At 67.5% G+C, this 110,823-nt stretch carries 109 protein-coding genes and 2 tRNA genes (1 of these 111 only partly in view); 70 read left to right on the top strand and 41 right to left on the bottom strand.

Going from position 1 to position 110,823, the window contains the following annotated elements:
- Window positions 1–123 precede the first annotated feature (123 nt).
- A complete protein-coding gene (locus WKW77_RS07370) occupies window positions 124–951 on the bottom strand; it encodes a helix-turn-helix domain-containing protein (RefSeq protein ID WP_340356209.1) in 828 nt (275 codons plus the stop codon).
- A gap of 135 nt (window positions 952–1,086) precedes the next feature.
- Here WKW77_RS07370 and acnA point away from each other — a divergent pair, with 135 nt between their 5' ends.
- The 5 genes from acnA (at window position 1,087) to WKW77_RS07395 (ending at window position 7,620) form a co-directional block, all read left to right on the top strand.
- Window positions 1,087–3,822, top strand: a complete 2,736-nt coding sequence (gene acnA, locus WKW77_RS07375) for an aconitate hydratase AcnA (RefSeq protein WP_340356210.1) — start codon at window positions 1,087–1,089, stop codon at window positions 3,820–3,822.
- 148 nt (window positions 3,823–3,970) lie between these two features.
- Window positions 3,971–4,261 (top strand): FeoA family protein, encoded by a 291-nt coding sequence (locus tag WKW77_RS07380; protein WP_340356211.1) that lies wholly within the window; start codon window positions 3,971–3,973, stop codon window positions 4,259–4,261.
- On the top strand, window positions 4,254–6,152 hold the full coding sequence (feoB, locus tag WKW77_RS07385) for a ferrous iron transporter B (protein ID WP_340356212.1): 1,899 nt from the start codon (window positions 4,254–4,256) through the stop codon (window positions 6,150–6,152). The genes WKW77_RS07380 and feoB overlap by 8 nt, the downstream gene beginning before the upstream one ends.
- Before the next feature lies 1 nt (window position 6,153).
- Window positions 6,154–6,429, top strand: coding sequence for a DUF6587 family protein (locus WKW77_RS07390; protein WP_340356213.1), 276 nt, complete (start codon window positions 6,154–6,156; stop codon window positions 6,427–6,429).
- 12 nt (window positions 6,430–6,441) lie between these two features.
- Window positions 6,442–7,620, top strand: coding sequence for an FAD-dependent monooxygenase (locus WKW77_RS07395; protein WP_340356214.1), 1,179 nt, complete (start codon window positions 6,442–6,444; stop codon window positions 7,618–7,620).
- A gap of 1 nt (window position 7,621) precedes the next feature.
- Here the strand turns inward: WKW77_RS07395 and WKW77_RS07400 are convergent, their stop codons facing one another.
- The 4 genes from WKW77_RS07400 to WKW77_RS07415 are packed head-to-tail and all read right to left on the bottom strand — an operon-like array spanning window position 7,622 to window position 11,717.
- A complete protein-coding gene (locus WKW77_RS07400) occupies window positions 7,622–8,860 on the bottom strand; it encodes an SMI1/KNR4 family protein (protein ID WP_340356215.1) in 1,239 nt (412 codons plus the stop codon).
- Window positions 8,861–8,910: 50 nt separating this feature from the next.
- Complete coding sequence (gene kynB, locus WKW77_RS07405; protein WP_340356216.1) at window positions 8,911–9,561, bottom strand: arylformamidase; 651 nt, start codon at window positions 9,559–9,561, stop codon at window positions 8,911–8,913.
- Between the two features lie 57 nt (window positions 9,562–9,618).
- On the bottom strand, window positions 9,619–10,731 hold the full coding sequence (locus tag WKW77_RS07410; protein ID WP_340356217.1) for a M14 family metallopeptidase: 1,113 nt from the start codon (window positions 10,729–10,731) through the stop codon (window positions 9,619–9,621).
- An 8-nt stretch (window positions 10,732–10,739) separates the two neighbouring features.
- Complete coding sequence (locus WKW77_RS07415) at window positions 10,740–11,717, bottom strand: Bug family tripartite tricarboxylate transporter substrate binding protein (protein ID WP_340356218.1); 978 nt, start codon at window positions 11,715–11,717, stop codon at window positions 10,740–10,742.
- 88 nt (window positions 11,718–11,805) lie between these two features.
- On the opposite strand from WKW77_RS07415, the gene WKW77_RS07420 reads away from it, so the two are divergent.
- Complete coding sequence (locus WKW77_RS07420; RefSeq protein WP_340356219.1) at window positions 11,806–12,765, top strand: LysR family transcriptional regulator; 960 nt, start codon at window positions 11,806–11,808, stop codon at window positions 12,763–12,765.
- Window positions 12,766–12,769: 4 nt separating this feature from the next.
- On the opposite strand, the gene argF is transcribed toward WKW77_RS07420, so the two are convergent.
- Window positions 12,770–13,699, bottom strand: a complete 930-nt coding sequence (gene argF, locus WKW77_RS07425) for an ornithine carbamoyltransferase (protein ID WP_340356220.1) — start codon at window positions 13,697–13,699, stop codon at window positions 12,770–12,772.
- The gene (locus WKW77_RS07430) at window positions 13,696–14,901 is read right to left on the bottom strand and encodes an aspartate aminotransferase family protein (RefSeq protein ID WP_340356221.1); all 1,206 of its coding nucleotides are present in this window, start codon (window positions 14,899–14,901) and stop codon (window positions 13,696–13,698) included. The genes argF and WKW77_RS07430 overlap by 4 nt, the downstream gene beginning before the upstream one ends.
- A gap of 169 nt (window positions 14,902–15,070) precedes the next feature.
- Here WKW77_RS07430 and WKW77_RS07435 point away from each other — a divergent pair, with 169 nt between their 5' ends.
- The gene (locus tag WKW77_RS07435; protein WP_093160782.1) at window positions 15,071–15,430 is read left to right on the top strand and encodes a DUF3579 domain-containing protein; all 360 of its coding nucleotides are present in this window, start codon (window positions 15,071–15,073) and stop codon (window positions 15,428–15,430) included.
- A 144-nt stretch (window positions 15,431–15,574) separates the two neighbouring features.
- Here WKW77_RS07435 and rpsT read toward each other — a convergent pair whose 3' ends face one another.
- Complete coding sequence (gene rpsT, locus WKW77_RS07440) at window positions 15,575–15,874, bottom strand: 30S ribosomal protein S20 (protein WP_340356222.1); 300 nt, start codon at window positions 15,872–15,874, stop codon at window positions 15,575–15,577.
- Window positions 15,875–16,054: 180 nt separating this feature from the next.
- On the opposite strand from rpsT, the gene murJ reads away from it, so the two are divergent.
- The 3 genes from murJ to WKW77_RS07455 all read left to right on the top strand — a co-directional run bounded on the left by murJ (window position 16,055) and on the right by WKW77_RS07455 (window position 19,011).
- The gene (gene murJ, locus WKW77_RS07445) at window positions 16,055–17,614 is read left to right on the top strand and encodes a murein biosynthesis integral membrane protein MurJ (RefSeq protein WP_340356223.1); all 1,560 of its coding nucleotides are present in this window, start codon (window positions 16,055–16,057) and stop codon (window positions 17,612–17,614) included.
- 66 nt (window positions 17,615–17,680) lie between these two features.
- Window positions 17,681–18,532, top strand: a complete 852-nt coding sequence (locus WKW77_RS07450) for a SirB1 family protein (RefSeq protein WP_093160793.1) — start codon at window positions 17,681–17,683, stop codon at window positions 18,530–18,532.
- Complete coding sequence (locus WKW77_RS07455) at window positions 18,532–19,011, top strand: bleomycin resistance protein (RefSeq protein WP_340356224.1); 480 nt, start codon at window positions 18,532–18,534, stop codon at window positions 19,009–19,011. Before WKW77_RS07450 ends, WKW77_RS07455 begins: the two co-directional genes overlap by 1 nt.
- Here WKW77_RS07455 and WKW77_RS07460 read toward each other — a convergent pair.
- The 5 genes from WKW77_RS07460 to purM all read right to left on the bottom strand — a co-directional run bounded on the left by WKW77_RS07460 (window position 19,008) and on the right by purM (window position 23,383).
- Complete coding sequence (locus tag WKW77_RS07460; protein ID WP_340356225.1) at window positions 19,008–20,000, bottom strand: GlxA family transcriptional regulator; 993 nt, start codon at window positions 19,998–20,000, stop codon at window positions 19,008–19,010. The genes WKW77_RS07455 and WKW77_RS07460 overlap by 4 nt on opposite strands.
- Entirely contained in the window at window positions 19,979–20,590 is a 612-nt protein-coding gene (locus WKW77_RS07465) for a DJ-1/PfpI family protein (RefSeq protein WP_340356226.1), read from the bottom strand. Before WKW77_RS07465 ends, WKW77_RS07460 begins: the two co-directional genes overlap by 22 nt.
- Window positions 20,587–21,159 carry an isochorismatase family protein gene (locus tag WKW77_RS07470; RefSeq protein ID WP_340356227.1) on the bottom strand — a complete coding sequence of 191 codons (573 nt, stop codon included), beginning with the start codon at window positions 21,157–21,159 and terminating at the stop codon, window positions 20,587–20,589. The genes WKW77_RS07465 and WKW77_RS07470 overlap by 4 nt, the downstream gene beginning before the upstream one ends.
- 111 nt (window positions 21,160–21,270) lie before the next feature.
- Complete coding sequence (locus WKW77_RS07475; RefSeq protein WP_340356228.1) at window positions 21,271–22,398, bottom strand: AI-2E family transporter; 1,128 nt, start codon at window positions 22,396–22,398, stop codon at window positions 21,271–21,273.
- Window positions 22,343–23,383 carry a phosphoribosylformylglycinamidine cyclo-ligase gene (gene purM / locus WKW77_RS07480; protein WP_340356229.1) on the bottom strand — a complete coding sequence of 347 codons (1,041 nt, stop codon included), beginning with the start codon at window positions 23,381–23,383 and terminating at the stop codon, window positions 22,343–22,345. The genes WKW77_RS07475 and purM overlap by 56 nt, the downstream gene beginning before the upstream one ends.
- 270 nt (window positions 23,384–23,653) lie before the next feature.
- Between purM and hda the strand changes: the two genes are divergently transcribed.
- The 5 genes from hda (at window position 23,654) to WKW77_RS07505 (ending at window position 28,167) form a co-directional block, all read left to right on the top strand.
- On the top strand, window positions 23,654–24,340 hold the full coding sequence (gene hda, locus WKW77_RS07485; RefSeq protein WP_340356230.1) for a DnaA regulatory inactivator Hda: 687 nt from the start codon (window positions 23,654–23,656) through the stop codon (window positions 24,338–24,340).
- 28 nt (window positions 24,341–24,368) lie between these two features.
- On the top strand, window positions 24,369–25,949 hold the full coding sequence (gene pcnB / locus WKW77_RS07490; RefSeq protein WP_340356231.1) for a polynucleotide adenylyltransferase PcnB: 1,581 nt from the start codon (window positions 24,369–24,371) through the stop codon (window positions 25,947–25,949).
- Window positions 25,946–26,404, top strand: a complete 459-nt coding sequence (folK, locus tag WKW77_RS07495; RefSeq protein WP_340356232.1) for a 2-amino-4-hydroxy-6-hydroxymethyldihydropteridine diphosphokinase — start codon at window positions 25,946–25,948, stop codon at window positions 26,402–26,404. Before pcnB ends, folK begins: the two co-directional genes overlap by 4 nt.
- A 94-nt stretch (window positions 26,405–26,498) precedes the next feature.
- Window positions 26,499–27,143, top strand: coding sequence for a DUF47 domain-containing protein (locus WKW77_RS07500; protein ID WP_340356233.1), 645 nt, complete (start codon window positions 26,499–26,501; stop codon window positions 27,141–27,143).
- A 13-nt stretch (window positions 27,144–27,156) separates the two neighbouring features.
- Window positions 27,157–28,167: an inorganic phosphate transporter gene (locus tag WKW77_RS07505; protein WP_340356234.1), complete on the top strand. Its 1,011-nt coding sequence runs from the start codon at window positions 27,157–27,159 to the stop codon at window positions 28,165–28,167.
- A 41-nt stretch (window positions 28,168–28,208) separates the two neighbouring features.
- Here the strand turns inward: WKW77_RS07505 and gdhA are convergent, their stop codons facing one another.
- Genes gdhA through WKW77_RS07520 form a run of 3 tightly spaced genes read right to left on the bottom strand, consistent with a single transcriptional unit; the run spans window position 28,209 to window position 30,550 of the window.
- A complete protein-coding gene (gene gdhA, locus WKW77_RS07510) occupies window positions 28,209–29,552 on the bottom strand; it encodes an NADP-specific glutamate dehydrogenase (protein ID WP_340356235.1) in 1,344 nt (447 codons plus the stop codon).
- 27 nt (window positions 29,553–29,579) lie between these two features.
- Complete coding sequence (locus WKW77_RS07515; protein ID WP_340356236.1) at window positions 29,580–30,032, bottom strand: TM2 domain-containing protein; 453 nt, start codon at window positions 30,030–30,032, stop codon at window positions 29,580–29,582.
- On the bottom strand, window positions 30,029–30,550 hold the full coding sequence (locus WKW77_RS07520) for a GNAT family N-acetyltransferase (protein WP_340356237.1): 522 nt from the start codon (window positions 30,548–30,550) through the stop codon (window positions 30,029–30,031). The genes WKW77_RS07515 and WKW77_RS07520 overlap by 4 nt, the downstream gene beginning before the upstream one ends.
- Before the next feature lie 174 nt (window positions 30,551–30,724).
- Between WKW77_RS07520 and rpsP the strand changes: the two genes are divergently transcribed.
- From rpsP to hisC, 7 genes are all read left to right on the top strand, one after another.
- Window positions 30,725–30,988 carry a 30S ribosomal protein S16 gene (gene rpsP / locus WKW77_RS07525; protein ID WP_340356238.1) on the top strand — a complete coding sequence of 88 codons (264 nt, stop codon included), beginning with the start codon at window positions 30,725–30,727 and terminating at the stop codon, window positions 30,986–30,988.
- Between the two features lie 13 nt (window positions 30,989–31,001).
- Window positions 31,002–31,556 carry a ribosome maturation factor RimM gene (gene rimM, locus WKW77_RS07530; RefSeq protein ID WP_340356239.1) on the top strand — a complete coding sequence of 185 codons (555 nt, stop codon included), beginning with the start codon at window positions 31,002–31,004 and terminating at the stop codon, window positions 31,554–31,556.
- 25 nt (window positions 31,557–31,581) lie between these two features.
- The gene (trmD, locus tag WKW77_RS07535; RefSeq protein ID WP_340356240.1) at window positions 31,582–32,328 is read left to right on the top strand and encodes a tRNA (guanosine(37)-N1)-methyltransferase TrmD; all 747 of its coding nucleotides are present in this window, start codon (window positions 31,582–31,584) and stop codon (window positions 32,326–32,328) included.
- A gap of 120 nt (window positions 32,329–32,448) precedes the next feature.
- On the top strand, window positions 32,449–32,826 hold the full coding sequence (gene rplS / locus WKW77_RS07540) for a 50S ribosomal protein L19 (RefSeq protein ID WP_340356241.1): 378 nt from the start codon (window positions 32,449–32,451) through the stop codon (window positions 32,824–32,826).
- Window positions 32,827–32,996: 170 nt separating this feature from the next.
- Complete coding sequence (locus tag WKW77_RS07545; protein WP_340356242.1) at window positions 32,997–33,713, top strand: CoA pyrophosphatase; 717 nt, start codon at window positions 32,997–32,999, stop codon at window positions 33,711–33,713.
- Window positions 33,714–33,742: 29 nt separating this feature from the next.
- On the top strand, window positions 33,743–34,744 hold the full coding sequence (locus WKW77_RS07550) for a CobD/CbiB family protein (RefSeq protein WP_340356243.1): 1,002 nt from the start codon (window positions 33,743–33,745) through the stop codon (window positions 34,742–34,744).
- 19 nt (window positions 34,745–34,763) lie between these two features.
- The gene (hisC, locus tag WKW77_RS07555; protein WP_340356244.1) at window positions 34,764–35,846 is read left to right on the top strand and encodes a histidinol-phosphate transaminase; all 1,083 of its coding nucleotides are present in this window, start codon (window positions 34,764–34,766) and stop codon (window positions 35,844–35,846) included.
- Here hisC and rsgA read toward each other — a convergent pair.
- Genes rsgA through WKW77_RS07570 form a run of 3 tightly spaced genes read right to left on the bottom strand, consistent with a single transcriptional unit; the run spans window position 35,843 to window position 38,401 of the window.
- Window positions 35,843–36,769, bottom strand: a complete 927-nt coding sequence (gene rsgA / locus WKW77_RS07560; RefSeq protein ID WP_340356245.1) for a ribosome small subunit-dependent GTPase A — start codon at window positions 36,767–36,769, stop codon at window positions 35,843–35,845. The genes hisC and rsgA overlap by 4 nt on opposite strands.
- A 17-nt stretch (window positions 36,770–36,786) precedes the next feature.
- On the bottom strand, window positions 36,787–37,125 hold the full coding sequence (locus tag WKW77_RS07565) for a 4a-hydroxytetrahydrobiopterin dehydratase (RefSeq protein WP_340356246.1): 339 nt from the start codon (window positions 37,123–37,125) through the stop codon (window positions 36,787–36,789).
- 16 nt (window positions 37,126–37,141) lie between these two features.
- Window positions 37,142–38,401: a M48 family metallopeptidase gene (locus tag WKW77_RS07570; RefSeq protein ID WP_340356247.1), complete on the bottom strand. Its 1,260-nt coding sequence runs from the start codon at window positions 38,399–38,401 to the stop codon at window positions 37,142–37,144.
- A gap of 90 nt (window positions 38,402–38,491) precedes the next feature.
- Between WKW77_RS07570 and orn the strand changes: the two genes are divergently transcribed.
- From orn to WKW77_RS07600, 6 genes are all read left to right on the top strand, one after another.
- The gene (gene orn / locus WKW77_RS07575; protein WP_340356248.1) at window positions 38,492–39,082 is read left to right on the top strand and encodes an oligoribonuclease; all 591 of its coding nucleotides are present in this window, start codon (window positions 38,492–38,494) and stop codon (window positions 39,080–39,082) included.
- Window positions 39,083–39,310: 228 nt separating this feature from the next.
- A complete protein-coding gene (locus tag WKW77_RS07580; protein ID WP_340356249.1) occupies window positions 39,311–41,098 on the top strand; it encodes a DEAD/DEAH box helicase in 1,788 nt (595 codons plus the stop codon).
- 224 nt (window positions 41,099–41,322) lie between these two features.
- Window positions 41,323–42,396, top strand: a complete 1,074-nt coding sequence (locus WKW77_RS07585) for an NAD/NADP-dependent octopine/nopaline dehydrogenase family protein (RefSeq protein ID WP_340356250.1) — start codon at window positions 41,323–41,325, stop codon at window positions 42,394–42,396.
- Between the two features lie 88 nt (window positions 42,397–42,484).
- Complete coding sequence (locus WKW77_RS07590; protein WP_340356703.1) at window positions 42,485–43,471, top strand: 3-hydroxybutyryl-CoA dehydrogenase; 987 nt, start codon at window positions 42,485–42,487, stop codon at window positions 43,469–43,471.
- Window positions 43,468–44,271, top strand: coding sequence for an alpha/beta fold hydrolase (locus WKW77_RS07595; RefSeq protein ID WP_340356251.1), 804 nt, complete (start codon window positions 43,468–43,470; stop codon window positions 44,269–44,271). The genes WKW77_RS07590 and WKW77_RS07595 overlap by 4 nt, the downstream gene beginning before the upstream one ends.
- On the top strand, window positions 44,268–45,212 hold the full coding sequence (locus WKW77_RS07600) for a quinone oxidoreductase family protein (protein WP_340356252.1): 945 nt from the start codon (window positions 44,268–44,270) through the stop codon (window positions 45,210–45,212). Before WKW77_RS07595 ends, WKW77_RS07600 begins: the two co-directional genes overlap by 4 nt.
- A gap of 18 nt (window positions 45,213–45,230) precedes the next feature.
- Here WKW77_RS07600 and WKW77_RS07605 read toward each other — a convergent pair whose 3' ends face one another.
- Window positions 45,231–45,773, bottom strand: coding sequence for a MarR family winged helix-turn-helix transcriptional regulator (locus WKW77_RS07605; RefSeq protein WP_340356253.1), 543 nt, complete (start codon window positions 45,771–45,773; stop codon window positions 45,231–45,233).
- 83 nt (window positions 45,774–45,856) lie between these two features.
- Here WKW77_RS07605 and WKW77_RS07610 point away from each other — a divergent pair, with 83 nt between their 5' ends.
- From WKW77_RS07610 to WKW77_RS07720, 23 genes are all read left to right on the top strand, one after another.
- Complete coding sequence (locus tag WKW77_RS07610) at window positions 45,857–48,049, top strand: thiamine pyrophosphate-dependent enzyme (RefSeq protein WP_340356254.1); 2,193 nt, start codon at window positions 45,857–45,859, stop codon at window positions 48,047–48,049.
- Window positions 48,050–48,066: 17 nt separating this feature from the next.
- Complete coding sequence (locus WKW77_RS07615) at window positions 48,067–49,557, top strand: indolepyruvate oxidoreductase subunit beta family protein (protein WP_340356255.1); 1,491 nt, start codon at window positions 48,067–48,069, stop codon at window positions 49,555–49,557.
- A gap of 15 nt (window positions 49,558–49,572) precedes the next feature.
- Window positions 49,573–50,565, top strand: a complete 993-nt coding sequence (locus WKW77_RS07620) for a PDR/VanB family oxidoreductase (RefSeq protein WP_340356256.1) — start codon at window positions 49,573–49,575, stop codon at window positions 50,563–50,565.
- Between the two features lie 14 nt (window positions 50,566–50,579).
- Window positions 50,580–51,893 (top strand): aromatic ring-hydroxylating dioxygenase subunit alpha, encoded by a 1,314-nt coding sequence (locus WKW77_RS07625; protein ID WP_340356257.1) that lies wholly within the window; start codon window positions 50,580–50,582, stop codon window positions 51,891–51,893.
- Window positions 51,893–52,378, top strand: a complete 486-nt coding sequence (locus WKW77_RS07630; protein WP_340356258.1) for an aromatic-ring-hydroxylating dioxygenase subunit beta — start codon at window positions 51,893–51,895, stop codon at window positions 52,376–52,378. The genes WKW77_RS07625 and WKW77_RS07630 overlap by 1 nt, the downstream gene beginning before the upstream one ends.
- 7 nt (window positions 52,379–52,385) lie before the next feature.
- Window positions 52,386–54,002 (top strand): AMP-binding protein, encoded by a 1,617-nt coding sequence (locus WKW77_RS07635; RefSeq protein WP_340356259.1) that lies wholly within the window; start codon window positions 52,386–52,388, stop codon window positions 54,000–54,002.
- 309 nt (window positions 54,003–54,311) lie between these two features.
- Window positions 54,312–55,493, top strand: a complete 1,182-nt coding sequence (locus WKW77_RS07640; protein WP_340356260.1) for a thiolase family protein — start codon at window positions 54,312–54,314, stop codon at window positions 55,491–55,493.
- Window positions 55,490–56,743, top strand: a complete 1,254-nt coding sequence (locus tag WKW77_RS07645) for an SDR family NAD(P)-dependent oxidoreductase (RefSeq protein WP_340356261.1) — start codon at window positions 55,490–55,492, stop codon at window positions 56,741–56,743. The genes WKW77_RS07640 and WKW77_RS07645 overlap by 4 nt, the downstream gene beginning before the upstream one ends.
- 111 nt (window positions 56,744–56,854) lie before the next feature.
- Complete coding sequence (locus WKW77_RS07650; protein WP_340356262.1) at window positions 56,855–57,664, top strand: cyclase family protein; 810 nt, start codon at window positions 56,855–56,857, stop codon at window positions 57,662–57,664.
- Window positions 57,661–58,392, top strand: a complete 732-nt coding sequence (locus tag WKW77_RS07655; protein WP_340356263.1) for an SDR family NAD(P)-dependent oxidoreductase — start codon at window positions 57,661–57,663, stop codon at window positions 58,390–58,392. The genes WKW77_RS07650 and WKW77_RS07655 overlap by 4 nt, the downstream gene beginning before the upstream one ends.
- Window positions 58,393–58,646: 254 nt before the next feature.
- Complete coding sequence (locus tag WKW77_RS07660; RefSeq protein ID WP_340356264.1) at window positions 58,647–59,804, top strand: ABC transporter substrate-binding protein; 1,158 nt, start codon at window positions 58,647–58,649, stop codon at window positions 59,802–59,804.
- A gap of 119 nt (window positions 59,805–59,923) precedes the next feature.
- A complete protein-coding gene (locus WKW77_RS07665) occupies window positions 59,924–61,066 on the top strand; it encodes an ABC transporter substrate-binding protein (RefSeq protein WP_340356265.1) in 1,143 nt (380 codons plus the stop codon).
- 106 nt (window positions 61,067–61,172) lie between these two features.
- The gene (locus WKW77_RS07670; RefSeq protein ID WP_340356266.1) at window positions 61,173–62,495 is read left to right on the top strand and encodes an aromatic ring-hydroxylating dioxygenase subunit alpha; all 1,323 of its coding nucleotides are present in this window, start codon (window positions 61,173–61,175) and stop codon (window positions 62,493–62,495) included.
- Window positions 62,492–62,962: an aromatic-ring-hydroxylating dioxygenase subunit beta gene (locus WKW77_RS07675; RefSeq protein WP_340356267.1), complete on the top strand. Its 471-nt coding sequence runs from the start codon at window positions 62,492–62,494 to the stop codon at window positions 62,960–62,962. Before WKW77_RS07670 ends, WKW77_RS07675 begins: the two co-directional genes overlap by 4 nt.
- A gap of 202 nt (window positions 62,963–63,164) precedes the next feature.
- Window positions 63,165–64,322, top strand: coding sequence for an ABC transporter substrate-binding protein (locus WKW77_RS07680; protein ID WP_340356268.1), 1,158 nt, complete (start codon window positions 63,165–63,167; stop codon window positions 64,320–64,322).
- Window positions 64,323–64,473: 151 nt separating this feature from the next.
- Window positions 64,474–65,529: a branched-chain amino acid ABC transporter permease gene (locus WKW77_RS07685; RefSeq protein WP_340356269.1), complete on the top strand. Its 1,056-nt coding sequence runs from the start codon at window positions 64,474–64,476 to the stop codon at window positions 65,527–65,529.
- Window positions 65,530–65,735: 206 nt separating this feature from the next.
- The gene (locus tag WKW77_RS07690) at window positions 65,736–67,451 is read left to right on the top strand and encodes a branched-chain amino acid ABC transporter ATP-binding protein/permease (RefSeq protein ID WP_340356704.1); all 1,716 of its coding nucleotides are present in this window, start codon (window positions 65,736–65,738) and stop codon (window positions 67,449–67,451) included.
- Between the two features lie 82 nt (window positions 67,452–67,533).
- Complete coding sequence (locus WKW77_RS07695; RefSeq protein ID WP_340356270.1) at window positions 67,534–68,265, top strand: ABC transporter ATP-binding protein; 732 nt, start codon at window positions 67,534–67,536, stop codon at window positions 68,263–68,265.
- Window positions 68,255–69,847, top strand: a complete 1,593-nt coding sequence (locus WKW77_RS07700) for an ATP-dependent acyl-CoA ligase (RefSeq protein ID WP_340356271.1) — start codon at window positions 68,255–68,257, stop codon at window positions 69,845–69,847. The genes WKW77_RS07695 and WKW77_RS07700 overlap by 11 nt, the downstream gene beginning before the upstream one ends.
- A 4-nt stretch (window positions 69,848–69,851) precedes the next feature.
- Window positions 69,852–70,601: an SDR family NAD(P)-dependent oxidoreductase gene (locus WKW77_RS07705; protein ID WP_340356272.1), complete on the top strand. Its 750-nt coding sequence runs from the start codon at window positions 69,852–69,854 to the stop codon at window positions 70,599–70,601.
- A 65-nt stretch (window positions 70,602–70,666) separates the two neighbouring features.
- Window positions 70,667–71,443, top strand: coding sequence for an SDR family NAD(P)-dependent oxidoreductase (locus WKW77_RS07710; protein ID WP_340356273.1), 777 nt, complete (start codon window positions 70,667–70,669; stop codon window positions 71,441–71,443).
- Window positions 71,440–71,979, top strand: coding sequence for a MarR family winged helix-turn-helix transcriptional regulator (locus WKW77_RS07715; RefSeq protein WP_093160925.1), 540 nt, complete (start codon window positions 71,440–71,442; stop codon window positions 71,977–71,979). The genes WKW77_RS07710 and WKW77_RS07715 overlap by 4 nt, the downstream gene beginning before the upstream one ends.
- 38 nt (window positions 71,980–72,017) lie before the next feature.
- Window positions 72,018–72,464 (top strand): acyl-CoA thioesterase, encoded by a 447-nt coding sequence (locus WKW77_RS07720; protein ID WP_340356705.1) that lies wholly within the window; start codon window positions 72,018–72,020, stop codon window positions 72,462–72,464.
- Here the strand turns inward: WKW77_RS07720 and WKW77_RS07725 are convergent.
- Window positions 72,461–73,489 carry a carbon-nitrogen hydrolase family protein gene (locus WKW77_RS07725; RefSeq protein ID WP_340356274.1) on the bottom strand — a complete coding sequence of 343 codons (1,029 nt, stop codon included), beginning with the start codon at window positions 73,487–73,489 and terminating at the stop codon, window positions 72,461–72,463. The two genes, WKW77_RS07720 and WKW77_RS07725, sit on opposite strands and share 4 nt — an antisense overlap.
- A gap of 147 nt (window positions 73,490–73,636) precedes the next feature.
- Between WKW77_RS07725 and WKW77_RS07730 the strand changes: the two genes are divergently transcribed.
- On the top strand, window positions 73,637–74,596 hold the full coding sequence (locus WKW77_RS07730) for an AraC-like ligand-binding domain-containing protein (protein WP_340356275.1): 960 nt from the start codon (window positions 73,637–73,639) through the stop codon (window positions 74,594–74,596).
- A gap of 75 nt (window positions 74,597–74,671) precedes the next feature.
- Window positions 74,672–76,147 carry a DUF2252 domain-containing protein gene (locus WKW77_RS07735; protein WP_340356276.1) on the top strand — a complete coding sequence of 492 codons (1,476 nt, stop codon included), beginning with the start codon at window positions 74,672–74,674 and terminating at the stop codon, window positions 76,145–76,147.
- Here the strand turns inward: WKW77_RS07735 and WKW77_RS07740 are convergent.
- Together WKW77_RS07740 and WKW77_RS07745 are read right to left on the bottom strand one after the other, a co-directional pair.
- Window positions 76,132–76,848: a DUF899 family protein gene (locus tag WKW77_RS07740; protein ID WP_340356277.1), complete on the bottom strand. Its 717-nt coding sequence runs from the start codon at window positions 76,846–76,848 to the stop codon at window positions 76,132–76,134. The two genes, WKW77_RS07735 and WKW77_RS07740, sit on opposite strands and share 16 nt — an antisense overlap.
- Window positions 76,849–76,888: 40 nt before the next feature.
- On the bottom strand, window positions 76,889–77,062 hold the full coding sequence (locus WKW77_RS07745; RefSeq protein WP_340356278.1) for a hypothetical protein: 174 nt from the start codon (window positions 77,060–77,062) through the stop codon (window positions 76,889–76,891).
- Window positions 77,063–77,284: 222 nt separating this feature from the next.
- On the opposite strand from WKW77_RS07745, the gene WKW77_RS07750 reads away from it, so the two are divergent.
- Window positions 77,285–77,968: a hypothetical protein gene (locus WKW77_RS07750; RefSeq protein WP_340356279.1), complete on the top strand. Its 684-nt coding sequence runs from the start codon at window positions 77,285–77,287 to the stop codon at window positions 77,966–77,968.
- Window positions 77,969–78,067: 99 nt separating this feature from the next.
- Window positions 78,068–79,015 carry a hypothetical protein gene (locus WKW77_RS07755; RefSeq protein WP_340356280.1) on the top strand — a complete coding sequence of 316 codons (948 nt, stop codon included), beginning with the start codon at window positions 78,068–78,070 and terminating at the stop codon, window positions 79,013–79,015.
- Window positions 79,016–79,036: 21 nt separating this feature from the next.
- Here WKW77_RS07755 and WKW77_RS07760 read toward each other — a convergent pair whose 3' ends face one another.
- Window positions 79,037–79,177, bottom strand: a complete 141-nt coding sequence (locus WKW77_RS07760) for a hypothetical protein (RefSeq protein ID WP_340356281.1) — start codon at window positions 79,175–79,177, stop codon at window positions 79,037–79,039.
- A 148-nt stretch (window positions 79,178–79,325) separates the two neighbouring features.
- On the opposite strand from WKW77_RS07760, the gene WKW77_RS07765 reads away from it, so the two are divergent.
- Genes WKW77_RS07765 through WKW77_RS07790 form a run of 6 tightly spaced genes read left to right on the top strand, consistent with a single transcriptional unit; the run spans window position 79,326 to window position 85,163 of the window.
- The gene (locus WKW77_RS07765) at window positions 79,326–79,679 is read left to right on the top strand and encodes a citrate/2-methylcitrate synthase (RefSeq protein ID WP_340356282.1); all 354 of its coding nucleotides are present in this window, start codon (window positions 79,326–79,328) and stop codon (window positions 79,677–79,679) included.
- A 19-nt stretch (window positions 79,680–79,698) separates the two neighbouring features.
- Window positions 79,699–80,556 carry an HTD2 family dehydratase gene (locus tag WKW77_RS07770; protein WP_340356283.1) on the top strand — a complete coding sequence of 286 codons (858 nt, stop codon included), beginning with the start codon at window positions 79,699–79,701 and terminating at the stop codon, window positions 80,554–80,556.
- A 27-nt stretch (window positions 80,557–80,583) separates the two neighbouring features.
- Entirely contained in the window at window positions 80,584–81,744 is a 1,161-nt protein-coding gene (locus WKW77_RS07775) for an acyl-CoA dehydrogenase family protein (protein ID WP_340356284.1), read from the top strand.
- Entirely contained in the window at window positions 81,744–82,934 is a 1,191-nt protein-coding gene (locus WKW77_RS07780) for a CaiB/BaiF CoA transferase family protein (RefSeq protein ID WP_340356285.1), read from the top strand. The genes WKW77_RS07775 and WKW77_RS07780 overlap by 1 nt, the downstream gene beginning before the upstream one ends.
- Window positions 82,935–82,971: 37 nt before the next feature.
- Window positions 82,972–84,333, top strand: a complete 1,362-nt coding sequence (locus tag WKW77_RS07785) for an MmgE/PrpD family protein (RefSeq protein WP_340356286.1) — start codon at window positions 82,972–82,974, stop codon at window positions 84,331–84,333.
- A 5-nt stretch (window positions 84,334–84,338) separates the two neighbouring features.
- On the top strand, window positions 84,339–85,163 hold the full coding sequence (locus tag WKW77_RS07790; protein ID WP_340356287.1) for an HpcH/HpaI aldolase/citrate lyase family protein: 825 nt from the start codon (window positions 84,339–84,341) through the stop codon (window positions 85,161–85,163).
- Here the strand turns inward: WKW77_RS07790 and WKW77_RS07795 are convergent.
- The 6 genes from WKW77_RS07795 to WKW77_RS07820 all read right to left on the bottom strand — a co-directional run bounded on the left by WKW77_RS07795 (window position 85,123) and on the right by WKW77_RS07820 (window position 91,061).
- A complete protein-coding gene (locus tag WKW77_RS07795) occupies window positions 85,123–85,875 on the bottom strand; it encodes an arylmalonate decarboxylase (RefSeq protein WP_340356288.1) in 753 nt (250 codons plus the stop codon). The genes WKW77_RS07790 and WKW77_RS07795 overlap by 41 nt on opposite strands.
- Before the next feature lies 1 nt (window position 85,876).
- Window positions 85,877–86,887, bottom strand: a complete 1,011-nt coding sequence (locus tag WKW77_RS07800; protein ID WP_340356289.1) for a Bug family tripartite tricarboxylate transporter substrate binding protein — start codon at window positions 86,885–86,887, stop codon at window positions 85,877–85,879.
- A 174-nt stretch (window positions 86,888–87,061) separates the two neighbouring features.
- Window positions 87,062–88,216 (bottom strand): mandelate racemase/muconate lactonizing enzyme family protein, encoded by a 1,155-nt coding sequence (locus WKW77_RS07805; RefSeq protein ID WP_340356290.1) that lies wholly within the window; start codon window positions 88,214–88,216, stop codon window positions 87,062–87,064.
- A 109-nt stretch (window positions 88,217–88,325) separates the two neighbouring features.
- Entirely contained in the window at window positions 88,326–89,219 is an 894-nt protein-coding gene (locus WKW77_RS07810) for a LysR family transcriptional regulator (RefSeq protein WP_340356291.1), read from the bottom strand.
- A 2-nt stretch (window positions 89,220–89,221) separates the two neighbouring features.
- The gene (locus WKW77_RS07815; RefSeq protein ID WP_340356292.1) at window positions 89,222–90,124 is read right to left on the bottom strand and encodes a LysR family transcriptional regulator; all 903 of its coding nucleotides are present in this window, start codon (window positions 90,122–90,124) and stop codon (window positions 89,222–89,224) included.
- A 31-nt stretch (window positions 90,125–90,155) separates the two neighbouring features.
- Window positions 90,156–91,061 carry an SDR family NAD(P)-dependent oxidoreductase gene (locus WKW77_RS07820; protein WP_340356293.1) on the bottom strand — a complete coding sequence of 302 codons (906 nt, stop codon included), beginning with the start codon at window positions 91,059–91,061 and terminating at the stop codon, window positions 90,156–90,158.
- A 160-nt stretch (window positions 91,062–91,221) separates the two neighbouring features.
- Here WKW77_RS07820 and WKW77_RS07825 point away from each other — a divergent pair, with 160 nt between their 5' ends.
- The gene (locus tag WKW77_RS07825; protein ID WP_340356294.1) at window positions 91,222–93,459 is read left to right on the top strand and encodes an NADP-dependent isocitrate dehydrogenase; all 2,238 of its coding nucleotides are present in this window, start codon (window positions 91,222–91,224) and stop codon (window positions 93,457–93,459) included.
- On the top strand, window positions 93,452–93,706 hold the full coding sequence (locus WKW77_RS07830) for a hypothetical protein (protein ID WP_340356295.1): 255 nt from the start codon (window positions 93,452–93,454) through the stop codon (window positions 93,704–93,706). Before WKW77_RS07825 ends, WKW77_RS07830 begins: the two co-directional genes overlap by 8 nt.
- 46 nt (window positions 93,707–93,752) lie before the next feature.
- On the opposite strand, the gene WKW77_RS07835 is transcribed toward WKW77_RS07830, so the two are convergent.
- Both WKW77_RS07835 and WKW77_RS07840 read right to left on the bottom strand, forming a co-directional pair.
- Window positions 93,753–94,700 (bottom strand): pseudouridine-5'-phosphate glycosidase, encoded by a 948-nt coding sequence (locus WKW77_RS07835; RefSeq protein ID WP_340356296.1) that lies wholly within the window; start codon window positions 94,698–94,700, stop codon window positions 93,753–93,755.
- A 61-nt stretch (window positions 94,701–94,761) separates the two neighbouring features.
- Complete coding sequence (locus WKW77_RS07840) at window positions 94,762–95,568, bottom strand: thioesterase family protein (protein ID WP_340356297.1); 807 nt, start codon at window positions 95,566–95,568, stop codon at window positions 94,762–94,764.
- Between the two features lie 116 nt (window positions 95,569–95,684).
- On the opposite strand from WKW77_RS07840, the gene WKW77_RS07845 reads away from it, so the two are divergent.
- Window positions 95,685–97,178 carry an alpha/beta hydrolase gene (locus WKW77_RS07845; protein ID WP_340356298.1) on the top strand — a complete coding sequence of 498 codons (1,494 nt, stop codon included), beginning with the start codon at window positions 95,685–95,687 and terminating at the stop codon, window positions 97,176–97,178.
- A 12-nt stretch (window positions 97,179–97,190) separates the two neighbouring features.
- On the opposite strand, the gene WKW77_RS07850 is transcribed toward WKW77_RS07845, so the two are convergent.
- The 3 genes from WKW77_RS07850 to bktB form a co-directional block, all read right to left on the bottom strand.
- On the bottom strand, window positions 97,191–97,781 hold the full coding sequence (locus WKW77_RS07850) for a GAF domain-containing protein (protein ID WP_340356299.1): 591 nt from the start codon (window positions 97,779–97,781) through the stop codon (window positions 97,191–97,193).
- A 67-nt stretch (window positions 97,782–97,848) separates the two neighbouring features.
- A tRNA-Lys gene (locus WKW77_RS07855) sits at window positions 97,849–97,924 on the bottom strand.
- 71 nt (window positions 97,925–97,995) lie between these two features.
- A complete protein-coding gene (bktB, locus tag WKW77_RS07860) occupies window positions 97,996–99,177 on the bottom strand; it encodes a beta-ketothiolase BktB (protein WP_422823158.1) in 1,182 nt (393 codons plus the stop codon).
- Between the two features lie 101 nt (window positions 99,178–99,278).
- Here bktB and WKW77_RS07865 point away from each other — a divergent pair, with 101 nt between their 5' ends.
- The 3 genes from WKW77_RS07865 (at window position 99,279) to WKW77_RS07875 (ending at window position 102,978) form a co-directional block, all read left to right on the top strand.
- Window positions 99,279–99,986 (top strand): SDR family NAD(P)-dependent oxidoreductase, encoded by a 708-nt coding sequence (locus WKW77_RS07865; RefSeq protein WP_340356301.1) that lies wholly within the window; start codon window positions 99,279–99,281, stop codon window positions 99,984–99,986.
- A gap of 265 nt (window positions 99,987–100,251) precedes the next feature.
- Window positions 100,252–101,646: a DUF1254 domain-containing protein gene (locus WKW77_RS07870; protein WP_340356302.1), complete on the top strand. Its 1,395-nt coding sequence runs from the start codon at window positions 100,252–100,254 to the stop codon at window positions 101,644–101,646.
- Window positions 101,647–101,670: 24 nt separating this feature from the next.
- Window positions 101,671–102,978, top strand: a complete 1,308-nt coding sequence (locus WKW77_RS07875) for a threonine/serine exporter family protein (protein WP_340356303.1) — start codon at window positions 101,671–101,673, stop codon at window positions 102,976–102,978.
- Here WKW77_RS07875 and WKW77_RS07880 read toward each other — a convergent pair.
- Entirely contained in the window at window positions 102,894–103,649 is a 756-nt protein-coding gene (locus tag WKW77_RS07880) for a hypothetical protein (RefSeq protein WP_340356304.1), read from the bottom strand. The genes WKW77_RS07875 and WKW77_RS07880 overlap by 85 nt on opposite strands.
- Window positions 103,650–103,702: 53 nt before the next feature.
- Between WKW77_RS07880 and WKW77_RS07885 the strand changes: the two genes are divergently transcribed.
- Window positions 103,703–104,587 carry a TrbL/VirB6 family protein gene (locus WKW77_RS07885; RefSeq protein WP_340356305.1) on the top strand — a complete coding sequence of 295 codons (885 nt, stop codon included), beginning with the start codon at window positions 103,703–103,705 and terminating at the stop codon, window positions 104,585–104,587.
- 283 nt (window positions 104,588–104,870) lie between these two features.
- On the opposite strand, the gene WKW77_RS07890 is transcribed toward WKW77_RS07885, so the two are convergent.
- Window positions 104,871–104,946, bottom strand: a tRNA-Ala gene (locus tag WKW77_RS07890).
- 98 nt (window positions 104,947–105,044) lie between these two features.
- Here WKW77_RS07890 and WKW77_RS07895 point away from each other — a divergent pair.
- On the top strand, window positions 105,045–105,911 hold the full coding sequence (locus WKW77_RS07895; protein ID WP_340356306.1) for an alpha/beta hydrolase: 867 nt from the start codon (window positions 105,045–105,047) through the stop codon (window positions 105,909–105,911).
- 130 nt (window positions 105,912–106,041) lie between these two features.
- On the opposite strand, the gene WKW77_RS07900 is transcribed toward WKW77_RS07895, so the two are convergent.
- On the bottom strand, window positions 106,042–107,019 hold the full coding sequence (locus tag WKW77_RS07900; RefSeq protein WP_340356307.1) for a GMP reductase: 978 nt from the start codon (window positions 107,017–107,019) through the stop codon (window positions 106,042–106,044).
- Window positions 107,020–107,259: 240 nt separating this feature from the next.
- Between WKW77_RS07900 and WKW77_RS07905 the strand changes: the two genes are divergently transcribed.
- The gene (locus tag WKW77_RS07905) at window positions 107,260–109,635 is read left to right on the top strand and encodes a UvrD-helicase domain-containing protein (RefSeq protein ID WP_340356308.1); all 2,376 of its coding nucleotides are present in this window, start codon (window positions 107,260–107,262) and stop codon (window positions 109,633–109,635) included.
- Here the strand turns inward: WKW77_RS07905 and WKW77_RS07910 are convergent.
- From WKW77_RS07910 to WKW77_RS07920, 3 genes are all read right to left on the bottom strand, one after another.
- A complete protein-coding gene (locus tag WKW77_RS07910) occupies window positions 109,604–110,344 on the bottom strand; it encodes a LysR substrate-binding domain-containing protein (RefSeq protein ID WP_340356309.1) in 741 nt (246 codons plus the stop codon). The two genes, WKW77_RS07905 and WKW77_RS07910, sit on opposite strands and share 32 nt — an antisense overlap.
- Window positions 110,275–110,556 (bottom strand): porin, encoded by a 282-nt coding sequence (locus tag WKW77_RS07915; RefSeq protein WP_340356310.1) that lies wholly within the window; start codon window positions 110,554–110,556, stop codon window positions 110,275–110,277. The genes WKW77_RS07910 and WKW77_RS07915 overlap by 70 nt, the downstream gene beginning before the upstream one ends.
- Before the next feature lie 117 nt (window positions 110,557–110,673).
- Window positions 110,674–110,823, bottom strand: the end of a protein-coding gene (locus tag WKW77_RS07920; RefSeq protein ID WP_340356311.1) for an amino acid permease. Its footprint extends 1,251 nt past the window's final position; only the last 150 of its 1,401 coding nucleotides appear in the window; its start codon lies beyond the right edge, outside the window; it ends in the stop codon at window positions 110,674–110,676.

The following is a 110,823-nucleotide window of genomic DNA, read 5'->3' on the forward strand; positions in this document are numbered from 1 at the left end:
TGGGCTACCTCGACTCTCCTGACCTCAACTTCTCGAACCGCCCGGTGCGGACCCGCATGCCGGGTGGTGTGGCAGGGGAGCAGTCCTCTTGGACTGCCCCCTATGCCGATTGCTGCCGCTTCTTCAGGCCGCTGACTGCGCGGCAAGCACCGCCAGGGCCCTGGCCGTTTCCGCATCGGCCGGGAAGAACGACTCCACCGCGAGCTCCTGCAAGGTCACGTCCACCGGCGTGCCGAAGATGGTGGTCGTGCTGATGAAGCTCAGGATGCCGCCGTCGGTCACGAGTTGGAAGGGCACCACCACGTTCGCGAGTTCGCCGCCCGCTGGCCGCGCGTCGTGGCCGACGGTCGGCATCGGGTAGCCCGCGAGCTCGTCGTGCAGCGCGGACAACGCGGCGTCGCCGGTCGCGGCGATCTGCTGCTGGAGCCGCTCCAGAAGGTGCGCGCGCCATTGCTGCAGGTTGGCGATCCTCGGCGCGAGCCCGTCGGGATGAAGGCTGAGCCTGAGCACGTTGATCGGCGCGTTGAGCAATTCCGGCGCGGCGCCGGCCATGAGCAAGGGCACGAGCGCGTTGTGGGCGACCAGGTTCCAGTGGCGGTCCACCGCCAGCGCCGGGAAGGGTTCGTGGCCCTTCAGCACCAGGTCGACGGCCCGTCGTGCCGAGGCGAGCGCAGGATCGTCGAGCGAACGCTGCCGGTACATCGGCGCGTAGCCGGCCGCGACCAGCAGGGCATTGCGCTCGCGCAGCGGCACCTCCAGCCGCTCGGCCAGCCGCAGCACCATCTCACGGCTGGGTTCGGCCCGGCCGGTCTCGACGTAGCTCAGATGGCGGGTCGAGACCTGCGCCTCGTTCGCGAGGTCCAGCTGGCTCAGCCGGCGATGCTGCCGCCAATGCCTGAGGTGGATGCCGAACGGATCGGCTGCGGTGGGCGGTGTGCTTCGAAGCGTCATGCGCGAATCCTAGTGGCCTGGTGCGCGAACGCCATGACCTCGGGCGTCATGGCGGGGCTGCGGTGCCGGACTGCTGTCGATCTCATCGAAGCCTGCTATCTTTGCGAAGCTTCCACGAACCACAGGAGTTTCCCAATGGCCAAAGAACCGGCACACGCCTTTGCCCCCATGCTGAAGACCTTCAAGACCGCATCGGGGAAGGCCGGGAAATACTGGTCGCTCAAGGAGCTTGCCAAGCAATACCCGAACGTCGACAAGCTGCCGGTGTCGATCCGCATCGTCCTCGAATCGGTGCTGCGCAACTGCGACGGCCAGAAGGTCACGGCGGAGCACGTCGAGCAACTCGCCAACTGGGCGCCCAACGCCGAACGGACCGAGGAAATCCCCTTCGTGGTGACGCGCGTGGTGCTGCAGGACTTCACCGGCGTGCCTCTGCTAGCCGACCTGGCCGCGATGCGCAGCGTGGCCTCGTCGCTCGGCAAGTCGCCGAAGACCATCGAGCCGCTCGTGCCGGTCGATCTCGTGGTCGACCACTCGGTGATGGTGGATCACTACGGAACGCCCAAGGCGCTCGACCTGAACATGAAGCTGGAATTCCAGCGCAACAACGAGCGCTATCAGTTCATGAAGTGGGGCATGCAGGCCTTCGACACCTTCGGCGTCGTGCCGCCGGGCTTCGGCATCGTCCACCAGGTCAACCTCGAGTACTTCGCGCGCGGCGTCTACAAAAGCGCGAACGACAACGGCGATCCGCCGGTCTACTACCCGGATTCGCTGGTCGGCACCGACAGCCACACCACCATGATCAATGGCATCGGCGTGGTGGGCTGGGGCGTCGGCGGCATCGAGGCGGAGGCTGCCATGCTCGGCCAGCCGGTGTATTTCCTCACGCCCGACGTGGTGGGCTTCGAGCTCACCGGCAAGCTGCGCGAAGGCGTGACCGCCACCGACCTGGTGCTGTACGTCACCTCGATCCTGCGCGGCGAGAAGGTGGTGGGCAAGTTCGTCGAATTCTTCGGCCCCGGCGCGGCATCGATCGCGGTGCCGGACCGCGCCACCATCGGCAACATGGCGCCCGAGTACGGCGCGACCATGGGCTTCTTCCCGGTCGATGAAATGACGGTCGCCTACTTCAAGGGCACCGGCCGCACTGATACGGAAGTCGAGCGTTTCGAGGCGTACTACAAGGTGCAAGGCCTCTTCGGCATGCCGGCGCCCGGCGCGCTGAACTACACGAAGGTCGTCAAGCTCGACCTGGGCACCGTCACGCCGAGCCTCGCAGGTCCCAAGCGGCCGCAGGACCGCATCAATCTCGGCGATCTCTCGACGAAGTTCTCCGAGCTCTACAGCAAGCCGATCGAAGCGAACGGCTTCAACCTGCCGGCCGACACGCTGAAGTCGCGCCATCCGCTGCCCGACGGCGATGTGGCGATCGGCAACGGCGACGTGCTGATCGCCGCGATCACCTCCTGCACGAACACCTCGAACCCGAGCGTGCTGCTCGCGGCCGGCCTGCTGGCGAAGAAGGCGGTCGAGGCGGGGCTCACGGTCAAGCCGCACGTGAAGACATCGCTGGCGCCCGGTTCGCGCATCGTGACCGAGTACCTGGAGAAAGCCGGACTGCTGCCGTACCTCGAGAAGCTCGGCTTCTACCTGGCGGGCTACGGTTGCACCACCTGCATCGGCAACGCGGGCGATCTCGCGCCCGAGATCAACGAGGTGATCACGAAGAACAACCTCGTCGGCGCCGCGGTGCTCTCCGGCAACCGCAATTTCGAGGCACGGATCCATCCGAACCTCAAGGCCAACTTCCTCGCCTCGCCGCCGCTGGTCGTCGCCTACGCGATCGCCGGCAACGTGATGGTCGACCTGATGACCCAGCCGGTGGGCAAGGGCAAGAACGGGAAGGACGTCTACCTCGGCGACATTTGGCCGAGCGCGAAGGAGATCGACGAGAACCTGCGCTACGCGATGAACGCCAAGGCCTTCCGCCAGAACTACGAGCAGATCAAGGACAACCCCGGCAAGCTGTGGAGCAGCATCACTGGCACCACGGGACAGGTGTACGACTGGCCCGAGTCCACCTACATCGCCGAGCCGCCGTTCTTCGATGGCTTCAAGATGGAGCCGCATGCGGCCGATGCGGGCTTCACCGGCGCGCGGGTCATGGCGCTGTTCGGCGACTCGATCACCACCGACCACATCTCACCCGCCGGCTCCATCAAGGAGAGTTCGCCCGCAGGCATCTGGCTCAAGGCGAATGGCGTGCAGAAGGCCGACTTCAACAGCTACGGATCGCGCCGCGGCAACCATGAGGTGATGATGCGCGGCACCTTCGCGAACGTTCGCATCAAGAACCTCATGATCCCCGCCGCGCCGGACGGCTCCCGCGAAGAGGGTGGCGTGACGCTCTTCCAGCCGGGCGGCGAAAAGATGCCGATCTACGACGCCGCGATGAAGTACATCGAGCAGGGCGTGCCGACCATCGTCTTCGGCGGCGAGGAATACGGTACCGGTTCGTCGCGCGACTGGGCCGCCAAGGGCACGCAGCTGCTGGGCATCAAGGCGGTGGTGGCCCGCAGCTTCGAGCGCATCCACCGTGCCAACCTGGTGGGGATGGGCGTGCTGCCGCTGCAGTTCCGCGGCGCCGATTCATGGGAGAGCCTGGGCCTCGCCGGCGACGAGAAGATCGACGTCGTGATTGGCGGCGAACTCAAGCCGCAGATGGATGTGAAGCTGGTCGTGCATCGCGCCGACGGCAGCCACCAGGAAGTGACGGTGCGGTTGCGCATCGATACCCCGATCGAGGTCGACTACTACAAGCACGGTGGGATTCTGCCGTTCGTACTGCGGCAGTTGCTGGCGGCCTGACCCGCAGGTGGCAGCCCGGCTGGCTGCCTGCAGAGCTCGCGCAGGCCGGATTTGTGCCTGCGCGTAGCAATGGATTCGACCGAAGTCCGCCCCACGTCAGCAGTTTTCGAGAATAATTCTCATTTTTGAAGACTCCTGGATTCTGCGGGTGACCAATTCGACCGGCGCGGCCCTTGCCGCCATCAGCCTCCATCAACTTCCCAATCGACAGTGGGCGACCGTACTCGACGTCGCCCGGCCGGATTCTCCCGAGGACCGCGAACTGGCCCTGCGGCTGACGGAGATCGGATTCGTTCCCGGCGAGGCCGTCTGCATCGTCGCCACCGGCGTGCCGGGGCGCGAGCCGCTGGCGGTGCGGCTGGGTCACACGACGTTCGCATTGCGCCGCCACGAGGCAGCACTGATCCGCGTCACCCCGGGAGCGGCCGGCCATGGTTGAGGCGACGCTCGCATTCAGGCCCGGCGCCGCGTCGTCGTCCAGTCCGCCGGAGCGCATCGCGCTGCTGGGCAATCCCAATTGCGGCAAGACCGCGCTGTTCAACCTGCTCACCGGCAGCCGCCAGAAGGTCGCGAACTACGCGGGCGTGACGGTCGAACGCAAGGAGGGCACGCTGCGGACCGCAACGGGTCGCCGCGTGTTCGTGCTGGACCTGCCCGGCGCCTACAGCCTCAACGCGCTATCCGCCGACGAAGCCGTCACGCGCGACGTGGTCACCGGCAAGAGCAGCGAGATGCCGCCCGATCTGCTGGTGTGCGTCACCGATGCCACCAACCTGCGCCTCAACCTGCGCCTCGTGCTCGACGCCAAGCGCCTCGGGCTCCCGATGGTGGTCGCGCTCAACATGACCGACATGGCGAGGAAGCAGGGCATCAGGGTCGACGCCGCCGCGCTGTCGCGCGAACTCGGCGTTCCGGTGATCGAGACCGTCGGCGTCCAGAGCGACGGGGCGCGCGCGCTGGTCGAAGCCCTGGATGCCCCCGTGAACGCCGCCGCGCCGCGCGCGTGGCACGCGCCGGGCTTCGACGAGGTGCTCGACACGCAGCGCGAAGTGCGCCGCATCCTCGCCGCGACCGTGAAGGAGCCCGTCGGCAGCCTCGCCACCAGCGACCGCATCGACCGCATCGTGATGCATCCGCTGTGGGGCATGCTCGTTCTGGCAATCACGATGTTCCTGATGTTCCAGGCGGTCTTCAGCTGGGCAGCCGTGCCGATGGACGCCATCAAGGAGGTGACCGCCGCCTTCGGTGAGCTCGTCAAGCACGTGGTGCCCGAAGGCATGCTGCAAAGCCTGCTGGTCGATGGCGTCGTCGCGGGTGCCGGCGGCGTGATCGTGTTCCTGCCGCAGATCCTGATCCTGTTCCTGTTCATCCTGGCGCTGGAGGATTCGGGCTATCTGCCGCGCGCGGCCTTCCTGCTCGACCGCGTCATGGGCACGGTGGGGTTGTCGGGCCGCTCCTTCATTCCGCTGCTGTCGAGCTTCGCCTGCGCCATCCCCGGCGTGATGGCGACCCGCACCATCACCAACTGGCGCGACCGGATCACCACGATCATGATCGCGCCGCTCATGACCTGCTCGGCGCGCCTGCCGGTCTATGCGCTGCTGATCGCCGCCTTCATTCCGGCGCGCACCGTCGGCGGGGTGTTCAATCTTCAAGGCGTGGTGCTGTTCGCGCTGTACGTCTTCGGCATCGTCTCGGCGATGGCCGTCGCGTGGGTCATGAAGCGTTTCCGCGACAGCAAGCAGCATTCGCCGCTGATGATGGAACTGCCGGCCTATCGCTGGCCCAATCTGCGCAACCTCGCGCTCGGGCTCTATGAGCGCGCGTGGATCTTCCTCCAGCGCGTCGGCACGATCATCCTCACGCTCACCATCCTCCTGTGGTTCCTCTCGACCTTCCCGTCGCCGCCGGAAGGCGCGACCGGGCCGGCGATCCAGTACAGCCTGGCCGGCATCATCGGGCGAGGGCTCGAGCACATCTTCGCGCCCATCGGTTTCAACTGGCAGATCTCGATCGCGCTGGTGCCCGGCATGGCCGCACGCGAAGTCGCGGTGGGCGCGCTGGGCACCGTCTATGCGCTGTCTGCCACCGGCGACGACGTGGCGGGGCAGCTCGAACCGCTGATCGCGGGGAGCTGGTCGCTCGCGACGGCGCTGTCGCTGCTGGTCTGGTACGTCTTTGCGCCGCAATGCATCTCGACGCTGGCCACCGTCAAGCGCGAAACCGGGTCGTGGCGCTACGTGATTTTCATGGCTGGCTATTTGTTCGGACTCGCCTACATTGCGTGCTGGATCACCTATCGGGTGGCCCTGGTTCTCACAGGAGGATGAGATGGCACAACAAATCGTCGTCGCTCTGATCGTCGCGATGGCCGCGATCTACGCGGTCTGGCGCTGGATGCCCGGCAGCTGGCGCCGGGGAATGGCCGCCAAGGTGGCTGCTGGCTCGCAACGCGCGGGCCTGGTCGATGCGGAACGCGCCGGCCGGCTGGCCGAATCGCTGGGCAAGACCTCGGGCTGCGGTTCGTGCGACAGCTGCGGCAGTTGTTCGACCCCCGCCGGCACGTCGGCTGAAGCAGGCAAGACATCCGTGCCGCGCTCGCACTGAGCGCGTCAGTCGATGGCGGCACACATCCTGATCGCGGGAGGCGGCATCGCGGGCCTCGCGAGCGCACTGGCGCTTGCGCGCCGGCGTCATCGCGTCGACCTGCTGGAGCAAGCGGTGGCTTTCGGCGAAATCGGCGCCGGCATCCAGCTCGGGCCGAACGTCACGCGGAGGCTGCAGGCGCTCGGTGTTTCCGAGGGCCTGATGCGCGTCGCGGCGCGGCCGGAGGCGCTGGTGGTCCGCAGCGCCACCGCGGGCAACGAAATCGCGCGGCTGCCGCTGGGCAACGCGATGCTGCACAACTACGCCGCGCCCTATCTTTGCGTGCACCGGGCGGATCTCCATGCACTGCTGCTCGCGGCGGTTCGCGGCAGCGGGGCGGTGAGGCTCACCACCGGCGCCCGCGTGGCGCAGGTGACCGCGCGGGACGATTCCGTCTCCGCGGCCAGTTCCGATGCCCGAGTGTGGGAAGCCGATGCGCTGATCGGCGCCGACGGCCTGTGGAGCACGGTCCGCCCCAGCGTGATCGAGGATGCCTCGCCGCCGCGCGCCACGGGTCATACGGCATGGCGGGCGATGGTCGACCAGTCGGCGCTCCCGGCGGCGCTGCGCAGCACGCGCGTCGACGTCTGGCTCGGTCCGCGGCTGCATGCGGTGTCGTATCCGGTGCGCCGGGGTGATGCACTGAACGTGGTGGTGCTGGCCGAGGCCGCGCCCGAAGGCGATGCGCGCGACTGGGATCGCCGGACGAGCCTCGCCGCGCTGCAGCAGGCCACCGGGCGCACCTGCGGCCAACTGCAGGCCTTGCTCGAAGCCGTGCCTTCGTGGCGGGCCTGGACGCTCAACGACCGCCCGCCGCTCACCGGTCCGCACCAGATGGCCGGCGAGCGCATCGCGCTGACCGGCGACGCGGCGCATCCGATGTTGCCGTACCTCGCGCAGGGTGCGGGCATGGCCATCGAGGATGCCGTCGCGCTGGCCGATGCGCTCGACGGAGGCGCTGCAGCGCAGGTGCCCGCAGCCTTTGCGCGCTATGCCGCCGAACGCTGGGAGCGCAACGCCAACGTACAGGCGCGCGCGCGGCGCAACGGCGAAATCTTCCACGCGACCGGCCTGGTGCGCATCGGCCGCGACGCGGCACTGCGGGTGCTCGGCGCCAGGCTGCTCGACGTACCCTGGCTCTACGACGCCTGAGTCACAAGCTGAAGCTGCGCAGGTGATCCGCGCGGCGGGTCAGCCCCGCCAGCCCCAGGTAGTGCGTCAGCCGGCCTTCGCGGACTTCGACCAGCGAGGATTCCAGCTCGGCGAGCATCTCGTCCCTTGCGGCGGTATATGCGGCCGGAAGGTCGTCGTGCGACTGCGCATAGGCACCGGCAATCACCCGTGCCGCGGCGGGCGCGCCGCAGGCCACGCATTCGGCGATGGCGGTGGCGCTGGCTTGCGCGCCGTGCGTGAGCAGCAGGTCGGCGAGCTCGGGGGAGATCGCGCTGTCGATGGCGTCCAACGCGTCCGGAGCCACCGGCGCCCCGGCGCGCACCAGCGCAGCCGCAGCTGCATGTGCGCCATGGCCGATCGCGAGGTCGGTTGCGATCGCGCTGCCGCTCAAGGGGCCGTCGAGTGAAACACCCGCGGCGTGCAGCTTCGCCACGAGTTCCTCGTCGTCGGTCGCGACCGCGTGGCGCAGCGCGATGCGCGACAGCGGTCCGTCGTCGCCCAGCGTGCCGTTGGCGAGCGGCGCGCGCCAGTCCACCATCGCCTGGCGGTAGAAGGCGATCACCTTGTCCATCAGCTCGACCGGCAGGCCGTCCTCCTGGTGCCGGTCGTCGAGGTATTCGAGCAGCGCCTGCCCGGTGAAGTATTCGCCGGCGGGATGGAGCGGGTCCTCGTCGAGTCGCAGCGCATCGAAGGCCGCGTAGAGGTCGTGCGCGACGGTCGTCATGCCGTCCTCGTGCATCTCGTGCGCCCAAGCTTCCGGCAGGCCCTGTTTCCACGCGAGCACGTGCCCGTAGTCGGCGCCGGACTCCACCACGGTGTAGACGCGGTCGCAGTACTCGAAGCCGCCGAACGGAAGCAGCGTGAGCTTGCCGTCCCAGGTCTCGGCGCTCTCAGTGGCCGCATTCCTGGCGCCCTGGAGCTCGTGGTCGATCCATCCCTGCAGGTCGTGGTAGGCGTCGCTGCCGTTCCAGAAGAGCTCGTTCCAGCTGAACGACTCCTCGTTGCCGTTCATTCGAAGGTGCAGGTCGTAGTCCAGCCGCCCGCCTGCGGTGACGCGCCAGAGCGAAAGAAGATCCGGCGGAATCGGCCCTGCGCAGATGGCCTGCACGGCCGCGATCTGCTCTGCGGACATCGGTGGCTGCGCGTCGAAGATGACACGCTTGGCGAAGAGCACGACACCGTGCGTGCGCAGCTGGGCGAGTTCGTCGTCACTGAACATCGGTTACCTCCGTTTAGTGCCCTCCACGTCGGGCGGTTTCAATGAATAGCTTACGCCCCCGGTCCCGGGCGCGCCAGTTCGCGCAGCACCGCGCGCACCGGCGACGCATCCGCGTTCACGAGCTTGAGCGGCAGGGCGATGAGCTCGTAGTCGCCTTCGGGCACTTCGTCGAGCACGAGGTTCTCGAGCACCCGCAGTCCGAGCCGGCGGATGGTCTGGTGGCTGTCGAGCGTCTTGCTGTCGGCCGGATCGATGCTTGCGGTGTCGATGCCGATGAGGACCACGCCGAGGGTCGCCAGGCGTTCGATGGTGGCGGGGGCGAAGGCCGCGAGCTGGGCATCCCACCGGTCGACGGGCGCGCGTTCGTAGGTGCGGACCAGCACGCGCGGCGGCAGGGCGTCGATCGCATGTGCGATGTGTGCCCATTCAACGAGCGGACCGCGCGCGATCGCATGGATCACGCGGCACGGACCCAGATAGGGAGGAAGGTCGACCCGGCCGATGGTCGCGCCGTCGGGATCGTAGTGAATCGGCGCATCGGCGTGCGCCCCGATGTGCGGCGACAACGCGATCTCGCTGACGTTGACCGGGCAGCCCGGCGCGATGGTCGCGACCCAGCGCTGCCGGTACGGTGTGTCACCGGGAAACACCGGTGCGCCTTCGTGCACCGGCGGGGAGATATCCCAGAGTCTTGCGTTCATGGCGCGAAGGTAGCGCGATGGACGGTACTTTCCAAATGACCGTCGGTCGAGGGGGATTTAGTTTCCGAGGGCCAGGCAGGCCTGCAGCAACGCGGTGCGGCACTGGCCGGCGACCATGCCTCGCCATTCGTCGTCGTCCACGTAGAAGGCATCGCGCAGTGCCTGCTTGATGCTGGCGCGCTGTGCGGCGGTGGCGGCATCCGGGTAGCGATGCAGCCAGTGTTCGGCGCGCAGGGCGTCCATCGCTGTCAGCTTGCGCGTGCCGTATTCCAGCGCAATGCCGACGCTCTCGGCTTGCGGACACTCGCCGAAGACGGCGCTCACCGCATGGCCCACCACCTGGCGCGAGGTCGAATCGCCTTCCCACGCCGCCACCACATCGGCGCCCCAGATCGCACGGGTGAGCCGCAGGTTGTCGGGCGTGCCCGGCAGGCCGGCGTGGATCTTCTCGCCGTGTCCGCAGCGGCCCAGGCCGGTGTGCACATCGATCCACGCGATGCGCCGGCGGTTGGCCGCATGCCGGCGCAGGATGGCGCGCAGGGTGCGGTTGCTCCAGCTCGGCGCGGTGCCCGAATAGAAGAGGCCGTCGGCGAATCCGGACTGGCCCGTCGTCACGGCTTCGCGGAAGGCGATCTCGCCGTGCGCGGCGACGTGATCGGCCAGCGCACGCGCGTTTTCCTCCGTGGGCGGCCACTGCGCGGGCAGCATGAGGTCGTGCAGTCCCGCGTAGGCCGGGTTGTGCGTGGGCCGCGCGAAGTCGATGAAGTTGCGGTTGAGGTCGATGTTGTCCTCGTTGGTGCGGCGGATGTGCGAGAAGCCGTAGGGATTGATCGAGTGGATCAGCAGCAGCGCAACGCCGCGATCGCGCGCCTTGTTCAGCAGGATCTCGTCCTGCAGCAGCGCGATCTGGCAACCCGATCCGCAGAAGCCCTCGGCGCCGTGCACGCCCGAGCTGAGCACCACCAGCGAGGTCGCGTCGGCCGTGCCGAGCAGCGCCACGTCGGTCGCAAGCGTTTCGCCGCTTGCGCCAGGGATGCCTTCGAGCAAGTGGTGCTCGAGATGGGCGCCCACGCGCTCGGCGGCGGCGATGAACTTGGCGCGGGCCTCGGGGTAGTTCGCCGAAAAGCAGTTTCGAACAGTGGTGTCGGTCATCTGGGTGTTGTCTTGCATGGAAGGGTTCATTGCGGTTGGAAGCCCGACTGGCGAATCACCGGCCCCCAGGCGTCCGAGATGCGCTGGACGCCCTGGGCCAGCGCTTCCGGGCCGCCGAAGTTCGGCGCCGAACCCAGCGCCTGCATCCGTTCCTTGACCTTTTCCGACGACAGCACCGTGCGCGCGGCTTCGGTGTAGCGCGCGATCACCGCGGGCGGGGTTCCAGCCGGCGCGTAGAGACCCGCGAGGTTGGGCAACTCGAGGCCCTTGATGCCGAGTTCGGCAAAGGTCGGCACGTCCGGCAGGTCCGGGTTCCGCGTGGTGCCTGACACCGCGAGGAATCTCACCTTCTGACTTTTCGCAAACGACACGAGCTCGAATGTCGAGGTGACGCCGAACGGAATCTGTCCGGCGGACAGATCCATCACCAGCGGCGATCCTCCGCGGTAGGGCGCCGACGTGGCATCGACCTGCAGCCCCTTGGCGATGAGGCCGACCGCGAACTCCGGCATGCTGCCCGGCGCGGGCACGCCGAAGTTGGCCTTGCCGGGGTTCTGGTGCGCCCACTCGGTGATGTCCTTGAGCTGCTTGATGCCCGTGCCGGGATGCGTCGCCAGCGCGAACACGGTCTTGTCGGTGATGAGGGCGACCGGCGCGAAGTCCTTGGCGGGATTGAACCCGGGGTTCTTCAGCGTGTGCGGAAGGATCGCGACGGTGTGGTCGTTGGTGAGCAGAAGCGTGGCGCCGTCGGGCGGGGCGGCCTTGAGGGCCTGTGCGGCAATCAGGCCGCCGGCGCCCGGTCGGTTCTCGACCACGAAGGTCTGGCCCAGTGCCTGCCCCAGGCCTTCGGCAAGGATGCGCGCCATCGTGTCCACACCGCCGCCGGCGGCGAAGCCGACCAGGATGCGCACCGGCGGCTTGGTATCGGCCTGGGCGGCCACGGCGGCCGCGAGGCCCAGTGAGAGCAGGACCGAGCGGGTCCAGCGAGGGAGTGCGAGTGTCATCGGAGGTTCCTGTGGAGGGGCTTGCGTGAGCGGGAGCCTCCACTGTAGAAACGCGGCGATATAAATAAAAGACAGAGATTTTTTATAGATGATCAATTCAATTGATAGCCACGAGCGCGTTTCCTCCGCTGCCCTGGACTACCCGAGCCTTCGCCAGCTCGAGATCTTTCGAGCGGTGGCCGAGTCCGGCAGCATCCGTTCTGCTGCCCGCCGGCTGGGGCTCACCCAACCGGCGGTGACGCACGCCGTGCGCGAGTTGGAGCGCGGCATCGGCGCCAATCTGTTCGCCCGCAGCGTCAAGGGCGTGGCGCCGACCGACATCGGCGCGGCGCTGTTGCGGCGCAGCCATCTGCTGTTCAACGAGGTGCGGCGCGCGCAGGAGGAAATCGCCGAACTGCGCGACGGCACCGGCGGCCGGCTGTCGATTGCATTCAGTTCGACGGCAGCGCAACTGCTGCCGGCGGCGCTGATCGATTTCCGTGCGCGGCGGCCCGGCGTGGCACTCGAACTGCAGGAACTCACGTGGCCGAATGCCGACGCGCGCTGGCATGGCGGCGACTACGACTTCGCCGTGATCAGCGAATCAGGCGATCCCCCTCAGGACGGCCTCGAGCGCGAGGTGCTGCTGGAGCACCCACTGGTCGTCGCCGCGCGCGCCGGCCATCCGCAGGCCAGGGCGCGATCGCTGTCCAGCCTGCAGCATTGCCTCTGGCTGGTGCCGGGCTATGGATTGACGCTGCTTCAGAGGCTTTTCGCCGCGCGGCGGACCGCAGCGCCGGCCGACGTGATCGCCTGTCAATCGACGCACATGGCGCTCACGCTGCTCTACAGGACCGACGCGCTGGCGCTGCTGTCGAGCAGCGTGGTGAGCGGTCATGCGATGTCGAGCGGCCTCGTGCGGTTGTCGTTGGCCGGCCCCGCGCTCGCGAGCCTGCGGATCGCGCTGCTGGTGCGCGACAGCCAGGCGCTGACGCCGGCGGCGCGCGTGTTCATCGATTGCCTGCGGCGCGCCGCGAAGGACGCCGCGCAAGCCCAGTGCCCGGCATGAAGGCTCAGGCCAGGCGGCCCAGCAGAAGATATTCCATGAGCGCCTTCTGCACGTGCATCCGGTTCTCGGCCTCGTCCCAGACCACCGACTGCGGGCCGTCGATGACCTCGGCTTCCACTTCCTCGCCGCGGTGCGCCGGCAGGCAGTGCATGAAAAGGGCATCCGGCTGCGCGACGCGCATCATCTCGGTGTCGACGCACCATTCGGCGAAGGCGGCGCGGCGGGCCTCGTTCTCGGCTTCGTAGCCCATGCTGGTCCACACGTCGGTGGTGACCAGGTCGGCGCCGCGGCAGGCTTCCATCGGATCCTTGAACACCTTGTAGCTCTCGCTGGAGCGGATGCCCGCGATCGACTGGTCGACCTCGTAGCCGCTCGGGGTGCTCACGTGCACCGTGAAGCCGAGGATCTCGCTCGCCTGCAGCCACGTGTTGGCCATGTTGTTGCCGTCGCCGACCCAGGCCACCGTCTTGCCGGCGATCGAGCCGCGATGCTCGATGAAGGTGAAGATGTCCGCCAGGATCTGGCAGGGGTGGAACTCGTTGGTCAGCCCGTTGATCACCGGCACACGCGAGTGCGCCGCAAAGCCTTCGATCTTGGTCTGCTCGAAGGTCCGGATCATCACGAGGTCCACCATGCGGCTGATGACCTTGGCGCTGTCCTCGATCGGCTCGGCGCGCCCGAGCTGGCTGTCGCCGGTGGTGAGGTGCACCACGCTGCCGCCGAGCTGGTACATGCCCGCCTCGAAGCTCACGCGCGTACGGGTCGAGGCTTTCTCGAAGATCATGGCCAGCGTCCGGTCGACCAGCGGCTGGTGCTTCTCGTAGGCCTTGAACTTCTTCTTGATCAGCGCGGCGCGCGTGAACAGGTAGACGTAGTCGTCCGCGGTGAAGTCCGAGAACTGCAGGTAGTGCTTGATGGCAGGCGTCTGACTCATGGCTGAGGTTCCGCGAGGAAGGCTTTCACGATCGGGGCGAGGATCGCCACGATTTCGTCCGCTTCGGCGATGCTCAGGATCAATGGTGGCACGAGTCGGATCACGCTGTCGGCGGTCACGCTCAGCAAGAGGCCGGCTTCGCAGGCGCGGTTGAGGATCACGCCGCACGGCCGATCCAGTTCGATGCCGAGCATCAGGCCCTGGCCGCGGACTTCCTTGACCCCGGGGACGCCGCCCAGCTCGCGTTCGAGCGCGGCCTTCAGGTGAGCGCCGACATTCGCGGCGTTCTCGAGCAGCTTCTGTTCCTCCATGATCCGGATCGTCTCGATGCCGGCGCGCATGGCGAGCGGGTTGCCGCCGAAAGTCGTGCCGTGGTTGCCCGGGCCGAAGATGTTGGCGGCACGCGGACCCGCAACCACTGCGCCGACCGGAACCCCGGAACCGAGCCCCTTGGCCAGCGGCATCACATCGGGCTTGATGCCGGCCCACTGGTGCGCGAACCACTTGCCGGTGCGGCCCATGCCGCACTGCACCTCGTCGATCATCATGAGCCAGTCGCGCTCGTCGCAGAGCTGGCGCACCTGACGCAGGTACTCCCAGCGCATCGGGTGGATGCCGCCTTCGCCCTGGATGGTCTCGAAGAACACCGCGACGACGTTCGGATTGCCTTCGGTGGCCTTCTTCAGGGCGTCGATGTCGTTGAGCGGCACGCGGATGAAGCCCTCGACCAGCGGCTCGAAGCCCTTCTGCACCTTGGGATTGCCGGTGGCCGACAGCGTGGCGATGCTGCGGCCGTGGAAGGCGGCCTCGTAGACCACGATCTCGGGCCGCTCGATGCCCTTGTCGTGGCCGAACTTGCGCGCGAGCTTGAGGGCCGCCTCGTTGGCCTCCAGGCCGGTCGAGCAGAAGAAGACGTTGGTCAGGCCGGCGAGCTCGGTCAGCTTGGCCGCGAGCGTTTCCTGGCCGGGGACGTAGTAGTAGTTGGAGCTGTGGATCAGCTTCGAGATCTGGTCCTGCAAGGCGGGCACCAGTTCCGGATGGTTGTGACCCAGCGTGTTGACGGCGATGCCGCCCAGTCCATCGAGGTACGCACGGCCCTCGGTGTCCCAGACTCGGCAGCCCTGGCCGTGCGACATCGCGATCGGCAGGCGGCCGTAGGTGTTCATGACATGGGGCGAAGAGGGGGCGGCGTTGGCGCTCATGCGTATCTCCGGAAAAGGGAAGGCGGATTCTAGGCGTGCGTTTTGAAGCCTTCATTGAGGATTGCGCATCACACCAATGCCCCTGCATATGTCGCGCGCGGGACCACCGGATAGAATCGGTTGTGCGGCGCAGCATGAGCCCGTGCATTCATCCCCCGCCGACCGACCGATGGTCTCTCCCAACGCCAAAGAAATCTTCATTCAGGGCATCACCCACGATGGCCGCACCTTTCGCCCGAGCGACTGGGCCGAACGGCTGGCCGGCGTGATGTGTTCGTTCCGCCCGGGTGGACCGCAGCCGGGGAGCCACCTGAGCTATTCGCCGTGGTGCATTCCGACGGTCATCAACGGCGTCAAGTGCGTGGTCGTGAATCGCCAGCTCCGCGACGCGGAGCCGATGGCCTGGGATTTCTGCGTCAACTTCGCCAAGGACAACAACCTGCAGGTGGCGGAAGCCTGCCTCGTGCCGGACGCGCCCGAAGCCCCGGTCAGGGCGCCCGCCAAGCCGCCGGTCGTGACGGAAAAGTAACGCGAGGCGCGCGCCCCGGCAGCGCCCCGGAAACCGAACGCCCATGAAAAAACCGCCCGAAGGCGGTTTTTCTTTTCTTTGCTGCAGCGCACCCGGATCAAACGGCGGACCAGCGAACCGGTCCGGGCTGTTTGCCTGAAAGTGTCAGGCGGCGAGGGCCAGGGCCTTGACCTTGGCTGCGAGGCGGCTCTTGTCGCGAGCTGCCTTGTTCTTGTGGAAGATGCCCTTGTCGGCGACGGTGTCGAGGACGCTCTGGGCCTTGGCGAAGTTTTCAGCCGCCTTGGTCTTGTCGCCGGCCAGGACGGCCTTCTCGACGTTCTTCACGGCGGTGCGGTATTTGGAGCGCAGCGAGGTGTTCGCAGCGTTGAGCTTGACGTCCTGGCGGGCGCGCTTGCGGCCCGACGCGAGGCGCGGGTTCTTTTTCTTGGGCTTGGTAGATGCCACGGTGATGTTCCTTGAGTGTCTGTGGATGTTGCAGCAAAGCCGACCATTATATCTCCCCCAGGCTTCGCGCACTTCGTGTCGCTTCGCCAGCCCCTCTCCGGGGGCACACCCAGCGGCCCGGCGGAGCCGGTTCCGCGGGCGTCCTGGCTTGGTCGTGCCAGTTTCATACACTCGCGGGCCGTGTCTCTCTTCAAATCCGCCTCCACCGTTTCGCTTCTGACGCTCGCTTCCCGGGTGACGGGGCTCATCCGCGACGTGCTCATGACCTCCGTGTTCGGGGTCAGCGCGATGACCGACGCCTTCTACGTCGCGTTTCGCATCCCGAATTTGTTTCGCCGCGTGTTCGGCGAGGGCGCCTTCAGTCAGGCCTTCGTGCCCGTGCTCGCGGCGACCAAGACCGAAGAAGGCCAGGAAGGCGCCAAAAGTCTGGTCGACCACGTCTCGACACTCCTGACCTGGACCCTCGTGTTCATTTGCGCGCTGGGCGTGATCGGTGCGCCGGTCATGGTCTGGGCGATGGCGAGCGGGCTCAAGCCGGACGGCTTCGAGGCCGCGGTCGTCATGACGCGCTGGATGTTTCCCTACATCGGCTTCATGTCGCTCGTGGCGCTGGCCGGCGGCGTGCTCAACACCTGGCGCAAGTTCGCGGTGCCGGCGGCGTCCCCGGTGCTGCTCAATGTGGCGCTGATCCTCTCGATCGTGATCGGCGCGCCCTGGTTTCGCCGACTGGGCATCGAGCCGATCTATGCCCAGTGCGTGGGCGTGATGGTCGGCGGACTGCTGCAACTGGCGATCCAGATTCCGGCCTTGCGAAGCCTGGGCATGCTGCCCAGGATCGGCGCCAGCGCCGCGGCCATTCGCGCGGCGTGGACCGACCCGACGACGCGCAAGATCGTCGGCCTGATGCTGCCCGCGCTCATCGGGGTCAGCGTCGCGCAGATCTCGCTGCTGATCAACACGCAGATCGCGTCGCACCTGGCGACCGGCAGCGTCACCTGGATCACCAACGCCGACCGCCTCATGGAATTCCCGACCGCGCTGCTGGGCGTGGCGCTGGGCGTCGTGCTGATGCCGCAATTGGCGAGCGCCCGCGCGGCGAAGGACGATGCCCGCTATTCGTCGATGCTGGACTGGGGTCTGCGCCTCGTCGTGCTCCTGTCCGTGCCTTGCGCGCTCGCATTGCTGGTCTTCTCTCAGCCGCTGGTCGCTGTGCTGTTCCACAACGGTGCGTTCGGCGAGGCGGACGTGCGCCGCACCACCGCGGCACTGATGGGCTACGGCGTCGGGCTGGTAGGGCTCGTGGCCATCAAGGTGCTCGCGCCCGGCTACTACGCCAAGCACGACATGCGCACCCCGATGTTCATCGCGGTGGGTGTTCTGGTGCTCACACAGGCGCTCAACCTCCTGCTGGTGCCGCTGCTGCAGCACGCGGCACTCACGCTCACGATCGGCATCGGCGCGATGGTCAATGCCGCCTGGCTGCTGGTCGGGTTGATCCGGCGCGGCAGCTACAAGCCCGAGCCGGGGTGGGGCAAGTTCCTGCTCCAGGTGACGATCGGTACGCTGGTGCTGGCGGTCCTTCTGCTGTGGGGGGCTCGGCACTTCGACTGGATCGCCCTGCGCGACGCGCGCCTGCATCGCATCGGCCTGCTGGCGGCGCTCATCGCCGGCGCCGCGGTTCTCTACTTCGCGGTGCTTGCCCTGGTCGGCGTGAAGTTGCGCAGTTTCGTGCGTCGCTGATCGCCCGCTTCGCGACCTCCGTATCGGCAGCCTTGACGCTCCCCCTTTGCTCCTCTACAAAGCCACATGACGTTCAGCTTCCAGGCGCCCACTGCTCTTGAGTACTTCGAATCGCTCGTCAAGAGCGACGAGCAGTTTCCATTGCTCGAGGCGGCGGCGAGCATCGCGCAGGACGAATACCCCGAGCTCGACGTCCAGCAGGTGCTGGGCGACGTCGATCAGCTGCTCGCGCGCCTCAAGCGCCGCCTGCCGGCCGATGCGGCGCCGCTGCACCGGCTGCGCACGCTCAACCAGTTCTTCTTCCACGACCTCAGTTTCGGCGGCAACGTCAACGACTACTACGACCCGGACAACAGCTACCTCAACGCCGTGCTGCGTACGCGCCGCGGCATTCCGATATCGCTCGCGGTGCTGTGGATGGAACTGGCGCACGGCCTCGGGCTGCAGGCGCGCGGGGTGGGCTTTCCGGGGCATTTCATGCTCAAGGTCACGTTGCCCAAGGGGCAGGTGGTCATCGACCCGTTCACCGGCAAGTCGTTGTCGCGCGAGGAGCTCAGCGAGCGGCTCGAGCCGTACAAGCGCAGCAACGGGCTCGTGGGCGATTTCGACGTGCCGCTGGGCCTGTACCTCCAGCCGGCGACGCCGCGGGAGATCATCGGGCGCATGCTGCGCAACCTGAAGGAGATCCACCACGCGCAGGAAGACTGGCAGCGCGCGATCGCGGTGCAGGACCGCCTCGTCGCGCTGTTTCCCGAGGCTTGGGGCGAGTACCGCGATCGCGGCCTGGCGCATGCCGAGCAGGGCAACTCGGCGCTCGCGGTGCGCGATCTCGAGACCTATCTCGCGCACGCCGACGAAGCGCTGGACATCGACACCATCGCGGAGCGCGTCGCCGCGCTGCGCCGCGCGGAGAGCTGATGGGATCGCCGCCGGCAGCCGGCCCGCATCCAGGCGGCCAGGGCTCGCCCGGCGTCGAGCGTGCGGGCGGCGTGGCCCCGGCGGTCGACCTCGGCACGCTGCATGAGTTCCATGGCGTCCAGCCGGTGCTGCCGGTGACGGACGCCGCGCGCGCTGCACGCTATTTCCGCGATGTGCTTGGCTTCGAGATCGACTTCATCGCTGGCGAGCCGCCGAGCTATGCGCGTGTGAAGAAGGGCGATCGCACGTATGGAGATCCGGTCTACATCCGCTTGTGGCAATGCGGCCGTCGCGATGCCCAGCCGTGGCGCGGCGAGATCGTGATCCACGTCGGGCGCGATGTGGATGGGTTGCACGCTGCGTACGTGAAACGCGGCGTCGTCGTGATCGAGCCGCCGACTTCGCAGCCCTGGGGCCTGCGCGAATTCGCCATTCGCGAGCCCGATGGCCACATCCTGCGCTTCTGCGGCTATCTCTAGCCCGCGCTCGACGGTGAACCGGCCAGGCCGAACTGCCGCCACGCGCGGCGCAACTGGGTGTCCGACCCGAATCCCGAAATCTCCGCCGCGCGCGTGACGTTGGCGCCCGACTGCAGCGCAACCTGTGCGGTTGCCAGCCGAAGACGGCGCAAATAGGCGAGCGGCGCGACACCGGCATGCTCGACGAAAAGTCGCGTCAGGTGGCGCGGCGAGGTGTGGGCGACGTCGGCCATCCGCGGCACGGTCCAGTCGGCCTGCGGCTGTTCGCTGACGGCGTCCTGCACCTTGTGCAGCGCCGGATGGAGGTGGTTGCGGTAGGCGAGGAAGGGGGAGAGTTCCGGGTCGTGCGGTCCGCGCCGCATCGCCACCACCATGGTTTGCGCCACGCGCGCGGCGAGCGATTCGCCGCACGTTTCTGCGATACGGTGCAGCATCAGGTCGACGCCGGTGGTCACGCCGGCGCTGCTGTAGAGCGGCGGGTCGAGCACGAAGACGCGATTGGAGACGACGTCGCACTGCGCTTCGACGCCCCGCAGTTCCTCCAGATGATGGTGATGCGTCGTGGCCCGCCGCCCCGCCACGAGGCCGGCATGCGCGGCGAGCAGCGTGCCGGCGCAGATGGTCACGAGTTCGAGGCGACCCTGTTCCAACCGCAGCCCGCGCAGCCAACGCAGCAGGGCCTGCGCCGGCGGGCTGTCCACGGAGATGGTCCGCCCAGGCATGCCGACCAGCACGACCCATGACGGCGACGCCCACATCGAGGGTAAGGGCTGCAACCCCGACAGCGTGACACCGACCGAACTGACCGAGGTCGGTTCGGGACTCGAGAAAACGAGTTCGAATCGCGCGGGCCGGCCGCTGGCGATCAGCAACTGGTTCGCGATGCGAAGCGCCTCCGCCGGGCCGGCCCAGTCGAGCACGAGGCTCTGGGGCAGCAGGGCGAAGATGACGCGGATCGGCTCGTCGTCTAGGGCGTGGGGCGCGTCCATGCGAAGTCCATCTGCCGGGCGGTGCGCAATGCGAGCGCCTCTCCGGCAAGCCGCGACACCAGGTGCAGGCTCATGTCGATGCCGGCGGTGATTCCTGCCGACGTCACGATGCGTCCCTGGTCGACCCAGCGCACGGCCACCTGCACGTCGAGCTTCGGGAAGTGGTGACGCAGGTCCGCGACGTCCTCCCAGTGCGTCGTGACCGGGCCGCCTTCCACCACCCGGGCCTCGGCCAGCAGGAAGGCGCCGGTGCAGACGGATGCGACCAGTTCCGCCTCGCGGCTCGCGCTGGCGATCCAGCCGATCGTTTCGGCGCAGGCCATCGCGCCGTCCACGACCCCGCCGGGCACGATCAGGACCTGAGGCGGTGGCGCGTCCGCGAAGGTGAAGGACGGCAGGATCGACAAGCCCGCCCGCATGCGCACCGGCGCGCTCGTGCGGGCCACGCAGGCGACCTCGAACAGCGGCGGTGCGGACGGCGCGGCCCGCTGGTGCATGCGGGTGGCCGTCGTGAAGACCTCGTACGGCCCCGCGAGGTCCAGCGCCTCGACGTCATCGAACGCGAGGATCGCGACGCGCCGGGTGTTCATGCCGCGACCTTCTCGCCGAGGCGGGCAAGCGCTTCGTCCACGCTGCAGAGTGTCGCGAAGCGGCCTTGCAACACCGTCGCGGTGCGCATCTTGATGTCGTCCGCCGAAAGGCGCTGGCCGTCCGGCTGCGTCATGTCGAAGGTCAGCGTGGCGTCGGTGACGTAGTCGACCTGCCAGCCCATGTCCGACGCGTGGCGGGCGGTGGTCTCGCAGCATTGTTCGGTGCGGATGCCGCTGATGACGATGCGGTCCATGTGGTGGCGGGTGAGCCAGACATCGAGCCCCGTGCCGACGAGCGCGCTGTGGCGGTTTTTCGTGAAGGACGCCGCAGCCTGGAAATCCGCCAGGCCTTCGAGCGGGCGGACGTGGCCCGATTCGATCGCGAACGGGTTTTCCGCGGTCTTGGGGCCGTCGCTGTGGAAGACCCGGACGATGGGCGCGCCGGCCTTGACGAATACAGCGATCAGGGCGTTCTGCGCCGACAGGTACGGCCCGGTGTCGCGATCGGTGAAGAACGGACGATGACGGAACGACTCCTGGACGTCGATCACAATGAGACAGGTCTTCATGGGCGCAAACTCCGGAAAGCTGGTGGATGATGCGCCCGATCTTCAGGCGGCGGAAGCCGATTCGTCCGCACCCGGCCGGACCTGAATCGATCAATTCAGGACATTGCGGCCTCAGACCAGCTCGGCCGCCTTGAGCTCTTTCTTGAGATAGGCGTAGAAGAGCGGCGCCGCCACGAGTCCCGCCGGGCCGTACACCGCTTCGGCCACGAACATGACCGCGAGCAGTTCCCACACCGACATCTGTGTGCGGCTGCCGACCACCTTGGCGTTGATCAGGTATTCGGCCTTGTGGATCAGGATCAGGAACGCAAGACACGCCAGTGCGACGATCGGCGAAACCGACAGGCCCACCAGCGTGATGACGGTGTTGCAGACGAGGTTGCCGACGATCGGCACGAGCCCGGCCACGAAGGTCAGCGTGATCAGCGCCGGCGTGTAGGGCAGTTCCATCTTCCAGGCCGGGAGCAGGAACAGCAGGAACACGGCGGTCAGCAGGGTGTTGAAGGCCGCGATCCAGAACTGCGCGGCGACGATCTGCCCGAAGGCCTCGCCGAATAGGATGACGCGTTCACGCAGCTGCCGGGCGAGCGGCCTGCGCGAGGGCGCCTGATTGGCCACCGCCGCGAGCGCGCCGACGATCAGTCCGACATAGGCGAAGAGCAGGCCCCCGAGCCATGCGCGGCCGGTCAGCGCCAGCGAGCCGGCCTGCGTGCGCAGATAACCGGCGACGGTGCGTTGAACCTCGGCGGCGCCCTCCGGCAAGTAGGCGGCGATCTCGGCCGGCAGCTTGAGGCGCAGTTCCAGGATGGTGCGGGCGACGAAGTCGAGCAGTTCCTTGTATTGGTCGGGCGCGTCGAGCACGAATTCGCGCGCTTCGGCAAAACCGAGGATCAGCAGGCCGATCGGTGCCAGCATGACGACCGTCGCCGCGGCAACACGGGCGAAGGGCCGCGTCATGGTCCAGGCTGGATCGTTGGCGCTGAGCTTGCGGGAGCCCCGGAGGGAGGCATCCAGCATGCGGGCAATCCACCGTGTTCCAAGGAAGCCGATGCACACGCAAAGCAGGCCGGGCAGCAGTCCCTGCCACATCACGAGGAGCAGGGTGCCGGCGATGAGGAGATAGCTGGCCGCCACCACGGACCGTGGCGCGGCTGCGAACGGTTCGCTCACCCGGGTGGGTTGCTCAAGCGACGACGACGGCGGCGCCGGTGCCGCGCTCGGCGATGGCGCCGATTTCATACACAGTCTCTCCGGCGGCGCGCAGCGTGTCGGCGCAGGCGGCCGCTTCAGCGGCGTCGATCACGACCACCATGCCGATGCCGTTGTTGAAGGTGCGGTTCATTTCGATGTCGTCGATGCCGGCCACCTTCTGGAGCCAGGCAAAGAGCTCGGTCTGCGGCCAGCTGCCCTTGCGCAGATGGGCAGCCGTGCCCTCGGGCAGCACACGCGGGATGTTCTCGAGCAGCCCGCCGCCGGTGATGTGCGCGAGCGCCTTGATCGGATGCTTCTCGAGCGCCGTCAGGACGGGCTTCACGTAGAGCCGGGTCGGTGCCATCACGGCTTCGCGGAAGGGCTTGGCGTCGAGCGTGGCCGGAAGCGCGGCGCCTGCGCGTTCGATGACCTTGCGCACCAGGCTGAATCCGTTGGAGTGCACGCCGGCGGAAGCGAGGCCCAGCACCACGTCGCCCGGCTTCACGTTCCGACCGGTCAGGATCTTGGATTTCTCGACGGCGCCGACGGCGAAGCCGGCGAGGTCGTATTCGCCGGCCGGGTACATACCGGGCATCTCGGCGGTTTCGCCGCCGATGAGGGCGCAGCCGCTGAGCTCGCAGCCCCGTGCAATGCCGCCGACCACCGCGGCGGCGGTGTCGACGTCCAGCTTGCCGCAGGCGAAGTAGTCGAGGAAGAAGAGGGGCTCGGCACCCTGGACGAGCACGTCGTTGACGCTCATGGCCACGAGGTCGATGCCGACCGTATCGTGCATGTTCCATTCGAAGGCCAGCTTGAGCTTGGTGCCCACGCCGTCCGTGCCGCTCACGAGCACGGGTTCCTTGTAGCGCTTGGGCACCTCGAAGAGGGCGCCGAAGCCGCCGATCCCGGCCAGCACGCCTTCGCGCATCGTCTTCCTGGCGAGCGGCTTGATGCGATCGACCAGCGCATCCCCGGCATCGATGTCGACGCCGGCGTCCTTGTAGCTGAGCGGAGTGGTGGAATTGGAGTTCATGGGCTGACCGGGGGCTGGAGAGAGGGGACGAAAGGAGGAGAGGACAATGATGCCGGCAACCAAGACGGTCGGGCCGATAGAATTCCACACGATTTTAAGGGCGCTCACCGACCCACCGACCGTTCCCAGGCGGGTCATGCCGTGAACTTGCACCACCCCTTCCCGGAAAGGGGCGAGCGCCTTCCGGCAGCCGCACGGCGTTCTGCACTGTCCTATGAACCTTTATTTCGCGTCATCCGCGTCACCTCAGCCGCCCCGGGCGGGCCGGGCATGAAGCAGCTCGCGCTCGACATCGGCCTTGCGAGCGGCCCGACGCTGGCGGGCTTTTTCGCCGGGCCGAACGAGCCTGCGTTGCGGCACCTCACGTTGTGGGTCGGCGACGGACACTCGCCGACGGTCCACTCGCCGGTGCCGACCTACCTCTGGGGCGAGAGCGGGAGCGGCAAGACGCACCTGCTCGAAGGCGTACGGGTCGCGCTGAAGGACCAGGGTGCGAGCGTCGGCTGGCTGCACCCGGGGATCGCCGATCCGCCGGAGTTCGACGAACGCTGGGGCGCGATCCTGCTCGATGACGTTCATCTCTACACGGCGGTCCAGCAGCACGCGGCGTTCAACTGGTTCGTCAATGCGCAGAGCCTGCAGCGCGGCGTCGTCGCGGCGGGGGCCGTGCCCCCGGCCGACCTGCCGCTGCGCGAGGACCTGCGCACCCGCCTCGGCTGGGGCCATGTCTTTCACCTGCAGGTCCTGAGCGAGGCCGAGCGCCGTGCAGTGCTGCGCCAGGCGGCGGACAGCCGCGGGGTCATGCTGTCCGACGAGGTGCTCGACTACATGCTCCACCGCTTCAGCCGCGACCTCGGAAGTCTCATGGAGCTGCTCACGCAACTCGATGGCTACGCCCTGCAGACACAGCGCGCGATCACGATCCCCCTGATCCGGTCGATGCTCGAAAATGAATGAGGCGCCCGGCGCCGAATCCCACCACCCAATGATCAAGCAATTCATCGACAAGCTCCTTGGCAAGTCCGGCGCTGCCGCGGCCCGCGGCAAGACACGTTTCGGCAAGCGCCAGGAAGTGGCGGCGGCCGTCCACGGCATCAACCCGGCGCTGGTAGACGAGCGCGCCAGGAACGTCGTGACCACCCTCCAGGAAGCCGGCTTCGAGGCCTACATCGTGGGCGGCGCGGTCCGCGACCTGCTGCTCGGTCTGCGCCCGAAGGACTTCGACGTGGCGACCAACGCGACGCCGGAGCAGGTCAAGGGCCTCTTCCGGCGCGCCTTCATCATCGGGCGGCGCTTTCGCATCGTGCACGTCGTCTACGGCCGGGGCCGCGAACATGAAGTGATCGAGGTCTCGACCTTCCGCGCCTACATGGACAGCAATGGTGCGGAGCAGGTCGCCGGCAACGAGCGCACCAGCAAGGGCGAACTGGCCGGCATGAAGCACGCGGTGGATGCAAGCGGCCGCGTGCTGCGCGACAACGTCTGGGGCCCGCAGGAAGAAGATGCCGCCCGGCGCGACTTCACCGTGAACGCGATGTACTACGACCCGGCCAGCCAGATCGTGGTCGACTATCACAACGGCATCCGAGACGCCAAGAAGCTGACGCTGCGCATGATCGGCGACCCGGCGACGCGTTATCGCGAGGACCCCGTCCGCATCATTCGCGCCATCCGCTTCTCCGCCAAGCTGGCCGCGCTCGGCTTCAAGCTGGAGCCCAAGACGGCCGCGCCGCTGGTGATGTCGAGCAAGCTGCTCGCCGATGTGCCGCAAAGCCGGTTGTTCGACGAGATGCTCAAGCTCCTGCAGACCGGCCATGCGGTGGCGACCATCGAGCAACTCCGTGCACTCGGCATGTCGACCGGGATCTATCCCTTGCTCGACATCGTGGTCGAGCGGGCCGACCAGCCCTTCGTGCGCGCCGCCCTTCAGGACACCGACCGCCGTGTGGGCGAGGGAAAGCCCGTGGCGCCGAGCTTCCTGCTCGCGTGCGTGCTGTGGGCCGACGTCCGCGACGGTTGGGCCACGCGCATGCAGCCGCGCGGCAACGAGCGGCCGATGGCGCCGTTCCCTGCGCTGCAGGATGCGATCGACGACGTCTTCAATGCGCGCATCGGCGATGTCTCCGGCCGCGGCAAGCTCGGCACCGACATGCGCGAGATCTGGATGATGCAGCCGCGCTTCGACAAGCGCAGCGGCGCCACGCCCTACAGCCTGGTCGAGCAGGCCCGCTTCCGCGCCGCCTTCGATTTCATGCGCCTGCGCGCCGACGTCGGCGAGATCGGCGAGGCGGTCGCCGAGTGGTGGCAGGAATTCAGCACGGCCGACGATGTGCGCCGGCAGGACCTGATGGACCAGGTGCGCGACGAACAGCACAAGAAGGTTCGCCAGCGCGCGCCGCGATCCGGCGGTGCGCCCGCGGCCCGTCCGGTGGCCTCGCCGGCTGCGGAGGCGGATGCCGCCTTGCCGCCCGACGGCGAAGTCGCGCTCGCGCCTGCGCGCAAGCGCCGCCGCCGGCGCAAGCCGCGCAGCGGCGGCGAAGCCGCGGGCAGCGCGGCGGCGGAATGACCGTCCGCGCCTACGTCGCGATCGGCGCCAACCTCGGCGATGCGCGCGCGGCGGTGTTGCGCGCGATGACGGACCTCGATGCCCTGCCTGGATCGCGGGTCGTCTCGCGTTCGTCGCTCTATCGCAGCGCGCCTGTCGATGCGAGCGGGCCGGACTTCATCAACGCGGTGGTGGCGCTCGAGACCGGGCTGGCGCCGGAACCCTTGCTGCGCGAACTGCAGCGCCTGGAACTCGGGGCGGGCCGCGAGCGGCCGTACCGGAATGCGCCGCGTACCCTCGACCTCGACCTGCTGTATCACGGCGACGCGGCGATGGCGACGCCGGCGCTGACGCTCCCGCATCCGCGCATTTCCGAACGCGCGTTCGTCCTGCTTCCGCTGGCCGAGATCGCCCCGGACCGCGTCACGCAGGCCCAGTTGCGCCAGGTGTCCGACCAGCGGATCGAGCGGCTCTGAGGGCCGTCTGCGGGCCTGCCCATTACACTTGCGCGGTTTTTTCATGAATTTGTCACACGAAAGTGTGTGACCGCCGCGAACTCAGGAGAGCGACATGTTCGGCAAGCTGCTGCCCCGGGAGGGGAATTTTTTCGAGATGTTCAATCAGCATGCCGACCGCATCGTCGAAGCCGCGCGCGCGTTTGAACATCTGGTGGCGAATTACAGCGACCTGCATCTGCGCGAGCAGTACAACCGCGACGTCGACAACGCCGAGCGCGCGGCGGACCGGGTCACGCACGACGTCAACCGCCTCATCCACAAGACCTTCATCACGCCGATCGACCGCGAGCAGATCCACAAGCTCATCAACACGATGGACGACGTGGCCGACCTGATCCAGGACTCGGCCGAAACCATGGCGCTGTACGACGTGCGCCACATGACCGAGGAAATCACGCGCCTGACCGCGCTCAGCGTGAGGTGCTGCGAGCGCGTGAAGGACGCGGTCCAGTTCCTCGGCAAGATCACGGACCCCGTGAAGGCGGAGGCGACGCTCAAGACCTGCGAGGAGATCGACCGTCTCGAGTCGGACGCCGACCGCGTGATGCGCAGCGCCATGAGCAAGCTCTTCCGCGAGGAGCCCGACGTGCGCGAGGTCATCAAGCTCAAGGCCATCTACGAGCTGCTCGAGACGATCACCGACAAGTGCGAGGACGTCGCCAACGTGATCGAGGGCATCGTCCTCGAGAACTCCTGACCGCGGACTTCGAATGGCATCGGTTCAAGTCGCCCTCTGGGTGGTCGTGGTGCTGGTCGTGCTGGCCATCCTCTTCGACTTCATGAACGGCTTTCACGACGCGGCGAACTCGATCGCTACGGTGGTCTCGACCGGCGTTCTCCGGCCGGGACAGGCGGTGGTCTTCGCGGCATTCTTCAACCTGATCGCGGTCTTCGTGTTCCACCTGAGCGTGGCCGCGACGATCGGCAAGGGGATCGCGCAGCCGGAGGTGGTGGACGTGCACGTGGTGTTCGGCGCGCTCATGGGCGCGATCACCTGGAACCTGGTCACCTGGTACTACGGCATTCCCAGCAGCTCGTCGCATGCGCTCATCGGCGGCATCGTGGGCGCGGTGATCGCCAAGGCCGGCGTGGGTGCGCTGATCGCGGCGGGCATCTGGAAGACGGTCGCGTTCATCTTCGTGTCGCCGCTGCTCGGCTTCATGCTGGGCTCGCTCATGATGGTGGCGGTCGCGTGGCTGTTCAGGCACTCCACGCCATCGCGCATCGACAGCTGGTTCCGGCGCTTGCAACTGGTCTCGGCGGGCGCCTACAGCCTGGGCCATGGCGGCAACGATGCGCAGAAGACCATCGGCATCATCTGGATGCTGCTGATCGCCACCGGCTACGCCACGGCCGATGCGCCGACGCCGCCGACCTGGACGATCGTCATCTGCTACACCGCCATCTCGCTCGGCACCATGTTCGGCGGATGGCGCATCGTGAAGACGATGGGCCAGAAGATCACCAAGCTGAAACCCGTGGGCGGCTTCTGTGCCGAGACCGGCGGCGCGCTCACGCTGTTTCTGGCAACGGCGCTCGGTATTCCGGTCTCGACCACGCACACGATCACGGGCGCCATCGTCGGTGTGGGCTCGACCCAGCGCGCCAGTGCCGTGCGCTGGGGCGTCGCCGGCAATATCGTGTGGGCCTGGATCCTGACGATCCCCGCATCGGCCTTCGTGGCCGCGATCGCGTACTGGGTCGGCATGCAGATCTTCTGACGCCGCGACCCCGGGTGGCCCGGTGCCACCCGTGTCGACGTTCAGATGACGCCTTGCGCCAGCATCGCGTCCGCCACCTTGACGAAGCCCGCGATGTTTGCACCGTCCACGTAGTTGACGCTGCCGTCGGCGCGGCGGCCGTGCTGCACGCAGGTCTCGTGGATGCCCACCATGATGTCGTGCAGGCGGAGGTCGACCTCTTCGCGCGGCCACGACAGGCGCATCGCGTTCTGGCTCATCTCCAGCCCCGACGTCGCCACGCCGCCGGCATTGCTCGCCTTGCCCGGCGCATAGAGCACGCCGGCGTCCTGCAGACGCTTGATCGCCTCCATCGTCGTCGGCATGTTGGCGCCCTCGGCGACGCAGCGAACGCCGTTCGCGATCAGCGTGGCCGCATCTTGAGCGCCCAGTTCGTTCTGCGTGGCGCAAGGCAGCGCGACATCGACCGGCACGACCCAGGGCTTGATGCCGGCCTTGAAGTTGACCTTGGCGCGTTGGGCGTAGTCGCTCACGCGGCCGTAGAGATGGTTCTTGACTTCCATGAGCTCGGCGAGCTTTTCGGGGGTGAAGCCGTCCTCGTCGATCACGGTGCCGCTGGAGTCGGACACCGTCACCACCTTGGCGCCCAGCGCCATCGCCTTTTCAACAGCGTATTGCGCGACATTGCCTGAGCCGGAGACGCTCACGCGCAATCCCTGCAGACCGCGCCCGGCGCGCTTGAGCATCTGTTCGGCAAAGTAGACCGTCCCGTAGCCGGTGGCTTCCGGCCGGATCAGCGAGCCGCCGAAGCTCAGGCCCTTGCCGGTGAAGACGCAGTCGGCGCGATTGCTGAGCTTCTTCATCATGCCGGCCATGAAGCCGACTTCGCGGCCGCCCACGCCGATGTCGCCGGCCGGCACGTCGGTGTCGCTGCCCACGTGACGGAACAACTCGGTCACCAGCGCCTGGCAGAAGCGCATCACTTCACCGGGGCTTTTGCCCTTCGGGTCGAAGTCCGAGCCGCCCTTGCCGCCGCCCATGGGGAGCGTGGTCAACGCGTTCTTGAGCGTCTGCTCGAACGCCAGGAACTTGAGGATGGACAGGTTCACCGATGGATGGAAGCGCATGCCGCCCTTGTAGGGGCCGACCGCCGAACTGTGCTGGATGCGATAGCCCCGGTTGACTTGCACGTCGCCGTGGTCGTTGATCCATGAGATGCGGAACATCACGACGCGCTCGGGTTCGATCAGCCGCTCCAGCAGCCCGTGCTCCGCGTACCTGGGGTGGGCCGCGATGAACGGCCAGAGGCTTTCCATGACTTCCTGCACGGCCTGCAGGAACTCCGGTTGCCCTGGATTGCGGCCGGCGACGTGGTCGAGAAATTCATGTGCCGAGGTGTGTTTCATTGATATTCCTCTCCTTGTGAGTTGTGGTTATTGCGAGATCCTTCGACCCGCTTCGATCTCGTGTTCGAAATAGCGCTGGAAGCTGAATGCAAGGCTCGCCATCAGCACGGTGCTGCCGACGAGAAGCGCAAGCACGACGGCGCCGATGGTGAGCCAGTTCGTGCGTCCGGCGGGCGATGCAGCGGCCGTGGCTGCGCCGGCGTTGTAGCGCGCATTCCATTTTTCCGGCGTCATGAGGCCGTAGACGATGGCCGTCAGTGCGCAGCCCGAGATGACAAATCCGAGAATCGGGATCAAGGCCCAACTCAGGCCGTCGTCCATCCCGAACGTCCGGGCGCGCTCGATGCCATAGAGGCCGAGCGCGGTCGGGATCGGCAACAGCCAGCCGAGAGTGCTCGAAAGCCCCCGCAGATAGAAGCAGTGCAGGCCGAGCGGGCCGCCCAGGAAGGCCAGCCATGCGGCCAGGGTCTTGTTCTTCATTCCGGCTTGGTCGAGTTGCCTTCGCCCAGGACCTTCTCCATCAGGACCACGTCGCGCCACTCGCCGAATTTCCAGCCGCAGTCCTTCAGCACGCCGACGTGGGTGAAGCCCTGGGCAGTGTGCACGCCGATCGATCCGGCGTTGGCGGAGTCGCCGATGACGGCGATGAGCTTGCGCACGCCGACCCCTTCGGCGGCCTGCGAGAGGGCGTCGAGCAGCTTCGCGCCGAGCCCCTGGCCCCGGGCGGCATCGGCGAGGTAGATCGAGTCCTCCGCCGAGAAGCGATAGGCGGGGCGCGGCTTGAACCAGTTGCAGTACGCGAAGCCGAGGATCTCCCCATCGCGCTCCGCCACGAGGTAGGGGAGGCGCTTGGAGAGCACATCCGCTCGCCGCGCCGCCATGTCCGCGGCGCTCGGCGGGTCGGTCTCGAAGGTGCCGGTCCCATGCAGAACGTGATGGGCGTAGATGGCGGTGATGGCCTCGACGTCTTCGTCGCGGCTGGGGCGGATGTTGGTCATTTGGTACGTCCTGGCGCTGCCAGGTGTGGGGGAAAAGCGGGTACGGGCTATAATCGTGGGCTTTTCAGCGTGTCGCTGGCCGGGTGGCCATGTCGCGTGTCTCGACGCTGGAAGAACTCCGTGGGCGAGCCCTTAGACAAGATTGGGCTCGCCGCACCACCCGAAGGATAAATCATGGTCGTTATTCGACTCTCCCGCGGCGGCTCCAAGGGCCGTCCGTTCTTCAACATCGTCGTCTCGGACAAGCGCGAGCGTCGCGATGGCCGTTTCATCGAGCGTCTGGGCTTCTACAACCCGGCCGCCAAGGACAACGAGGAAAGCATCCGCATCGCTCAGGATCGCCTGGCCTACTGGAAGGGCGTCGGCGCGCAGCCTTCGCTGACCGTCCTGCGCCTGATCAAGCAAGCGGCGGCTGCCGCTCCCAAGGCGGCTGCCTAAGCCCCTGCAGGCGATGCTGCCCACCCTCGAAGCCGCCGAATTGCCGGCGGATGCGATCGAAGTGGCGCGCATCGCCGACGCCTGGGGCATCAAGGGCTGGTTCAAGGTCCTGCCCCACAGCGCCGAACCCGAGGCGCTCTTTTCTTCCAAGCGCTGGTTCCTGCAGCCACCGGGCGCTCCCGCAGGCCGCGCGTTCCGGCTTCCGATCCGCGAAGCCAAGGAACATTCCGACTGCATCGTCGCCTCGTCAGCAGAGGTGCCTGACCGCAACGCGGCCGAGGCCTTGCGTGGCGCGCGGGTCTTCATTCCCCGATCGAGCTTCCCCACCGCCGGCGACGACGAGTACTACTGGGTCGACCTGATCGGCCTCGCCGTGGTGAATCGCGAAGGCGTCTCGCTGGGCACCGTCCGCGAATTGCTCGCATCCGGTCCGCAGACCACGCTGGTGCTGGATGCCCAGGAAGACGGCAAGCCTGTCGAGCGCATGGTGCCGTTCGTTTCGGCTTTCATCGACAAGGTGGACCTTGCCGGCCGCGTGATCACGGTCGACTGGCAGCCGGACTACTGACCGAGGCTTTCGGCCCGGCGCCGTCATGCGCTTCGACGTCATCACCCTGTTCCCCGAGTTGTTCGCTCCGCTTCTGACCAGCGGCGTGACGCGCCGCGCCTTCGAGTCGAAGCAGGTAGACGTGGTGCTCTGGAATCCGCGCGACCACGCAGAGGGGAACTACAAGCGGGTCGACGACCGGCCGTTCGGCGGCGGACCCGGGATGGTCATGATGGCGCAGCCGTTGTCGGCGTGCCTCGATGCGGCCCTTGCGGCCCGGGGTGCTTCGGCGCCTGTCGTTCTCTTTTCGCCCATCGGAGAAGCGCTGCGCCACGAGGCAGTCGAACAGTGGTCCGTCGGTGACGGTGCCGTGCTGGTGTGCGGCCGCTACGAGGGCATCGACCAGCGCTTCATCGACGCCAGGGTCACGCACCAGATCAGCCTGGGCGATTTCGTGCTCTCCGGCGGCGAGATCGCTGCCATGGCCTTCCTCGATGCGATCGCGCGGCTGCAACCCGGCGTACTCGGCGACGAGGCCAGCCATGTCCAGGACAGTTTCAATCCCGCGCTCGACGGACTGCTGGACTGCCCTCACTACACACGGCCCGAGCAATGGAACGGGGAGGGCGTGCCGGCCGTGCTGATGTCGGGCCACCATCTCCAGATCGAGCGCTGGCGGCGGGACCAGCGCCTCGTCATCACGCAAAGGAAGCGGCCGGATCTCATCGAAGTCGCCCGTCGCGCCGGTCGCCTCAGTGCGGCAGATGAAGCCGTGCTTGAAAAAAAGCTATAATCCCCGGTTCCCCGATCCTCTGCCCAGCCGCGTCGGCAACTGCCAGACATCTTTCGGTATCTGTCAGGTGCTTAAAAGGCGCCTTTTGTGTAGCGTGGGCACGATCGAAATCAGGAAATCATGAATCTCATCCAGACCCTCGAGCAGGAAGAAATCGCCCGCCTCGGCAAGAAGATCCCCGAGTTCTCGCCTGGTGACACCGTCATCGTCAGCGTGAACGTCGTCGAAGGCAGCCGCAAGCGCGTGCAGGCTTACGAAGGTGTCGTGATCGCCAAGCGCAATCGCGGCCTCAACAGCGGCTTCACCGTGCGCAAGATCTCCAGCGGCGAAGGCGTGGAGCGTACGTTCCAGACCTACAGCCCGCTGATCGCCGGCATCGAAGTCAAGCGCCGCGGCGACGTCCGTCGCGCCAAGCTGTACTACCTGCGTGATCGCAGCGGCCGTTCGGCTCGCATCAAGGAAAAGCTGCCCGGCAAGTCGGCAGCGGCCGCTCAATAAGGGCCTGCCTCCTTGTCATGCAAAAAGCCGCCGATCGAGGCGGCTTTTTGCTTTGGGGCTGCCGTTCGAACCGGCGATCGTGATTTTTTTCGTGGTGCCATGTCCTACGCGCGCACCGTTTCATCGTTGTACTCCCGAAGTCCATCCACTTGACCCCTACATCACCGGCCATGAGCGCAACCCCCGTCGAAGCGATCAACGTCGTGCCCCCGGCGCCTCTGAGGTCGTTCGATCCGCGCGAGGTGCCGGTGTCCTCCATCGACTCCAGCCTGCCCGCCGTGGCAGCCGATCAACTGGGCGTGCGGGCCCTGCGCGCACGTTTTGCCATGCCACCCGCGTGGACCCCCGAATTGCGCCGCGAGCCCCAGCTGAGCGACCGTCCGCCGGCCCAGGCGGCCGTGCTCGTGCCTATCGTGACGCGCGAGCAGCCCACGGTGCTCCTGACCGAGCGCACGGCGCACCTGACTCATCATTCGGGGCAGGTGGCCTTTCCCGGCGGCCGGGTCGACCCGGAGGACGCGAACATTTCCGCGGCTGCTCTGCGCGAAGCCTGGGAGGAAGTCGGCCTGTCGGCGGAATACATCGAGGTGCTCGGCACGCTGCCGACCTACACCACGATCACCTCGTTCATCGTGACGCCGGTGGTGGCGCTGGTGCGGCCCGACTTCGAACTGGCCATCAATCCGCACGAGGTCGCCGAAGCCTTCGAAGTGCCGCTGGCCTTCCTGATGGACCCGGCCAACCACCGCCGCCACACCATGACGGACGAGGACCGGCGGTCCCGCGAATGGCTGTCGATGCCCTACCAGGACGGCGCCCACGAGCGGTTCGTCTGGGGCGCGACGGCCGGCATGCTGCGCAACCTTTACCGATTCCTTTCGGCCTGATCCACGAGGGGCCTCGTTATCATCGTCGGATGAGCTTCTTTGCGATCCTGTGCGCATTGCTTATCGAGCAGGTGCGCCCGCTGGCCTTGCGCAATCCCGTCTATGCCGGCGTGCTCGCGTGGACGCGCTGGACCAGCCGCAACTTCGACGCGGGCAAGCCGCACCACGGCTGGGTGGCCTGGTCGCTCGCGGTGTTCGTGCCGACGGTGCTTGCGCTGGCCGTCCACTGGCTGCTCATCCTCACGCTGGGCCTGCCTTTTGCGGTGCTCTGGAGCATCGCGATCCTGTACGTCACGCTCGGTTTTCGTCAGTTCAGCCATCACTTCACCAGCATCCGCGATGCCCTCGACGAAGGCGACGAGCCGCTAGCGCGTTCGCTGCTCGCGCACTGGCAGCACGTCGATGCGATCAACCTGCCGCGCAGCGAGATCGTGCGACATGTGATCGAGCACTCCGTCATTGCCGCCCATCGGCATGTCTTCGGCGTGCTGGCGTGGTTTTCCATCCTCGCGGCAGTAGGCCTCGGCCCCGCCGGTGCGGTGTTCTATCGCATGAGCGAATTCGTCGCGCGCTACTGGGTGCACAAGAGCGGCGCCTCGACGCAGCCGTCCAGCGTCTGGGTGCAGCAGGCAGCGGAACGCGCCTGGGGGGTGATCGACTGGCTGCCCGCTCGCATCACGGCGCTCGGCTTCGCGGTGGTGGGCAGCTTCGAGGAGGCGATCGACTGCTGGCGCAACGACGCGCGCCGCTTCCCGAACGAGAACGACGGCGTGATCCTCGCGGCGACTTCCGGTGCCGTGAACGTCCGGCTCGGCGGCGGCACCTTGCGCGTCGTTCCGGCAACGGATCCGTTGTCCCGCGCGCAGGCCGGCGATTCGTTCGGTGACGCGCGCGGACCCGACAGTGGCAGCACACCCGGGCGCGAGCCCGAACCCGCGCACCTTCGCAGCGTGGTCGGCCTCGTGTGGCGCTCGGTCGTGATGTGGATGGTCCTGCTGGCGCTGCTGACCCTCGCTCGGCTCCTGGGCTGAATCAAGGGGGTAGAGCGCCTTGCCTTCCGTTCCCAGCTATTGGAGCCCGCGCATCGCGGCGCTCGAACCCTATGTGCCGGGCGAGCAGCCGCGCATCGCGAACCTGATCAAGCTCAATACCAACGAGAACCCGTACCCGCCGTCGCCCGAGGCCATCGAAGCCATCCGGCGCGCGGCCGAGAGCAGGCTCGAGCTTTATCCCGACCCGGAATCCCTGGCGCTTCGCGAAGCGATCGCTGCGCGCCACCATCTCGACGCCGCGCAGGTATTTGTCGGCAATGGCTCGGATGAAGTCCTCGCGCACGCGTTCTTCGCCTTCTTCCAGCAGGCCGAGCCGCTCCTGGTTCCGGACGTCACTTACAGCTTCTACCGGGTCTATGCGCAGCTCTACGGCATCGCTTGCGAACTGCAGCCGGTCGACGAAGGCCTGCGCATCGACGACCGCGCGCTCGCGAAGCGCGCGTCCGAAGGCTGCGCCGGCATCGTCGTCGCGAACCCGAATGCGCCGACGGGTATCGGCTTGCCGCTGGCGCGCATCGAGGCGCTGCTTCAGGCGTGCCCCGGCCGCGTAGTTCTCGTGGATGAGGCCTACGTCGATTTCGGCGGCGAGAGCGCGATCCCGCTGATCGCCCGGTATCCGAACCTGCTCGTCGTGCAGACGCTCTCCAAGTCCCGCTCGCTCGCCGGCCTGCGTGTGGGCTTCGCCTGCGGACAGGCGCATCTCGTCGACGCGCTCCAGCGCGTGAAGAACAGCTTCAACTCCTACCCGCTGGACCGGCTCGCAGTCGCCGGCGCGGTGGCCGCCATCGAGGACGAGCGCTGGTTCGCGCGCACGCGCCGTGACGTCATCGACACCCGCGAAGGCCTCGCGCTGCAGTTGGAAGATCTCGGCTTCGAGGTGCTGCCTTCGCAGGCCAACTTCCTGTTCGTGCGGCACCCGGGTCGCGATGCGGGCGAACTGGCCGCCGCGCTGCGCGAGCGGGCGATCCTCGTGCGGCACTTCCGCCAGCCTCGCATCGCGCAGTACCTGCGCATCACGGTGGGCACGCGCGACCAGTGCGCAGCGCTGGTGGATGCGCTGGGCAACATCCTCGGCGGCTAGTACCTCGTCTGACTCAGCTCGGCGAACAGCTCGCCGTAGATGCGATAGCGCGACGGGCTGATGGCGCCCGATTCCACTTGCGCGATCACGCCGCAGCCCGGTTCGTGCAGATGCGTGCAGTTGTAGAACTTGCACTCGGTGGCGTGCTCCGCAATGTCCGGCATCAGGCGCGCAAGCTGCATCGCCTCGATGTGATGCAGGCCGAATTCCTGGAAGCCCGGTGAATCGATCAGCGCGGTATCGCTTTTCTTGTCCATCCAGTACCACGTGGTGGTGGTCGTCGTGTGCTTGCCGGAGTTGAGCGCCTGCGAGATCTCGCCGGTCTGCGCCGAGGCGCCCGGCACCAGCAGGTTGATGAGCGTGCTCTTGCCCGCGCCGGAAGGGCCGAGCACCAGCGTGGTCTTGCCGGTGAGCAATCCGGTCAGCGCATCTCGGTCCGCGGCATCCGTTGCCCTGAGTGCGAGCGGTAGCACCTGATAGTTCATTCCTCGATAGGGCGCCAGGCGCTCCCAGGCCCGTGCGAAGGCGGTTGCCAGATCGCGCTTGTTGAGCGCGATCACCGGCGTGATGTGCTCGGCCTCCGCTGCAATGAGCGCGCGCGCCAGCTGGCTCTCGGAGAACTCGGGCTCGGCCGCGATGAGGATCAGCACCTGATCGAGGTTTGCCGCGAACGACTTGGTGCGGATCTCGTCCTGGCGGTAGAACAGGTTGCTGCGCGGCAGCACCTTTTCGATCGTGCCTTCGTCCTCGCTTGCCTGCCATTGCACGCGATCACCGACGACCGCTTGGCTCTTCTTTCCGCGCGGATGGCAGATGACCCGTTCGCCTTCTGCCGTCTCGACGATGCAATGGCGGCCATGGCTCGCGACGACGAGCCCCTCCCGCAGTGCGGCGCCGTCCGTGCCGCCGCGGTGCTTAGCCAAGGGCGCGATCCATCGGTTCAGGCCGAAAGCAGTGCATCGACCTGCGCCGCGCACTCGAAATCGGTCGCCGAGATGCCGGCCACGTCGTGCGTGTTGAAGCGCACCACGCAGCGGTTGTAGTGCACCGACAGATCGGGATGGTGGTCCTGCCGGTGCGCGATCAGCGCCAGCGCGTTCACGAAGGCGATGGTCTCGAAGTAGTTCGCGAAGGTGAAGGTCTTCTCGATCGCGACATTCTGGCCGTCGCCCGCGAGCTTCCAGCCTTCGAGCCGGGCGAGGCTCGCCACGATCTCGGTTGCGCTCATCGCGCGGCGCGGGTGCGACTTCCAGTCCTTGATCTTCAACATGCTGCTCATGGCTTCGGCTCCCGGATCAGGCCGCGGCCATGCGCGCGAGGCGCTCGGACGCTGGCGGGTGCGAGTAATAGAACTTGACGAACACCGGATCGGGCGTGAGCGTCGAGGCGTTGTCCTTGTAGAGCTTGAGCAGCGCGGCGGACAGGTCCTTGCCGCTCGTCTGCGCGATGGCGTAGGCATCCGCCTCGAATTCGTGCCTGCGCGAAATCAGCACCGGCAGCGGCGCGACGAAGAAGCCGAACACCGGCGCCGCGAGCATGAACAGGAGGATTGCCAGTGCATCGTTGGGCGCCGAGAGATTCGGCTGCACGCCCAGCCCCGTGTAGAACCAGGTGTGGCCCGAGAGCCAGCCCAGCAGGGCGAAGCCGGCAAGACTCAGCGCGAACATCGCCGCCATCCGCTTCACCACGTGCCGGTGCTTGAAGTGGCCGAGCTCGTGCGCCAGCACTGCTTCGATCTCGCCGGCGTTGAGCTGGCGCAGCAGCGTGTCGTAGAACACCACACGCTTGCTCGCGCCGAAGCCGGTGAAGTAGGCATTGGCGTGTGCGCTGCGCGTGCTGCCGTCCATCACGAACAAGCCCTTGGCCGAGAAGCCGCAGCGCTGCATGAGTGCATTGACGCGGGTCTTGAGGGCGGCGTCGTCCAGCGGCTGGAACTTGTTGAACAGCGGCGCGATGAAGGTCGGATAGACCAGCATCAGCAGAAGATTGAAGCCCATCCAGACGCCCCAGGCCCATAGCCACCAGAGCGCGCCGGCGGCATGCATGAGCCAGAGGATCAGTGCCGCGAGCGGAAGTCCGATCGCGACGCCGAGCAGCACGCCCTTGATGGTGTCCTTGATCCACAGGCGCCAGGTCATCTTGTTGAAACCGAAGCGCTCCTCGAGCACGAAGGTCTGCCACAGCGTGAAGGGCAGTTCGAGGAGGCCTGCGATGAGCGCGAACGCGCCGAACAGGGCGAGCTGCTGCCACATGCCGCCGCCCATGGCATCCAGAAGCAGCCTGTTGAGAAGGTCCAGCCCGCCCAGCAGCGTCCACCCGAGCAGGACCGCGGCGGCCCAGGCCATCTCGATGACGCCGAGCCGCGTCTTCGCGATCGTGTAATCCGCGGCCTTCTGGTGCGCGTCGAGCGTGATCGCCTGTTCGAAGGCGGCCGGCACCGCATCGCGATGGCGGGCGACGTGCCGCACCTGCCGTGTCGCGAGCCAGAACTTCACCACCAGCCCTGCGACCAGCGCGAGGGCGAAGGCGAGGGTGAAGGCGAGGGATGCAGGCATGGGAGTCGGCATGGCGGCCGAGTTTAGCCCGCGGCCCTTCGCCCCGCGGGCAGCCCGCCCGGCGACAGGGCCATCGACGACAATCGACGGATGCCCGAATCCATCGAAACGACCGCACCGGCGGTCACGCTCGGCAGGAGCGACCAGAACCTTGTCTGGCTGGACTGCGAAATGAGCGGCCTGGACCCCGAGAAAGAACGCCTGCTCGAAATCGCCGTGGTGGTCACCGGCCCCGATCTGACGCCCCGCATCGAGGGCCCCGTGCTCGTCATTCACCAGAGCGACGAAGTGCTCGACGCGATGGACGCCTGGAACAAGGGCACGCACGGCCGCAGCGGGCTGATCGACAAGGTCAAGGCCTCCACGGTCGACGAGGCCGATGCCGAGCGGCAATTGCTCGAATTCATCGCGCGCTACATCCCGAAGAGCGGATCGCCGATGTGCGGCAACACCATCGGGCAGGACCGCCGCTTCCTGGTGAAGTACATGCCCCGGCTGGAGGCGTACTTCCATTACCGGAATCTCGACGTGAGCACGCTCAAGGAACTCGCCAAGCGCTGGAAGCCCGCGGCCTTCAATGCCTTCAAGAAACAGCAGGCGCACACGGCGCTGGCGGATGTCCACGAATCGATCGACGAACTGGCGCACTACCGCGAGACCTTCCTGCGCATAGAGGATTAGGTAAAAACCCGAGCCCGTGCGATAATTGCAGGCTTCGCTGATTCGGCTTTCTCCAAAGCAGCGAATTCCTCCCGCATCTCCCTATCTTGCACATCGCGCCCGCTGAATATCAGCACATTGGGCCGCTACCTCGATGAACGTCGAGGTTGAAGTCGTTGGATGGTTGATGTTTTTTTGACCACCCGACGGAGCGCCGCCCACGGCAGTGCTCGCGTAAGAGACTCATTGATGACTGACGCTTTTGAAGCGCAGCGCGACTTCGCGCCTGTGCAATCCGACAGCTTTGCCGTTTCCGGCGAAGCCGCATCCCTTTCCACCATCGCCGAACTCGAGGCACTCGATGCCGTCCCGGCCGACGAGCCGAAGGAGCCCAACGGCTTCGTCAAGCTCGGCCTCGCGCCGCAGCTCATCGCCGCAGTCGAAGACCTGGGCTTCACCAAGCCGACCGCCGTGCAGGAGCAGGCCATCCCGCGCGCCATGTCCCTGAGCGGTTCCGGCGAAGGCGCGACCCGCTTCGTCGACCTCATGGTGTCGAGCCAGACCGGCAGCGGCAAGACCGCGGCCTTCCTGCTGCCCGTGCTGCACACGCTGCTGCAGCGCCAGGTCGAAGCCGAAGCGGCCGCCAAGGCCGAATTCCAGCGCCTCGCCGCCGAGGCCGCCGCCCGCGGCGAAGCGCCGCCGAAGAAGCCCAAGCGCAAGGACCCGACCAACAGCCGCAACTTCAAGCCGGCCACGCCGGGCGCGCTGGTGCTGTGCCCGACGCGCGAACTGGCGCAACAGGTGGCCCACGACGCCATCGACCTCGTGCGCCACTGCCGCGGCCTGCGCATCGCCAACGTCGTCGGCGGCATGCCCTATCAGCTGCAGATCCAGCGTCTGCAGAACGCCGACCTGGTGGTCGCCACCCCAGGCCGTCTGCTCGACCTCCAGCGCTCGATGCAGATCAAGCTCGATCAGGTCAAGTTCCTGGTCGTCGACGAAGCCGACCGCATGCTCGACCTCGGCTTTGCCGACGACCTGGCCGAGATCAACCAGCTCACCATCGAGCGCCAGCAGACCATGATGTTCAGCGCGACCTTCGCGCCGCGCATCCAGCAGCTTGCGACCCGCGTGATGCGCGAGCCGCAGCGCGTCACCATCGACAGCCCGCAAGAGAAGCACGCCAACATCAAGCAGGTGCTCTTCTGGGCCGACAACACCCAGCACAAGCGCAAGCTTCTGGACCACTGGCTGCGCGACACCACCATCAACCAGGCGATCGTCTTCGCGAGCACGCAGATCGAATGCGACGGCCTCGCCAACGACCTGCAGCAGGACGGCTTCAGCGCCGTGGCGCTGCACGGCGCGCTGAGCCAGGGCCTGCGCAACCGCCGCCTGATGGCGCTGCGCCAGGGCCAGGTGCAGATCCTCGTCGCCACCGACGTGGCCGCGCGCGGCATCGACGTACCGACCATCACGCACGTCTTCAACTTCGGCCTGCCGATGAAGGCCGAGGACTACACCCACCGCATCGGCCGCACCGGCCGGGCAGGGCGCGACGGCCTCGCCGTGACCTTTGCCGAGTTCCGCGATCGCCGCCGGATCTTCGACATCGAGCAGTACAGCCGCCAGCAGTTCAAGTCGGAAGTGATTCCGGGCCTCGAACCGCAGCAGCGCCCGCCGCGTCCCCAGGGCGATTTCGGCGGCCGGGGCCGCGAGGGCCACTCGCGCGACCGCAAGTTCGGTGGCGGTGCCGGTGGCGGCCATCGCAGCGGCGGCTATGCCGGCGCCAGCGGCTTCAACGACCGCAATTCGCGCGGTCCGAACGCCGGCTTCGGCGGCGGACGCGACAACGAAGGCTACGGCCGCAAGTCGGGCTGGGGCGACAGCGCGCCGCGCAGCAATGGATACAACAATGCTGCAGGCGCTGCTCCTCGCCGCGATGGCTTCGCCCCGCGCGGCCACGCCGGCGCGGGTGCCGGCAAGGCCTTCGCGCCGCGCGATGGGCAGAAGCGGGGCTTCAAGCCGAGCCGCTGACCCGATCCGCGCCATCGACGCCAAAGCCTGCGCTCGCACAGAGCGCGGGCTTTTTTGTTGCCGCTTGTTTCCGGGAGCCGCTGCGGGAACCTATCGGAAACGCGAACAGAGGGTCAAAATTGATTGACTCCTGAATAGTTGAAAAGTAATGTATTGAGGCATCAAGTCCTCCGGAAGCGGTTTCGCCGCCGGTTCGTCCACCTCATTCTTTCTTCTGTTGCCCTATGAAAATCGCGATTCTTGGTGGTGGTCACGGCGCCTATGCGGCGGCCGCCGACCTGTCTGAAGCCGGACACGAAGTGCGTCTGTGGCGCCGTGATGCGGCGGCGCTGGAGTCTGTCATCCGCACCGGCTCCATCACGCTGAAGGACGCGGTCGGCGCGCGTGACGTCAAGATCGCGCTCGCCACGTCCGACATCGGTGCGGCGATGAACGACGCTGAACTCATCGTGCTGCCCACGCCCGCCATCGCGCAGGACGACATCGCGCGCACCATGGCGCCGCATCTCGTCGACGGGCAGGTGGTGTTCCTGCCGCCCGGCACCTTCGGCAGCTATGTGATGGCGCGCATCGTGGCCGAATCGGGCAACCGCGCCGATGTGGCCTGGGCCGAGACCGGCACGCTGCCCTACCTGGCGCGCAAGCACGGCGAGCGCGAAGTCAACGTCACGATCCGCGCGATCCGCCTGCCCACCGGCGTGTACCCCGCGCGCAAGGAAGCGATGGCGATCGACGTGATCCGCAAGGCCTATCCGGCGGTGCATGGCTGCGGCGATGCTCTGTCGGGCGCGCTGATGAATGCCGGCCCGGTCATCCACCCGCCGCTGATGGTGATGAACGCCGCGCCGCTGCAGCACTTCGAGCGCTGGGACATCCACAACGAAGGCACGCAGCGCGCGGTGCGCGACGTGACCGACAAGCTCGACCAGGAGCGCATGGCGGTGCGCGAGGCGCTCGGCCACGGTGCGCCGCACTATCCGCTCGCGGACCACTACAACAACGACCAGTGGATGTACGGCGATGCGCACAAGCAGCTCGTGAAATCGGGCGACTGGCGCGAGAACATCAATCTGCACACCCATCGCTACATCACGGAAGACACCGAGCTCGGCCTGGCCTTCCTCGCATCGGCTGCGCGCTATGCCGGCGTCGATGCACCGATCGCGCACGGGCTGCTGGCGATCGTCGGCGGATTCCTCGGCCGCGATCTGCGCAAGGGGCCGCGAACGCTGGAGACGCTGGGCCTGGACCGGCTGACCCCGGCCGAGCTGCGCCGGAGGCTGCACGATGGCGAATGAGCTGTCCGACGCCGGGCCGCCCCAAGACGGACAGACTTCCCCTCGGGGGGCCGCGAGTACACCCAGTGACGGAGCGAGGGGGCCATCCCTGCCCCGCTTTGCCGCGGTCGGTGCAGGCCGCATGGGGCGCGGCATCGCGATCGCCTTCGCCTATGCAGGCCATCGCATTTCGCTGATCGACCTGCGCCCGCGCAGCGACGAGGCGTGGCAGAAGCTTCGCGCCGAAGTCCAGGCGGAAATCAGCGCGAGCCTTTCGGGCCTGTCGCAACTCGGTGTGATCGACGCCGCACAGGTGCCGGCCATCGCGGCGCGCGTCGAGCTCATCAAGGCCGACGAAGCGCCGGCCGCGCTGGCCGCGGCCGAGCTGCTCTTCGAAGGCGTACCCGAAACGCTCGACGCCAAGCGCGAAGCCTTCGAGCATATCAACCGCCATTGCAGCGACGACGCGATCCTCACCTCCACCACCAGCAGCATCCTCGTGACCGAGCTGGCGGCGATGGTGCGGCGGCCGGAACGCTTCTTGAACATGCACTGGCTCAACCCGGCGTATGTGATCCCGGTGGTCGAGCTGAGCTGCCATGCGGGCACCGATGCCGGCGTGCTCGCGCGCACCAAGGCGCTGATGGAATCGATCGGCAAGCTGCCCGTGGTGTGTGGTCCGACGCCGGGCTACATCGTGCCGAGGCTGCAGGCGCTCGTCATGAACGAAGCGGCTCGCATGATCGAGGAGGGCGCCGCAACGGCGGAAGAGATCGACAAGGCCACGCGCTACGGCCTGGGACTGCGCTTCGCGGCGCTTGGCGTGGTCGAGTTCATCGACTTCGGCGGCTGCGACATCCTGCATCACGCGAGCCGGGAGATGTCGGGCTCGATCGACCGCGCACGCTACACCGCGCCTGCCATCGTCGATCGCATGGTCGAGGAAGGGCGACTGGGCCTCAAGAGCGGCAGCGGCTTCTACGACTACGAAGGGCGCGACGTGCCCGCCTACCGGCGCGACGTGCTGTCGCGCACGCTCGGCATGCTCAGGCACGCGGGGCTGTGGCAGCCGCCCGCGAGCGAAACGCAATCATGAAGACCATCCGGCGCGCCTTCGCGGATCTCTCGCCGGGGCAGATCCACTATGCCGAATGCGGCAATCGCGAAGCGCCGGCGGTGCTGCTCCTGCACCAGTCGCCGCGAAGCTGGATGGAATATCGCGAGGTGCTGCCGCTGATCGGCGCGCATCGCCGCGCCATTGCCATGGACACGGTGGGCTTCGGCGATTCGGCCGCGGGCGACGCGCCGGCGAGCATCGAGCAATGGGCGCGTGTCGCTGGCGAACTGCTCGAAGCGTTGAAGATCGCCCGGGTCGACGTCGTGGGCCATCACACGGGCGGCGTGATCGCCGTCGAACTGGCGGCTTCGTTTCCCCGGCGGGTGCGGGGGCTCGTGCTTTCTTCGACGCCCTACACGAACGCCGCGTTCCGCAAGGCGCGCGCCGAACGTCCGCCGATCGACGAAGTCGAGCCGAGCCAGGACGGCGCCCACCTCGCCGCGCTGTGGCAGCGCAGGCAGGGCTTCTATCCGGCGGGCCGCCCCGAACTGCTCGAAGCATTCGTGCGCGATGCATTGAAGGCAAGCGGCAGCCCGGAAGACGGCCATCGCGCGGTCGCGGCCTACCGGATGGAAGACCGGATCCATCTGGTCACGCAACCCACGCTGCTGATCCGCGCAACCGACGACCCCTTCGCATCGCCGCACGCCGACGAACTGCACGAACATCTGGCGAACGCGCGCATCGTCGACATCGAAGGCGGCATGGTGCCCTTGCCCGACCAGATGCCGGGGGCCTTCGCGCGCACGGTGCTCGATTTCCTGGAGACGCTGCCATGAAGGCGGTGCGCGTGCACGCCTTCGACGCGCCGCCGGTGATCGAGGAGGTGACGCAGCCGGTGCTGCGACCGGGCCGCACTCTCGTGCGCATGGAAGCGGCGACCGTCGGTCACATCGATCGCACCGTGTGGCGCGGAAGCTTCCTGAAGCATCCGCCGTTTCCCTACACGCCGGGCGTCGAGGCTGCGGGCGTGGTCGTTGCCAGCGCGGTGTACGCGTCCGGCCAGCGCGTGTGGCTACGCGGCAGTGGGCTGGGCACGCTCTTCGACGGAACCTGGTGCGAGCTGATCGATGCGCCGGACGAGGCGCTGGGCCTGCTGCCCGATGGCGTGCCGGCCGCGATCGGAGCTGCCTTCTTCTCGCCGAGCACATCGGCCTGGGTCGCGCTGCACGATGTCGCGCGCCTGTCGGCCGCTGAAAGCGTGCTGGTCACCGGCGCAACCGGCGCGGTCGGGTCGCTCGCGGTGCAGTTGGCGCTCGATGCCGGGGCCGATGTGACTGCGCTCGTCGCCGATGCGGCCCAAGCTGCCCGGATGCCGTCCGGTGCCAAGGTGCTCGTGCTCGGCAATGAGCCTGGATCTTCGATGGATTCGATCTCGGCCGATCTGTTGGTCGACACGGTCGGAGGCGGGGTGCTTGCCGCCGCGCTGGCGCGCGTCAAGCCCGGGGGCCGGGCGGTGCTGGTCGGCTACACCGCCGGCAACACGCTCACGCTGGACATCGCGCACTTCCTGCAACGGGATGTTTCGCTGCTGCCGCTGAACATGTTCCGCCGGGAACCGGCCGGGCGTGCGGCCGCCCCTGACTTGCTGGCGCGCCTCGCCGACGGCCGATTGAAGCTGGATGTGCAGCCGTTCGCACTCGAGAGCGCCGCACAGGCCATGGACTGGATCAGCCAGCGCGGCCATCGCGGCCGCGCGGTGCTCACGATGGGGCGCTGAGCCCCCGCTCGCGCCGCGCTATTCCTCGTCGCTCGCATCCGCCGGCGCATCGCCGGGCGCACGCGCGTGCAGCTCGATGAGCTGCCGCAGCGTGCGCTTGAGTTCTTCCGCGCGCTGCAGGCCGAACGGTTCGAGCACGCGCATCTCGTGCTCGCGCGCGAGCTCCATCAGATGCTCGACCGCCTTGGAGCCCTGGCGCGTGATCCGCACCAAAGTGACACGCCGGTCACTCTCATGGGGCAGGCGTTCCACTTGCCCGCGCGCTTCCATGCGGTCCAGCAGCCGCGTGACCGTGGGCTGCTTGGTGACGGTGACCTGTGCCAGCTGCCCGATGCTGATCGGCTCGCCGCCGGCCAGTGACGCCATCACCCGCCATTCGGACACCGAAAAGCCGTGCTTGCGCGCAACTTCATGGAACTCGGAGGAAATGAGCTGGCTGGCCTGCGCAAGCAACGCCGGCAGGTAGTCATCGACGAAACGGCGCCCGCGCCCGGGGCGCTCCCCGTTGAATGGTCCCTGGTCCGCGGCGGGCACGCCGCTTGCATGTTTAGGGTTATTCATGATTGTGGATACATTCAGTTCTAAACATTATAGAGACCGGGGTTTCGATTGGAATCCCATGAATCCGAGGAAGAAAGGGCGCCATGGCTGAGCGATCGTTCGTCGAAGAAGTGAAGAAACTGCGGCTCTCGGGCGGCGAGGTGTTTCGGGGTGAAGGCATTCTGGCAGTCACCAAGGCGTTGCTGGAGTCAGGTGTTTCCTATGTCGCCGGCTACCAGGGCGCGCCGATTTCGCACCTCATGGACGTGCTGGCCGACGCGCAGGACATCCTGACCGAGCACGGCATCCGTTTCGAAAACAGCGCCAGCGAGGCCACTGCCGCGGCCACGCTGGCGGCCTCGGTCAACTACCCGCTGCGAGGCGCGGTGACCTTCAAGGCTACGGTCGGAACCAACGTGGCGTCCGATGCGCTTGCCAACCTCGCGTCGGGCGGCGTCACCGGCGGCGCGTTGATCATCGTCGGCGAGGACTACGGCGAGGGCTCGTCGATCATGCAGGAGCGCAGCCATGCCTTCGCGATGAAATCGCAGATCTGGCTGCTCGACCCGCGCCCGAATCTCCCGAGCATCGTGGATGCGGTCAAGCAGGGCTTCGATCTTTCGGAGGCCAGCAACACGCCGGTGATGCTGCAATTGCGCATCCGCGCCTGCCATGTGCACGGACAGTTCATCGCCGGCGACAACCGCCGTGCGAAGTTCACGCTCAAGGAGGCGCTGGAGAACCCGCAGCGCGACGTCAGCCGCATCGTGCTGCCGCCGGCGAGCTTCCTGCACGAGCAGGAAAAGGTGAAGGACCGCTGGCCCGCCGCGGTGAAGTTCATCGAGGAGCGAAAGCTCAACGAGTTCTTCTCCGAAGGTGCGGACGACATCGGCATCATCGTGCAGGGCGGCAGCTACAACACGCTGATGCGCGCGCTGGAACGGCTCGATCTGGCCGACGTCTACGGCAACACCAAGGTGCCGCTCTACGTGATGAACGTGGCCTATCCGGTCATCGAGAGCGAGGTGCTGCGCTTCTGCGAAGGCAAGCGCGCGGTGCTGGTGGTGGAAGAGGGCCAGCCCAACTTCATCGAACAGAACCTCGCGACCATCCTGCGCCAGGCGGGCTCCAGTACGGCACTGCACGGCAAGGACATGCTGCCGGTCGCCGGCGAATACACCGCGGCCGAGTTGCTGAAGGGCGCGCGCACCTTCGGCGAGCGCTATGGCCGGCTGCAGCCGCTGCCGGTGCCGGCGCCGGTGCGCAAGATCATTCCGCTCAAGGCGGTGGCCGAGATCGGCGTCGATGGTGCGCCCGAGCCCTCGGAGCCTGTCCGGCCCTTGGCCGAGAGCGTGCATGCGCGCCCGCCGGGCTTCTGCACCGGCTGCCCCGAGCGCCCGATCTTCAGCGCGATGAAGCTGGTCGAGCGCGAACTCGGCGCGCACCATGTCAGCGCCGACATCGGCTGCCACCTGTTCTCGATCCTGCCGCCTTTCAACATCGGCAACACCACGATGGGCTACGGCCTTGGCGCTGCAGGCGCGGCGGCGCTCAACACCCAGGCCGGCAAGCGCGCGATCTCGGTGATGGGCGACGGCGGCTTCTGGCACAACGGGCTGACCAGCGGCATCGCCAACGCGGTCTTCAACGAGAGCGACAACCTCACCATCGTCGTCGACAACAACTACACCTCCGCGACCGGCGGGCAGGACATCCTGTCGTCGAAGGCGGTCAACGCGACGCGCAGCACCGGCCACGAGATCGAGCGCGCGGTGCGCGGCGTCGGCGTGAAGTGGGTGAAGACCCTGCGCCGCACCTACGACGTCGCCGGCATGCGCGATGCGCTCAAGGACGCGCTCACCACGAAGCAGAAGGGCCCGAAGGTGCTCGTCGCGCAGTCCGAATGCATGCTCAACCGGCAGCGCCGCGAGAAGCCGCTGGTGCGCAAGGCGATCGCCGAGGGCAAGCGCCAGGTCCGCGAGAAGTTCGGCGTCGATTCGGACACCTGCACGGGCGACCATTCGTGCATCCGCCTGTCGGGCTGCCCGTCGCTCTCGATCAAGCCGAACCCCGATCCGCTGCGCACCGACCCGGTGGCGCACGTGCTCGACAGCTGCGTGGGCTGCGGCGTCTGCGGCGAGGTCTCGCATGCGGCCGTGCTCTGTCCTTCGTTCTACAAGGCGCAGATCGTGAGCAATCCCAGCCGTTGGGACCGTCTGCGCGACGGCCTGCGGCAACGCGTGATCGGCTGGCTGCAGAGGGGCGAGGCCAAGCGGCGCGCCGAATACGCGTTCTGAATCGATACGAGGGAGCGATGACTCAACCTATAAAAGTTGCAATCCTTGCCATGGGCGGGGAAGGTGGCGGCGTGCTCGCCGACTGGATCGTCGACATGGGCGAGGCCAGCGGCTACGTGGCGCAGACCACTTCGGTACCCGGCGTGGCGCAGCGCACGGGCGCGACCATCTACTACGTCGAGTTGTTCCCGCAGGCCCAGGCCGATGCGGCGGGCGGCAAGCCGGTGCTGGCGCTGATGCCGCTGCCGGGTGACGTGGATGTGGTCCTCGCATCGGAACTGATGGAGGCCGGCCGTGCGGTGCAGCGCGGCCTGGTCACCAGCGACCGAACCACGCTGATCGCTTCCACCCACCGCGTCTATTCCATCGCCGAAAAGAGCGCGATGGGCGATGGCCGCGTGGACAGCAACGAACTGCTCGGCCACGCGGAGCGCGCCGCCAAGCGCTTCATCCGCTTCGACATGGCGCAGGCCGCCGAAGCTTCGGGCAGCGTCATCAGCGCGGTGCTCTTCGGCGCGCTCTGCGGCGCCGGTGTGCTGCCGTTCAGCCGTGCGCAGTTCGAGGCGACCATCGAACGCGGCGGCGTGGGCGTCAAGCCCAGCCTGAAGGCCTTCGGCGCCGCATTCGCTCGCGCGCAAGGCGAGGCGGAAGCCACGCATGCAGCGCCGCCAACGCCCGCGCCGCAGCCTCGCCATCCCGCCGTGCGTGCGCTGGTCGAACGCGTGCAGCGCGACTTCCCGGACCCTGTGCAACAGGTGCTGCTCGAAGGCGTTCGCAGACTCATCGACTACCAGGACGTCGATTACGCCGGCCTCTACCTCGATCGCGTGGCCGCAGTCGCCGCACTGCCCGCCAACGACGGCGGCAAGCTGCTGCGCGAAACGGCGCGCCATCTCGCGCTGTGGATGTCGTACGAAGACACGGCGCGCGTCGCTGCGCTCAAGACCCGCTCGACGCGCTTCGACCGCGTGCGCGGTGAAGCGCGCGTCCAGCAGGGCCAGGTGCTCGCGATCAACGAGTTCATGCACCCGCGCCTTCAGGAAATCTGCGAGACGCTGCCGGCAGGATTCGGCCGTTGGCTGATGAACTCCACCGGGCCGCGCAAGCTCGTCGAACGGATGACGCAGAAGGGCCGCGTGATCCAGACCAGCTCGCTGCGCGGCTACCTGATGCTGCGCACGGTGGCCGGCATGAAGCGCTGGCGCCGTTCGACGATCCGCTACGCGGACGAGAACCGCCGCATCGAGGAATGGCTGGCCCGCATCGCCGAGACGGCCGCACGCAACCCGGAACTCGCGGTCGAAGTCGCCCAGTGCCAGCGACTGGTCAAGGGCTACAGCGACACGCACGAGCGCGGCCTGCGCAACTACGACACCGTGATGGCGGCGCTGCAACGCGCGGGCGCCGCCATCGCGCCCGCCACCCTGCGCGAACTGCGCGATGCGGCGCTGGCCGACGAGCACGGCCACAAGCTGCGCGCCGCGCTCGCACAGCACGCGCTCGCCTGAAACGGGGAACGATTCATGTCCGCCTCATTGCCCACCCTGCAACTGCGCGTCGCCGAGGCGCGTTCGCTCAACCCGCTGATCCGGATGTTCCGCCTCCGCGCCGCCGATGGCGCGGTGCTTCCCGCCTTCACCGCGGGCGCGCACATCCGCGTCGAAGTCACTCTGGCCGACGGCAAGAAGGACTGGCGCCACTACTCGCTGATCAACTTCGCGGCGCAGCCCGAGGCCACGCAGGCACCCGTCGAATACGTGATCGCGGTGCGCCGCGAGGACGACGGCCGTGGCGGCTCGCGCTTCATGCACGAGCGGCTGAAGGAAGGCGACACCGTCACCATCGAAGTGCCGAAGAACGACTTCCCGCTGCACACCGGCCCCGGCGGCACCGTGCTGCTGGCCGGTGGCATCGGCATCACGCCGCTCGCGAGCATGGCGACACGCCGCCGCGCCGAGGGCTTGCCGGTGCGCCTGCACTACGCGGGCCGCAGCCGCGACCTGATGGCTTTCCTGACTGAGTTGCAAACGGTGCTCGGCGACGACCTGCGGGTGCATGCCGACACCGAGCAGGGCGGACCATTCGACATCGGCGCGCTGCTCGACAGCTTCCCGGCCGGCGACCGCCTCTATGTGTGCGGCCCCAAGGTGATGCTCGACGCGGTGCTCGCGCAGACGCAGGCGCGCGGCTGGACGCATGACCGCGTGCACTTCGAGCTCTTCACCACGCCTACGGTGGAAGAGGGTGACCATCCCTTCGAAGTCGAGCTGGCGCAATCGGGCCAGCGCTTCACCGTGCCGGCAGACCAGAGCATCCTCGACTGCCTGATCGAGCACGGCTGCGATCCGATGTTCGATTGCAAGCGCGGCGAATGCGGCGTGTGCACGACGCCCGTGATCGACGGCGAGATCGACCATCGCGACTATGTGCTCACCGCGCGCGAGAAGGCCGAAGGCAATGTGATGCAGATCTGCATCTCCCGCGCCAAGGGGCAGCGCCTGATCCTCGACATCTGAAGGAGACCTACGACATGACTTCCTACCGAGGCAACCCCGATGCGGTGCGCGCGCTGGTGCAGGACGATCGCGTGCATCGCGACCTCTACATCAGCCAGGAGTTGTTCGAGCTGGAGCAGGAGCACTTCTTCGCGAACACCTGGAACTACGCCGGCCATGAAAGCCAGATCCCGAAGCCCGGCGACTACATCACCAACGAGATCGCGGGCCGGCCGCTGATCATCACGCGCCACACCGACGGCTCGGTGCGCGTGATGATGAACCGCTGCGCGCACAAGGGCTCGCGGCTCGTCAGTTCGCCGTGCGGCAACACGGGCAAGTTCTTCCGCTGCCCCTACCACGCATGGACCTTCAAGACCGACGGCTCGCTGCTGTCGATCCCGCTGAAGAATGGCTACGAAGGCACGCAGCTGCACGAGTGCGAATCGGCGAAGGGCCTCGTCACGGTGAAGAACGTCCGCAGCCACCGCGGCTTCATCTTCGTGAAGATCAACGATGTCGGACCGGGCTTCGAGGAGTACTTCGGCGATTCGCTGAGCTCCATCGACAACATGGCCGACCGCTCGCCCGAAGGCGAGCTGGAGATCGCCGGCGGCTGCCTGCGCTTCATCCACCAGTGCAACTGGAAGATGTTCGTCGAGAACCTCAACGACACCATGCACCCGATGGTGGCGCACGAGTCCTCGGCCGGCACCGCCAAGACCATGTGGGCCGACAAGCCGGCCGACGAGCCGAAGCCGATGGCGATAGAGCAGTTCGTGCCCTTCATGTCCGACTACAAGTTCTTCGAGGACATGGGCGTTCGCACCTACGACAACGGCCACAGTTTCACGGGCGTGCACTTCAGCATCCACAGCAAGTACAAGGCGATCCCCGAGTACGACGACGCGATGAAGGCGAAGTACGGCGAGGAGCGCACCGCGCAGATCCTCGGCATGGCGCGCCACAACACGGTGTATTACCCGAACCTCACGATCAAGGGCGCGATCCAGTCGATCCGCGTGGTCAAGCCGATCGCCGCCGACAAGTGCCTGGTCGAGAGCTGGACCTTCCGCCTGAAGGGCGCGCCGCCGGAGCTGCTGCAGCGCACTGCCATGTACAACCGCCTCATCAACTCGCCGTTCTCGGTCGTGGGCCATGACGACCTCCAGGCCTATCGCGGCATCCAGGCCGGGCTGCATGCGAGCGGGAACGAGTGGGTGAGCCTGCATCGGAACTACGACCCGGCGGAGAAGAAGGGCGGCGAGATCACGACTGTCGGCACGAACGAACTGCCGATGCGCAATCAATATCGGAGCTGGGCCAAGTACATGACGGAGACGATGTGATGCAGAACCAAATCACGCGCCAGCAACTCATCGACTTCGTGGTCCACGAATCGCGCCTGCTCGATGCCAAGCGCTACGAGGAATGGAACGCGCTCTTCACCGACGACGCCTTCTACTGGGTGCCGCTGATTCCCGACCAGGAAGACGGCATCAACCACACCTCGCATCTCTACGAAGACAAGCTGCTGCGAGAGCTGCGCATCGAGCGCCTGAAGAACCCGCGCGCCTTCTCCCAGCAGCCGCCGAGCCGCTGCCACCACCTGCTGCAGACGCCGACCGTCGAAGAGTTCGAGGAGGCTGCCAACCGCTACGTGGTTCGCACCGAGTTCCATTACACCGAATCGCAGGGCGACGAGCTGCAGTTCTACGTCGGCACCTTCTTCCATCACCTCACGGTGCAGGACGGCGCATTGCGCATGTCACTCAAGCGCGTGAACCTGCTCAACTGCGACGCGGCGCTGCCGGCGGTGCAGCTTTTCATCTAGGGTCGCCATGCACCACACCGTTCACGACGCCTTCGGCGCGAGCGCACGGCGCACGCCGCAGGGCGAATTCCTGTTCACCGAGTCGGTGACCGCGAAGGCCTACGACATCGCGCCCGGCGCGATCCTGTGGGGCGATGCCGCCGCGCAGGTCGAACGCCTGCGCGCCGCCTACGCCAAGGCGGGCTACGGCCACGGCCATCGCGTCGGCCTGTTGCTGGAGAACCGGCCGGCCTTCCTCTTCCACTGGTTCGCGCTCAACGCCCTGGGCGTCAGCGTGGTGCCGATCAACGCCGAGATGCGCTCGGCCGAGCTGAGCTACCTGATCGGCCACAGCGAGATCGGCCTGGCCGTGACCTTGCCGAACCGTGCGGACGACCTGCGCGCTGCCGCGAAGACCGCTGGCATCCCTTTCGAAACGATGGGTCCGGACGACGCGGTGCCGACCGCGACGAAGCCCGCGCCACGCGCCTCGGAGCCGGTCGGCCTTGCCACCGAATGCGCGCTGCTCTACACGTCGGGCACCACCGGCCGCCCCAAGGGCTGCATGCTGAGCAACGAGTACTTCCTGCGCGCCGGCCAGTGGTATGCGGAGCTTGGCGACCTCTGTCCGGTGCGGCCGGACGCCGAACGCATCATCACGCCGCTGCCGCTCAACCATGTGAATGCGATGGCGTTCTCGACCATGGTGGTCCTGGTCGCCGGCGGCTGCCTTGTGCAACTCGATCGCTTCCACCCGAAGAGCTGGCTCCAGAGTGCGCGCGAGAGCCGCGCGACCATCGTGCACTACCTCGGCGTGATGCCTGCGATGCTGCTGTCGGCGCCGCCCGTTGATGCCGACCGCGAGCACGACATCCGCTGGGGGTTCGGCGCCGGTGTCGACCGCAAGAACCACGCGCCGTTCGAAGAGCGCTTCGGCTTCCCGCTGGTTGAAGCGTGGGCCATGACCGAAACCGGCGCCGCCGCCTGCGTGATGGCGAACCACGCGCCGCGCCATGTCGGCACCAGCTGCTTCGGCCGCCGCGAAGACTTCGTCGAGATCCGCCTCGTCGACGACGAGGGCCGCGATGCGCCCGATGGCACGCCGGGCGAACTGCTGGTGCGCTCGTCGGGCGACGATCCCAAGCGCTATTTCTTCTCCGGCTACCTCAAGGACGAGGAGGCCACCCGAGAAGCATGGGTCGATGGCTGGTTCCACACCGGCGACATGGTGCGCCGCGATGCCGAGGGCAACTACTTCTTCGTCGATCGCAAGAAGAACGTGATTCGCCGCAGCGGCGAGAACATCTCGGCGGTCGAGGTCGAGAGCGTGCTCAACCAGCATCCGGCGGTGAAGACCTCGGCGGTGGCGGCGACGCCCGATACCGTGCGCGGCGACGAGGTGCTCGCGTGCATCGTGTTGCGGGACGACGCTTCCGCTTCCGCCGAAGTCGCAGCCAGCATCGTCGACCATGCGTTGGCGCAACTCGCCTACTACAAGGCACCGGGCTACGTCGCCTTTGTCGATGCATTGCCGCTCACTGCGTCACAGAAGATCCAGCGCGGGCAGTTGCGTGAACTCGCGCAGTCGCTGCCAGGGCAGGCGCACTGCGTCGACACGCGGGCCATGAAGAAGAGGCAGAACTAGCATGCGATTGATCAACTTGAATCGAGGTGGGGTTTGGGGGTGGGGGCGGGATCACGCCGACGGTGTGCTCTGCTCCGCGAATGTCCCCCGCCCTTCGGGCTCCTCCTTTATTTCGCTGCGCAGAGCACACCATCGTCGTGATCCATCACGGCCGTGGTTGATCGGTCAGCACAACGCATCGTCTCCCGTGGCGAGGGTGTCGGGTGGTCCCCGCAGCGAAATAGAGGAGGAGCCGCAGGCGGGGGACATTCGCGGAGGGGATTACCCGGCGTCCTCGCCACGCCCCCCGCGCATCGTGGAGGCACCGAGATGAACACCACCCGCAGACGTCGACTTTCCTACGAAGGCGTCGCCGTAGCGGTGCCGGTGACGGTGCCCTACGTGCGGTACTCCACGCGCAGTGCCCATTGGTTTCTCGGCCAGGCGATCGAAGCCCTAGTGAAAGAGAGCGGGCTGAAGAAAGAACAGATCGACGGCCTATGCGTCAGCAGCTTCTCGCTGGTGCCTGATACGGCAGTCGGCGTCACCCAGCACTTGGGCCTTTCACCCCGATGGCTCGACCACGTGCCAACCGGCGGAGCGTCCGGCGTGATGTGCCTGCGCCGTGCCGCACGCGCGGTGCAGTCAGGCGATGCGGATGTGGTGGCATGCGTTGCCGCCGACACCAATCACGTCGATTCGTTCCGCCTCACGCTCGGCAGCTTCAGCAACTTCGCGCGAGACGCCACCTATCCCTACGGCTCCGGTGGCCCGAACTCGATCTTCGCGATGATCACCTCGCACTACATGCGCACCTTCGGCGCGAAGCGCGAGGACTTCGGCCGCATCTGCGTGGACCAGCGCACCAACGCGCTGAAGAACCCGCATGCGATGTTCAAGAAGCCGCTGACCTTGGACGAGTACATGGCCGCGCGGCCGATCTCCGACCCGATCCATCTCTTCGACTGCGTGATGCCCTGCGCGGGGGCGGAAGCCTTCCTCGTGATGAGCGAGGAGCGCGCACGCGACCTCGGCCTGCCGCATGCGGTGATCCGTGGCGCGATCGAGCGGCACAACGCCTATTCCGAAGACCCGGTGATGGTGCGCGGCGGCTGGCGCATGGACCGCGACGACCTCTATGCGCAAGCAGGCGTGAAGCCGGCGGACATCGACTTCGTGCAGACCTACGACGACTATCCCGTCATCGTGATGATGCAGTTCGAGGATCTCGGCTTCTGCGAGAAGGGAGAGGGCTCGGCGTTCGTGCAGTCGCATGTGATGACGAACGAGGGCAGCTTCCCGAACAACACCAGTGGCGGGCAGCTCTCGGCGGGTCAAGCTGGCGCCGCCGGCGGCTTCCTCGGCATGACGGAGACCATCCGCCAGTTGACCGATACGGCCGATTCGCGCGCTGTGCCCGATGCGCAACTGGGCCTCGTCGCCGGCTTCGGCATGGTGACTTATGACCGGTGCCTGTGTACCGGCGCGATCATCCTCGGGAGACCGGCATGACCATGCCACTGATGCGCCCCAAGCGCAAGAACCCCGTCCTGCGCACCCGGCAGATGAACCTGCCGCCCTGGGCACGCGGCCGTGTCGCGCTCGGCATCACGGCCGGTGCCGCGGAAGGCCGCTTCGTGCTGCAGACCTGCGAGGACTGCGGCACGGTGCAATACCCGCCGCGCGAGGCCTGCCACAAGTGCCTCTCGCCGCGTCTGCACTGGCGCGAGCAGAGTGGTGAAGGCGAACTGCTGAGCACCACCACGCTGCACCACAGCAATGACCTGTTCTTCCGCGAACGGCTGCCATGGCGGTTGGGCCTCGTGCATCTGGATGCCGGCCCGACGCTGATGGTCCACCTCCACGGCGAAGTCGGCGATGCGCCGCAGCGCGTGCGCGTCGGCGCACGGCTGGACCGCGCCGGGCAGGCCGTCCTCATTGGATTTCCGAACGAAGGGAGCCCCCACATGGCTGACGACAAGATGCTCCGTGAAATGACGAGCGACCCCAAATTCCGCAAGGTGCTCGTCACCGACGGCAAGACCGAAGTGGGCCAGGCGATGGTTCGTGCACTGGTCAAGGCCGGCGCCGACATCGTCTGGGTCGGTCACGCCGAGCCCTGGAAGAAGCTGGGCGGACTCGAAGACATCACCGCGTTGCCGCAGGTCACGCTGGTGCCGCTGGACCTGACCAACGGCCGCTCGGTGAGCGAGCTGGCCGGCGAGATCGGCGGCAAGGTCGACATCGTGATCAACAACGCGGAAGTGCATCGCACCTTCGGCATCGGCGCGCGGCGTGGCACCGATGTGGCCAAGGCCGAGATGGACATCAACTACTTCGGCCTGCTGCGATTGGCGCAGGAGTTCGGCCCGGCGCTCAAGGGCCGCTCGGCCGATGGCGTCACGGGCGCGACCGCCTGGGTCAACCTGCTGTCGATCTATGCGCTCTCCAACTTCCCGCCGCACGGCACCTTCAGCGCGTCGAAGGCCGCAGCGCATTCGCTCGCGCAATGCCTGCGCGCGGAGATGCGGCCGGCCGGCATTCGCGTCGTGAACGTGTTCCCCGGCCCGATCGACGACGAATGGAACCAGCACACGCCGCCGCCCAAGCTCGCGCCGAGCGCACTCGCGAATGCGATCGTGAAGGCGCTGCGCGACGGCGTCGAGGACGTGTACCCCGGCGACGTGGCCCAGGAGTGGCTCGAACGCTGGCGCGACAACCCGAAGGTGCTGGAACGCGAACTCGCTGCTGGCGGGAATTGATGGCACACCCCCAGGCTTGCTCACTTCGTGTAGCCGCCAACCCCCTTGCAGGGGGCAACACCAGCGGCCCGGCAAAGCCGGTTTCGCGGTGTTCCTGATCTGGAGAGAAAAATGACCACCACTGAACTGATGTCCACCGCCGAAATCCTCGGCGGCCTCGTGACGGCGATGGCGAGCGGACGCATCCGCGTCGTCGACCTCACGCAGACGCTGACGCCCGAATTCCCGCAGATCGCGCTGCCGCCCGAGATGGGCCAGTGCTGGCCCTTCCGCATCGAGGAAGTGTCGAAATACGACGAGCGCGGACCGGGCTGGTACTGGAACAACTTCTCCTGCGGCGAGCACACCGGCACGCACTTCGACGCGCCGATCCACTGGATCTCCGGCCGCGACCTGCCGAACAACTCGGTCGACACCATCCCCGTGCAGCACTTCGTCGCGCCGGCCTGCGTGATCGACTGTTCGCCGCAAGTGAAGGACGACCCGGACTACCTGCTCACCATCGAGGACATCGAGGCGTACGAGGCGAAGCATGGCCGCATCCCGAAAGGCGCCTGGGTGCTGATGCGCACCGACTGGTCCAAGCGCCAGGACCCGGAGGCCTATCAGAACTTCGACGAGACCGGCCAGCACACGCCCGGCCCGAGCGCCGAAGCGGTGCGCTACCTCGTCGAGCAGCGCGACGTGCTCGGCTTCGGCTCCGAGGCGATCGGCACCGACGCAGGGCAGGGCTACCACCTGCGGCCGCCGTATCCGTGCCACTACTACATGCACGGCGCGGGGCGGTATGGCCTGCAGTGCCTCAGCAACCTCGACCTGCTGCCGCCGAGCGGCGCAGTGCTGATCTGTCCGCCGCTCAAGATCGAGAAGGGCAGCGGCAGCCCCTTGCGCGTGCTCGCATTGGTGGGAGCTGCGGCATGAGCGCGGGGACGAAGGTCGCGGCCGTCACGGGCGGCAGCGCGGGCATCGGCAAGGCGATCTGCGAAGACCTGCTCGAGCAGGGCTACGAAGTGGTGTCGCTCGCGCGGCGCCGCTGCGACATCGACCATCCGAAGCTGCACAGCATCGAGGTCGACCTGATGGACCGCGCCGCCACCGCCGAAGCGGCGGCGGAACTCGCACGGCGCTTCGAGGTGACCACCGTGGTCCACAACGCCGGCGTGATTCGTCCCGCGCTGCTCGCGGACGTGAAGCTCGACGATCTCGATGCGCTCGTGGAACTGCACCTGGGCTGCGCGATCCAGCTCGTGCAGGCCGCGTTGCCCACGATGCGCGCGAAGCGCTTCGGCCGGGTGGTGCTGCTGTCCTCGCGTGCAGCGGTCGGTCTCCAGACGCGCACCAGCTATTCCGCCACCAAGGCCGGCATGCTCGGCATGGCGCGCACCTGGGCGCTCGAACTCGCGCCGGATGGCATCACGGTCAACGTCGTCGCGCCGGGGCCGATTCGCACCGACATGTTCTACGACGTGGTCGAAGCCGGCAGCGAGAAGGAACGCGCGCTCGCCGCATCCATACCCGTCAAGCGACTGGGTGAATCGGCCGACGTCGCACGCGCGGTGCGCTTCTTCGCCGAGCCCGTGAACAGCTTCGTCACCGGTCAGGTCCTCTATGTGTGCGGTGGCACCAGCGTGGGCAGCCTGGCCCTTTAGTAGTGCACATGAACTCCGCGCCGCGAATGCCAGGAACCCCGCGGAACCGGCTTTGCCGGGCCGCTGGGGGTGCCCGGTGAGGGGGTGCCCGAGCCACACGCAGTGGGCGAGGCTGGGGGAGAACTCATGTTCGCGTTTTCACTGCCTTGTCAGGGCGATAGGTGCCCGTTAGCATGGTTTACCTCTAAACATTTCACAAATCATTGGTTGGCGTGAGTCCTGCTTATACCCATCGGAATACCAAGGAGCCCTGCATGAAAGTTTTGACTCGTCTCTTCTCGATGGCCGGCCTCGCCGCTGCCGTCGGCGTCCTGACCGCCACGAATGCACTGGCAGCCGATCTCAAGGTCGGCTTCATCACCTCGCTGTCGGGGCCGGTGTCGTCGCTCGGCATTCCCTACGACAAGGGAATGAAGGCCGCGATCGCCTACAAGTCGGAACTCAACGGCAAGAAGATCCAGGTCGTCTCGCTCGACGATGCATCGGACCCGTCGACCGCCGCGCGCAATGCACGCAAGCTGATCGACGAGGACAAGGTCGACGTCATCATCGGCACGGCCGGGTCGCCGGGCGCGCTCGCCATCGCCGCGGTCGCGCGCGAAACCAAGACGCCGCTGATCTCCATCGCCAACGCCAACCTGCCGGGCGAAGAGGGCGCGTGGATGGTCACGCTGCCGCAGCCCGCGCCGCTGATGGTCAGCGCCGTGGTCGAGCGCATGAAGCAGTCGGGCGTGAAGACGGTCGGCTACATCGGCTTCTCCGATGCGTGGGGAGACCTCGTCTACGACGCGCTGCAGAAGAGCGCCGAGCCTGCCGGCATCAAGGTGGTGTCGAACGAGCGCTATGCGCGCGCCGATGCGTCGGTGACGGGCCAGGTGCTGAAGATCGTCGCGCTGCGTCCCGATGCAGTGATCACCGGGACTTCGGGCACGCCGGGGGCACTGCCCTATCTCGCGCTGCAGGAGCGTGGCTACAAGGGCCAGATCTACGGCACGCACGCGCTCATCAATCCCGACTTCGTGCGCGTCGGCGGTCCGGCCGTCGAAGGGCTTCTCGCGCCGACCGGCCCGGTGATCGTGGCCGAGCAGCTGCCCGACAGCAATCCGATCCGCAAGGTCTCGATGGACTTCCGCAGCGCCTACCAGAAGGCCAACGGCGCGGCACCGACCGATGCGTTCTCGGCGTACTCGTTCGATGCATGGCTGCTGTACCTCGATGCCGCATCGCGCACCAAGGGTGAACCCGGAACGCCGGCGTATCGCGTTGCATTGCGCGATTCGATCGTGAGCACCAAGGAGCTGGTCGGCACCCACAGCGTCTACAACTTCAAGCCCGACAACCGCTACGGCTCGGATGAACGCTCGCGTGTCATCGTGAAGCTCGAAAAAGGTCAATGGAAGCTGGTTCCTTAATCCACCCCCAGGCTCGCGCACTTCGTGTCGCTCTCCACCCCCTCAAGGGGGCGATGCCAGCGGCCCGGCGAAGCCGGCTTCGCGGCATCCCTGGCAAAACCACTCAACCTTTCTGAACGATGAAAAAGCTGTCTTCTCTCCTCTGCTTGTCGGCCATCGCGCTGGCAGCCACGCAGGCCTTCGCGGCTGATCTCAAGGTCGGCGTCATCAGTTCGCTGTCGGGCCCGGTGTCGGCGCTCGGCATTCCCTATGAGAAGGGCATCCGCGCGGCAATCGCCGAGCATCCGGTGCTGGCGGGCCACAAGGTCGAATTGATCGTGCTCGACGATGCGTCCGACCCGACGACCGCCGGCCGCAATGCGCGCAAGCTGGTGACGGAAGACAAGGTCGATGTGCTGATCGGCACCTCCGGCGTGCCGGGTGCGATGGCGATCGCCGCCGTCGCGCGCGAACTCAACACGCCGCTGATCTCGCCGACCCCGGTGACGATCCCCGGCCCCGAAGGTGCGTGGACCGTCACCGTGTCGCAGCCCTTCCCGCTGATGGTCTCGGCCGTGGTCGACAAGATGAAGCAGTCCGGCGTGAAGACGGTCGCTTTCATCGGCTTCTCCGACGCGCTCGGCGATCTCGCCTACGACTCGCTGGTCAAGAGCGCCGATGCCGCCGGCATCAAGGTCGTTGCCAACGAGCGCTATGCGCGCAGCGATTCGTCCGTCGCCGGGCAGGTGCTGAAGATCATCTCGGCCCGACCCGATGCGGTATTTGCCGGCAACTCCGGCACGCCGGGCGCGCTGCCGTACCTCGCGCTCGCCGAGCGTGGCTACAAGGGCAAGATCTACGGCACCCACGGTTTGATCAACGCCGACTTCGTTCGCGTCGGCGGTGCATCCATCGAAGGGCTGCAGGTGCCGAGCGGCCCGGTGCTGGTGGCGGATCAGTTGCCCGACAGCAACCCGATCAAGAAGGTATCGATGAACTTCCGCGATGCCTACAAGAAGGCCAACGGATCGCTGCCCAACGATGCCTTCTCGTCCTACACCTACGACGCCTACCTGCTGCTCGCGGATGCCGCGTCGCGGGTCAAGGCCGAGCCCGGCACGCCGCAGTACCGCACCGCGCTGCGCGATGCGATCGTGAGCACCAAGGAGCTGGTCGGCACGCATGGCATCTACAACTTCAAGCCCGACGACCGCTATGGCTCCGACAAGCGCGCGGTCGTGATCGTGAAGAGCGAAAAGGGCCAGTGGAAGCTGGTTCCATGACCCACCCCCAGGCTTGCCCACTGCGTGTGGCCGCCAACCCCCTGCAAGGGGGCGGCGCGGCCGCTTCGGGCGGCCGTGCGCGGCGCGCCCCCTAGCCAGAGAAGCCATGACCTACCGCAACCAGCCCGAAGCCATCCGCGCGCTCGTGCAGGACGACCGCGTGCACCGCGACATCTACCTGAGCGAAGAAATCTTCGCGCTGGAACAGGAGCGCTTCTTCGCCAACACCTGGCTCTATGTCGGTCACACCAGCCAGGTGCCGAATCCGGGCGACTTCTACTCGCTCGAATTGGCGGGCCGGCCGGTGATGATGGTGCGGCAAGCCGACGGCAATGTCCGCGTGCTCTACAACCGCTGCGCGCACAAGGGCGCGCGGCTGGTGTCGGACGAGTGCGGCAACACAGGCAAGTTCTTCCGCTGCCCGTACCACGCGTGGACCTACAAGCTCGACGGCGCGCCGCTCGCGATCCCGCTCAAGAACGGCTACGAAGGCACGCGCCTCAAGGAGTGCGAATCGGGCCGGGGCCTGAGCGAGCTGAAGCATGTCGCGATCTACCGCGACTTCGTCTTCGCGCGGATCGCCGACGAAGGCCCCGAGTTCCACGAATACTTCGGCGAGGTGCTCGGCGCGATCGACAACATGGTCGACCGCTCGCCCGAAGGCAAGCTCAACGCGGCCGGCGGCGTGATGCGCAACATCATCCATTGCAACTGGAAGATGTACCTGGAGAACATCAACGACACGGTGCATCCGATGTCGACGCACGAATCCGCCACGCAGGCCGCCGATGCGCTCTGGCAGGGCCGCGCGGCCGATGAACCCAAGCCGATGGCGATGGAGCAGATCCTGCCTTTCGGCTCCGGCTACGACTTCTTCGACAAGATGGGCGGCCGGGTGTTCGCCAATGGACACAGCGTGCTCGGGGTGAACTTCAGCATCCACTCGAACTACGCGCAGTTGCCGGATTACGAAGCGGCGATGCGCGAAGCGCACGGCGACGAGCGCGCGATCGAGATCCTCCAGCGTTCGCCGCAGAACTCGGTCCTGTTCCCGAGCCTGTCGGTGAAGGGCTCGCCACAGGCCATCCGCGTGATCCGGCCGCTGTCGGCCAACCGCACGCTGATCGAGGCCTGGGCCTTCCGCGCAGCAGGGGCACCCGATCTGCTCTTCGAGCGCGCGATGACCTACAACCGCCTCGTCTTCTCGCCGATGTCGATCGTCGCGCACGACGACGTGCATCTTTTCGAGAGCATCCAGGTCGGCCTGCATGCCGAGGGCAACGAGTGGGTGAGCCTGCATCGCAATTTCGATCCGGGCGAGCTGTCGCAGGCGTCGATCACTACCAACGGCACCAACGAGCTGCTGATGCGCAACCAGTTCCGCGCGTGGGCCAAGTTCATGACGGCCGGGATGGAGCAGAAGCGATGACCGATCCTCGCGACTTCATCGCCGACGAAGCGGCACTTCTCGATGCCGGCCGCCTCGACGAATGGCTCGCGCTCTTCGCCGAGGACGGGCGCTATTGGGTGCCGCTGCTCGGCGCGGCGCAGGCCGATCCGCATTCGCACAACTCGATCGCCTACGAAGATCGCCTGCTGCTGCAATTGCGCGTCGACCGCCTCAAGAACCCGCGCGCGCATTCGCAGCATCCGGCCAGCCACTGCCAGCATGTGCTGCAGCGCTCCATCATCGAGCGCGAAGACGCGGCGACCGGCGAGGTCGAGCTGCGCACTCCCTTCATCTACGTCGAGGCGCGCGGCGACGAGCAGGTGATGCTCGCCGGCACCTACCGGCATCGACTCGTTCGCGACGCGGCCGGCTGGGCCATTCGCCAGAAGCGCGTCGATCTCCTCAATGCCGCGCGCGCGCTGCCGGCCATTCAGTTGTTCATCTGAGAAGGTATGAAAGAACCCGCCATGCCCGCTCATTCCGCCAGAACACGCCCGCTCTGCGTTGCAAATGCTCGCCATGGCCCGAGCCATGACTGCGCTTTGCGCCTTGGTCGGACGCGTTCTGACGGCCTGCTCGGGCACGCCGGATTCATTCATACCTTCTGAGCAAGTCCGCTCATCCATTTCCACCACCAGGAGTCACGACATGAAGAGCTTGATGCAGACCTTGACGCGCACCGCGCTGGCAGCCGCGATGGGCGCCGGCCTCGCGGTGACGGCATTCGCGGCCGATCTCAAGGTCGGCCTGAGCGTTTCGCTTTCCGGCCCGAACTCGTCGCTCGGCGTGCCGTATGCCAAGGGCATGCAGGCCGCGCTCGCCTACAAGGGCGAGGTCAACGGACGCAAGATCCAGCTCATCGTGCTCGACGACGGCTCCGACCCGACCAACGCCGGCCGCAATGCCCGCAAGCTGGTGGAAGAAGACAAGGTCGACGTGCTCATGGGCACTTCCGGCGTGCCCGCCGCGATCGCGATGGCGCAGGTCGGCCGCGATGCCAAGGTGCCGATGATCGGCCTCACGCCGATCCAGCTCGATCCGGCAGAGAACGGCTGGGTCTTCACCGTCGCGCAGCCCACGCAGCTCATGATCGACGCGGTCGTCCAGCGCATGAAGAAGGACGGCGTGAAGACGGTCGGCTACATCGGCTTCTCCGATGCGTGGGGCGACCTCGTCTACAACGCGCTGATGAAGTCCGCGCCCGAGGCCGGCATCAAGGTACTGGGCAACGAACGCTATGCGCGCTCCGACCAGTCGGTCACCGGCCAGATCCTCAAGCTGCTCGCGATGAAGCCCGATGCGGTGATGACCGGCGGCGCCGGCACGCCGGGCGCGCTGCCGTTCCTGGCGCTCAACGAGCGCGGGTTCAAGGGCCCGGTGTATGGCCAGCATGGCCTCATCAACCCCGACTTCGTGCGCGTCGTCGGTGCGGCAGGGCAGGGCGCGCTGATGCCCACCGGTCCGGTGATCGTCGCCGAGCAGCTCCCGGCCGAGTACCCGACGAAGAAGATCGCGATGGACTTCCGAGCCATCTTCCAGAAGGTCAACAACGCGCCGACCAGCGACGCCTTCTCGGCCTACTCGTTCGACGGCTGGCTGGTGTTCACCGATGCCGCCGCGCGCGCCAAGGGCGAGCCGGGCACGCCGGAGTTCCGCCAGTCGCTGCGCGACGCCATTGCGAGCACCAAGGAAGTCATCGGCACGCACGGCGTCTACAACTTCAAGCCCGGCAATTTGTACGGCGTCGACGAGCGCGCCCGCGTCATCGTCAAGCTCGACAACGGCCAATGGAAGCTCGCCCCCTGAACATGAACCACCCCCAGGCTTGCCCACTTCGTGTGGCCGCCAACCCCCTTCGAGGGGGCGCCGCCAGCGGCCCGGCGAAGCCGGTTCCGCGGCGGCCCGCGACTGATAGCGCTCGCCGGATGGGCTTTCACCAATCGAGAGGATATTTGCAATGACATGGGACGTAGCGCTCATCCTGGGCATCGACGGGCTCGCCAATGGCGCGGTCTATCTGCTCGCCGGGCTGGGGCTTGTGCTGATCTTTTCCGTCACGCGGGTGGTGTTCGTGCCGTTCGGCGATATCGCTGCCTTCGCGGCGCTGACGCTGGCTGCCTTCGAGACCAACCGCCTTCCGCCCACCATCGGCCTGGTCGCTGTCCTGGCCGCGATTGCAACGCTGACTGAAATCGGCAGCCTCATCCGAAAGGGCGAAGCGGCCGCGATTCCGAAGGCGGTCCTTGCCTGGGGTGTGCTTCCGCTGGTGCCTTGCGCGCTGGCCTGGGCCGCATCGCGCGCCGGCGCGCCGGCCGCGGTGAACATCGCCGTGACGGTGCTGCTCGTGGTGCCGATCGCGCCGCTGCTCGCACGCATCGTCTTCCAGCCGATCGCCGATGCTTCGGTGCTGGTGCTGCTGATCGTGTCGCTCGCGCTGCATTTCCTGCTGTCGGGCCTCGGCCTGCTGTTCTTCGGGCCGGAAGGCTCGCGCACCCAGCCGCTGGCAAGCGGCACCATCCCCCTTGGCGAAGGGTTCACGGTCAGCGGGCAGATCGTGCTGATGGTCGCCTCGGCCATCGTGCTGAGCGGCCTGTTCTTCCTGGTCTTCGAACGCACCGTGGCCGGCAAGGCACTGCGCGCGACCGCGGTCAATCGCGTCGGCGCGCGGCTGGTCGGCATCCGGCCGGCGCGCACCGCGCTGCTGGCCTATGGCAGCGCATCGCTGCTGGCGGGGCTCATCGGCGTGCTGATCGCGCCGGTGACCACGATGTACTACGACTCGGGCTTCATCATCGGACTGAAGGCCTTCGTGGCCGCGATCATCGGCGGCCTCGTGAGCTACCCGATGACGGCGGTCGGCGCGCTCGCCGTGGGCGTGGTCGAGAGCTTCGCGTCGTTCTGGAGCGGCGCATTGAAGGACGTGATCGTGTTCAGCCTGCTGATCCCGGTGCTGATGCTGAGGTCCTTCCTCAGCGTGCATTCCGAAGAGGAAGAAGACGAGGTGGAGCAATGAGCCGCACGGCCGCCCCGAAGGCGAATCCCGAAGCGCTGCTGCGCGAGGGTGCTTTGATGAGCCAGACCATGGGAAGACAGGACGAGGCGGCGCTCGCACTCGGCGCGAAGGCCGTCGTGTCGCATGCCTCCACCGCCAAGGGCGGCGGGCTGGCCTCGCGCCGGCTCTGGATCGGCGTGCTGATCCTCGCGCTCGCACTCGCGCCGATGGTGGCTGGCAACTTCACCGTCTCGCTGCTCAACGACATCGGCATCGGCGCGCTGGTCGCGCTCGGGTTGGTGCTGCTCACCGGCATCGGCGGCGCGACCTCCTTCGGGCAGGCGGCCTTCGTCGGCATCGCGGCCTATGCCTCGGCATGGCTCACGACGACGCAAGGCATGTCGCCGTGGATCGGGCTCGCGTTCGCGCTCGCGCTCACGGGCTTGTCGGCGCTCGCGATCGGCCTGCTCACGCTGCGCCTGGGCGGGCACTTCCTGCCGCTGTCCACCATCGCGTGGGGGCTGTCGATCGCGATGCTGTTCGGCAATGTCGATGCGCTGGGGCGCCACACCGGGTTGTCGAACATTCCGCCGCTCACGATCGCCGGCTTCTCGCTGGCCGATCCGCGCGCGATCTACTACCTGATCTGGGTGATCGTCGGGCTGGCCTTCCTGTTCAGCAACAACCTGCTGCAGTCGCGGCCCGGCCGCGCGATCCGCAGCCTGCGCGGCGGATCGATCCTGCTGGCGAGCGTCGGCGAAGACGCGTACCGCGTGAGGCTTTCGCTGTTCGTCACCGCGGCGCTCTACGCCGGCCTTGCGGGTTGGCTGTATGCGCACATGAACCGCTTCGTGAGCCCGTCGCCCTTCGACGTGCGCGCGAGCATCGAGTACCTGCTGATGGCGGTTGCCGGCGGCCTGGGGCAGCTTGCGGGCGCCCTCGTCGGTGCCGCACTCGTGCTGGTGATGAAGAACGCGCTGCAGGACGTGCTGCCGCTGCTCACGCAGCGAGCCGGCCAGTTGGAGGCGGTGGCCTTCGCGACGCTCTTCATCCTGCTGCTGCACTTCGCGCGCGGCGGCCTGATGGGCTTCGTGCGGCGCTTCACGCGCGGCCGCTTCGCTGCCCCGACGCGCGAGGCCTCGGGCCCGGTCGAGCCGCTGCCGCATCGCACCTTGCCCGAACGCGGCACGCCGATCCTGTCGGTCAACGGTGCGGTCAAGCGCTTCGGCGGCCTCGTCGCAGTCAACGAGGTGAGCTTCGACGTCAATGCAGGCGAGATCCTCGGCCTGATCGGCCCGAACGGCGCGGGCAAGTCGACCATGTTCAACCTGCTGACCTGCACGCTGCCGATGACGGCCGGGCAGGTGCGCTTCCTCGGCCACGACATCGCGGGCATGCCGCAGCGCAAGGTGGCGCGGCTGGGGCTCGCGCGCACCTTCCAGCACGTCAAGCTGCGGCCGCACATGACGCTGCTCGACAACGTCGCGCTCGGCGCGCATTCGCGCACCACCTCGGGTCTGCTCAAGGCGGGCCTGCGGCTGGATCGTACGGAGGAGCAGCAGATTCTGCAGGAAGCGCAGCGCCAGCTCGATCGCATCGGCCTCGGCGACCGCGCGCATGAACTCGCGGGCAGCCTGCCGCTGGGCACCCAGCGCATTCTCGAAATCGCCCGCGCACTCGCGGCCGACCCGGTGCTGCTGGTGCTAGACGAACCCGCGGCGGGTCTGCGCCGAAAGGAAAAGATGGCGCTCGGCGACCTGCTGCGCAAGCTGCGCGAGGAGGGCGTGACCATCCTCATCGTCGAGCACGACATGGACTTCGTGATGAAACTGGTGGATCGGTTGGTGGTGATGAACTTCGGCTCCAAGCTGGTGGAAGGCGTGCCCGCCGCGGTGCGTGCGGACGAGCGTGTGCAGGCGGCTTATCTTGGGAGCGTCGTATGAGCGCCGCACGGCCGCCCGAAGGCGCGGGCCCCCTGGATGGGGGTGGAGAAGGAAACGAAGTGACAAGCCTGGGGGTGAATCAATGACCGCAATGCTGGAAATCGGCGACCTGCATGTCTCCTATGGGCAGGTCGATGCGGTGCGCGGCGTGTCGCTCAAGCTCGACAAGGGCCAGATCATTTCCGTGATCGGCCCCAATGGCGCAGGCAAGACCACGCTGCTGGCCGCTGTGATGGGCCTGCTGCCGTGCAAGGGCGTGCTGCGCTTCGAAGGCGAGGACCTTCATGGGCTCGACGTCGAAGCGCGTGTGGAGCGCGGCCTGTGCCTCGTGCCCGAGAAGCGCGAACTCTTCGGCGAACTCACCGTGCTCGACAACCTCCAGCTCGGCGCGTTCTCCAAGCGGCTCAAGAGCGATGCGCTGAGGCGGCGCCTGCAATTCGTGTACGACCGTTTCCCGCGCCTGGCCGAGCGACGCTCGCAGCGCTCCGACACGCTCTCCGGTGGCGAGCGCCAGATGCTCGCGGTCGGCCGTGCGCTGATGTCGGAGCCGCGCCTCTTGATGCTCGACGAGCCCAGCCTCGGTCTCGCGCCGCTGATCGTGCGCGACATCCTCACCATCGTGCGCAAGCTGCGCGACGACGGCGTCTCGATCCTGCTGGTGGAGCAGAACGCCCGCGCCGCCCTCGAAAGCTCCGATCACGGCTACGTGCTGGAGACCGGCGAGATCGCGCTTTCTGGCCCGTCGGCGCAACTGGAGAGCGATCCGCGCGTACAGGCCACCTACCTGGGTGGAGGCACCCACGATGACGAGTGAGGCCCGCGCGATCGCGCCTGCGCAGCGCACGCTGCCGGCGCTGCTGCAGCGTCAGGCCGCGCTGTTCCCGGGCCGCCGGCTGCTGAAGATCGCGGGTCGTGAGTGGTCGCATGAGGACGCGGCCACGACCGCCGCCACGCGTGCCGGCGCCTTGATGCAGGCAGGCGTCGCGCGCGGCGACCGCATCGCGCTGATGTGCGGCAACCGCATCGAGTTCCTCGAAGTCTTCCTCGGCGCCGGCTGGATGGGCGCTGCGACGGTGCCGGTCAACACCGCATCGATGGGGCCGCAGATCGAGTACTTCCTAGCCAACAGCGAAGCGAAGCTGCTGGTGATCGAAGCCGAGTTCCTCGAACGCCTGAACACTGCGGACCTCGCCCGCACGAAGTTGCGCGAGATCTGGGTGATCGGTGAGGTGAAGACTGAATGGCAAGCGCCTTCCTCCGTGCGTGCTTCTCCATATCCCGAGCCTTCCGAACCGGTTCTTCCGGCCGGGGTTCAACCCGGCGAACCGATCGCCATCCTCTACACCTCCGGCACCACCGGCCCCGCGAAGGGCGTGGTCTGCCCGCATGCGCAGTACTTCTGGTGGGGCGTGAACAGCGCCGAAGTGCTCGGCGTCGGCGCCGAGGACGTGCTGTGCACCACGCTGCCGCTCTTCCACATCAATGCGCTCAACACCTTCGCGCAGGCGGCGGTGACGGGCTGCGAAGTGGTCTTCGAATCGCGCTTCTCCGCATCCGGCTTCTGGCCCGCGATGCGCGCGAGCGGTGCGACCGTCGTCTATCTGCTCGGCGCGATGGTGCCGATCCTGCTCGCGCAGCCCGAAGGCGGCAGCGAGCGCGACCACCGCGTGCGCGTCGGACTCGGGCCCGGCGTGCCGGCGGCGGCGGGCAAGGCTTTCTTCGAGCGAACCGGCGTGCGGTTGCTCGAAGGCTATGGCTCCACCGAAACCAATTTCGTGATCGCGACCGCACCCGATTCACCGCGCGGCGGCGTGATGGGCTGGGTGCGTGATGGCTTCCAGGCCCGCGTGGCGGACGACGACGATGTCGAAGTCGCGCCGGGTGAAGCGGGCGAACTGCTGCTGCGCGCCGACGAGCCCTACGCCTTCGCGAGCGGCTACTTCAACATGCCCGGGAAGACCGTCGAGGCGTGGCGCAACCTGTGGTTCCACACCGGCGACCGCGTGATCCGCGAGGCCGATGGCGCATTCCGGTTCGTCGATCGCATCAAGGACGCGATCCGCCGGCGCGGCGAGAACATCTCCTCGTTCGAAGTCGAGCAGGTGCTGTTGAGCCATCCTTCGGTCGCGTCGTGCGCCGTCTACCCCGTGAGTTCGGAGCTTGCGGAAGACGAGGTGATGGCCGCGCTCGTCGTGCGCGCCGACTGCCGCATCGACTTCGCCGAACTCGCGAGCTTCTGCGAGGCGCGTCTGCCGTACTTCGCCGTGCCGCGCTACATCGACCTCATGGACGACCTGCCGCGCACCGAGAACGGCAAGGTGCAGAAATACAAGCTGCGCGAACGTGGCGTGAGCGGATCCACCTGGGACCGGCGACCCGCCGGGCGCGGCAGGTAAGACGATGTTCTCGTTGGCCGGTCGGGCTGCTTTCGTGACGGGCGCGGGCCGGGGGCTGGGAGAGGCCATTGCGCGCGGCCTCGCCGAGGCGGGCGCAAGTGTGGTCGTGGCCGACATCGATGGGGACTCGGCGCAGGCGGTTGCCGGGGCGTTGCGGGCCGAAGGCCGGGAATGCATCGCGATGCCGCTGGACGTGCGCGACGAAGCCGCGTTCGCACGGTGCTTCGATGCCGCCGTGCAGCGCTTCGGCGCCATCGACGTGATGGTCAACAACGCCGCGCTCACGCCCTCGACCTCGCTGTGGGACATCGGGGGCGACGAATGGGACGCCGTGATGGCGGTCAACCTGCGCGGCAGCTTCTTCGGCTGCCGCATCGCCGGTCGCCACATGCGCGAGCGGAGATCGGGGCGGATCATCAATCTGTCTTCGATGGCCGGCCAGCAGGCGAGCACCGCCACCGGCGCGCACTATGCAGCGTCGAAGGCCGCGCTGCTGGCACTGACGCGCTCTTTCGCGCAGGAACTCGCGCCGCACGGCGTCACGGTCAACGCGATCGCGCCGGCGGCCATCCGCGGCCCGCTGCTCGACGCGATGGACGAACCGCGCCGGCAGGCGCTGCAAGCCACCATTCCGCTGGGCCGCTTCGGCGAAGGGCGCGAAGTCGCGGCGGCGGCGGTCTACCTGGCCTCCGAGGCCGGCGCCTTCACCACCGGCGCGACCCTCCACCTCAACGGTGGGCGCTTCATGCGCTGAGCGTTTTGCACGCTCGCAAGTCCACGCGATAGAATTGATTTAGTTGTCAATGTTTTAGGTACACCATGAACACTGCCCTCCAAGGTCGCCACGCCGTCGTTACCGGAGCCGCCCGTGGCATCGGTGCGGAGATCGCGAGAACACTCGCTGCGGAAGGCGCGCGCGTCAGCCTCATCGGACGCGATCGCGCCGCGCTGGAGAAGGTGCAGAAGGCGCTGGCGGGCAACGGCCACGCGGTCGCCGCGGCCGACGTGAGCGACGAGGCCTCGGTGCGCGCCGCGTTCGATGCGCTTCGCGCGGCTTCGGGTCCGATTTCAATCCTCGTCAACAACGCCGGCCAGGCCGAGAGCGCGCCCTTCCTCAAGACCTCGGTCGACCTGTGGCAGCGCATGCTCGCGGTCAACCTCACCGGCAGCTTCCTGTGCGCGCAGGCCGCGCTGCCGGACATGCTGGAAGCAGGCTGGGGTCGCATCGTCAACATCGCGAGCACCGCGGGGCAGAAGGGCTACGCCTACGTCTCGGCCTACGCGGCGGCCAAGCACGGTGTGATCGGGCTCACGCGATCGCTCGCGCTGGAAGTGGCGCGCAAGGGCATCACGGTCAACGCGGTGTGCCCGGGCTATACGGAAACCGACATCCTGCGCAACAGCGTCGCCAACGTGGTCGGCAAGACCGGCCGCAGCGAAGCCGACGCGCTGGCGGAATTCGCCGCGGTCAATCCGCAGCGCCGCATCGTGCAGCCGGCCGAGGTGGCCGACGCGGTGCGCTGGCTGTGCGGCGAGGGCGCCGCCTCGATGAATGGACAATCGATTTCCGTTTCAGGGGGAGAAGTCACACCATGATCGACAGTACCAACGACCCATCGCACGCAGCGCTCAGCGACGCGGAGGAACTCGGCCACGAGGCCCGCGCACGCCACGACGACCACGCGGTGCTCAAGCTCTGGCTGCGCATGCTCGCCAGCACCACGCAGATCGAGGCCGAGATCCGCAAGCGCCTGCGCGAGCGCTTCGACATCACGCTCGCGCGCTTCGACTACATGGCGCAGCTCTACCGTTATCGCGAGGGCCTGAAGATGCGCGTGCTCTCGCGCTACCTGATGGTGACCGGCGGCAACGTCACCGGCCTCACCGACGAACTGGAGCGCGAGGGCTTCGTCTCGCGCACGCCGAGCCCCGACGACCGCCGTGCATGGATCGTGAGCCTCACCGCCAAGGGCCGCCGCAGCTTCGAGGCGATGGCGAAGGAGCACGAGCAGTGGATCCTCGAGATGTTCTCGGGCCTCGACACGAAGACGGTGCGGCAGCTCTACGCGCAACTGGGCCAGCTGCGGGTGCACGTGATGCGCAACGAGCCGTCCGCCGAGGAGAACGCGTGAGCCGCACGGCCGTTCCGAAGGCGAACACCGGAGCGCTGCTGCGCGAAGGTACTCCAGTGACGCCGCCGCCCGGCGGGGAATTCCGCCGCGAGCGGCTGATCCGCTTCTCCGACTGCGATCCGGCGGGCATCGTCTTCTACCCGCAGTACTTCGTGATGTTCAACGGCCTCGTCGAAGACTGGGTCAACGACGGGCTCGCAATCGGCTATCGCGAGCTGATCGTCGAGCAGCGCATCGGCCTGCCGACTGTGCGGCTCGAAGCCGACTTCCGCGCGGTGAGCCGCATGGGCGACCACGTGATCCTCGGGCTGAAGGTGGAACAGCTCGGCACGCGCTCGATCACGCTCGGCCTGCATTGCTTCGACGCCGAAGGCGAGACGCGCATGCGGATGCGGCAGGTGCTGGTCACCACTTCGCTCGAAACCCATCGGGCGATCGAGATTCCTGCGCACCTGCGCGCATCCATCGAGCGCGGCGCGACTTAGGCGCTCGCGGCGGCTTCGGCTTTCGGTGCGACCGCCTCGAAGCCGGCCGGTTCCAGCTCCATGCTGCGTTGCATCACCACCGGCTCCCGCCGCGTCTTGTTGAACAGCAGCCGCGTCACATCCGGCCGCGAATAGTGCCCCGCGGGGTCGCCCGCCGCCTTGGCGAGCGAGATCATTCCCAGGTCGATGTCCGCCACCACCAGCCCTTCCTGGTCTTCCGGCAGGTTGGTGCCCAGCGGCGCGCCGTCCGGCCCGTAGATGCGCGCAAAGCCGCCGCCCACCAGCAGCATCTGCTGCTTGCCCGGATCGGTGCACAGCATCTCGTGCATCGCCTTCGACACCGTGGCACAGGGCGCGATCACGAAGCACTGGCCTTCGGCCGCGTACACCTGGCTCGCGGCGTTGTTGACCTCGGCGCCCAGCGCGTAGGCGCCGCCGCGATAGAGCGAGAAGCTCGGCCACGCCGCGCAGTGGATCTGCTCGTTCTGCGAATACATCGCGTACTTGCTCAGCGGCTGCAGATGCTCCCAGCACGAGAGCGAGCCGATGTTGCCGATCGGCGTCTCGATCACGGCGAGGTCCGAGCCGTCGCCTTCGCCGAACACGGTGCGCTCCACATGCGTGGGCTTGAGCTTGCGCCGCGTCTGGACGACATTGCCCTGGTCGTCGATCAGCGCCTGCGCGATGTAGAGGCTGCCCGCGGCCTTCTCGCTGAAGCCGAGCGATACCCACATCCGGTGCTTGCGCGCCGCCTCGCGGATGCGGTCGAACTCGGGCGAGCCGATGACGAGCGAGTTGTCGTGGTAGCGCTGCACGTACTGCATGCCCCAGGCCGGCGAATCGAGCCAGATCCACCATGGGTAGCCGGGCGCCCAGGTCTCGGGAAAAGCGATGAGTTGCACCTTGTCACGCGCGGCCTGCGCGATCAGGTCGATGGTCTTGTCGATGGTTCCGTCGAGATCGAGGAACACGGGCGCGGCCTGCACGGCGGCAACGCGAAGGCGGGGATGGGTCTTGCTGGACATGGTTCGAACTCCGAGTGGGTTGAAAGAGCGACTCTCCGGGTTAGCGCTGTGGCATGCGCGTTGCTTGAAGCGTAAGTTCGCGGCCTGCGCCGGGCTTGCTCCGGACGCGCAGCGTTCTTGATCCAGCGTTGCAACAAAGGACTCCCGATGACCCGGCTGCTCAGCACCGACGTCGTTCCCCGCGACCAGCGGCTCGCCTACTGGACGGACATGATCTGCAATGTCTACGTCCAGCTCGGCTGCGACCCGGTGGCGAGCGCGCGCGGCGACTTCGACGGCAGCATCCGCCAGCACACGCTGCCGAGCCTCGATGTCTCGGTGGTCACCTCCGGGCCGCAGAAGGTGATGCGCACCTCCGGCCATATCGCGCGCTCGTCGGACGACTACTTCCTCGTCAGCATTCAGGCGCGCGGCCAGGGCGTGGTGCGGCAGGACGGGCGCGATGCGGTGCTCTCGGTCGGCGACTTCGCGCTCTACGACAGCACGCGGCCCTACCAGCTTCTCTTCGACGACGCCTTCGAGCAGATCGTGCTCAAGCTGCCCGGCGAGCGGCTGCGCAGCGAGCTGCGCGACACCGAGGCGCTCACTGCCACCACCGTCTCCGGCCGCGAAGGGGCGGGCCACCTGATGCTCAGCATGATCCGAACGCTGCGCGAGGACATCGACGCGCTGCAGCCGGCTTCGGCGCTGGCGGTCGCCAACGGGGTGCTGAACATCCTCGTCGCCGGCCTGCAGACGCTGCCAGCCGCGCGTTCGCCTTCATTGAGCAACCTCACCGCCTTCCACCTGGCGCGCATCAAGCGCTGCATCGATGCGCGGCTGGACGATCCCGCGCTGTCGGTCGGCATGTTGGCTGCGGAACTCGGCATGTCCGCGAGCCAGATCCACCGCGTGTTCAAGAGCGAGCCGCTGACCCTCTCGCAGTACATCTGGGATCGCCGGCTCGAAGCCTGCAGCCGCGACCTGCTCGACCCGCGGGAGGCCGGGCGCACGGTGGGCGAGATCGCCTACGGACGCGGCTTCAGCGACCCGGCGCATTTCAGCCGCGCCTTCAGGGAACGTTTCGGCTGCTCGCCGCGCGACTGGCGGCTGGGGCGGCGCCACTGACGGCGTGAAAAGCGCGTCTCCGCGTGGCCCTGGGTGAAGCAGAATGTTCCCCATCCCCACAGCACGGAGCGAGGAATGGCACGTCACAACGGGATCTCGGCCATCGGCCCCATCACGGCGCCGGTCGAGGAGCTGATGCATGCGTTCACAGCCAGGCGGCCCGGCGTCGAAGAGCGCATGGCGGCCGGCAAGGCATTGCGCGAACGCATCCCGCGCACGAGCCATGCGGATTTCGAACGTCCTCGCGGTGTCGATCCCGTGGCCATCCTGCGCCGGCAGGCGAAGACGCGCATTCCCGAGCTGATCCCGGTGCGCCATGCGCGGATGATGCAGTCGCCCTTCGCGTTCCTGCGCGGGTCGGCTGCCGTGATGGCGGCCGACCTGGCGCGCAGCCGCACCACAGGCCTCGAAGTGCAGGCCTGCGGCGACATGCACGTCGCGAACTTCGGCGTGTTCGCATCGGCGGAGCGCCAGCTCGTCTTCGCGATCAACGACTTCGACGAGACGCAGCACGGCCCCTGGGAATGGGACGTGAAGCGCCTGGCGGCGAGCGCCTACGTGGCCGCGCAGTATCTCGGCGGCAGCATCGCCGACTGCGAGGCCGCAGCCCACCAGGCCACGTCGACCTACCGCGAGCGCATGCGGCGATACGCCGGCATGGGCACTCTGGAGGTGTGGTACGACACCATCGACAGCGACCGGCTGATCGAATCCCTGCCGATGGCGTTTCGCGGCGCCGCAGCCGCGGTGCTCGAAAAGGCGCGCAGGCGCACGCACCTGCAGGTGCTCGACAAGATGACCGACCTCGTCGACGACCAGCACCGCATCGTCGAACAGCACCCCTTCATCGTTCGCTCGACGCGCACCTCCACCGGCCGCCCGGTGCAGGACGCGCTCGGCCATGCCCTTGCTGCGTACCTCGAATCGCTCGCGCCGGATCGCCGGCTGCTGCTCTCGCGCTATCGCATCATCGACGTGGCGCAGAAGGTGGTCGGCGTGGGCAGCGTCGGCACGCGCTGCTGGGTGGTGCTGCTGCAGGGGCGCGACGAGGACGACCCGCTGTTCCTCCAGATGAAGGAGGCCCAGCCTTCGGTGCTCGCCGCGCATCTGCCCGCGCGCAGCGACGTGCCGGCCAACCAGGGTCAGCGCGTGGTGATGGGGCAGCGCCTGATCCAGGGCTCGCCCGACATCTTCCTCGGCTGGGGGCACATCGACGGCGTGGACTTCTACATCCGCCAGCTGCGCGACATGAAGGGCGGCGTCGACCTGGAGCCCGGCATGACGACGCCGGCGGGCTTCGTCGAATACAGTGGCCTTTGCGGCTGGGCGCTCGCACTCGCGCATGCCAAGTCGGGCGATGCGGCCTCGATCGGCGGCTACCTCGGCAAGTCGGATGTGTTCGACGACGCCATGGTGCGTTTCGCCGCAGCCTACGCCGAACAGACGCAGCACGACTACAACGCCTTCGCGGCCGCCGCGCGCGAAGGCATCATCGAAGTCGCCGCGCTGGAGCGGCTCGCCACGCAGGCGCAGCCTCAGGAGGCCGGGTAATCCAGAGAGGGATACCAGTCCTTCGCACGCCCCGCAGGCGTGTGGTCGAGGATGTTCCAGATCGGCATCAGGTCCGGCGCGCCGCGCGGGTCCTGGCCCGGGTCGGCGGTCTCCATGTTCATCTCGTCGCCCCAGAAGTGGCGGATCACGCCGCCTTCGCGGTGGAAGACGTTGAAGGCGGGGACGTCTTCGTTCGCATCGGGGTTCTCGAACGCATAGAGCCGGTTGAAGTCGCTGCCCTGCGATGAATACAGCGGCAGGTGCCGCCAGCCGCGCTCCTTCGCGAACGCGACCATCTTCTCGACCGGCGACCGCGCGATCACTGCGAAGGCCACGCGCTGCAGGATGTCCGGCATCTCGCCATCGAATGCGCCCAGCAGGGACGTGCACATCGGGCAGGGGCGCTCGCGCTGCGGGCCGAACATCCAGTTGTACGTCACGAGGGTGTCGTGGCGCCCGAACAGCGCCGACAAGCGGGCCGGCCCGTGCGCGCCCTCAAACACATAGTCCTCGGGCACCACGCCGCCCGGCGGCAGCCTGCGCCGCTGCTCGGCCACGCGCTCGATATGGCGGCGCAGTTCGATTTCTTCGGCCAGCAGCGCGGTGCGGGCTTCACGGTAGGCGCCGCTTTCGCCGGGAAAGTTGCGGTTGCTGCGGCGCGCGAGTTCGGTTGCGCTCGTGAGTTCGGGGGAGGCGGGCATCTGCATCTCCGATGGTGGATTCAGATGATTGCCCGCTCCCTCAGGGCCTGCAATTGCCGTTCGTCGATGCCCAGTTCGTCGCGCTGTGCTCGCCGAGCATGGGCGACGCGCGGTGCGGCAGATGCAGCTCGATCTCGCGGTGGCGCGTCTGCGGGTCCTCGAAGACGCCGGCCATGTCGTCACGCGCAGCGCGTTGGTCGTTGGACTTTCGCAAAGGGGGAGTGCGTTGGCTGCCCCGAGGGATTCCCCTCGCTCGCCGATCGTCCGGATCCCGCCGTGCAAGCCCACAATGCCATCCGCGGCCCTCTTCTTTCGCCTGCAGGAACTCGCTTCTCATGCAACGCTGGATCACCTACGCATTCATCTCGATGTTCTTGCCCGGCTTCACGTCCGTGATTGCCAAGGAGGGCTTGTCGATGCGCACCACTGCTCGCCAATGAACGTCACCGCCATCCGGATGCCTGTGAAGAACCTCTTGAGTGCAATCTGCGCCGTCGTACTTGCCTGCGGTTGCACGACCCAGCCGTCGACCGTGCCGGGTCAAGGTTCAGGTGCGGCCTACGCGCCGATGGTCGACATGGAAGGTGTCCAGCCCGATGCCTTTGCCAGGGACGTCGAAGCGTGCCGGACCCTGGCGTCGAACATGCGAATGCAGCGCACCAGAACCTACGGCAGCGACGTCTCGGACGTCATCGTGATCGGCGTGGCCATGGTCTTTCCCGTGGCGGTGGCGGGCGCAGCGCTGGTCGGCGGTATCGCGACCGCGGTGTACGACGAGGCATATCCGGGCGGAGGGCCCGCGGAGCCGAAGATGCAGCAAACGGCCCTGGTCGATTGCATGGCCCGCAAGGGCTACAGGAACACGGACCCGAACGTGACGGTCACCTATGTCGCTGCCGTGCAGATCGGACCTCCGTTGCCAAGCCGCAAGACGGGACTCGATACGTACGTCGCCGAGAAGTTTGCAAAGGCCACGAACTGCAGCGCCGCGCCGCGGGCCGTGCTCGAAGAGAAAGGCCCCGGCTTCGAGCGATACAGCGTTCAATGCACAGGCGGCCAGACACTTGCCCTTCGCTGCGAGTTCGGAAACTGCTCGAAGATAGCGACCGGCGGGAATTGACCGCGTGGCGCGCTCAGTTCCTGGGCGCGTCGGTTGCAGGCACCTGCATGGTGTTGGTCCGCATCTTCCCGCCACCTTCGATACTGCCTCGCGCCACACATGAATGCACTCTGCCGCTTCTGCCTGCAGGCCTTCACCGCATCCCTGCTGGTGTGCGGGAACGCCTGTGCGCAGGGACTGGAGATCACGGGCCCGCGCGTGCGGGACTATGCGAATGGTGTCCTCGCGATGATGGCCTATTCCGCGGTCCCCGATCTCGCGTCGAGCAGCCTGTCGATCCGCAACGCCGCAACGGGCGATCCCGGGGTCTCCATGAGCCAACTGGGCGGCGGCTTCACCGTGAGCAAGTCGGTGCCTCTCTACCTCGAGGGCGCCATCGCCTACAGCCGCTACGACCCCACGTTCATCGCCACCGACGGCACCGAATCGCGCCAGGTGCCGACCAGGTGGAATTCGATCACCGGCACGGGCGGCATCGGATGGGACTTCCGCATCACGCCCGAGCTGGCATTCAGGCCCATTTTCGATTTCTCGCTCGGCAAGGTGGCCAGCGACCTGCAGGTCGCGAAGGTCTACCTCGAGCACGTGACCGATCGACAGATCGACTTCCTGGACCGGGGCACGCTGAACGCGTATGGACTCGGGGGCGCGGTGATGCTCGACTGGGAGCACTATCGGGAAGACCACGAGGTGGATGTCGAGCTGAGATACACCAACATCCTCCTCAGGAGCTTCGGAAACACCACGGCTGCGGTCGAAGGGAGCGCCTCCGCGAGGACGGCCAATGTATGGGCCCGCTGGCGGGCACCGACCGGCTTCGTCGCCCTGGACCGCCCCGTGCGATACGTGCTGGAGTTCTCGCACTCGCACTACCTCGGAAGCCAGGCCGACATCCTGGGATTCAACCGGCTGACCACCCTGGGCGTGGGCATGGAGCTGGACACGAGCGCCCACGACATCTTCGTCACGCGCGCGCGGGCCGTCATCCGGTACGTCTTCGGGAACAACGTGTCCGGCTTTTCCCTGGGCCTTGCGGTCAGTTTTTGACGGGCGCCTTCACATCGTGACTCATAGCCCCAACACCTGCCGCGCGAGCATGTTCCGCTGGATCTCGTCGGTGCCGCCGTAGATCATGGCGGATGTCGATCCGATCAGCGGCGACACCGCTGCAAAGCGGCATTCGCATTTCCTGAAGGGAGGCTTCGGCAATCACAGACCACCAACGCCCGCCGATGGGTAGATTTCCTTCCCATGAACAAGATCAAGAAATCCCTGCACACCGAACTCGGCGACAGCACGCCCGACAAGATCAAAGTGCGCGGCCGCAACATGCCTTCAGAGATCCTCGATCACCTCCATGGCCATCGTGCCGGGGCTCGGCCATCCGATGCACAAGCCCATCGATCCGCGCACGCCGCGGCTGTTCCAGATCGCCGCCGAGAACGGCCTCTCGGGCCACTACGTCGCACTGATGCAGGCGGTGCAGGCCGAAGCGGAACGCGTGACAGGCAAGTCGCTGCCGATCAATGCCACTGGTGCGATCGGTGCGATCGCGGCGGAGTTCGGCTTTCCGCGGCGCATCATCCGCGGACTGGGCTTGATGGCGCGTGCCATCGGCCTCGTGGGCCATATCCTCGAGGAGATCGACGACCCGATGGGCATCGAGCTCTGGCAGCGGGAGCACGAAGCCGGCGGCCCGCGCAAGGACTGACGAACCGAGGACGCACACGATGACGGAAGCCCTGGAACTCGACCACCTGCGCAGCTGGATCGGTCGCTCCGAGACGCACGAAGACCTGCTCTCCCCCTGGACCGCCGGCGCCATGGCGGCCACCGTACGCAACGACGGGCAGGCATGGCAGCCCGGCCGGGCGCTGCCGCCGCTGTGGCACTGGTGCTATTTCCTTCCGATCGCCCCGCAGAACGGACTGGGCCCCGACGGCCATCCGGCGCGCGGAGGCTTCCTGCCGCCGGTGCCGCTCCCGCGCCGCATGTGGGCGGGCAGTCAGCTCGAGTTCTTCGAGGCGCTGAAGCTGGGCACGCCCTCCACCAAGACTTCGAAGGTCGTCGACGTGAATCTCAAGCAGGGCAAGGGCGGCGCGCTGGTTTTCGTCAAGGTGCAGCACGAGGTGCACGCGGGCGGTGTGCTGCTGCAGCGCGAGTTCCACGACATCGTCTATCGCGAGGCGGCGAAGCCTGGCGAATCTGCACCGCCGCAGGCGCCGCTGACCGATGCGGCGTGGACGGTCGAGCATCTGCCGGATGCGCCGCTGCTGTTCCGCTATTCGGCGCTGACCTTCAACAGCCATCGCATCCACTACGACTTTCCGTACGTCACGCAGGTGGAAGGCTATGACGACTTGATCGTCCACGGGCCGCTGATCGCCACGCTGCTGCTCGAAGCCGCACAGCAGAACAACCCGGGCCGCGCGGTGCGCGCCTACAGCTTCAAGGCCGTGCGGCCGCTGACCTGCGGCAAGCCGCTTCGCGTGCGCGGCCATGCGGCACAGGCCGATGGCACCGTCACGCTGTGGGCCGAGGACGCGCGGGGTGCGCTGCTGATGCAGGCCACCGCACGTTTCGCCTGAACCGACAACGATTCATCCACGAGCACCATGAGCCCATCCACCCAACGCTTCCAGGACATCCGCGACGCCGTGCGCGACCTCTGCGCGCAGTTCCCCAACGAGTACTTCCGCAAGGTCGACGAAGCGCGCGCCTATCCGGCCGAGTTCGTCGACGCATTGACCCGTGCCGGCTGGATGGCCGCGCTGATCCCGCAGGAGTGGGGCGGCTCGGGGCTCGGCCTGACCGAAGCCTCGGTGATCATGGAAGAGATCAACCGCGCCGGCGGCAACTCCGGGGCCTGTCACGGCCAGATGTACAACATGGGCACGCTGCTGCGGCACGGCTCGGCGGAGCAGAAGAAGAAGTACCTGCCGAAGATCGCGACCGGCGACCTGCGTTTGCAGTCGATGGGCGTGACCGAGCCTTCGACCGGCACCGACACGACGAAGATAAAGACCACGGCGGTGAAGAAGGGCGATCGCTACGTCATCAACGGGCAGAAGGTGTGGATCTCGCGCATCCAGCACTCCGACCTGATGATCCTGCTCGCGCGCACCACGCCGCTGGCGGAGGTCAAGAAGAAGTCCGAGGGCATGTCGATCTTCATCGTCGACCTGCGCGATGCCATTGGCCACGGGCTCACCGTGCGGCCGATCCTCAACATGGTCAACCACGAGACCAACGAACTGTTCTTCGAGAACCTCGAGATCCCGGCCGAGAACCTCATCGGTGAGGAAGGGCAGGGCTTCAAGTACATCCTCGACGGGCTGAACGCCGAACGCACGCTGATCGCGGCCGAGTGCATCGGCGATGGCTACTGGTTCATCGACAAGGTGACTGCCTACACCAAGGAGCGTGTGGTCTTCGGCCGCCCGATCGGACAGAACCAGGGCGTGCAGTTCCCGATCGCCGAGGCGTTCATCGAAGTCGAGGCGGCCAATCTGATGCGCTACGAGGCCTGCCGCCTGTTCGATGCGCACGAGCCCTGCGGCGCGCAGGCCAACATGGCGAAGTACCTCGCGGCCAAGGCCTCCTGGGAGGCGGCCAATGCCTGCCTGCAGTTCCACGGCGGCTTCGGCTTTGCCTGCGAATACGACGTGGAACGCAAGTTCCGCGAGACGCGGCTCTACCAGGTGGCGCCGATCTCGACCAACCTGATCCTCAGCTATGTCGCCGAACACATGCTCGGCATGCCAAGGAGCTTCTGATGCGTCCGCTCGAAGGCATCACAGTCCTCACGCTCGAACATGCGATCGCGGCGCCGTTCTGCACGCGGCAACTGGCGGACCTCGGCGCGAGAGTCATCAAGGTCGAGCGGCCCGGCAGCGGCGACTTCGCGCGCGCGTACGACCAGCGCGTGCATGGGCTCGCCTCGCATTTCGTCTGGACCAACCGGTCGAAGGAGAGCCTCACGCTCGACGTGAAGCATCCGAAAGGGCAGGAGATCCTGCAGCGGCTCGTTGTGGAGGCCGACGTGCTGGTGCAGAACCTCGCGCCGGGTGCGGCGGCGCGGCTCGGGCTGTCGTTCGAGGCGCTGTCGCCCACGCATCAGGGGCTGATCGTGTGCGACATCTCGGGCTACGGCGACGATGCGAACAAGCCGGGTCCGTACCGCGACAGCAAGGCCTACGACCTGCTCATCCAGAGCGAGTCGGGCTTTCTCTCGGTCACCGGCACGCCGCAGGACATGGCGAAGGCCGGCTGCTCGATCGCCGACATCTCCGCGGGCATGTACGCCTACTCCAACATCCTCGCGGCGCTGCTCCAGCGCGGCAAGACGGGCAAGGGCTGCCGAATCGATGTGTCGATGCTGGAAAGCATGGTCGAGTGGATGAGCTTCCCGATGTACTACGCCTTCGAGGGTGCCGACCCGCCCCCGCGCGCGGGCGCTGCGCACGCGACGATCTATCCCTACGGACCGTTCCCCGCGGGCGACGGCAAGCTGGTGATGCTCGGGCTGCAGAACGAGCGCGAATGGCAGGTGTTCTGCGCCAAGGTGCTGGAGCAGCCGGGACTGGCGACCGATGCGCGCTTTGCCTCCAATACCTCGCGCACCGCCTCGCGCGACGCATTGCGCGAGATCATCGTGCAGGCCTTCGCGCCCTTCACCGCGGCGCAGATCATGAAGCGGCTCGACGACGCGCAGATCGCCACCGCACAGGTCAACACGATGCACGATGTGTGGAACCACCCGCAGCTCAAGGCGCGCGAGCGCTGGACCGAGGTGGGCACCGGCGCGGGACCGATCCCCGCACTGCAACCGCCCGGCGTGCCGCGCGAATGGCATGCGCGGATGGATGCGGTGCCGACGCTGGGGCAGCACACCGATGCGATCCTGGCCGAGTGCGGCTACGACGAGGCCACCATCGCGACCCTTCGCTCCGAAGGCGCTGTGTAAGGCCATGGACCATCAACCGACTTCGAGCAATTCGGCCATGAGCACATCCGACCATCCGAGCCAGGCGCTCGCCACCTTCGCCGCCGAACTGTCGTTCGAGCGCATTCCCGATGCGGTCATGCGCCGCGCCGAAGACCTGATGCTCGACTGGCTGGGCTCCGTGCTCGCGGCGCGCTCGGCGCGGCCGGTGCGCAGCATCCAGCGCTTCGCCGAGATGATGGGACCGGCCGAGGGGCCGAGCGAAGTGCTGATCTCGCGACGCACGACCTCGCCCTTGTTCGCTGCGCTGGTGAATGCGGCGGCTTCGCACTATGTCGAGCAGGACGATGTGCACAACGGCTCGGTGTTCCACCCGGCGGCGGTGGTCTTCGCACCTGCGCTGGCGGTGGCGCAGGCGGTGGGTGCGAGCGGCAAGCAGCTGTTGACGGCCGTGGTCGCGGGTTACGAGGTCGGCATCCGCGTCGGCGAGTTCCTCGGGCGGTCGCATTACCGGACCTTCCACACCACCTCGACGGCGGGCACGCTCGCCGCCGCCGCCGCGGTGGGGCGGCTGCTCGATCTCACGCCGGCGCAGATGCCCCACGCGTTCGGCTCCGCCGGCACGCAGTCCGCGGGCGTGTGGGAGTTCTTGCGCGATGCCGCCGATTCCAAGCAACTGCATTGCGCGCACGCATCGGCCGCGGGCCTGATGTCGGCCTACCTCGCCCAGGATGGCTTCACCGGCGCCGCGCGCGTGCTCGAAGGCGCGCAGGGGCTGGGCGTGGGCATGTCGAGCGATGCCGATCCCGCGAAGCTCGCCGATGGCCTCGGCACGCGCTGGACGCTGGCCGAGACCTCGTTCAAATTCCACGCGTCCTGCCGCCACACGCACCCGGCGGCCGATGCGCTGCTGCAGGTCATGCAGCAGAACAGGCTGAAGGCGGGCGATATCGCGCGGGTCGTGACGCATGTGCATCAGGGCGCGATCGATGTGCTCGGCCGCGTCGTGGTGCCGGCCACGGTGCATCAGGCCAAGTTCTCGATGGGCACGGTGCTCGGTCTCATCGCGGTGCACGGCCGCGCCGGACTCACCGAGTTCGACCGCGACTTCCTCGCGCCCGAAGTCGCTGCCTTCCGCGACAAGGTGATGATGGAACTCGACGGCGATGTCGACGCCGCCTATCCGGCGCGCTGGATCGGCAAGGTCAGCGTGACCACGACCGATGGACGCACCTTGACCGGGCGCGTGGACGAACCGAAGGGTGACCCGGGCAACACGCTGAGCCGCGCGGAGATCGAGGACAAGATGCAGCGCCTGACGCAGTACGGCGGGAGCGCGACGGCGGAAGAGGCGAAAGCGGCATGCGCCAGGATCTGGAGCCTCGCGGGCGAGGCGCGTGTCGGCCGCCTGCTGGGTTGACCGAAATGGCCTCGACCGTCCGCAGCCTGCTGTTCGTGCCCGGCCATCAGGGCGCGCGTTTCGACAAGGCCTGCCAGAGCGGCGCCGATTCGATCGTGCTCGATCTGGAAGACGCGGTGCCGCTCGACCGCAAGGACGAAGCCCGCGCACAGGTCGCGCAGTGGCTGGCGGGTCTTACAAGGGGCGTTGCCGGTCCGCAGATCGCGATCCGCGTGAACGCTGCGGACACCCCTTGGCACGCGGAAGATCTCGCCGTGTGCGCGCATCCGGCGGTCGACGCGCTGATGCTCCCCAAGTCCGAAGACCCGGCCGTGCTGCGCGCTATTGCCGCGAAGCTGCCAAGGGTGGCGCTGCTGCCCCTGGTCGAGACCGCGCGCGGCGTGGCGCGGCTCGAAGAGATCGCCGCAGCGCCCGGCGTTCAGCGCCTGGTGTTCGGCACCATCGATTTCCAGGCCGATCTGGACATCGAAGGCGATGGCCTGGAACTGCTGTACTTCCGCTCGCGCATGGTGTTGGCCTCGCGCGTGGCCGGCATCCAGCCGCCGGTGGACGGCGTGAGCACGTCCATCGACGATCCGGCGCGCATCGAGGCCGACGCGCTGCAGGCAAGACGGCTCGGCTTCGGCGCCAAGCTGTGCATTCATCCGAAGCAGGTCGCGATGGTGAACCAGGGCTTCTCGCCGACGCCGGCGCAAGTCGATTGGGCGCGCCGCGTGATCGAGGCCGATGCCGCGAGCGGCGGCGCACCGGTCGCGGTCGACGGCAAGATGGTCGACCGGCCGGTGGTGCTCAAGGCAGAGGCGCTGCTGCGTGGGGCCGAAAGGCGCTGACGTCTTGCGCGAACAGGCGTCCGTGCCCGGGTGCGCGCGGGTCCAGCCCGGCAGAGCGCACCAGATCCCAGAACCCGGCGGGCGAGCTCGACACCACGGGGATGCCCAGTTCGCCTTCGATCTGCCGCACCGCGTCGAGCGTGACCAGTCCGCCGCACGAGATCAGGATGCCGTCCGCGCCGGGGCTGGCCTTGAAGACCGTCCTGCAAAGGTTCACCAGCACTTCGGTGGGCACGGCGGCGACCGCCTGCACGTCGGAGATCGACAGGCCCTGGATGGCCAGCGGCTCGAAACCGCTGTCGTCGAGGTAGCGGCGCAACAGCAGGTTGACTTCATCGATGTAGGCGGTCGCCACCGCCACCCGCTTCACGCCGAGGCTGGCGAGGCCGTTGACGATGGCGTCGCTCATCGTGCTGCTGGGCAGGCCCGTGGCACGGGTCAGTTCGGCCTGCAGTTCGCGGTTGAATCCTGCGCCGCGGAAGAAGCTCAGCGAGGTGCCCATCAGCGAGACGGCCTCGACCCCCTCGGCCGCCAGTTCGCGCGCCTTGCCGATCACCGCATCGATGACTTCGACATAGCCGCGCGTGGAGATCTCGCCGAGTCCGAGGCCGCGCGCGCTGAAGCGGATGCGGTCGCCGTAGAGCAGGGGGCCGTCCACCGGAACGGCGCCGGCGGCCGGCGGCACGATCAGGCCCAGGTGAGGCTGCGCCATGTCAGTTGCCCTCCGCCACGATGCGCTGGTCGGCGATGATGCCCTTCCAGCGGGCCGTCTCGTCGCTCAGCGCACTGCGCAACTGCGCTGGGCCCGCGTAGGCGCGCAGCATGCCCTGCGCGGCCGCCGCAGTGGCGGCTTCCGGGGTGTCGAGCACGTTCTTCACGGCGGTCGAGAGCCGCTCGACGATGTCGTCGGGCGTGCCGGCGGGCGCAAGCACGAAGAGGCGCGGCGCGACGTCGAAGCCCGGCAGCGCATCGGACAGCGGCGCGACGTCTTCCGCGCCTTCGAGCCTGGCGGTGTTCATCAGCGCCACCGCGCGCAGCTTGCCGGCCTTGGCCTGCGCCATGCCTGCCGTGGCGCTGACCACGCCGATCGGCACCTGGCCGCCGACCACGTCCGGCACGATCTGGGCCGCGCCGCGGTACGGCACGTGCAGCACGAAGCTGCCGGTGCGCTGCTTGAGCATCTCGAATCCCAGGTGCTGCACCGTGCCGACGCCCGAGGTGGCGAACGAGTAGCGGCCCGGGTGAGCCTTGAGCTCGGCGATGAAGTCCTTCGGCGTGCGCGCTGGGAAGTCGTTGCCGGTGACGATCATCAGCGGCGAGACGAAGGCGCCCGCCACCGGCTTGAAGCTGGTCAGCGGATCGATCGCGATCTTCGGCTGCAGCAGCTTGGCGATCAGCAGAGCGCTGTCGCCCAGCATCAGCGTGTAGCCGTCGGGCGCGGCCTTGGAGACCAGGTCGGCCGCGATCAGGCCGGTCGCGCCCGTGCGGTTCTCGACCACCACCTGCTGGCCCAGCGCGGTCGACAGGCGGGCGCCCAGCAGGCGGGCGGCCGCATCCACGCCGCCGCCGGCCGAATAGCCGACCACGAGGCGGATGGGCCTTTCGGGGTATTTCTGCGCCCAGGCGGCCGGCGCTGCGAGCGCTGCGAGCGCGAGCGCGGCCGCCGCTGCGCAGACCGCCCGCCGGCGCGATGGCTTCATCGTGGGGAAGTGTGTCGTTTGCATCGTGTCTCCGTAAATTCTGTTCTCCATGGCCTGCGCGCCACCCGCGCCCCACGAAACCGGCACAGCCAAGGCCAGAAACCCCGCGGGACCAGCTTCGCCGGGCCGCCGGGGTTGCCCCCTGCAAGGGGGTGCCCGAGCCACACGCAGTGGGCGAGGCTGGGGGTGAGCCTCATCTCAGGCTTTGCCCTTGCCGTGGGATGTCGGTAGCTTCGCCAGTTCGCGCACGCGATCCGGATTGGGCGCAAAGCCCAGCCCCGGCGCTTCGGGCAGCGTGAGCCAGCCTTGCTCGGGCACCGGCAGGCCGTCGAAGATCTGCCGCAGCATCTGCACCGCCACGTAGTGGTATTCGACCAGCCCGCCATTGGCGACGCCCGCATGCAGGTGCATGTTGTGGAAAGGCCATGCGCCGCCATTGTCGATCGGCACGTTGAAGGCCTGCGCCATGCCGGCGATCTTCAGGCACTGCGAGTAGCCCCCGGAGATGGTGACATTGGGCTGCAGCACGTCGGCCGCCTGCTGGACCAGCAGGTCGCGGAACCGGAACGCCAGGCCTTCGTTCTGGCCGCAGGCGAGCGGGATCGAGGTGCGCCGGCGCAGCTCCGCCATCTGGCGCACGTCGTTCTGCGTCAGCGGCTCCTCGAAGAAGCTGATGCCGTACGGCTCGATGCGCCGCGCGAGGTCGCTCGCATGGAAGAGATCGAGACCGCAGTTGGCATCCACGTAGAGCTTCACGTCGGGGCCGACCGCCTCGCGGACCGCGGCCACGCGCCGGACGTCCTCGTCGATCACCTCGTCGATCGGCCGCGGTTCGTCGCGGCGCGCCAGGGCATGGCCGCCGACCGTCATCTTCAAGCGCTGGAATCCCTGCGACACCCACAGCTTGGCGGCCTCGGCGAGCTGGTCGCGCTCGAAGAAGCCGAAGCCGAAGGTGGCATAGACCGGCACCCGCGCCCGCGCGCCGCCGAGCAGGCGCCACAGCGGTTGGCCGAGTGCCTTGGCCTTGAGGTCCCACAGCGCGATGTCGAGCGCCGCGATGGTGTGGCTCGCATAGCCGGTCTGGCCGCGCGGCGACAGCAGCCAGTAGAGCTTGTCCCAGAGCCGCTCGGTGGCCATCGGGTCCTCGCCGAGCAGTGCCGGCGCAGCCACTTCGCGCACCGCTGCGGCGATGATTTCCTCCTCGGTGATGGCGGTCATGCCGTGGCCGACGAGGCCGGTGTCGGTCTCGATCTCGGTCAGGCACAGCGAGAGCGAGGTCTGCTTGCCCAGGCCGAGCACGTCGATGGTGACCGGGACGTTCAGCGGCGTGGCGCTGACGCGGATGATTTTCAAGAATGTCTCCTTCGAATGGGGTCGCGCCGATTCTTGACGCACCGCCGGGGGAGAACAATTCGTTTGTGGTCATCGCGAGCCTTCGCCGGGCGCGAAGGCTCGCGCAAGGTCAGGCGCTGTCCGGCCTCTGCAGATGCTCCAGCACCGACCGCGCGGCGGCGGTCAGATCCTGCTCGCGCCGCACGCACAGCAGGTGGCGCCGCGCGGCCCAGGGCGCATCGAGCCGGAGGCAGCGCAGGCGCAGCACCTGCAGTTGCGGCAGGATCGCCGCGAAGGGAAGCACGCCGATGCCGACGCCCTGCTCGACCATGCGGCACACCATGTCGAAGCTCCCGACCTGCATGCGCACCTTGAGCGGCGTCTGCGCTTCCTGCGCGGCGGCCAGCAGCACGCGGTGCAGCGCCGTGCCTTCGCGCACCACGATATGGTCGTGGCCGAGGAGTTCCGGCACGCCGATGCGCTTGCGCCGCGCCAGTGGATGGTCGCGCCCGACCACCACCGCGAGCTCGTCGCTGCGGTACGGCAGGCATTCCAGGCCCTGTGCCGGCGTGTGGCCCTCGATCACCCCGATGTCGGCCAGGCCCGCGCTCACCGCCTTGACCACTTCGGTGCTCGCGCGCTCCTGCAGGTCGATCTTGAGCACCGGATGCAGCTTGAGGAAGGAGCCGATCTGGTCCGGCAGGAACTGAGCGATCGCCGACGCGTTGGCCGTGATGCTGACCACGCCCGTCACGCCGTGCTGGAAATCGTCGAGTTCGGCGTCGAGCCGGTCCATGGCCGACAGCACGGCGCGGGCATGCAGAAGGAACCCGTGGCCGGCCGACGTCAGCGCGACGCCGCGCGCGTGGCGCACCAGCAGGGGCAGGCGCGCCCGCGCTTCCAGGTCGGACATCCGCTTGCTGGCCGCCGCCAGGGCGATGTGGCAGCGCTTGGCGCCTTCGCTGATGCTGCCGTGTTCCGCCACGGCGACGAAAAGGCGCAGCGATCGGAGATCGGCCGACATCCCTACGCCTGGCGCGGCTGCTGCGCGAGGTAGTCGAACAGCTCGCGCGCGGAGGCAGGCAGTTGCTCGCGATTGCGCGCGACGATCTTCAGCTCGCGCTCTGCCCAGGCATCGGCCAGCGGGACGATGGCGATCCGCATCGACCGCGCATGGCGCCGGGCGGATGAAGCGGGCAGCACGCCGACGCCCACGCCGGCTTCGATCATCAGGCAGATGGCCTCGAAGCTGCCGACCTGGATGCGCGGGCTGTAGCCGCGGCCCGCGAGTTCGGCCTTCCGCAGCAGGAAGCGGTGGATCGCACTGCCGTGGTGCAGCCCGACATGCTGTTCTTCGAGCGTGTCGACGAAGGACACCGCGCCCGCGCCGGCGAGGTTGTGGGTATCCGGCACCACGAGCACGAGCTGGTTGCGGCCGAACGGGCGGGCGTCGAAGTCGCCGGTGTGTACGTCGCCGGCGAGGATGCCGAGGTCCGCGCTGCCGTCTGCGACCGAGCGCACGATCTCCTCGCTGAGGTATTCGCGCAGGTCCACCTGCACGGCCGGGTGCTGCGTGAGAAAGCCGGCGAGCTTCTCGGGCAGGTATTCGGTGATCGAGGTGGTGTTGGCGAACACCCGCACATGCCCCTTGATGCCCTTGCCGAAGTCCTGCATGTCGATGCGCAGGTGCTCCATCTGTTGCATCACCCGCTTGGCGTGGTAGAGCAGCGCCTCGCCGGCGGCCGTCAGGCTCACCCCCTGCGCATTGCGGTGCAGCAACTTGCCGCCGACTGCCTCTTCCATCTGCTTGATGCGGGTCGACGCCGCCGCGAGCGAGATGCAGGCCTTGTCCGCCCCGCGCGTGAGGCTGCGCGCGTCCGCGACATAGGCGAACAGCTTCAGGTCAAAGAGGTCGAAATGGAGGTTCACAAGGGGATTGTGGCTCGCCCCCAGGGCTCGCTCAGACAGGATCCCAGCTGAAGACGTCGGCGGAGCGGTCGAGCGGATAGAAGTTGGCCCGCATCGCCGGCATCGCGTGCTCGGCGATCGTCTGGGGCGTCCAACCTTCGGAGCGGTGGATCGTCCGGACCGGCCGCGGCTGGCTGATCAGCGAGATCTCGTTGTTGCGCACCGAGAAGATCTGCCCGTTGACCTCCTTGGCCGCGTCGCTCGCGAGGTACACCGCCAGCGGCGCGATCTTGGCCGGCGTCATCTGCTGGATCCTGGCGACGCGGGCCTTCTGCTCCTCGGTGTCGGTCGGGATGGCGCCGATCATCCGGCTCCACGCGAAAGGGGCGATGCAGTTGGACCGCACGTTGAACTTCAGCATGTCCAGCGCGATGGACTTCGATAGCGCCGCGATGCCCAGCTTGGCCGCCGAGTAGTTGGCCTGCCCGAAGTTGCCGATCAGCCCCGAGGTCGAGGTCATGTGCACCATCGCGCCCGAGTTCTGCTCCTTGAAGAAAGTGGCGGCGGCGCGGCTCACGAAATAGGCACCGTAGAGGTGCACCTTGATCACCGCATCCCACTCGTCCACCGACATCTTGTGGAAGAAGCGGTCGCGCAGGATGCCCGCGTTGTTGACCACCGCGTCGATGCGGCCGAAGTGGTCGACCGCGCACTGGACGATCTTCGCGGCGTTGCCCGCCTCGGCCACGGTGTCGGTGCTGGGCACCGCCTCGCCGCCCAGGGCGTGGATCTCGTCGACCACCTGCTGCGCCGGGCCGGCGTTGCGGCCTTCGCCGTCGACGGCGGCGCCGATGTCGTTGACCACCACCCGCGCGCCGTGGCTCGCCATGGCGAGCGCGATGTCCCGACCGATGCCGCCACCCGCGCCGGTGACGACCACGACTTTTCCTTCAACCATTTGGAATGCTCCAGAAATTGCTGCTAGACGAGAGCGCCAGAATGCCATGGAGGGAATTGCGGCGGTTCGCCATTCCGGAACAGGGCGTTCGGCGACAATTGCGGGTTGGGCGAACCGGCTACCCGCGGTTCGGACATTCCAGTATCACGAAAGTAAGCGCATGAGCACGACTCAACCCTCCATCATCTACACGCTCACCGACGAAGCTCCCTACCTGGCGACCGCCGCGTTCCTGCCGATCATCCGAACGTTCGCGGCAGCGGCGGGCATCAATGTCGCCACCAGCGACATTTCCGTGGCGGCGCGGATCCTGGGGGCGTTCCCGGAGTGCCTGACCGATGAACAGAAGGTGCCGGACAACCTCGCCGAACTGGGCCGTCTGACCCTCAAGCCCGAAGCCAACATCATCAAGCTGCCCAACATCAGCGCCTCGGTGGCCCAGCTCAAGGCCGGCATCAAGGAACTGCAGGACAAGGGCTACAAGATTCCCGATTTCCCCGAGAACCCGCAGACGGCGGAAGAAAAGGACATCCGCGCGCGCTACAACAAGTGCACCGGCAGCGCGGTGAACCCGGTGCTGCGCGAGGGCAACTCCGACCGCCGTGCGCCCAAGGCGGTGAAGGAATTCGCGCGCAAGCACCCGCACAGCATGGCCGACTGGAGCCAGGCTTCGCGCAGCCACGTCTCGCACATGCACCACGGCGACTTCTATCACGGCGAGAAGTCGATGACGCTGGACCGCGCGCGCGACGTCAAGATGGAGCTGATCACCAAGAGCGGCAAGACCATCGTGCTCAAGCCGAAGGTCGCGCTGCAGGATCGCGAGGTCATCGACAGCATGTTCATGAGCAAGAAGGCGCTGCTGGACTTCTACGAGCAGCAGATCGAGGACGCCCGCAAGACCGGCGTGATGTTCTCGCTGCACGTCAAGGCCACGATGATGAAGGTCTCGCACCCGATCGTGTTCGGCCACTGCGTCAAGATCTTCTATCGCGAAGCCTTCGCCAAGCACGGCAAGCTGTTCGACGAGCTGGGCGTCAACGTCAACAACGGGATGGTCGACCTCTACAACAAGATCGCCACGCTGCCCGAGAGCAAGCAGGAGGAAATCAAGCGCGACCTGCACGCCTGCCACGAGCACCGCCCCGAGCTGGCGATGGTCGATTCGGCCAAGGGCATCACCAACTTCCACTCGCCCAACGACGTGATCGTCGATGCGTCGATGCCCGCCATGATCCGCAACGGCGGCAAGATGTGGGGCGCCGACGGCCGCCTGAAGGACGTCAAGGCCGTGATGCCGGAGAGCACCTTCGCCCGCATCTACCAGGAGATGATCAACTTCTGCAAGTGGCACGGCGCGTTCGACCCGAAGACCATGGGCACCGTGCCCAATGTCGGCCTGATGGCGCAGCAGGCCGAGGAATACGGCTCGCACGACAAGACCTTCGAGATCCCCGAGGACGGCGTGGCCAACATCACCGACCTCGCCACCGGCGAGGTGCTGATGAGCCAGGACGTCGAGCAGGGCGACATCTGGCGCATGTGCCAGGTCAAGGACGCCGCAATCCGCGACTGGGTCAAGCTGGCCGTCTCGCGCGCGCGCAACTCCGGCATGCCGGTGGTGTTCTGGCTCGACGCCTACCGTCCGCACGAGGCGCAGCTCATCACCAAGGTCAAGATGTACCTGCACGAGCACGACACCACGGGGCTGGACATCCAGATCATGAGCCAGGTGCGTGCGATGCGCTACACGCTGGAGCGCGTGGTGCGCGGCATGGACACCATCTCGGCAACCGGCAACATCCTGCGCGACTACCTGACCGACCTGTTCCCGATCATGGAACTCGGCACCAGCGCGAAGATGCTCTCGGTCGTTCCGCTGATGGCTGGCGGCGGCATGTACGAAACCGGTGCCGGCGGCTCGGCGCCCAAGCATGTCCAGCAGCTGGTGCAGGAGAACCACCTGCGCTGGGATTCGCTGGGCGAGTTCCTCGCGCTGGCCGTGTCGCTGGAAGACCTCGGCATCAAGACCGGCAACGCCAAGGCGAAGCTGCTGGCCAAGACGCTCGACAGCGCCACCGGCAAGCTGCTGGACAACAACAAGTCCCCGTCGCCGCGCACCGGCGAACTCGACAACCGCGGCAGCCAGTTCTACCTGGCCAAGTACTGGGCCGAAGAACTCGCCGCGCAGACCGAGGACAAGGATCTGGCAGCGAGCTTCGCCCCGCTGGCCGCAGCGCTGGCCAAGGACGAGCAGAAGATCGTCGGCGAACTGGCCGCCGTGCAGGGCAAGCCGGCGGACATCGGCGGCTACTACCTGCCCGACGTGAAGAAACTCGAAGCCGTCATGCGTCCGAGCGCGACGCTGAATGCCGCTCTGGCGGCAGTCAATGCCTGAGCCAGCTGCTCGGGCCGCGGACGGGGGGCGGCTCGCCTTCCTGTCCGCGGCGATTCTGGTCGGCGCGGTCGCCGGCTGCGCCTCCCGCCCAGCGCCGCGGGTCGCGATGCTCGGAGACGGCGTCCTGAAGTCCCCGACCGCGCAGGAAGCCGAAGCCTACTGCCGCAACTTCGGCGCGCCGATGCGTTTCCTCGACTTCAAGGGGCCGGGCGTGCCGGCGGGCGAAGTCACTTTCCGCTGCGACTGACGCGGCGGCGCGATCCGAAAGCGCCCGGCCGAAACGTCCGTGGCGCTCAAGCCCTGGATCCGCGCCGGGTGTGCGCCAGGGCCAGCGCGAGCCGCGCGCCAACCGCCGCGTTGTGCTTCACCAGTGCGATGTTGGTGGCGAGGCTCCGGTCGCCCGACAGTTCCTTGATGCGTGCCAGCACGAAAGGCGTGATCGCCTTGCCGGTGATGCCCTGCGCGGTCGCTTCGGCGAGCGCCTGCCGCTGCAGCGCATCGATCTCTCCGACGGACATCTCCGCCGATTCCGGCACCGGCGCGCTCAGCAGCACGCCGCCCGCAAGGCCGAGGTCCCACTTGGTGCGGATGAAACGGGCCTGCTCGGCCGGAACGTCCAGTCGGTAGTCCGCGGGAAAGCCGCTGTCGCGCGTATAGAAGGCGGCGAAATTGTCCTGTTCGCAGCTGAGCACCGGGACGCCGTGCGTCTCCAGGTATTCGAGCGTGAGGCCGATATCGAGGATCGACTTCGCGCCCGCGCAGACCACCGCGACCGAGGTCCGGGCGAGTTCCTGCAGGTCGGCGGAGATGTCGAAGCTTTCCTGGGCGCCGCGATGCACGCCGCCGATGCCGCCGGTCACGAAGACCTCGATGCCGGCCAATGCGGCGCAGATCATCGTGCCCGCCACCGTGGTGGCGCCCAGGCGGCCATTCGCGAGAACGGCCGGGAGGTCGCGCCGGCTCACTTTCTGCGCCTGGCCCGAGCGGCCGAGGAACTCCAGCTCTGCATCCGACAGGCCGATGCGGATGCGTCCGCGCATGACCGCGATGGTCGCCGGCTCGGCGCCGAGGCTGCGGATCACGGCCTCCACTTCGCGCGCCGTGCGGACGTTGTCCGGGTACGGCATGCCGTGGGCGATGATGGTCGATTCGAGCGCCACCAGCGGCCGGCCCGCGGCCTGCGCCGCCATCACGGGGGCGCTGAAAGTGAGCCAGGAGCGTGGAAGGTCGGCCAGGGCCATGGCGCACTATGCCAGAGGCGGCGCGCAGCAGCGCGGCCGGATCGGTGGTGCAGGCGATGCGTCAGGCGCGCTCGCGCAGCACCAGGGTCTGGATGGCCACGCCGATAGGGCCCTGCTGGTCGTACAGGCGCGAAAGCGTCGTGCCCGTGCCGGCCCCGTCGGCCTGCGTTTCGGCGGCCACGCCGATCCATTCGCCGACAGGCTGGCGCGTCAGGTGCACGCTGAGGTCGGCGTTGGAAAACAGGTAGCGCTGCGCCGGCAGGACCCAGCTCAGCCCGTTGCCGAAGTCGGCCGCGGCGCACGCGCGCATGGCCGGCGACGTGGGCGTGTCCTGCACCATCGGAACGATGAGCCGGAACCATGCGGCGGCCGGTCCCGGCTGCGACGGATCGCCGTGTGCCACGCGCGATTCGATGGCGCCGCGGTGGAAATAGACGCCTTCGGGCAGGCCGGGAGTGCGCACCTGCCGATCGCATTCCTGCGGCGACGGCAGCAGTTGCGAAGGCGACCAGCCGGGCAGGCCGTGGGGCAGATCGAGCGTCTGCGTGCGCAGCATGAGCGCATGCGCGCGTGCCACCAGCGTATCGCCGGCCAGCAGGTCGATGCCGATGCGGGTGGTGGAGCGGGACGCCTGCGTGGTGCTGCGCGAACTCAGCGTGCCGAGCGGCACCGGCTTGACGAGTTCGACGCTCAGTCGCGCGAGCTGCCAGCCCGGCTCGGTCGCGGTGGTTTCGGCGATGTGTGCGAGGAGTGCGGAGGGCGCGCCGCCATGCTGCGCGCGCGGGTCCCAGGGCCCGCGCGCCAGTTCGGTGGCATGCCAGGTCTCGCCTTCGCGGACGAACACGGCGGACGGTCGGCTGTCGGTCATGGTGTGTCTCCTGTGTGGCTCGTTGGGTGCAGCACCGACCGGCCTGCACAATGCGCTCCGATGGGCGCCGAAAATTCTAGGAAGAACACGCGTCGACGGTGTTCGGTTTCTCCCGCATGAAGACCAAGGCCAGCCCGACCTGGAACTGCAACGGAAGTGAGGGCTGGATGCTGAGGATCGTGAAACGGATCGCGCTCGTCGTGGTGACGGCCATCGTGGTGCTTGTCGGTGTGCGTATCTACGACATCCAGCGCGGGCCGCCGCTCGCGCTCTGGCACACGCACGTGCCGCACGAGCTGTCGCGCGATGAACTGCGCACCGCCGGCTGGCCGGCCTACATCGCCGCGGAGAACGCGGCCTTCGCGGAAGTGCGGGCCGAGGTCACCGACAAGCTGCCGGCCGAGGCGCGCATCGCGGGCAACCGGTACTTCGAGGGCAGCGCGATGTATCCGGGACGCTTCGGGCAGGACTGGAACCGCTCGTACGTGCTCGAGCCCGAAGGCACGCCCAGGGGCGTCGTCGTGCTGCTGCACGGACTGACCGATTCGCCCTACAGCTTGCGCCACATCGCGGGGATCTACCGCGACCACGGTTTCGTCGCCATCGGCATCCGCATGCCGGGCCACGGCACCGTGCCGGCGGGCCTCACGCGCGTGGAGTGGCAGGACTGGCTCGAAGCCGCGAAGCTCGCGGTGCGCGAGGCGCGCCGCCGCGTGGCGGCGCCGGCGCCGCTGCACATCGTCGGCTATTCGAACGGCGGCGCGCTGGCGATGAAGTACGTGCTCGATGCGCTGGACGACAAGAGCCTCGCACGGCCCGACCGGCTGGTGCTGCTCACGCCGATGATCGGCGTCACCGAGCTGTCGCGCTTCGCCGGCATCCTGGGCTGGCCTGCGGTGGTCCCGCCTTTCGCGAAGGCGGCGTGGCTCGGCATCGTTCCGGAGTTCAATCCGTTCAAGTACAACTCGTTCCCGGTGAACGGCGCACGGCAGTCGTCACTGCTCACGCGGGACCTGCAGGAGCACATCGTGCGTGAGGAGCGCGCGGGGCGGCTTGCGCAGTTGCCGCCGATCCTGACCTTCCAGTCGCTCGCGGATGCCACGGTGAGCACCAGCGCGATCGTGACCGCGCTCTACACGCGCCTCCCGGCCAACGGCAGCGAGCTGGTGCTGTTCGACCTCAATCGCAACGCCAAGTTCGGCCCGCTGCTGCGCGATGCGAGCGACCCGCAAAGCAGCCGCCTGCTGCCGCCCGCGCCGAGGACCTTCAGGACGACCTGGATCGCCAATGTCGACGCGGATACGCCTCGCATGGTCGAGCGTGTGACCGAGGCCGGCGCGTCTGCCGAGCGCGCGCGGCCGCTCGCGCTCGAATATCCGGCCGATGTGTTTTCGCTGTCGCACGTCTCGCTGCCGTTTCCGGTGAGCGACGCGCTGTACGGGCTGCATCCCGACGGCAAGGAAGACTTCGGCATCCGGATCGGCGCGCTGGCCGTGCGCGGCGAGAACCGCACGCTGGTGGTGGGTTTCGACATGCTCTCGAGGCTGCAGTCGAACCCGTTCTATCCCTATCTGGCCGAGCGCATCGGCGAGGGCATTCAGGCGAAGTGATGCTCCGGGACTTCAGCGCCCGCGGCGCACGGTGCCGTCCTTGGGCTGGAGCTGCCAGCCGGCCATGTTCTTCTCGGCCTCGCGCGCACGCTGCTCGTTGAGCTTCTTGGCCGCGAGCTGCGCGGACATCTCGAGCTTGCGCAGGTCGCGCTGCGTGAGCGAGTCGTCCGGGGCGAAGCTGAAGCAGCACAGCGTGCCGTAGACGCGGCCGTCGTCCAGCACGACCGGCGTGCTCAGATGCGCCCCGACGGGGAAGGGCGTGGCGGGAAGTTCGGAGAAATTCGGCACGGCCTTCGCGTCCTTCACGAGGCCGGGCAGGCGGCCATCGACGACGTACTGGCAGAAGGACTCCTCCAGCGGTGCCGATTCGCCCTCGGCGATCACCTGGCTGCCGGGCCCGGCCTCGACGCGCTTGAACACCCGGCGGCCATCCACGAATTCGGAGACGAAGACCACGTCCATCTTCAGGTGCTCGCGCAGCAGGCGCAGCACTTCGGTGATGGAGGGGTTGATCAGCGCGTCGCCGCCGTCGGCGGTTGCGACCAGCAGTTCGCTCACGCGCACTTCGAGTGCGTCCGGTTCGTAGCCCAAGTCATGAAGCACGGTGAAATCTCCTAAAACCCCAAAAAAATGCCCCGCATGATGACGGATCATGCGGGGCATTCTGTGTTGGTGGGCCCTGAGTGACTCGAACACTCGACCTACGGATTAAGAGTCCGCTGCTCTACCAACTGAGCTAAGAGCCCCTGATTGACGACATTTGACTTGTCGTTTCAGGCAATCCAACGATTATAGCCACAAAGTTGGACCGGCCTCGTCACACTCTTTCAAAAATGCACGCGATGCCCTGGCCGCCGCCGATGCACATGGTCACCAGCGCATAGCGACCCTGGATGCGTTCGAGTTCGTACAGTGCCTTGACGGTGATGAGCGCACCGGTCGCGCCGATCGGATGGCCGAGCGAGATCCCCGAACCGTTCGGATTCACCTTCGCGGCATCGAGGCCGAGGTCCTTCGAGACGGCGCAGGCCTGCGCGGCGAAGGCTTCGTTGGCTTCGACCACGTCCATGTCCGATGCCTTGAGCCCGGCCCTTTCCAGCGCCTTGCGCGATGCCGGCACCGGGCCGATGCCCATGTAGGCCGGGTCCACGCCCGCGAAGGCATAGGCCACGACGCGCGCCAGCGGCTTGAGGCCGCGGCGGGCGGCTTCTTCCTTTTCCATCAGCACGACCGCGGCCGCGGCGTCGTTGAGGCCCGAGGCATTGCCCGGGGTGACCGTGCCGTTCTCCTTCAGGAAGGCGGGCTTGAGCTTGGTCATGTCCTCGATCTTGGCGTCGTAGCGCACATGCTCGTCGGTATCGAACTGCGACGGGCCCTTGCGGCTTTCGAGCGGCACCGGAACGATCTGCGACTTGAAGTAGCCGCTCTCGATCGCCTTCTGCGCGCGCTGGTGGCTGGCGAGGGCGGTCTGGTCCTGCTGCTCGCGGCTGATATCCCACTTCTTGGCGACGTTCTCGGCCGTGATGCCCATATGAATGTTCTGGAACGGGTCGTGCAGCGCGCCGATCATCATGTCGACCATCTTCGCGTCGCCCATGCGTGCGCCCCAGCGCGCGGTGAGCGAGGCGAAGGGCGCGCGGCTCATGCTTTCGGCGCCGCCGCCGATCGCGACCTTGGCATCGCCGAGCTGGATGCTCTGCGCCGCGGTCACGATCGCCTGCAGGCCCGAGCCGCAGAGGCGGTTGACCGTGAGGGCCGGCGTTTCCTGTGCGCAGCCGCCTTCGATCGCGGCCACGCGGGCCATGTACATGTCGCGCGGCTCGGTGTTGATGACGTGGCCGAAGACGACGTTTTCCACGTCCTTGCCCTCGACCTTGGCGCGGGCGAGCGCCTCCTTGGTGACCAGTGCGGCGAGGCGGGTGGGAGGAACATCCTTCAGGCTTCCGCCGAAGGAACCGATGGCGGTGCGGACACCGCTGACGACGACAACTTCTTTCATGACGAGTCTCTCCAGTGCAGACGAAACGCGCATGATGCCAGCGAGCGCTTTGTTACGACTGACGCCGGCGTTACCATGCCCGCCCGAACCAGGAGGCTGCGATGAACGAAGCCAACACCGCCCGTCACGTCGTGATCACCGGTGCCGCCGGCGCGCTGGGGCGCGCCGTGGTGCAGCACTTTCTCGACCAGGGCGCGCGCGTGGCGCTGATCGACCATCGCATGGCGCACCTGATGGCGGTCTTCCCGGGTCTCGACAACTCGCAGCATCTTCTCGTGGAGGCCGACGTGACCTCGGTGCCCGCGATGGCGGATGCGGCGCGGGGCATCCTCTCCACGTTCAAACATGTCGATGCGCTGGTCCACATCGCCGGCGGCTTCGAGATGGGGGATGCGGTGCACGCGCTCGATCGCGCCGCGTGGGACCGCATGATGAATCTCAATGCCTGGTCCTTCGTGGCGGTCACGCAGGCGCTGGTGCCTTCGATGATCGAACGCAAGAGCGGCAGCGTGGTCGCGGTCAGCGCCAAGACCGCATCGCACGGCCTGGCGGCGATGTCGGCCTACATCGCGTCGAAGAGCGCACTGCAGCGCCTGGTGGAGGCATCCGCAGCCGAGCTGAAGGAGCACGGCATCCGCGTCAACAGCATCGCGCCGAGCGTGCTCGATACACCGGCCAACCGCAGCGCGATGCCCCGGGCCGATCCCGCCGGATGGGTTTCGACGAGCGTCGCGGCACAGACCATCGGCTTTCTCGTCTCGCCCGCTGCCGAAGCGCTGCATGGCCAGCATCTGATGCTCGACGCCTGAGCCCCCGCCCGGCCGCTCCGTAAGTGGCTCGCACCGCAATGCGAAGCACGGCGGTGACCCAATGACCCCTGCGGCCGCCTCGCGGGCCATCGCCGGCGCTTGCACCAAGGTGCAAGCCGTTTCTCACCTTCGGACAAGTGCGCCCTGTGCGCGGCTTGGCGCATGCTATGGCGCTGCGGCGCCGCGGCCACCCACGAGCCGCGCCCGCACCCGTCGATCGCCCTGAGTGCCCGAGGTATCCCGCCCGAACGAGGAGGAGATGGCGATGGCTCACGTAATCACCGGCCCCGACACGCAGGTCCGGCTCAGTGACGACTACGTGCGGCTGGTCGCCCGCGATGCCTTCTTCTGGGCCTGGCCGATCGTGAACGTGTGCAGCCGACGGGGCGCGTTCGCGCGCCTGCCGCACCAGATGCTGCTCGGCGGCGTGCTGCCGGTGGGGCCGGCGAACACCCTCACCATGCTCACCGATTACGTCTCGCCCAGCCAGCGCGCGGTGGCCTGTCCCAACCAGGACGTGGTGTACGGGCATGCCATCGTCGCGCTCGATGTTTCGCCGGTGGTGGTGCAGGTGCCGGATTTCGGCAGCCGCTTCTGGTTCATCCAGGTGCTGGATTCGCGTACGGACAGCTTCGCCGAGCTCGGCAGCATGTACGGCACGCCGCCTGGCTTCTACCTGCTCGCGGGGCCGAACTGGGTGGGCGCGGTGCCAAAGGGGATCCAGAAGGTGTTCGTCTCGCAGACCAGCACCGGCGTGGTGATCCCGCGCGTCTTTCGCGAGGACACGCCGGAGGACCTGCAGGCGGTGCAGGCGGTCATCAACCAGATCGGCCTCTATCCGGTGGAGGCCTTCGACGGCCGGATGAAGTTCATGGACTGGCGCCAGGTGCCGGTGAGTCCGCAGGCGCAGGAAACCGACGTCAACGGCAGCGAAACGCGCTGGGTGCGGCCGGAGAAGTTCCTCGACATGCTCCCGATCGCGCTCGCCGATGCGCGGCCGCTGCCTGGCGAGGCCGCGCGCTATGCGCAGGTGCTCGCGGTCGCGGAAGCGGCGCGCAATGACCAACGGCTCAAGGCGGTGTTCAACGAGGCGGTGGCGGCAGCGGAGCGCGAGCTGGTCGATCCGCTCTTCCAGTTTCGCAACTTCGGCCGGCCGTTGCCGCACCACTGGTCGACGATCGCGAACGGCGCCTGCTTCGGCACCGACTACTTCATGCGCACCGCGGTGGCGAAGTCGAACATCTTCGTCAGCAAGCAGAACGAGACGAAGTACTTCTACCAGGACCTCGATGCGGACGGGAATCGGCTCAACAGCGCGCACCGCTACACCGTGACGTTCGCGGCGGGGCAGACGCCGCCGGTGCGCGGCTTCTGGTCGCTGTCGCTCTACAACCGGCATCACTTCTTCGCGGCGAACGCGCTGTCGCGCTTTTCGGTCGGCACCAAGAGCCCGACGCTGCGGTACGCCGCGGACGGGTCGCTCACGATCCTCGTGCAGGCCGCGCTGCCCGACGCGGCGCGCGAGGGCAACTGGCTCCCCGCGCCGCCCGACGGGGCCAGCGACTTCTCGCTCTGCATCCGCCTGTACTGGCCGGAGGGGTCCGTGCTCGAAGGCCGCTGGACGCCGCCCGCCGTCCTGCGGCAGCACGCCTCGGAATAGAGCTGCCCGGCAGGTGATTTCGCAATGGCACCTGCACCGCCGCCCGAGCGCACCGTTCTGGAGCGGCGGCAGCTCCTGCGCTTCCTGCTGCGTCTCGGGCACCTCCTGTTGGCGACCGGCGCCCCGGTCGGGATCGTCGAAACCACGCTGCGAAAGCTCGCTCGCGTCTATCGCATCGTGCACTTCAACGCACTGGCACTGCCGACCGTGGTGTTCGTCAACTCGGCGGAAGAGGATTCGCTGCAGATCGAGTTCACGTCCGAGCAGGGGCTGGTGCTGAGCTTCGACCAGATCGAGGCGGTGTACGAGCTTGCACGCGACGCGGAGAACAAGGCGCTCGATCCGATCGAAGGACTCCAGCGCATCGACGCAATCCTCGCGATGAAGGCGCGCTTCGGCCTCGCCGGCGGCATCGTCGGGCATGTGTTCGCGACCGTGGGGATCGCGCTGGTGCTGCGGCCGTCGGCCGATGTGGTGGGCGCGGCGGCCTTTCTCGGGCTGGTGGTGGGCCTGCTCAAGGTACTTGCGCGTGATCGCGGAATCATCACGACGCTGCTGCCGACGGTGGCTGCGTTCGTCGTGGCGCTGGTGTCGCTGCTGGCGGCGCAGCATGGCTTCGCGGCCAGCCCGATCTACGTGCTGGTCGCCTCGCTCGTGACCTTTCTGCCCGGCGGCACCTTGGCGACGGCGACGGTCGAGCTGGCGTATGGCGACGTGGTCTCGGGCGGAACGCGCTTCGTCTATGGCCTGCTGCAACTGGTGTTTCTGGTGCTGGGCATGCTGGCCGCGGCATCGATCGTCGGCCTGCCGCCCGACCGGTTGCTCGTGCCGTCGCCCGACGGCGGCCTGCGCGCCTGGGCGCCGTGGCTGGGCGTGCTGCTCTTCGGTGTGGGCCATGTGCTGCACTACGCCGCGCGTCTGCGCACGCTGCCATGGCTGCTCGGACTGCTGTTGGTCGCGCAAGTCGGGCAACTCGTCGGCAATGCCGCTTTCGGGGGTTACATGAGCGGATTCTTCGCGGCGATGCTCATCACGCCGGCTTCTTACATCGTGCAGTACCGGCTCGGTGGGCCGCCGTCGATGGTGACCTTCACGCCCGCGATGTGGCTGCTGGTTCCAGGATCGCTCGGGCTCATCGGGATGGCGGAACTGGTCGGCAACGATCGGCTCGCGGGGGTGGAGAACTTCATCGCAACGCTGTTCACCATCGTCGCGATCGGACTCGGATCGGTGATCGGGACGGCGGTCTACAACGCATTGTTCGAGCCGGTGTTCCAGCGCGCGGGAACGATGGCGGACGCGATGTTGCGGTATCTGCGCTGGAGGCGATGAGCGGCACCTCGGTGCTCCAGGCCCGCAGACCTATCGCCCACCGGGGCCACCACCTGGGCCGCCACCACCGCCGGGACCGCCCCCAGGACCACCACCACCGCCGGGACCACCACCAGGGCCACCACCGCCGCCGGGACCACCACCAGGGCCGCCACCTCCGCCGGGGCCGCCCCCAGGACCACCACCACCGCCGGGACCACCACCAGGGCCGCCACCTCCGCCGGGACCGCCGCCAGGGCCACCACCGCCGCCGGGACCGCCGCCAGGGCCACCACCGCCGCCGGGACCGCCGCCAGGGCCACCACCGCCGCCGGGACCGCCGCCAGGGCCGCCACCACCGGGGCCGCCGCCGGGACCACCACCGCCGCCTGCGCCTGCGCCAGCGCCACCGCCGCCTGCGCCGGCACCACCGCCGCCTGCGCCGGCACCGCCGCCGCCTGCGCCGGCACCGCCGCCACCTGCGCCCGCACCGCCGCCGCCTGCGCCCGCACCGCCGCCACCTGCGCCCGCACCACCGCCACCTGCGCCGGCACCGCCGCCACCTGCGCCAGCACCACCGCCACCTGCGCCAGCACCACCGCCACCTGCGCCAGCACCACCGCCACCTGCGCCAGCACCAGCAGCACCAGCAGCACCAGCAGCACCAGCAGCACCAGCAGCACCAGCAGCACCAGCGCCGCCACCACCTGCCGCACCCGTTGCGGGATCTGCCCCAGCTTGTGCCGTGATCGTGCGGCGCAGCGGATTCCCGCTGCCCGGCGTCGATCCCGACGAGCCTGCGGCGGGCGGCGATTCAATTCGGACCACCGTTTGGGGCCGGGTCGTGATCGCTGGCGGCACCGCCGGGACGATGGGAGAAGGCGCCGCTGCCGTTCGCATGGGCTGGATCATGGGCTGGCTCGCGGGTTGCCGCATCGTGCGCGAGGGCTCTGCCCGGCGTCCGGCGGTCGGCGTGGCTTTCGCCACCTTGGCGGGCTTCGCGATGTCCTCGGGTCTCGAAGGCGCCGGTGCGATCGTCTCCGCTGTTCTTGCCGGTGTGTCCATCTTGGGCGGCTGCAGTCGCAGCGCGTCCATGACCTCATTGGCGGGGTCGGGGGGAACCGCTGCAACCTGGGGGTTGGCCGGCAATGACGGGGCTGCGGTTGGTTCGCTCGCAAGAGGGGCGGCCTTCGGTGCCTCTACCGCCGGCGCTTCGGCCGTGCGCAGAGGTTGCGGTTCGGTGGCGGGCCTTGGTGCGGGTGTCTCGGCGACGGTCGGCGGCGCGGGCTCCGCGACGGTCTGCGCCACGGGGGCCGGAGGCGAAGGCGCCCGGGATGCAGTGTTGCGCATCAACTCGACCGTGCGGTCCACTGGATTGAGAGAGAGCAAGCTGGTGCCCGCGATCGCCATCACCGCGAGCGCGAGCGGGAGCACCATCCAGCGAGCCGCCTGGACCGTGCGAGGCTGTCGATGGCTTTCGGCCTCCTCCAAAGTGGGAAGATTGCGCACGGCGCTCGTGGTGGCCAGCGGCCAGGCCGCAGCCGGCGCGATGACGGGTTGCTGCATCGCGATCGATGGCGGCCTCGGCATCGTGGACAGCGGCGCATCCTCCGAGTCGTCGAATGCATAAGCGGGCGTCTGTATGCCTGAGAACTTGCCCGCGCAGCCGCGGCAGTACTTCGCCCGATCCCGGTTCGCCGTGTGACACGAACTGCAGTATTTGGTCATTGCGTGCCTCGTGCGGCGTTGCGCTCTGATAGAGACGAATTACTTTGTTACGGCGTTCTCCACCGGCGATCGACGTCCTCTTGTCAGACAGAAGCTGATCTGTCTGTACGTGCAAGAGGAAAGTGGCGCAAAAGAAAACGCCCCAGGCCGCGAGGCATGAGGCGTCGATTCGAAGACTGGAAAGTTGGTGGAGAGGAGGAGGATCGAACTCCCGACCTCCGCATTGCGAACGCGGCGCTCTCCCAGCTGAGCTACCCCCCCAACGCATCGCGAATTCTAACCAGATCGCGATGTCCCTTGCGACATCAAGCATGCCAAGATGCGCGCCTCGTCACTACGAACAAAGGAGACCGAGCACCATGCCCTCGTACGATCCCGCCTGGCTGGACCGCATGTACAACAACCGCGTGCTCGTGCCCGAGCATCCTGCTTATTTCGCGCGATGGGCGGCCCAGTCGGCCGAGCTTCGCGATGCGCTGACCGCGCACATCGACCTGCCCTACGGCGACGGGCCGAACGAGACGCTCGATGTGTTCCCCGCCGCGGAGCCGAACGCACCGGTGCTGGTGTTCATCCACGGAGGCTATTGGCGCGCGCTCGACAAGAGCGAGCATTCCTTCGTCGCCCGGGCTTTCCACGCGCGCGGGGTCTGCGTGGTCATGCCCAACTACGCGCTGTGTCCCGGCACGCCCGAGCGGCCGATCGGCATCGCCGACATCGCGCTGCAGATGGCCCGCGCGCTCGAATGGACCTGGCGCAACATCGCAACGTACGGGGGCGACCCGTCGCGCATCACCGTGGCCGGGCACTCGGCGGGCGGCCATCTTGCGGCGATGCTGCTAGGTTGCGACTGGAAGGCCCTCGCGCCGGACCTGCCGGCCGACCTCGTGCGCAACGCGCTGTCGATTTCGGGCATCCACGATCTGCGGCCGATCCAGCACACGCCGTTCCTTGCGTCCGTGCTGAACCTGACGGATGCGGATTCACTGCGGGTCAGCCCGGCGCTGTGGCCGGCGCCCGCGCGCGGCAAGCTCTACACGGTGGCCGGCGGCGACGAGAGCGCCGAGTTCCTGCGCCAGAACGAACTCATCCGCGAGGCCTGGGGCGCCGACGTGGTCCCGGTCTGCGAGGCGTTGCCCGGACACCATCACTTCAGCGTGCTGGAGACGCTGGCCGATCCGGCGCAACGTCTGCACGGGCTGGCCATGGAACTGCTCGAGAAATGAACCCACCCCCAGCCTCGCCCACTTCGTGTGGATCGGGCACCCCCTTGCAGAGGGCAACCCCGGCGGCCCGGCAAAGCCGGATCCGCGGGGTTCCTGGCCTTGGCCGCGCCGGGTTCATGTGGGGGCGGGGCTACATCAACAGGTGTTCGCCGGCGTTGTCGCCGCCGAGGGTGACGTAGTTGACCTTGCGGATGTCCAGGAGCTTGCGGCCGCCTGCGTAGCTGATGGAGCTCTGGATGTCCTGTTCCATCTCGATCAGCGTGTCGGCCAGCTTGCCCTTGACCGGCTCGAGGATGCGCTTGCCTTCGACGTGGCGGTATTCGCCCTTGTTGAAGTCGCTGGCCGAGCCGTAGTACTCCTTGAAGACTTCGCCGTCGACCTCCACCGTCTTGCCTGGCGATTCCTCGTGGCCCGCGAAGAGCGAGCCGATCATCACCATCGAGGCGCCGAAGCGGATGCTCTTGGCGATGTCGCCGTGGTCGCGGATGCCGCCGTCGGCAATGATCGGCTTGGTCGCGACGCGCGCGCACCACTTGAGCGCCGAAAGCTGCCAGCCGCCGGTGCCGAAGCCGGTCTTGAGCTTGGTGATGCACACCTTGCCCGGGCCGATGCCTACCTTGGTCGCGTCGGCGCCCCAGTTCTCGAGATCGATCACCGCTTCCGGCGTGCCGACGTTGCCGGCGATCACGAAAGCCTTCGGCAGCTTCTTCTTGAGGTAGCCGATCATGTTCTTCACGCTGTCGGCGTGGCCGTGCGCGATGTCGATGGTCACGTATTCCGGCGTCATTCCGGCGTCGGCGAGCCGGTCGACCGTGTCGTAGTCCGGCTTCTTCACGCCCAGCGAGATCGACGCGAAAACACCCTTGGCGTGCATGTCCTTGACGAACTGGAAATTGTCCAGGTCGAAGCGGTGCATCACGTAGAAGTAGCCGTTCTGCGCGAGCCAGACGCAGATGGACTCGTCCACCACCGTCTTCATGTTGGCGGGCACCGTCGGGATGCGGAAGCTGCGGCCGCCGAGCATGACGCTGGCATCGCATTCCGCGCGGCTTTCCACCACGCATTTGCGCGGCAGCAAAAGGATGTTCTCGTAGTCGAAGATTTGCATGAGTTCCAAGCTCCTTAGAAGGGTCGCCGCCGAAGGATTTCGGGCAGCGATGGGGCGCTTGGCTTGGTGACCGGATTTGCGGGTGGCGCGTGGTGGCGGCACCGGGCCCTGCTTGCGCAGGCACAAAAAACCGGACCTCAAGAAACTTGGGCCCGGTGACTGATTCTACCCGCCGCGCTGCATTCGCGTGTTCTGGAACTTCGTATAACCCGCATACGCCGCGCTTTCTACAATCGACGGATGTTCACCGATCTCGCGGCTCCTGCAGATTCGCCGCTGCTTGAAAACCTCAATCCGGAGCAGCGCGCGGCCGTCACGCTGCCGGCCGGAAACGCACTCATCCTCGCCGGCGCCGGCTCCGGCAAGACCCGCGTGCTCACCACCCGCATCGCCTGGCTGCTGCAGACCGGGCAGGTGTCGCCGGGCGGCATCCTCGCCGTGACCTTCACCAACAAGGCGGCCAAGGAAATGATGACGCGGCTCGGCGCGATGCTGCCGGTCAATGTGCGCGGCATGTGGATCGGCACCTTCCACGGTCTGTGCAACCGCTTCCTGCGCGCCCACTGGAAGCTCGCCGGCTTGCCTTCGACCTTCCAGATCCTCGACACGCAGGACCAGCTTTCGGCCATCAAGCGGCTGATGAAGCAGTTCAACGTCGACGATGAGCGCTTTCCGGCCAAGCAGACGCAATGGTTCATCGCCGGCGCCAAGGAAGATGGCCTGCGCCCGCGCGACGTCGAGGCGCGCAGCGACGACGACCGCAAGAAGATCGAGCTGTACCAGCTCTACGAAGAGCAATGCCAGCGCGAAGGCGTGGTCGACTTCGGCGAGCTGATGCTGCGCAGCTACGAACTGCTGCGCGACAACGATCCCGTGCGCGAGCACTACCAGCGGCGCTTCCGCCACATCCTGATCGACGAGTTCCAGGACACCAACCGCCTGCAATATGCGTGGATCAAGATGCTGGCCGGCAACACCGCCGACGGCCGCTTCGTGCCGGGCGACAACAGCGTGGTCGCGGTGGGCGACGACGACCAGAGCATCTACGCGTTCCGCGGCGCGCGGGTCGGCAACATGGCCGACTTCGTGCGCGAGTTCGAGGTGTCGCACCAGATCAAGCTGGAGCAGAACTACCGCAGCTACAGCAACATCCTCGATTCGGCCAACGAGCTGATCAGCCACAACAAGAAGCGCCTGGGCAAGAACCTGCGCACCGACCAGGGCCCCGGCGAGCCGGTGCGCGTGTATGAGTCGACCAGCGACTTCGCCGAGGCGCAATGGGTGGTCGAGGAAATGCGCCAGCTGATGCGAGACGGCATCGACCGCAAGGAGATGGCGATCCTCTACCGCAGCAATGCGCAGAGCCGGGTGCTCGAAACCGCGCTCTTCAATGCGGCGGTGCCGTATCGGGTCTACGGCGGACTGCGTTTCTTCGAGCGTGCCGAAATCAAGCACGCGCTGGCATACCTGCGCATCCTGGAGAACAAGGACGACGACACCAGCTTCCTGCGCATCGTGAACTTCCCGCCGCGCGGCATCGGCGCGCGCAGCATCGAGGCGCTGCAGGACGCGGCGCGCGCGGCCGGCCGTTCGCTGCACGATGCGGTCAGCGCGGTGGGCGGCAAGGCCGGCGGCAATCTCTCGGCCTTCGTGGCCAAGATCGACGTGCTGCGCGAACAGACGCAGGGCATGTCGCTGCGCGAGATCATCGAGCTGGTGCTCGACCACAGCGGCCTCATCGAGCACTACAAGGCCGATCGCGAGGGCGCGGACCGGATCGAGAACCTGGAAGAACTGGTCAACGCGGCGGAGAGCTTCGTCACCCAGGAGGGCTTCGGCCGCGATGCTGTTGCGCTGCCGGTGGACGAGCTTCGCCAGTCATCGGTGAGCCAGGGCCTCGATCCCAATCGCCCCTTGCTGGACGAGCCGCTCGCGCCCGACGCCGAGACCGGCGAAACGCTGAGCCCGCTCGCGGCCTTCCTGACGCACGCCGCGCTCGAATCGGGCGACAACCAGGCACAGGCCGGCCAGGACGCGGTGCAACTCATGACCGTGCACGCCGCCAAGGGCCTGGAGTTCGACTGCGTGTTCATCACCGGCCTCGAGGAGGGCCTGTTCCCGCACGAGAACTCGATGAGCGACTACGAAAGCCTCGAGGAAGAGCGCCGCCTGATGTACGTCGCGATCACGCGCGCGCGCAAGCGCCTGTACCTGAGCCACTCGCAGACGCGCCTGCTGCATGGCCAGACCCGCTACAACATCAAGAGCCGCTTCTTCGACGAACTGCCGGAAGGCGCGCTCAAGTGGCTGACCCCGAAGAACCAGGGCGGCTTCGCGCCCTCGGCCTTCGGCTACGGCGGCGGCTACGCCACCTCGCGCGGCGCCGGCAGCAGCTACGGCCGCGAGACCTTCGCGAGCCCGCCCGTCCCGCCGCAGAAGGCCGCGCCCTCGCACGGCCTGCGCTCGGGCATGCAGGTGTTCCACAACAAGTTCGGCGAGGGCACGATCACCGCGCTCGAAGGCAGCGGCGACGATGCCCGCGCGCAGGTGAACTTCCCGCGCCACGGCGTCAAGTGGCTGGCGCTCAGCGTCGCCAAGCTGACGCCGGTGACGTGAGCTGAGTACCCACCCGGGGCTGCAACTCGAAAGGCGACGGGCGCCGCGTCGCCGCGGGTTGCAGGCATTCGACGAACTGCCGCGCGGCCGGGGTGAGCCGTTGATCCTTCAGCTTGATCACGCACACCTGCAGCGTCGGCAGCTTCTCTTTCACCGCGACGCGCCGGATGCCGTGGTACCTGAACGCGAGTTCGACCAGGGGTTCGACGAACAAGCCGACTACGTCCATGCGCCCGACCAGTCCGAGCGCCGTCATGCTCGATTCACTGAGAATCAGGCGCGAGGGCAGCGTCAGCCCGATCGATGAAAAGACAGGCAGCAGCGCTTCGCCGTCCAGCGCGCCGTTGCCCGGAAGCACCCACTCGGCCCCATGCAGTTGGCGCAGCGACTGGCAACGGCGCAGCGGATGGCCTGTGCGCATGCCCACCATGAACTCCATGGGGACCAGTTCGATGGTTTCGAACTCCGGGCCCAGCCGGCCCGGCAGCAGGGGTGCCAGGGCGAGGTCGAGCTGACCGTCGCGCAGGCGCGCGAGCATCGATCGCAATGCGGACTCGCTGACGCGGACATCGACCGTCGGAAGCCTGGTGTGAAAGGCCTCGAACGCGGCCGGCATCATCGTCAGAGCGACCGAGGTCGTCACCGCAATGGCGAGGCGGCCGGTCGTGCCGTCGCGGATCTGGGCGATCTCGTCGCGCGCTCGCTGCATGTCCGAGTTGCCCAATCGAACGGTGCCGAACCCACTGAACAGCCGAAGCGCGACGCGTTGTCCTGCATCCTGTCGCTGGTGGTGCCGTTCGTTTTCTGGTGCTCGAGGCTCAGGTTCATCCGGCCATAGACGCTGACCTCGCTCTGCGCCATCGCGGTGCCGCAGATTCCCGCGGCCGCGCACGTGGCCGTCACCATCTTCGTGCTATGCATGGTTCTCGCTCCCTGGGGTGTCGCGTGCAGGCGATCGAATCGAAAAGGAAAAAGAAAAGGCCAAGGCCCGCAGCCGTTCCGGCGAGGGCCATTGCGGGGGGCCGCGGCCCGCTGTGCTCAGGTCTTGACCAGCGGCGCCTTCTGGCGACGCGCGCCGAACTTGAGCACGTAGACCCCACTCAGGAACGCCAGCCACACGCTCGCCGAAATCACCCCGACGTTCCAGAATTCGGTGTCGAAGGCCATCGTGACGAGCACCGCGACGAG

The sequence above is a fragment of the Variovorax ureilyticus genome (assembly GCF_037889935.1).
Lineage (GTDB): Bacteria > Pseudomonadota > Gammaproteobacteria > Burkholderiales > Burkholderiaceae_C > Variovorax > Variovorax ureilyticus.

What these genes read in the sequence shown, in the direction of transcription:
- WKW77_RS07800 (WP_340356289.1), bottom strand. Translation starts at nt 86,887, where the DNA reads ATGCAAACGACACACTTCCCCACGATGAAGCCATCGCGCCGGCGGGCG.
- WKW77_RS07520 (WP_340356237.1), bottom strand. Translation starts at nt 30,550, where the DNA reads ATGACCAACATCCGCCCCAGCCGCGACGAAGACGTCGAGGCCATCACC.
- WKW77_RS07700 (WP_340356271.1), top strand. Translation starts at nt 68,255, where the DNA reads ATGACGAGTGAGGCCCGCGCGATCGCGCCTGCGCAGCGCACGCTGCCG.
- WKW77_RS07415 (WP_340356218.1), bottom strand. Translation starts at nt 11,717, where the DNA reads ATGACACTCGCACTCCCTCGCTGGACCCGCTCGGTCCTGCTCTCACTG.
- WKW77_RS07795 (WP_340356288.1), bottom strand. Translation starts at nt 85,875, where the DNA reads ATGGCGCAGCCTCACCTGGGCCTGATCGTGCCGCCGGCCGCCGGCGCC.
- gdhA (WP_340356235.1), bottom strand. Translation starts at nt 29,552, where the DNA reads ATGAAACACACCTCGGCACATGAATTTCTCGACCACGTCGCCGGCCGC.
- hda (WP_340356230.1), top strand. Translation starts at nt 23,654, where the DNA reads ATGAAGCAGCTCGCGCTCGACATCGGCCTTGCGAGCGGCCCGACGCTG.
- WKW77_RS07595 (WP_340356251.1), top strand. Translation starts at nt 43,468, where the DNA reads ATGAAGACCATCCGGCGCGCCTTCGCGGATCTCTCGCCGGGGCAGATC.
- WKW77_RS07660 (WP_340356264.1), top strand. Translation starts at nt 58,647, where the DNA reads ATGAAAGTTTTGACTCGTCTCTTCTCGATGGCCGGCCTCGCCGCTGCC.
- WKW77_RS07655 (WP_340356263.1), top strand. Translation starts at nt 57,661, where the DNA reads ATGAGCGCGGGGACGAAGGTCGCGGCCGTCACGGGCGGCAGCGCGGGC.
- WKW77_RS07420 (WP_340356219.1), top strand. Translation starts at nt 11,806, where the DNA reads ATGATCAATTCAATTGATAGCCACGAGCGCGTTTCCTCCGCTGCCCTG.
- WKW77_RS07750 (WP_340356279.1), top strand. Translation starts at nt 77,285, where the DNA reads ATGAACGTCACCGCCATCCGGATGCCTGTGAAGAACCTCTTGAGTGCA.
- WKW77_RS07725 (WP_340356274.1), bottom strand. Translation starts at nt 73,489, where the DNA reads ATGTCCAGCAAGACCCATCCCCGCCTTCGCGTTGCCGCCGTGCAGGCC.
- kynB (WP_340356216.1), bottom strand. Translation starts at nt 9,561, where the DNA reads ATGAACGCAAGACTCTGGGATATCTCCCCGCCGGTGCACGAAGGCGCA.
- folK (WP_340356232.1), top strand. Translation starts at nt 25,946, where the DNA reads ATGACCGTCCGCGCCTACGTCGCGATCGGCGCCAACCTCGGCGATGCG.
- WKW77_RS07905 (WP_340356308.1), top strand. Translation starts at nt 107,260, where the DNA reads ATGTTCACCGATCTCGCGGCTCCTGCAGATTCGCCGCTGCTTGAAAAC.
- WKW77_RS07690 (WP_340356704.1), top strand. Translation starts at nt 65,736, where the DNA reads ATGGTGGCTGGCAACTTCACCGTCTCGCTGCTCAACGACATCGGCATC.
- WKW77_RS07400 (WP_340356215.1), bottom strand. Translation starts at nt 8,860, where the DNA reads ATGTTCAGTGACGACGAACTCGCCCAGCTGCGCACGCACGGTGTCGTG.
- WKW77_RS07665 (WP_340356265.1), top strand. Translation starts at nt 59,924, where the DNA reads ATGAAAAAGCTGTCTTCTCTCCTCTGCTTGTCGGCCATCGCGCTGGCA.
- WKW77_RS07630 (WP_340356258.1), top strand. Translation starts at nt 51,893, where the DNA reads ATGCAGAACCAAATCACGCGCCAGCAACTCATCGACTTCGTGGTCCAC.
- WKW77_RS07640 (WP_340356260.1), top strand. Translation starts at nt 54,312, where the DNA reads ATGAACACCACCCGCAGACGTCGACTTTCCTACGAAGGCGTCGCCGTA.
- WKW77_RS07820 (WP_340356293.1), bottom strand. Translation starts at nt 91,061, where the DNA reads ATGGTTGAAGGAAAAGTCGTGGTCGTCACCGGCGCGGGTGGCGGCATC.
- WKW77_RS07410 (WP_340356217.1), bottom strand. Translation starts at nt 10,731, where the DNA reads ATGCAAGACAACACCCAGATGACCGACACCACTGTTCGAAACTGCTTT.
- WKW77_RS07620 (WP_340356256.1), top strand. Translation starts at nt 49,573, where the DNA reads ATGTCCGCCTCATTGCCCACCCTGCAACTGCGCGTCGCCGAGGCGCGT.
- WKW77_RS07430 (WP_340356221.1), bottom strand. Translation starts at nt 14,901, where the DNA reads ATGAGCGCCAACGCCGCCCCCTCTTCGCCCCATGTCATGAACACCTAC.
- WKW77_RS07810 (WP_340356291.1), bottom strand. Translation starts at nt 89,219, where the DNA reads ATGTCGGCCGATCTCCGATCGCTGCGCCTTTTCGTCGCCGTGGCGGAA.
- WKW77_RS07840 (WP_340356297.1), bottom strand. Translation starts at nt 95,568, where the DNA reads ATGACCGACAGCCGACCGTCCGCCGTGTTCGTCCGCGAAGGCGAGACC.
- WKW77_RS07775 (WP_340356284.1), top strand. Translation starts at nt 80,584, where the DNA reads ATGAGCCCATCCACCCAACGCTTCCAGGACATCCGCGACGCCGTGCGC.
- rplS (WP_340356241.1), top strand. Translation starts at nt 32,449, where the DNA reads ATGAATCTCATCCAGACCCTCGAGCAGGAAGAAATCGCCCGCCTCGGC.
- WKW77_RS07505 (WP_340356234.1), top strand. Translation starts at nt 27,157, where the DNA reads ATGGCATCGGTTCAAGTCGCCCTCTGGGTGGTCGTGGTGCTGGTCGTG.
- WKW77_RS07645 (WP_340356261.1), top strand. Translation starts at nt 55,490, where the DNA reads ATGACCATGCCACTGATGCGCCCCAAGCGCAAGAACCCCGTCCTGCGC.
- WKW77_RS07465 (WP_340356226.1), bottom strand. Translation starts at nt 20,590, where the DNA reads ATGAACACCCGGCGCGTCGCGATCCTCGCGTTCGATGACGTCGAGGCG.
- WKW77_RS07755 (WP_340356280.1), top strand. Translation starts at nt 78,068, where the DNA reads ATGAATGCACTCTGCCGCTTCTGCCTGCAGGCCTTCACCGCATCCCTG.
- WKW77_RS07435 (WP_093160782.1), top strand. Translation starts at nt 15,071, where the DNA reads ATGGTCTCTCCCAACGCCAAAGAAATCTTCATTCAGGGCATCACCCAC.
- WKW77_RS07915 (WP_340356310.1), bottom strand. Translation starts at nt 110,556, where the DNA reads ATGCATAGCACGAAGATGGTGACGGCCACGTGCGCGGCCGCGGGAATC.
- WKW77_RS07585 (WP_340356250.1), top strand. Translation starts at nt 41,323, where the DNA reads ATGAAAATCGCGATTCTTGGTGGTGGTCACGGCGCCTATGCGGCGGCC.
- bktB (WP_422823158.1), bottom strand. Translation starts at nt 99,177, where the DNA reads ATGAAAGAAGTTGTCGTCGTCAGCGGTGTCCGCACCGCCATCGGTTCC.
- argF (WP_340356220.1), bottom strand. Translation starts at nt 13,699, where the DNA reads ATGAGTCAGACGCCTGCCATCAAGCACTACCTGCAGTTCTCGGACTTC.
- pcnB (WP_340356231.1), top strand. Translation starts at nt 24,369, where the DNA reads ATGATCAAGCAATTCATCGACAAGCTCCTTGGCAAGTCCGGCGCTGCC.
- WKW77_RS07685 (WP_340356269.1), top strand. Translation starts at nt 64,474, where the DNA reads ATGACATGGGACGTAGCGCTCATCCTGGGCATCGACGGGCTCGCCAAT.
- WKW77_RS07790 (WP_340356287.1), top strand. Translation starts at nt 84,339, where the DNA reads ATGGCCTCGACCGTCCGCAGCCTGCTGTTCGTGCCCGGCCATCAGGGC.
- WKW77_RS07710 (WP_340356273.1), top strand. Translation starts at nt 70,667, where the DNA reads ATGAACACTGCCCTCCAAGGTCGCCACGCCGTCGTTACCGGAGCCGCC.
- WKW77_RS07715 (WP_093160925.1), top strand. Translation starts at nt 71,440, where the DNA reads ATGATCGACAGTACCAACGACCCATCGCACGCAGCGCTCAGCGACGCG.
- WKW77_RS07390 (WP_340356213.1), top strand. Translation starts at nt 6,154, where the DNA reads ATGGCACAACAAATCGTCGTCGCTCTGATCGTCGCGATGGCCGCGATC.
- WKW77_RS07770 (WP_340356283.1), top strand. Translation starts at nt 79,699, where the DNA reads ATGACGGAAGCCCTGGAACTCGACCACCTGCGCAGCTGGATCGGTCGC.
- WKW77_RS07900 (WP_340356307.1), bottom strand. Translation starts at nt 107,019, where the DNA reads ATGCAAATCTTCGACTACGAGAACATCCTTTTGCTGCCGCGCAAATGC.
- WKW77_RS07870 (WP_340356302.1), top strand. Translation starts at nt 100,252, where the DNA reads ATGGCTCACGTAATCACCGGCCCCGACACGCAGGTCCGGCTCAGTGAC.
- acnA (WP_340356210.1), top strand. Translation starts at nt 1,087, where the DNA reads ATGGCCAAAGAACCGGCACACGCCTTTGCCCCCATGCTGAAGACCTTC.
- WKW77_RS07765 (WP_340356282.1), top strand. Translation starts at nt 79,326, where the DNA reads ATGGCCATCGTGCCGGGGCTCGGCCATCCGATGCACAAGCCCATCGAT.
- WKW77_RS07455 (WP_340356224.1), top strand. Translation starts at nt 18,532, where the DNA reads ATGGGATCGCCGCCGGCAGCCGGCCCGCATCCAGGCGGCCAGGGCTCG.
- WKW77_RS07735 (WP_340356276.1), top strand. Translation starts at nt 74,672, where the DNA reads ATGGCACGTCACAACGGGATCTCGGCCATCGGCCCCATCACGGCGCCG.
- WKW77_RS07625 (WP_340356257.1), top strand. Translation starts at nt 50,580, where the DNA reads ATGACTTCCTACCGAGGCAACCCCGATGCGGTGCGCGCGCTGGTGCAG.
- rimM (WP_340356239.1), top strand. Translation starts at nt 31,002, where the DNA reads ATGCTGCCCACCCTCGAAGCCGCCGAATTGCCGGCGGATGCGATCGAA.
- WKW77_RS07845 (WP_340356298.1), top strand. Translation starts at nt 95,685, where the DNA reads ATGAAGACCAAGGCCAGCCCGACCTGGAACTGCAACGGAAGTGAGGGC.
- WKW77_RS07370 (WP_340356209.1), bottom strand. Translation starts at nt 951, where the DNA reads ATGACGCTTCGAAGCACACCGCCCACCGCAGCCGATCCGTTCGGCATC.
- WKW77_RS07600 (WP_340356252.1), top strand. Translation starts at nt 44,268, where the DNA reads ATGAAGGCGGTGCGCGTGCACGCCTTCGACGCGCCGCCGGTGATCGAG.
- WKW77_RS07610 (WP_340356254.1), top strand. Translation starts at nt 45,857, where the DNA reads ATGGCTGAGCGATCGTTCGTCGAAGAAGTGAAGAAACTGCGGCTCTCG.
- WKW77_RS07605 (WP_340356253.1), bottom strand. Translation starts at nt 45,773, where the DNA reads ATGAATAACCCTAAACATGCAAGCGGCGTGCCCGCCGCGGACCAGGGA.
- WKW77_RS07650 (WP_340356262.1), top strand. Translation starts at nt 56,855, where the DNA reads ATGACCACCACTGAACTGATGTCCACCGCCGAAATCCTCGGCGGCCTC.
- WKW77_RS07450 (WP_093160793.1), top strand. Translation starts at nt 17,681, where the DNA reads ATGACGTTCAGCTTCCAGGCGCCCACTGCTCTTGAGTACTTCGAATCG.
- WKW77_RS07830 (WP_340356295.1), top strand. Translation starts at nt 93,452, where the DNA reads ATGCCTGAGCCAGCTGCTCGGGCCGCGGACGGGGGGCGGCTCGCCTTC.
- WKW77_RS07565 (WP_340356246.1), bottom strand. Translation starts at nt 37,125, where the DNA reads ATGAGCAGCATGTTGAAGATCAAGGACTGGAAGTCGCACCCGCGCCGC.
- WKW77_RS07515 (WP_340356236.1), bottom strand. Translation starts at nt 30,032, where the DNA reads ATGAAGAACAAGACCCTGGCCGCATGGCTGGCCTTCCTGGGCGGCCCG.
- WKW77_RS07680 (WP_340356268.1), top strand. Translation starts at nt 63,165, where the DNA reads ATGAAGAGCTTGATGCAGACCTTGACGCGCACCGCGCTGGCAGCCGCG.
- WKW77_RS07865 (WP_340356301.1), top strand. Translation starts at nt 99,279, where the DNA reads ATGAACGAAGCCAACACCGCCCGTCACGTCGTGATCACCGGTGCCGCC.
- WKW77_RS07670 (WP_340356266.1), top strand. Translation starts at nt 61,173, where the DNA reads ATGACCTACCGCAACCAGCCCGAAGCCATCCGCGCGCTCGTGCAGGAC.
- WKW77_RS07825 (WP_340356294.1), top strand. Translation starts at nt 91,222, where the DNA reads ATGAGCACGACTCAACCCTCCATCATCTACACGCTCACCGACGAAGCT.
- WKW77_RS07550 (WP_340356243.1), top strand. Translation starts at nt 33,743, where the DNA reads ATGAGCTTCTTTGCGATCCTGTGCGCATTGCTTATCGAGCAGGTGCGC.
- WKW77_RS07580 (WP_340356249.1), top strand. Translation starts at nt 39,311, where the DNA reads ATGACTGACGCTTTTGAAGCGCAGCGCGACTTCGCGCCTGTGCAATCC.
- WKW77_RS07730 (WP_340356275.1), top strand. Translation starts at nt 73,637, where the DNA reads ATGACCCGGCTGCTCAGCACCGACGTCGTTCCCCGCGACCAGCGGCTC.
- WKW77_RS07740 (WP_340356277.1), bottom strand. Translation starts at nt 76,848, where the DNA reads ATGCCCGCCTCCCCCGAACTCACGAGCGCAACCGAACTCGCGCGCCGC.
- WKW77_RS07910 (WP_340356309.1), bottom strand. Translation starts at nt 110,344, where the DNA reads ATGCAGCGAGCGCGCGACGAGATCGCCCAGATCCGCGACGGCACGACC.
- rpsP (WP_340356238.1), top strand. Translation starts at nt 30,725, where the DNA reads ATGGTCGTTATTCGACTCTCCCGCGGCGGCTCCAAGGGCCGTCCGTTC.
- WKW77_RS07705 (WP_340356272.1), top strand. Translation starts at nt 69,852, where the DNA reads ATGTTCTCGTTGGCCGGTCGGGCTGCTTTCGTGACGGGCGCGGGCCGG.
- WKW77_RS07460 (WP_340356225.1), bottom strand. Translation starts at nt 20,000, where the DNA reads ATGGACGCGCCCCACGCCCTAGACGACGAGCCGATCCGCGTCATCTTC.
- purM (WP_340356229.1), bottom strand. Translation starts at nt 23,383, where the DNA reads ATGAACTCCAATTCCACCACTCCGCTCAGCTACAAGGACGCCGGCGTC.
- trmD (WP_340356240.1), top strand. Translation starts at nt 31,582, where the DNA reads ATGCGCTTCGACGTCATCACCCTGTTCCCCGAGTTGTTCGCTCCGCTT.
- WKW77_RS07635 (WP_340356259.1), top strand. Translation starts at nt 52,386, where the DNA reads ATGCACCACACCGTTCACGACGCCTTCGGCGCGAGCGCACGGCGCACG.
- WKW77_RS07835 (WP_340356296.1), bottom strand. Translation starts at nt 94,700, where the DNA reads ATGGCCCTGGCCGACCTTCCACGCTCCTGGCTCACTTTCAGCGCCCCC.
- WKW77_RS07875 (WP_340356303.1), top strand. Translation starts at nt 101,671, where the DNA reads ATGGCACCTGCACCGCCGCCCGAGCGCACCGTTCTGGAGCGGCGGCAG.
- orn (WP_340356248.1), top strand. Translation starts at nt 38,492, where the DNA reads ATGCCCGAATCCATCGAAACGACCGCACCGGCGGTCACGCTCGGCAGG.
- WKW77_RS07785 (WP_340356286.1), top strand. Translation starts at nt 82,972, where the DNA reads ATGAGCACATCCGACCATCCGAGCCAGGCGCTCGCCACCTTCGCCGCC.
- WKW77_RS07615 (WP_340356255.1), top strand. Translation starts at nt 48,067, where the DNA reads ATGACTCAACCTATAAAAGTTGCAATCCTTGCCATGGGCGGGGAAGGT.
- WKW77_RS07475 (WP_340356228.1), bottom strand. Translation starts at nt 22,398, where the DNA reads ATGAAATCGGCGCCATCGCCGAGCGCGGCACCGGCGCCGCCGTCGTCG.
- WKW77_RS07570 (WP_340356247.1), bottom strand. Translation starts at nt 38,401, where the DNA reads ATGCCTGCATCCCTCGCCTTCACCCTCGCCTTCGCCCTCGCGCTGGTC.
- WKW77_RS07780 (WP_340356285.1), top strand. Translation starts at nt 81,744, where the DNA reads ATGCGTCCGCTCGAAGGCATCACAGTCCTCACGCTCGAACATGCGATC.
- WKW77_RS07470 (WP_340356227.1), bottom strand. Translation starts at nt 21,159, where the DNA reads ATGAAGACCTGTCTCATTGTGATCGACGTCCAGGAGTCGTTCCGTCAT.
- feoB (WP_340356212.1), top strand. Translation starts at nt 4,254, where the DNA reads ATGGTTGAGGCGACGCTCGCATTCAGGCCCGGCGCCGCGTCGTCGTCC.
- WKW77_RS07500 (WP_340356233.1), top strand. Translation starts at nt 26,499, where the DNA reads ATGTTCGGCAAGCTGCTGCCCCGGGAGGGGAATTTTTTCGAGATGTTC.
- WKW77_RS07675 (WP_340356267.1), top strand. Translation starts at nt 62,492, where the DNA reads ATGACCGATCCTCGCGACTTCATCGCCGACGAAGCGGCACTTCTCGAT.
- WKW77_RS07895 (WP_340356306.1), top strand. Translation starts at nt 105,045, where the DNA reads ATGCCCTCGTACGATCCCGCCTGGCTGGACCGCATGTACAACAACCGC.
- WKW77_RS07395 (WP_340356214.1), top strand. Translation starts at nt 6,442, where the DNA reads ATGGCGGCACACATCCTGATCGCGGGAGGCGGCATCGCGGGCCTCGCG.
- WKW77_RS07695 (WP_340356270.1), top strand. Translation starts at nt 67,534, where the DNA reads ATGACCGCAATGCTGGAAATCGGCGACCTGCATGTCTCCTATGGGCAG.
- WKW77_RS07545 (WP_340356242.1), top strand. Translation starts at nt 32,997, where the DNA reads ATGAGCGCAACCCCCGTCGAAGCGATCAACGTCGTGCCCCCGGCGCCT.